Below are 115,343 nucleotides of genomic sequence, written 5' to 3'. Positions count from 1 at the left end.
AAAATAGATTTTAATACTTTCATTTGTGTAATTTTTTAATAAAAGTAATAACGTAAAAGATTATAATCGAAAGAAAATTAATAAAAATTCAAATCTGATATAAATTCACTTATACAGGATTTTTTTTGTTAAAAATATTTTGAGTTTTAGGCTGTTAGATTTAAAAACAAAACAAGAATTAGTGGAATTTTTTGACTATAAAGAGTTTTTTTGTGATTTTTACAGAGATAAATGATATAACTTCACGAAGAGGTATCTTTGAATACAAATAGTAAGAATAAAAAAAACCGGGAGTATTACTTCTTCCGGTTTTTTATCAATTAATAAGGCTGTTCTTCACAAATAGTAGGAGGAATACATCCGCCAGTGCCGCCGCCAGGATTTCCGCCACCGCCTACAGCGATGCACTGTCCCGGATTTCCGTCTTCATACATTTCACATGCGTATCCCCATGCACATTGGCAGTCGTTCTGACAATTATAAGAGTTGCCTCCCATATGACAGCTATCTCCTCCGCTGCCCAGAATAGCAGATAAATCTTTTCTCAAAAGTTTTTTCATTGTTTTCATGATAATTGGTATTAATGTTTTCGTTTAAAAATTGTACATTCCTGTAAATATAGTGAAATTGTCTTAATGTGTTGTAAATGAATTTCCTGTGGGGGTTTAATGAAGAAAAGCCACTGTGAAAGTGGCTTTTTATGATGAACAGGAATGATGTCTTAGAAACTGAATTCCTTCTGATACAGTGTACGCTCTTTTTTGAAAAGAGGAATGGTTCCTTCATATCGTAGAGGAGCAATTCCAAAACCATAGAACATATCAGCCTGAATTTTTCCTTTTACAGAAATCACACCTTTTCTTTGAGGAACAAGTGTTAATCCTAAAGAGGAAAGGGCAGAAGCTCTTCCTTTTACTCCTGAATTAGCAATAGGGATAGTAAGAAACATCAGTCCTACGGCTCCTTTTGCTTCTAAACCTCCTTCAGCAGATAAATTTCCCTCTGCAACAGTGATGGTTGGTTCTGATTTCTTTTGAAGATTAATGTTAATCTCCGGGTTTTTGCTTACTAAAAAGTTAGCATTTCCCTCAAGATCCAAAACCTGGGCCTGTACTTTTCCCGCAGCTTGTACTCCCAGAAAAGGTCCGGCAGAAAGGGTAGGGCTTAAGATAAGTCCTGTAGGCCCCAAAACGATAGGAACGATAGGAATATTCAGATAATCTGTAGTGCTTGCGGTATAGCCCAGGCTTCCTGCAATACTTACTGTACTCTTAAGTTTGATATCATCCATGATGAGGTTAACATAGAAGTTGGACAAATGTCCCCATGAGAATGTAATATTATAATCAATCTTTGGTGTAAATCCTCCTTGTAGATTTACACTGGATGTTCCAGCTGAAGTTAGAGGAAATGAATAAGTTTTATTAAAATTATAACGGTTGAAGGTAATTAATTTCTGATTCTGAAGGTTTTTAGCTTCGATGGAATGTATTCTTTGATTGATCTGTTCAGAAACCATCCCTTCTACAGGAATATAATTAACCATTCTTCCATCAATATTAACGGGAGCTTTCCCTGATGGATCATATACGCCACTTAATGTTCCGCTGTAGATAAACTCTTCAAGCTTTGCACTGGAAGTCTGTACTTTAAACTGGTTATTCAATTTTGAAACAGAACTTACTTTAGAAAGAATAGTGTTTACCTCATCTCCTTCTATTTTAGTTCCTACAATAACTGTTCCTACGGAAATGCTATCCGTTTGCGGTGTCATACGGCTAAATGTAATTTCTCCGTCATGATGAGCAGAAATGGCATTTACTGATTCATCATTCAGGATAATAACATTCTTCTGTAAAGTCAGATTGCCTAAAGTCTTCATTTGAGCAGACTCTACAGGTTTTTCAACAGGAGCATCCGCCGGATCATCCTGAGAACAAGACGTTAAAAGAAATAAACAGAAAAAAGAAAAAAGAAAAGAAAAGTAAAAATTTCTGTTGATTTTGAAATGGTTGGATTTCATTTTCATATAAAGTGATTTTAAGGTTTAATCAAAAATAAGTGAATTATTTAAAACTTACAAAAGAATTACGTTAAATTAATATCAACAACATAATGATCTTTGTTTATGTTTTCAGTATATGAAAAATAAAAACCCACTATTCTGATAGCGGGTTTTGTATATTATTTTTTAAAAGACATTACTAAAGGAACAGTAACATTGGAGGAGACGGATTTTCCTTTGTCCTCTGCCGGTTTCCACTTGCCTTTCTCTTTAATCCTGTAAAAAGCGGCTTCAATGAATGCGTTTACATCTTCATTGTTTCCTTTTACATTGGGATCAAGAGGATTCCCCTTAGAGTCGACAACAAAACTTATTGTTGCTTTGTAAGAATCTGAAGAAAAGTTGAGAAAGTCAAGATCTACAGCTTCATATAAAAGCTTTTGAAAAGCAGCTTTACCTTTATCGAATTCTGCTTCCTTACTCACTTTTGTCTTTACAGGAGGATCTGCGGAGATCATTTTCTGATCCTCCAGAGAAGCTTTATCTAGAGCGGTTTTGTAAGCCGTTATTTTATCCTCGGTTAAAAGCCATTCTTTCTTGGTTCGTAAATCATTAGGCTTAGGATATTTATTATACAGAGCCGTTTTCTTTCTTTCATAGCGTGAATCTGCTCTCTGAAATTCAGAAACCTGGGCACTGCTGAAAATAAAAGTGAAAATGAATGCTGATGCTAAGACCTTTTTCATGATTTATTAAGCTTTTACAATATTAATAATGACTTCAGTCGCTTTTTCCATGCTTTCCAAAGCAACATATTCGTACGGTCCGTGGAAGTTGATTCCTCCCGCAAAGATATTCGGGCAAGGAAGTCCCATATAAGAAAGCTGGGCGCCATCTGTACCTCCTCTGATCGCTTTGATCTTAGGTTCGATACCAGCTTCAGTCATTGCTTTAGCCGCAAGGTCTACAATATGCATTTTACCTTCAAATTGCTGCTTCATGTTTCTGTACTGCTCTTTAATCTCTACTTCAGCAGTTCCTTCCCCATGTTTTTGGTTGAACTCAGCTACTTTTTCCTCCATGAATTTCTTTCTGGCTTCAAATTTATCAGCATCATGATCACGGATGATATATTGAAGTTTAGCCTCTGAAATATCAGCAGTAATATCCATTAAGTGATAGAATCCGTCAAAACCTTTTGTTGTTGCGGGCGTTTCGTTAGCAGGAAGCATTTGAGCAAACTCAGCAGCTAAAAGAGCAGCATTGATCATTTTTCCGTAAGCATAACCAGGGTGAACACTTAATCCATGGATTTTTACCACAGCTCCGGCAGCGTTAAAGTTTTCATATTCCAATTCTCCAACTTCTCCGCCATCCATTGTGTAAGCCCATTCTGCGCCAAATTTAGCAACATCAAATTTATGAGCACCTCTTCCGATTTCTTCATCAGGAGTAAATCCTATGGCAATTCTTCCATGTTTGATCTCCGGATGAGCGATAAGATATTCAGCAGCTGTTACGATCTCTGCACAGCCTGCTTTATCATCAGCACCCAAAAGAGTAGTTCCGTCAGTAGTAATTAACGTCTGACCGATATATTTTTTTAAGCTTTCAAATCTTGAAGGAGATAAAGTGAATCCTGTTGCCTGGTTCAAAAGAAGATCATTTCCATCATAGTTCTCCCAAACCTGAGGTTTTACATTTTCTCCGCTGAAATCCGGTGAAGTATCATAATGCGAAATAAACCCAATCGTTGGTCTGTCATCGTTTTCAAGGTTAGAAGGAACATAGCCCATGATATAACCGTTGCTGTCTATAGAAACATCTTCCAGACCGATGGTCTTCAGTTCTTCAGTAATATAATTGGCAATATCCCACTGGCGAGGGGTAGAAGGTGTAGCTTCACTTTCTGCATCGCTGGTTGAATATATTTTTACATAGCTAAGAAAACGGTTCAGTAATTTTTCTTTCCACAAAGGGTTGAATTCGATTGTACTCATCAGATATCATAAATTTTAACAAAGTTAGCAATTTTGATGCTGAGAATACGTTATTTGCGATTTAATATCAGTTATTGAAATTATAAATCATATATAAATATTTGAAAATCAAAATAGTGTTAGCTTTGTGTATACAGTGTACCAAGTAGTTTAGTTTTATTATATTTGAGAAAATCAAAAAGTAAAAATGTTTCTTACCGAATGTCCTAGAGATGCAATGCAGGGATGGGGAGAATTTATCCCTACCGATAAAAAAATAGATTATATCAACTCCTTGATGGATGTTGGCTTTGATGTATTGGATTGTCTGAGTTTTGTTTCTCCGAAAGCGATTCCGCAGATGGCTGACTCTGATGAGGTGGCAAAAAATATCGACAAATCACGTTCCAGAACCAAAGTTTCTGCTATTATTGGTAATTACAGAGGTGCCGAAAAAGCATTGAAACACGAGTCAGTCGATATTCTGGGCTTTCCATTTTCTATTTCTGAAACGTTTCAGCACAGAAATACCAATAAAAGCCAGGAAGAAGCCTTTGATGAAATCATTAAAATGCTTGAACTGGTAAAAAGCGAAGGAAAACAACTTAATATCTATTTCTCTATGGCTTTTGGAAATCCATATGGTGAAATGTGGAAGTGGGAAGATGTTGACCAATGGGCACAAAAATTTTCGGACATCGGAGTGAAAGATATCTTATTATCAGATACTACCGGAGTGGCAACTCCTGAAACGATTGCTCTTTTGTTTGAAAAAATACCTTCAAAATATCCTGAAATCAATTTCGGTGGACATTTTCATAACCGTTATGAAGATTCCTATTCAAAATTAAAAGCGGCTTACGACCAAGGCTGCCGAAGATTTGACAGTGCTATCAAAGGAATCGGAGGATGTCCAATGGCTAAAGATGATCTTGTGGGAAATATGCCTACAGAACAGGTGATCAATTTTATGAGTGTTGAAAAAGCAGAACATAAGCTGAACCTTCTGAACTTTGAAAGTTCTTATAATAAGGCGAAGGATATTTTTCATTTTTAAGATGAATAAATCTCTCGCAGATTTTGCAGATCCCGCGGATAGAAAAGAAGATCTGCTTAATCAGCAGGATCTGCGAGAAAACTATCAATAGGAGCGGGCTTTAGCCCGCTTTACTATATTGAAATATACATGGCTTTAGCCAAAACATAATTAAATTAACTCCAAAATCAACAAAATGACTCCAATAATTTCATCATCTGAACTCAAAAAAATCTCTGCTGAAAATCTTATCCTTCTTGATGCAAGAACCGGAAAAGATATAAAACAGAATTATCTTGAAAAGCATATTCGCGGAGCAAGATTTATTGATCTGGATAAAGATCTGGCTGAAATAGGAGAGGATGCAGCTTTCGGGGGCAGACATCCGCTTCCTTCCGTAGAAAAGTTTGCTGAAACCCTTTCGGATCTTGGGATATCAGAAGAGGCTCATATTGTTGTCTATGACGATAAAAATGCTTCCAATGCAGCAGCAAGAGCATGGTGGATGCTGAGATCTTTCGGGTTGGAAAAAGTTCAGGTTCTTGATGGCGGAATGCAGGCAGCGGAAAAAGCAGGATTAGAATTTTCTTCCGGGGAAGAGAAATTTGATAAAGCAGCTTTAATTAAAAAAAATCACTGGAGTCTTCCGGTTTCGAGTCTGGAAGTGGTTGAAAATGAATTAACAAACGATTCTTCTACAGTTGTTGATGTAAGAGATGCTTATCGCTATAAAGGAGAATCTGAGCCTATTGATCTGATAGCAGGACATATTCCGGGAGCGATTAATATTCCTTTTTCTGAAAACCTCGATGAAAACGGAAACTTTCTGAGCCCGGAAATCTTAAAAGAAAAATACAGTAAGTTATTACAAAATAAGCCTGAACATCTGATCATTCATTGTGGTTCTGGAGTTACTGCCTGCCATACAATTTTAGCTCTGGACTATGCAGGATTTCCAATCCCAGCTCTGTATGTAGGTTCATGGAGTGAGTGGAGCAGAAGAGAAGGAAAAGAAATAGCAAAAGACATTTAAAAATAAAAACCCCGAAAATAATTTTTCGGGGTTTTATATTGTTAAAGGTAATTTTTAAAGCATTCCAAGCTCAAACTTCGCCTCTTCGCTCATCATATCCTTATTCCAGCTTGGTTCGAAAGTAAGCTCTAAATCTACACTTTTTACATTCTCTACTTCAGCCACTTTATCTTTTACTTCCTGAGGTAGGGTTTCTGCTACAGGACAGTTGGGAGTAGTAAGGGTCATTATAATTTTTACGTCAGCATCATCGGAGATCTGGACATCGTAAATCAGCCCTAATTCGTAGATATCTACCGGAATTTCAGGGTCATATACGGTTTTTAGTACACCAATGATTTCCTCACCAATGTCAGCAATTTGATCGTCTGTAAATTTCATTTTTTAATCTAGATTGATATTCCTTTTCAACAAATCTTCCTGACGCATGCGCCGGAAAATATTTGCCAAAGTTAAGACATCTTTTTCACAATAGTCAACAATTCTCTGCAAGTCTTTCTCTATGTAGTAAATTGATGAAACCATTGAGCCGTCAATATCATCCTTCGGAGTGGGAATACCAAAGACATGAGCCAGTAATTCCAGCGATACAAAACTCTTATAATCCCCAAATTTCCACAGTTCCATTGTATCTATATGGGGAACTTCCCAAGGTTTTTTTCCAAACATCTGAAACGGAGCTGGAGGCTGCATTCCATTGATAAGGTATCTTCTTGCAATCCACGGAAAATCAAATTCTTTTCCATTGTGCGCGCAGAGAATCACATTGTAAAGTCTTGGGCTGTTGAAGATTTCTCCAAATTCCTGAAGCATTTTCTTTTCATCATGTCCGGAAAAGCTTTTTATTTTTAAGGTTTCATTCTTTTCAACCATTCCGATGGTGATGCAGATAATTTTTCCAAATTCGGCCATAATACCGGCTCTGTCATAAAATTCTTCTGCCGTGACATCGTCTTTTCTCTGAAATTTTGTTTTTTTATCCCACAGATACTGATCGGTTTCGGACAAATCTTCCCATGATCCAGCTTGCGGAACGGTCTCAATATCAAGGAATAAAACTCTTTCTAAGGGGATGTTCTGTATCATATGTGTTTTTGTTGGGTGTTTATCCTACCTGCATTCCATTTTTTGTAGGCAATGAAGGCGCTAAAAGAGTAACATCTTTTTTGTCCTCACCATATAATCCTAACACAAGACATTCACTGAAGAAATTGGCAATCTGCTTTTTAGGGAAATTGACAACCGCTAAAATCTGTTTTCCTACAAGTTCTTCTTTTTCATAAAGAGAAGTAATTTGTGCGGATGATTTTCTGATTCCCAGGTCTCCGAAATCTATTTCCAGCTGGTAAGATGGATTTCTAGCTTTTTCAAAATCATTCACAGAGATGATGGTCCCGCATCTGATGTCTATTTTTTCAAAATCCGCCCAGGTGATATCTGGTTTTACTGTCATGGTATTTCGTTAATTAAATGTTCTACTTCTGTTTTCTGTTCTGCATATTTTTGTTGCAATACTGAGCCTTCTCCCATTCTTTTATAATATTCCAGGGCCTTTCCACCGAAGAATTTTTTATGAAAATCCGAAACCTCAGGAATCTGCGGAAAAACTTTGTGAAAAAGCATCTCATAATACGCCTGAAATTCTCTTTCATTTTTGTCTTCAATGACCTGTCCGGGAGCTTTCTGTCTCACATGAAGCATTTCGTGGGCTACCATATTCAGAACAAGGTTCAGATCAAAATCAAATAAATTTCTTGGGATCATTACAGTTTGAGGTCCTCCCAGCTCGCCTTCTGCCGTAAGAAGCATTGAAGTAGGAGAGAACTCTTCCCTGAATCCGAAACCTGCAAAGTTTTCATGCTCCAGCTCAAAAGAATGGATCAGATATTTTGCGGCGTCCAGAATCTGGTTGTGTTCTTTGTAAGCCTCAAGGTGTAAGTTGATCTGCTCGAAATTCATCTGAAATATGTTTTAAACAAATGTATTAAAATATTGAGAATACTAAGAAGTTTTGTCCCAAAGGTTTATGATAAAAGATGGAAAATCTTTTTTATACGACGAGTTCTGTCGCTACTGCCATATATATTTGTTTTTAGAAACGTTTCAGAAAAGCAAACAATTAAAACATGATTTATGGAAAATATTTTAGATGACATTAACGATTTTGACGAAGAAAGTAAACGAGTCCTTCAAGGAAGCCGTATCATAAAATTTGCAGAACTCGAAAAAGGAATTTATGGGAGTGGAAACGACCCTTTTGAGGGAATAAGAACCAACAAAACATTTGATGAAATTTCCAATGAACTTGCATTAAGCACACCTTTTGGTAAAAATAGTCTTTTTTATAAACCTACCTCTGAAGATTATGATGCTTTATCTGAAGACTTCTATACAGGAGGGATTAATTATGAGCTTCTTGCAAAAGATTTAAAAGAAAAGTTAGACCTGATAAAAAGCTTTTTATTTGAGCCGGAAAAATATTTACTAGAAGATAAAACAATTTACACAGGATCATCTTCATTTGGTACTCCTGTATTCAGTAGTATTAAAAATAACAAACCCTTTGTATATAAAAAGAATGACAAAGAAGTTCAGTCCATTTTTGATGTATCCAAATTGAATACAAGAAAGAATTTATTAAGTAATTCTTATAATTTTGGGATTTATTTTGACAATTATAAAGTAACCTGTAATCTCAATTTTATATATAAAGATGGAGAGAATAAGAAATTTTCTGATGCACAAACAGATGCAACAGAAAGTCCTTACGATTTCAAATTGAATGATGAATATATTGCAATAAAACTTTATACGGATAATGCAGAAACCCTCATTGAATTTTTGCGCATTATAAAAGGTAATTCACAAGCTGAGCAAATGAAAAATGATATAATAAAATATTATAAACATTTTTTTGCAACGGCTAAAAGCAACCCTGATATTATTGATGCCTTATATGAAAACATTCCTGATTTTGTTTTGGAAGCTCTTACCGATGAAATGCTTTGGAAGGATTTTGTTTCTCTTTCTGGAAAAGGTATTGATACAATTGGGACTAATGAAAATATTTCAATTATTAATCTGTTGAAAGGTGTAAAAAATGCAAATTGGTGGTATAATCAAATCAATAAAAATCCTGAACCTGTTCGCCAGGTATTTGAAAAATTCAGCAATAAGCATATTGAGGAATTAATTACAATTTTTTCAAGGATTGGTCTGAAAAACTGGACCAATAAAGAACTCGAACAGGCATGGAAATTTGATATTGATTATGAGGAATACAAACCTTCTAATGAAGTTAATGATCCATTTATAAGATACACAGGCTTTGCTTATTATTTAGAAAAAGAAAAAAAATATAGAGTAGGTACTGCGTTGTTTGCTCATGATAAGGATTCTTTTCCAATGTATTATGGTGAGAAGGAAATTGGAAATAAGATTGAAAGTCCTTTCAGTCCTATGAAAATTGTAGTTGAGGAGGGTAAAGAATTATATATTCCTTGTTTTGTTGCTGAATATTTTACTAATAAAAAAATAGACGAAGAATTTTGGATCATTCTGAATAATATTGCGACAGGGCTATTACCTGAATTTGGAGCGGGAATTGCAAGAGGAGTAGCCATTTTATCAAGAGTTTTAAGCGGCAGGAAAATAAAAACTGTAGAAGAGCTTATTGAGTTTTTAGGAAAAGTAGACCAAAATGTAATGGCAGAAGATTTAGAGAAAGTAGGAATACAAGCACTATTCAGAGGAACAACAAGAAGCATAAATGGAGAACTCTTTGCCGGGAATAGTAACTCAATAGAATATGGAGCTTCAACTTCAACAGACCCGATAAGAGCTGTCATCTTTGGTATAGAATCCTCATCTAAACCCGGAACAAAAGGTGTTTTGCAAATTTATGTTCCTAAAGATTTAAAAGGTTTGAATTTACAATCAGCGAATTATAGGTTTGAAAAAGAGCTTGAAATTATTATAAATACTTCTCCTGAAAATTTATCTAATTTTGCTACAAAGGAAATTGCCATTGAAGATGCAAGAAAATTAGTAGAAGAAGTTTATGGAATTAGTTTAGATACTAAAATGGATATAGATAATGCAAGATATTGGCTTGAGAATACGAGAAGATTAACACCAAAAGAAGCATCAGACTTTTCTAATAAGTTAATAAAACTACAACCAGCAAATAAGGTGTATAAGTTTGTAAAGTAACCTATTGCAAATGATAATAAATAAAAATACAAGATTATGAGTAATATAGATTTAAAAGAATTTTTTATGGATTTGAGTATAGAAGGATTTTTTAATGATAAACTAAATTTAGGAGCAGATGCAATGCTTTCCAATAAGGATATATCTGACTATCAATTACCCCCCATAGATAGGACTATACATATCTATATAAAAAATATTGGTAGAGATAATGATATAGTATTAGGGGAAAAATATAATGTTGTTTATTTAAGACAAGACCCCAAAAATTATAAAAAAACGGAGTGTGAAATAGATTTTGTTTCTTTAAAAAAGAATGATAATATTGGAGTTATCCCAAGAGGCTATGGGGGATGTGTTCGCTTAAAGTTTAAATATGGAATTCCAGATGTAATTAATCTTTTAATGCAAGATAACGATGAGAAATTTGATAAAGAAAAGCATCAATACATATATTTTACCACTCAAGAAGTAATGGATAAAATATTAGAAGAATTAGAAAAAGCAGAAAATGTTTAAAATTAAAAGCCGTTCAGTAATGAGCGGTTTTTTACTAAATAAATCACCTGAAATTTATCTAATTTTTCTACAAAGGAAATTGCCATTGAAGATGCAAGGAAATTAATAGAAGAAATGTATGGAGTAGCTTTAGATACAAAGATATCGAATACTCAGAGGGCAATTGAGTTATTAATGGAAACAACAAAATTGACCCAAAACAAGCAGTAGAATTTTATAAGAAAGCAATTAAATAAAAACTTAAATTAATATGGTAGCAATTACAAATAATTTATATGATAATATTCGTGAAGATTTTATTAATAAATATCCATTCCTTGCCTTTCATAGAATGTATTCCGACAATGATATTACCAAATATGAATTAAATCCAATAAATAGAGATCTTTCTATATATATAGAAAATTATAACAATGATAATGATATAATTTGGGGAACAAAATATAGTGTTATTTATAGCAGAAAAGAACCGGAAAATTATCAGAAAATAGATTGTGAAATAGATTTTGTATCATTAAAAAAGAATGATAATATTGGAACTATTCCAAGAGGTTATGGAGGGTGTGTTCGTTTAAAATTTAAGGATAAAGTTCCAGATATAACAAAATTATTAGTTCAAGATAATAATGAGAATTACAATGACATTTATAATGATATTTTATACCTAACTACTCAAGAAGTTATGAATAAAATCTTAGAAGAATTGGAAAAAGCATAGAATACTCAAAATATAGAAAAGGCTGTTTCAAAAGATAGTCTCTTTATTTCTTAAATCATATCTTCAACAAGATCATATATAGAACATACATTTTAAACCACCTATTTGGTGGTTTTTTTATTGTTGTGAAAATTTTTACCTAAATATTTTTATACGTCAAGTTCTGTCGCTTCTGGGGGTGATCTTTGCTTCAAGAAAAAAACACAAAATGAAACTAGACTTAAAAATTCCAGGTGGACATCTTTTGCCGGAAACCACCTAAAAAAATAAGGCTAAAACCTGAAGACATTCTACGAAAAAGAGCTTCAGATCTCAACCTATTTTTAACCTACACAAAATTACACAAAATGAACGATATGGAAAATAATACTACAGGCGCACCTGTAGAAAATACACCATCACAAACACTTTTCAGATTTGTAAGTCTTAGAAACCCGGAACTTTCAGATGATACCAAACAAGACAAGAGATTTATTGTTATTCCGCAGGATCTGAAAAATGATAATGCTTTCTATATTCCGGTTGTTAATGGAACTGGAGCTAAGCAAAATCTTCTGCAAACCTGCGCTGCCAATTATGTAAATAATCCAGAACGGATTTCAATAGAATCAAGCAGCCAGAATAGTTTAGAAGGATTTAAAAGGACCTATAAGGCTTATTATACATTCGGAACCTGGTTAGCTAAAAATAAAAATACATGTACCTATGAGGAGGTTATTGCTAAAAGAGCAGTATTAACAGATCCACAGGCAGCTTCAATAGCCCCGCCATTAATTGGTTTATGGAATAATTTAATTTATCAGGTAGTAACTCAGAAAGATTTTTATGTTAAGGAAGTTGTTATGCAGCAGCTATTGGCTCATCATATTCTTTCTGTATCCAATGAAGAAGAAATGAAAACAGCACTTGCTGCAAGAGTTATTTTACCCAAAGAACTGATGATGGAAGACGAGAGTATTTCTTCATTACAAACAGTTTCAAGAATGGTTTCTGAAGGACCTAAAGAGACTTTTCCAACAGAAGAAATGAAAAGCCAGCAGCTTATTTCTGCTGCAAAGACTAAGCTTGAAAGATATGAGGCTTTAAAGAAAAACCTTTCTACAATTGAAAGATTATATAAAGCAGAGTATCAAAAAGATTATACAGCAAAAGAAGAAATTCATCAAAGCGAAATTACTTCAATTCTTGAAGGATATAAAAGAGAACTGGCTGCCCACAAACAAAACTATTGTCAGGTAAGAAATCCTGAGGTAAAATATGATCCTTTAGATCCCTGCCAACAAATTCCGGGTATTCCTGAACCTGTATTACCAAAGTTCAATTTTCAGTTCAGAGCCGAAATAGAACCAGATTCTTTATTAAGAGCATTAAAACCTGAAAACTTAGATGCGTTGCTTGATATCTTAGGACATAATTTTCAGTCTGAACGAAATCAAGAGAAGTCTGCAGCACTTAGTTCCTCGGATCTTGCAATACTTTTGGAAGGAAGAAGTACTTTTTTGGAGATTGATTCTCTATTAAAACAAGCCGTTGAAAAAGCCGCCAGTACCATTGTTGAAAATACCAATGTAGATAATGAAGCCTATACCAGTATAGGAGGTGTTTTGATTCCAGTTGCAAGAACCATTGCTGTTCCTTTCAGTTATCAGATCTGTCCGAAGTATGTTTATACAGGATTTACATTTGATGCGGCACTTACAGTTCCGGATTCATCATGGGAGGTAAATGCACTCTCTTATACTTTAGCCCCTAATAATGGCTCTGCGGCTTTCAACAGTAATTATTTTGTGAAATCCAGATCAGGAAACATCATTTTTCTAAATGATCTTTGTATGCCGGGATTAGACTTTAATACAATTCAGGATGCCTCTTTAAGTGTAAAAATCATGTTTACTAATGGAAAAACAGCTAATATTTATGTCAGTAAACTACAAGCAAGAACTTGTTTATCAGATCGTTTTTTACTTGAAGTTGATGAAGAAGAACCTGTAGATACTGAAGATGAAAATAATTTTATTCCATCAGGATTCGGATTCAAACAAATCGGTATTGCAGATTATTTGAAAGTGGAGCAGACAACTCATGCCTATGTTGAAGGAGAAGTTGCCCATATTGAGAATATTATGGCTAGAGAATATCGTGAGAAATCTACCAGAAGGTTAAGAAGAAGTGAAAATACGACAACAACATCTTCTGATACTGAAAGAGAGCAGCTTACGGATACTACTACAGCTACCCGCTTTGAAATGCAGAATGAGATTGCAAAAATGATGCAGGAAGCATCAGACAGCAATACTCAGTTTGGGGTAAATGCTAACTATGACGGAGGGAATTATAATATCAATACAAGTATGGGACTGGGCAATGCTAGTCATAGTTCAAGAGATGAAAGTACCAGACAAGCAGTTACCCAGGCTCAGGATATTACATCAAGAGCTATGGACAGAATTGTTACAAAAGTTCACGAAGAAAGGATTGAGAAAATTATTGAAGAGTTTGAAGAAAACAATTCTCATGGCTTTGATAACAAAAAAGGAGATAAGCATGTAGTAGGTGTTTACAGATGGGTGGATAAGCTGATGAAAAACCAGATCTATGATTATGGAAAACGTATGATGTTTGAATTCATGATTCCAGAGCCTGCAAAATTACATTTGCTGGGAATGGCAAAAAGCAAGTTTGTAAAACCTGAGGATCCTAGGACTTCTGATACAATGCCAATGAAAGATTTTACTGCGTTGAGTAACGAAGCTACTTTAAAATACTGGATTAGCAGGTACAATGTAGAAATTGAAAGCTTTCTTCAAAATACAATTAAAGTAACCAAAGGGTTTGCCTACGGGAGAGATAAAACTCCTGATATGAGTGAGACAGCAGGAGCAACGAGTGCTATAGGAATACAGGATGTAGTGAAAATTCCGGAAGGATATATCAGTACAGAATATTCAATTAGTGGAGGTGGGAAAGAATATGTAAGCTCATTATTGAATATCAATATTGCCGATAAAAGGGTGGTTGATGGTATTGCAGCATCAGGTTTTAGTAAAACCGGAAGTTTTACCGGATATACTGGTGATGTGGCAGTCAGTATTTCTACAGACAGGTTTTATTCTTTTGAAACATCACTTTCTATCGTATGTGTCCTGACAGAAGATGCCAAGAAACAATGGCAGCTTAAAACGTTCAAGGCTATCATTGATGCTTACGAAGTCGCTTTGGTCGAATATAACAATGCCATTTCTGCGGAAGAAAACAAAGCTTCTGCAGTTAAAGATGCAAATCCAAACTTTTACAGACAGATTGAAAATACTGTTCTTAGAAAAAACTGTATTTCCTATATGGCAGACAGAACTTCAAATTCAATTCATGGCTATGGCTTATCAGGTTTGACACAAGGAAGTTCATTTACAGATTATGAAACGAAACTTTCTAAAAATCTTGACAAATACTCTGCTTTTGTAAAATTCATGGAACAGGCATTTGAATGGGAAAATCTATCCTACTACCTGTATCCATATTATTGGGGTAATAAAGAGAACTGGTCAGATATGTATAAAGCAGAGAATACAGATCCTGTTTTCAAAGCATTTTTACAAAGTGGTATGGCCAGAGTGGTAGTGACGGTGCGTCCGGGCTTTGAAGGTGCTGTACAATTTTATCTGGCAACAGGAAAAATCTGGAATGGAGGTGAAGTTCCTGTCATCGGTGATGATCTTTATCTATCAATTGTAGATGAATTGAAGCAGCCCAAAGGCAAAAAACATGGAAAAGCATGGATTACCAGACTTCCTACTATCTTAAATATTCTTCAGGCAGAAAGTATCGGACTGAAAGTCGCTCATGCTCTACCATTTACTACCGAGAATCCAGATGATTTTGAAGTGCCTTCCGAAGTAATTACTGAGGATAGATTCAATTTCGCCCCTAACAATAACCTTCTTGGAGTAGAATCGCTGGAAGGACAGAAAGTTATTTTGGGAGACTGGAAATAACATAATTATTAACCTTAAAAATTAAAAAAATGCCAATTATAGGAAAAATTATACGTGTCAATGAATTGCCTCCTATTGGGGAAAGGGAAGCGAATGCTATTTATCAGGTAGCGGCTCCAGGTTCTCCAAATTACACAGATTATGCTGTTGATGAAAACGGTGATTTAAAGACCCATGCAGTTGTTGATGGAACCATTCCTCTTGAATTAGCTGATAACCATGTTAGTATTTCAAATGCTGATCTTTTAGCTGAAGGAATTGCAAGCCAGGCTCAATACAATATCAAAACAAAGGAGAAATTAGCTGAGAAACTGGAAATTCCTCTGACAGATGGAAATGCGCAGGACTATCCTAAAATTATAGGACTGAATGATAATGGTAATGTTGCCAAACTTCCTGCAGGTGATTTGGGGAAAAATATGATGAATGCCAACCTATCGAACAGTTCAGCAAGAAGTCATACCCTTAATGCTTCATTTTCGATCAATACCTTAGGAAACCCTTATATAGTATCCGGATTGCCTAGTAAGAATTCTGATACAGCTAATTTTCAAAAAGTTGTAGTTCAGAATACCAGTGGCTTAAATGCTTTGGTAGATAGTAAAAATCTACTATTGGAAATGCCCAATCAAATGACAGAAGCAGAGAGAGCAGTATGGAAAACAAAAATGAATGGAGGGTGGAGTACAGGAACAATGAGTGTTGCAGTGATATCTCCTCCCATTGTAGACAAAACAGATAAGCCATTTTGGATTAATCTGAAGGGGGCTAACCTAAACCTTCCATCTACCAGTTTTAAAGTAGAACTATGTACTCAGGATAGTGTTTCCGCTGATACCGCTACGGTTGTTGTGGCAATACCAGGCTCACAGGTCCAGCTATATTCTAATGGAATAGATCTTACATTCTATTACAATTTTAAAAATATTCCGGTAGGAGAATATAAAATAAGATTGTGGAACGGTGTTTCATGGTACTTAACAAGTTTTACAATCCGTGTAGTCAGTCAAATACAGCGTATTCCTCTCAATAACATTGTTTGGGAACAAAAAATATACAATAATGCTGTTTCTCCGGCAATTACACAAGCGGGAGCTGCCGTAAGCTACAGTTCTGACAGTAATGTGAAAGCACTTGCTGATGACTCTTCTTTCGTCGCAGCCCGAAAAACAAACCAATTGATTGGGGCAGATGAAGATTTTTACATGAGTGTTGAAATTACAGGTAAAACAGCAACGATTAGCGGACCTAACGGATTTGGAACTATGACTCATTTTGTTGGATTAGTCAATGCTGCCAATGGAGTAGACCTGTTAAACCAAACCGTTGCCAATGTTAGGTTGGTTCAGTCTTATTGGTATCCTATGGGGAAAATATTCCCGGATAATTCAGCCGAAGCAGTAACTACCGCAGATCCAACGTATGCCCTTAGTGCAACCTTTATAAGACGTGGAGGAAGCTGGACGGTTATTGTCAATTTCAATAATAAAACGGTCACCTATACCAAAACCGGATATACAGGTCCGGTTGCCTTTGGAATGTACAATATGAATACAATGGGTAATACTGGTGTAAGTGCCAATATTGTTGAACTGTATAAACTATAGCCTTTATCAAGCTTTAACATAAATTCAATATAAAAAGGCAGAGCCTGAAAATTCTGCCTTTCACTAAAAGAGTATCTATAAACTGATTGATACTCCGATTTAACCAGTAAAATTTTAAAAACAATGAAAGAAAAATTATTAATACCAGAACAGGTACAGCAACTTTTGAACGAAATCAATACGACAGATCTCAACCTTGGAGAAATCCAGATTTCTGAACATCCTTTGCTTCCAGCCTTTAACCGATTTATTCGAATCAATAAAATGGTGGTAGATACAGAACTTCCAAGAACCTATCTTTTTTATCAGCAGGTTTTAAGGAACAAAGAAACCCATGAAATTGAACCTTCCAACCTTCCGACTCCTGAATGGCTTATTGGAGAAGAGGAATGGTCAAGTCTGAGAGACGAAAGCTTTAACAGAATACTTGTTTCTGTAGTAGATGAAGAAACGCAGAACCCTGTTCTGGATGAAGAAGGAAATCCTAAAACATCTATTGTTAAAGTGAATACTCACCATTACATGCTTTGGCTTGTTAAGAATAATAAAATCGGGTTTCTGGATCTTCTGAAAAGCTATTTACAGGAATTTGTTGAGTTGAAAAGCAATGAGCTGAACAGGCTTTCTTAATGCATTGATTATTTAAATAATCATTTCACTGGCAGGGTCTTAAAACCCTGCCTTTATTCACCTTAAAAAATCACAAAATGAGTTTAGAAATTTTAAATAATCCTCTATTGAGGAACATCACGGATTTCTCTCCCGGAAATGAGAATCCTGATTCTATTAAGACTTTTTTTCCGGTTCAGGAATCTCCTCCGGAATTAAAGCAAAAAACCTCACGGCAGATTGCAAATACTTACTATGGAGGAAAACCGGTTGTGGACGGTAATGGATTTCAGATCTATTCGGATGATCCTGTATTTGGCGGTAATATTGAAGAAGTAGTTGTCTATAAAAGCAGGTTCAGCAAGACCATAGCCGGAGTTGATGTTGTTCTTTTTGCCAGTAAAAACGGAGCATTTCTTTTGCAGCGTTATATGGAAGCTTTACCCAGTAGTAATGAGCTGATTCTCTTTTTAGAAATTGATGACCGTTACAATCATAATACGGTAATGCGTGCTGTAGCGGGCGCAGGGCTTACAAATAAAAAGGATATGCCTTTTGCAGACATTCTCAATTTTACAAGGAAACATGAGGTAACTGTTACCCCAAAATCACTCAAAAACCTTATTGAAAAAGGTATTTACAGAAATAAAGTAGATTTTATAAGCTGGTTTCTGGGTTTGAAAGACAAAAGCGTCGGAGAAATATTCAGTTTTTTTAAGCAGGAAGCTTTGGAAGCAGCTTCAACTTTTTTTACAAAAGGTATTGCCGAAAATATTGTCAAACTAAGAATTTCAGAAAACGGATGGAATCCCAATCCGAAAGAAGGAGAATATAATCCCACTTTTATTCCGGAAGTATTTTATAAAGAGATAAAAGATTTCTATGAACATAAAGCATCCCAGAATCCTTATGAAAATCTTGCAGGCCAGAAAAAAATCAATGCCAGAATTGTAAAATCATTTTTTGAAAGCATCAATGAAGCAAAAGAAGATTTTAATAGTCTGCTGAACAACGCTGAAACTTTCTTCCCTGCTTTTATCTATAAAAGAATCAATAAATCCCTGACTTTCTTTTTTAACCAGATCGACAAGCTGGAGAAGTTTATTGCAGACCCACTTACCGGAATGCAGCATATTGTCTATAAAAACTATCAGATTGCCAATGCCTTTCTGTGCGGTATTTATAACAGTCTGGTTGATATTATTGCCGGAATCTTTTCCATCATCGGCTTTATTTTCAAAGCAGTCGCTGCCATGGATAAAGTGAATGACAGAAAAGTAGAATATGGCGAGATGTTTCTGGAACTGATGGAAGACTTGCTGGAAGGCATTCTGACTTTTGATTATGTGGAATTCTTTAAGCAGTGCATTACCTTCCAGATAAAAACCATTGTCCGTCTGGTAAATTGGGTGGAAGAAATGATTCCTCAGATCACATTGGAAAAAGCGGCCTATTATTACGGGTATATTATTGGGATTATCATCGATATTATTGTGGAAACACTTCTTACTGGTGGAACGGCGGCCGTAGCCAAGCTGGCCAAATCCGTAGAAAGCTTTATCCTGAACCCGCTGGAAAAGATCACCAAGGCAATTACAACAGCAGAGAATGGACTGACCAAGATAATGGAATTTATTCGAATGATTCTCCGGGAATTTAAAAAGGGATCAAAAGAAATTTTTTCTAAATTAGAAAAGATTTTAAATGAGGTCTTTGGTTTTGGAGAAGAGGTTGCTGATCATGGTTTGTCTCCTGCTGAGAAAACAGTGAAGGATAAGAATAAGAGAATTCAGGAGAAGCTTGATAGCCAAAACAAAAGCTTAGATGAAAAATGGAATCAGCAAGTGCATAAACAAAATAAAAAGCGACTTAATGATTTTAAGGAAAAATGGGAAGGAACTTCAATTAAAAATATTCCAAAATCTGAAATAACAAATATTTTAAGAGGATATACGGAGCAGGCTAATAGAATTGCTAAAAGTATTGATGAAAATGAAATTTTGGTTATAGTATTAGATGATAATGAGTTTAATTTGATTTGTCAAATGGAATATGGGGATAGTTTAGAAAAGGCCAATAGGACGATTGCTTTTGCTGATGGGTTAGATATGTATTTTAGAGAATCTAGATCAATAGATGAATTTTTAGGAGATATAATTCATGAAGGAACACACGCAATTGAAAACTATGAAAAACGAAGGATGATTATACAAGGTTTGTCAAGAGAAGTAGCAGAAAAACGTTTTGGAGATGTGTGGTCAAAAGAAAAAAGAGCATATTTTCACGAGAGAGCTTTTCAAAAGGCACTTGGAATAAAGATAAACTTTATAAGAATAGACGATATGCTTAGACATATTTTTACACTTTATGAAAAATATTAATTATGAATATAAATATAGAAAAATTATTAAATGAGCTGACTGCTTATGGTGAGCAACCTCAAAAGATTATCATTTTAAAACAAGCGGAGAAAAGTCTAGGAATAAATAAAATGATTTCTCTTATAACAAAATTAATGCAATGGCATAAGAAAGTAATGCTATGGTCAAAAAAATCAATAGATAATCCAAATGAACAGGTCTACAATAAAGATTACTATCAACCAATCTCTGCAGTGATTGAAGATTATAAAGGCTTATTTGAAAATTGTCCTGAGCTTTCAGAACTTTATGAGCTTAAAAATGATAAAATATATCTCAATTCTTCTTTGACAGGTCAGGAAAAACAAGAGGTTTTAAATTATGTAGATGAAAACTATAAGATTGTCCGACATAGTTATGGTAGGAAATCATAATATTTACCGCTTCTTAGGAGGCGGTTTTTAGTTTGGAAAGATTAATTTTTTTAAACGATTTAAAATGAGCATGAAATATACAGAGAAACAAATTTTAGAAAAAACAAAAATCATTTTAAAAGATTTTAAAGGAAAATATTATACAGATTCATGCATAAATAAGATTTCTTTCCGTAAAGAAAAAGAAGTATCAAAATCTGAGAGAAAAGTAATAGGAGAATGGACAGTATCTGTAAAGACTATTTTTGATAATTTAGACTTTTTAACTGTTTCAGACGAAACAGGAGAACCACTATATTATTAAAATTTTACGACAAAAATATTAGAAATTGCAAAAGATGAAAATGGAAAATTTTACAAAGTAAAAAAAGGATAGAACTTTATTTGATGTATTAAAATAAGCTATGTACACAAAAGAGCAAGCAAGAGCAAAGATGCAAAGATTTGTAGATTATCAGAATAATTTAATAATCTGGAATGAAGAAGGAGATCCAGATATTGTCATATATGATCATCTTACAGAAGAACATCCTTTCGGGTGGGTGTTTTATTGGCAGGTAAAGAATATTAAAGAAGATTTTTCTAATTTTTTAGCAGGAAATGGTCCTATTATTATTGAGAAAGATACACTAAATGTGTATAAAATGATGACTGCTATTTCTGTGCAAGAAAATATTATGCTTTATAAAAAGGATAAAAATAAATTATTACAGTTGGAAGAAGATCAAGATGGGTTTTTCGATCCTATAAATCTGTAAAAGTAATAACCAAACTAAAAATGGAAATAAAATTCAAGATTTTTTTATTAGGAGAGTTTCAACTTTAAAATTTATTACATGCTAAAAACAAGTTTGATTTTCATTATTATGCTGTTTTTTTGTAAAGGTTATGCCCAAACTAACCTCTATGACTATAGAGATCGAGGATGGAGAGATAGTACAACAGATGCATTCGAACAAGATATTGTTTTAGATTATTACAATACGATTATTATTAAATAACAGATGTATTTAAATTTTACGCTTTTTAGATAATGGTTTTTGAGCGTTAAATAAAAAAATATAGAGAAAAGATTCTTAAAAATATCCCGCCTTGAAAGCGGGATATTAATTTAAACTAAAAAAATAAATTAAGGATGTTCATTTCTTGCTCTGATGACCAGATTGACTAAATCTGAGCCGCCACTTGCAAAATTATCGCTTGGATTATGCGCGCTTTGAGTAGCCACAGCATACGGAGAACCGTCCCAATATCCCCAAAAAGGACCTCCGCTTTGTCCAGGCCATATATCTGCTTTATGGCTCATGCTTTCGTTGTCATCAGCACTCCAGAAATCTCCATCCAATGCAATACCTGTTTGGTACGTAGGTCTTTGCGTTCCTGTAAGGTCTCCCGGATATCCTGCGTGAGTCCAGTAAGCTCCTCCATCCCATGAATCTGAGTAGGATTTTGAGCCTAGCCAACCTGTGCTGTTTCCGATAGGTCTGTCTAATACAATCACTACATAATCATATTGGATCTCTGTAGAATCAATCGTAGGACCAGCTACTTTATACTTGTAATAGGTTAATGTACCCCAGGCAGTTCCGTAAGGAGCGCTTCCGTTGTAATACATTGGGGTGAATTTCAGCCATCCTGTTGTATTATTAGGCTGCCAGTCTACAATATGGGAGCAGGTAAGAAGGTGTCTTGGCCCGATCATCACGCCGCTTCCTGAACCTAAAGAACTTTCCACTCTTCCTACACATCTCCATGGATAGGCTGTAGAATTGTATACTTTTCTCTGATCTGCTCCAAAAATAGTTCTTGCATTTTCAGGAGTCAGGAAAGAATCTCTTTCAATAAATTTAGGTTTGCGGTCTTTTTTAGGTTCCAGTTTTGGGTTGTATTCAAAATCAGCATGGGTAGGGTAGAAATGGCCGGTTTCCAGAGATCTGTTTTCTGCTGTTTTTTCATCCATGGGCATTCCTATAGTTTTCATCCCTTTAGGAAAAGTTCTTCCGTTAATGGTTTCCATAGCCGGAGCCTGGCTGAATAATTTTTCGATGGCTGACGGTTTTTCAGTTGATTTTGCTTTAACAGTTCTAAGTCTTAGAACTTCTTCAGCGGTCATTGGATTGTTGTTTTCGGTTTTTGACATGATTATTATTTTTAATCTGGTATATTCCTACTCTTTTGAGGGCTTTTCGGATTCCGCCGTAATGGTTGTATGATTAAGTGAATATTTTTTGTGAAAATTCTGCAGTGATGCTTTCTGTCTGGTTAATTTGGGCTGCTCCCATAGCGGCTAATGCGATAGCAACCTGTTTGTCAAGTGTTTTTCTGACGATATTCCCATTGGTTGCACGCAATATTTTACAGAAATGATAGGTGAAATACCCTCGAATTTGTCCGCTGATATTTCCTTCCATTGATACCTGATTATCTTTCGCCGCCGCCCACAACGTATGATTCATTCCGGCAACAGGGACTAATGCTTTAGTCAATACTGTTGATTTTTTTGAACTTTTAGAAGCTTCCATTTCACTGGCATATGTCAGATAAAATTCATCCTCAAGCATTGGAGGAATGTAACGTGCGGTTTCGTTGAGAAAATCTGCTTCCAGTCCCAGATCCATTTTTCGGGTTCCTGTTCCGGAGTAACAGCAGTCGAAAATAACTTCCATATTCACTCCGGCTTTCAGTTTGCTGAGAACGGTTTTAAAATCATCATCACGAATCACTCCGTTATTGGCGTAATCGTGTGGACAAATCGCTTCGTCAAGACCATCCAGTTCAAGATCCGATCCTATATTAGCCACTCTGGTTCCGTGTCCTGAATAATAAAAAACAAGAGAATCTCCTTTCACGCTTGTACTGATCATGGATTTCAGATAGTTCAATATATTCGCTCTTGTAGCATTCTGATTGGTCAGGATTTTAATCTTTGCGGGACTAAAACCACAGATCACCAATGTATTGGCCATGTCTCTGGCGTCATTTACACAGCCGTTAAGATCCGGACCTCCGTATCCGATGGGTGCATAATCATTAATACCTACGATAAGTGCTTTTTTCATTGTATTAGTTTTAAAAATATTCCCTACTCTGTTTCGGCTTTTCGGGGGCTGCCTTTCTGTGTTTTTTTCTATGACAAAATTCCATCATTCCGAAGGACAAAAACAGAGGAGAAAACCGTATTTTGAAAAAGGAAAAACACCTTTTTGTTTGTATATGAATGAGTTATGGAATGAAAAATCCGGCAGCTTGAAAAGCCGCCGGATACATAAAAAGAATGTAAAGATGTTTTTTTTTTCAGGTAATAATAAGGTTAAAAATTAAATTAGCACAGATCATGTTTCAAGGCAAAAAGCACCAGACCCGCTCTGTTTTTTATATCCAGTTTCACAAAAACCGAATCTCTGTAGCCGTCAATGGTTTTTGGACTCAGGCACATTTTATCCGCTATTTCTTTGTATGTGAGTTCGCTGCAGGCCCATTTGATAAACTCTTTCTCTCTTTCTTTCAGCTCTGAAAGCAAAGAAGCATTTTTGGCTTCTTCTGTTTTTACTTTTAATAGCTTTTGAGCCACAAAATCAGTATAAAAGCTGCCTTTCTCAAATACAGTTTCAATGGCCTGGAAAAGAATGGAAGGCTGCATGTCTTTCAGCAGATAGCCTTTTGCGCCCGCTTTTAACATTTTAATTAATATTCTTTCATCATCATCCATGGTAAGGGCAATGACTTTAATATCGGGATAATGCTCTGTAAGCCATTCTGTAGTTTCTATACCATTTTTATAAGGCATGTTAACATCCATCAGGACTACAGCGGGTAATTCTGAAGCTTTCTCCACTCCTGCAATAAATTCTTCTCCATTGGGATGATTCATAATGACCCGATATTGAGTGTTTTCTGTGATCATATTCTCCAGTGCTTTGGAGATTAAGGTATGATCATCTACGATCGCTATGGGAATAGTTTTCATAATAAATTTTTATGATAGGTTATCAATGTTTGTGTTCCTTTATTAAGTTCTGAATGTATAGACAGTTCAGCGTGAATCAGTTTGGCTCTCAGTTCCATATTTTTTAATCCTGAACCATTCTGAATAATGCTTGTATCAAAGCCTCTGCCGTTGTCGGAAATGCTGATGTGTAATCTTTCACAGTCATCCTCCATTTGTATGGAAACATTTTTGGCTTTGGAGTGTTTCAGAATATTATTGATACTTTCCTGAATAATCCTGAAGAGGATCAGGCCATGTTTGGGAGAAATATCAATATCCTGTTTTTGAGTGATGAATTCTATTTTCAATAATTTTAGTTTTTTAATCCTTTTCACTTCTCTTTCAATGGATTCTGCCAGTCCGAAATGAATGATCTGTTCCGTGATTAATGTTTTAGAAAGATTTCTGATATCCTGTATACACTCGCCCAATAATTCATTAAGCTCAATCAGGTCTTCTTTTTCTGTATTTTTGAGTTTGGTAATCAGTTGGTTTTGACGTAAGCGGACTACAGAGAGTTTTTGTCCCAGATCATCATGCAGTTCCTGCCCGATATAATTAAGGGTCTGTTCTTTCATTTCTACCTGAGAAGTCGCCAGTTCCTTTTCAAACCGGAGATCTTTTTCTTTTTGCTCGATCAACAGACTTGTTTTTTTCCTGATAAAGACCACATAAATAAAGATCATTGTCAAAACAACGATGAATAAAGTAATCGTAAAAATGATGACCAGATTATTCTCTTCCATATCTGAAAAGCATTTATCTTATTCTTTCCTGTTTGTTCCAGATTAAACCTAATATAAGTATCCCGTTACTGATCAGATTCAGCATAAATAAAATGAAGAAATAAATACTTTCTGAAACAGTAGTTCTGAAAAAAAGTATCGGAATGCTTCCGATAAAAAATATCATTAGAGATACTGATATCCAGAAGGGTAAATAGTTTTTAATTTCTAATATTTTGTCAGAATTAAAGGTTTGATACAGGAACAAAATAATTGAAAACAGCAACAGAAGAATATCTACATAGAGCATATTAAAAGAAAAATGATGAAGCAGATCATCTTCCGTATAAAACATCACAACAATATTGAGGACAAAAAGAACCAGGATGATGCTCTGTATCTTTTTGAGCAGCGGAACATACAATAATTGGTAATAATAGAATAAGTATAGAAAGAATACGATCATTAAAAAACCAATTACATAAAAAATGTCCGTAGGCAGATTGGTCAGCTTGAAATAGAAATAACAGGAAATATCAATCAGGGAAAACAACAGATATCCAATGATAAAAAATAAATTTTCCTTTCCGGTTTTTCTATATTTTATGATCATTAAAATCATCACTATAATGGATATGATCATCGATATCTGTTTCCCTGTTTCAATGTTCCAGTTCATATTTTTGTGTTTTTTAAGGCATTGTTTCAGATAACGTTTTTGGGGGTGGTGCCAGATTGGTCATATTCATAGATTCTATTGAAGTAACGTCTGTGTTTTCTTCGGTGGCGGCTGACCTGGCCATAGCCTTGTCCTTTTCTCTTTTTTGAGCGGTAGGAACGAGAAATATGGTTTGGTAACCTGCATATTCAGGTTTTGCCATTCTGTTTTTAGGATGATTCATTGGATATTTTCCCATGTAAATCCTGATTCCCGGATTTTTTAATTTTTGTTTTCTGGCATTTTCTTTTACATATTTAATATAGCCTTCCATATCTTCAAGCGAAAACCAGTACCATCGGGAATCGGGTTCACCGTTTCTGTACTTCATGAGAATTTCATGATTGGTTCTGGTGTATTCATCAAAAAGAACCCGGCCTTCACGATAACTGATCAGTTTCTTTTTATAACTGTTGCTAACGGGTTCTTTAGGAGGTTCGAAGCAGCTGATCAGACAAAAAGTCAAAATAAATGCTGCACAAAGCAGAGGTAAAATCTTAGTAAAAAAGGAAGTTTTCATTTTTATGGTTTTTAATTTTATGGAACAAAATTAGCGAACGGCACAACTATAAAAAAGAGGGAAAACACTGTTTTTATCCTTTACTAAATTTACGACTTTTTGATATTCAGATGAATAGAATATGATAGTTTGTTTTTGTTTTCAAAATAATATTCCAATTGTTTCCTTCAAAATAGAAAGATCTGTGTCTATGTTGATGGGCAGAATATTCCGAAATTGAATCAGAAATAAAACTCAAAACAGAAGTACGAAAATCATAATTTCAGGCTGTACTGGAAAACTATGATGAGGGATTAATAGCTTTGACAAAATAATCTGCAATGAACATTTTAAAAAGTAAAATAAAAAACAGGACCGGAAATCTATTCCCGGTCCTGTTAAACAAGATTAAGTGTAAAATTTAGCCTTTAAAGGCAAAAAGGATAATTCACATGTGAACAGATTTTTATTGATTCTTAATCTATGTTTAGGGGAATTGATAGTAATGGTAATTTATTCTTATACGCCATGATAGCCGTTTTGCTTCGATGAAACAGAGATTCCACAAGATTGTATTTATAGGGAACCATGGTTAAAAGGTCTGGCCCCGTCAGTTTTATTTCCTCTTCAATAGCTTTAATGACCTCAATGGATTGAATCATTTTAAAGCTATACTTAATGTCATCCAGATCATATCCGGAGTTCAGATCAATATCATGGATAACCTCAGCAAAATCTTCTAATCTTTCACTCACATTGAAGACCTCAATCTCTGCATTGAATTCATTAATAAAGTGGTAAATATCATTCATAGCAGACCAGGTCATGCTTTTGTGAGTATCATAAGCAAAAATAATCTTCCGGATTCCTGCATATTCTATGTGGGCAGGAACAATGAGTATAGGTTTTTTAATCCTGTGAATGGCCCTTGTTACCCTGTTTCCTAAAAGCTTCTGTTCCAGCGTTTTTTCCGCCATTCCCATCACCACAAAATCACATTCGTAAAGTTGCATGCAGTTTTCAAGTTCTTCAATAAAATTGCCTGAGGCCAGATGATGCCCTGTTTCTATTGCATATAAAGCAGTAAGCTCTGTTGCTTTATCCTCCAGTTTCTTCTGATTTTTAAGCGTTTGAGTGTAGAAAAAATCAGCTGAAGACTGTGCATTCAAAGCATGGATAGAAACAGTTTGCAGATTAAAAAGGATAATCCTGTATTTATTTTCTTTAGCCATAGAAGCTGCATAATGAGTGGCGTTTTCAGCTTCCTGCGAAAAATCTGTGCAGACAATTATTATTTTCATTGTACCGGATTTAATACCACAAAACTATGATAGACAGGTATTCCCTTACTGTAAAAATGATGTGATGTTGCATAAAATGATGATGAACTGTCTTTTTCAGGTGATGAACCGTCACCTCCATTTGAACACTGCTATTTTACGTTTCATGTCCTGTTTTGGCGGTCTCGTCTAAAATGGACGATACTCATATAAAATCTATGTCTATATTTACATTCATAAAATCCCGGATATGAATAGGATTTCTGCCATCAGGAAAAATATAGTACGGAATAAAAAGATTCTTTCCACCATGAAAAGAAGGCTCGTGATCTGGGCACTGGCCGTGGTTACGTTCTGTGTTTTTTCTTACCTTATTGATCCCTTTGATCCCGTTTGGAAAGGATATCTGGACGCTCCGCTGAAGATGATTCTGGAAGATGCCACATGGATTGTCTTTTTTTCCATCATCATTTCGGAGGTAAGTATATTTATTGACAGAACACTCAATAAGTGGCTTCCCTGGAGAAACAGAACCGTAAAGCGATTATTTATCCAGTGTCTGCTTCAGATCGTAGGAAGTGTTTTGATTGTGATTATTATTAATGCAATCGTAGATGGCACTTCGGTCACATTACCAGAAATGGATTCCCGCAAAGAATATACACTGCTGGGGCAATGGATTGCAACCAATATTGTAATATCATTGATTATCAGTGCATTTAATACCGTAGATTATTTATTGGAAAACTGGAAAAAAACAGCAGTAGAAGCGGCTCAGCATAAACTGAGGGCTTCCAAACATAAACAGGCTGCGATGGCAGCTGAACTTCAGGCACTTAAACTTCAGATAGACCCTCATTTTATTTTCAATAACTTAAGTGTATTGTCAGAACTCATTCTGGAAGATCAGCAGCTAGGCTATGATTATTCCGAGAAGTTTGCGAGAGTATACAGATATCTTTTAGTCAATTCCAAAAAAGACATCATTGCCGTAGAAGAGGAGCTCAAATTTTTAGAATCCTATATCTTTCTGATTGAAAAAAGAATTGGTGAAGGAGTGGTCTTCAAAATAGATATTGAAGAAGAATACAGATCCAGATTCACCCTACCATTATCTTTACAGCTATTGGTTGAAAATGCCATTAAACATAACCAGACTTCAAAGGTAAATCCTCTGGAGATTCACGTTTATACAGGTCCTGAAGGAGAATTGATAGTTTCCAATACATTTCTGCCTCTAATCAATAAGCCGGATTCCTCAGGGGTAGGACTTACCAATATTGTTGCACGGTACGAAATCTTAGGATATCCTAAACCTGTAATCGAAAAAACCGAAGATAAATTTATTGTAAAACTCCCATTGATATGAAGATTAATAAAGTTTTAATCGTTGAAGACGAAAGACCTAATGCCGACAGATTAAAAAGACTGTTGTTGAAGTTAAGACCGCATATCGAAATCCTTTCTGTGGAAGACTCGATTACCTCTACAGTCCATTGGCTGGAAAATAATGTGGTTCCCGATGTTATCATGATGGATGTAAGACTTGCAGATGGACTCAGCTTTGAAATATTTAACAAACATGAAGTTAAAAGTGCTGTCATATTTACTACAGCATACGATGAATATGCAGTACAGGCATTCAAATACAACAGTGTGGATTATCTTTTGAAACCTATTGAAGAAGAAGAACTGGATGCTGCATTAAAACGCTATGAAACCTTTATGGAATCTGTTCCGGTAGTAGGAACAGCCATTGAAGGACTGCTGAATTATATCCAGCCAAAAGACTACAGAAAACGTTTTCTGATCGCACACAGAGACGGATATAAAACCGTTCTGGCAGAAGATATCCTATACTTTTACACCGAATTGGGAATCAGCAAGGCCATGCTGAATACCGGAGTAGTAGAAAATGTTCCGCAAACTCTGGAAGAGCTTGAAAAACAGTTGGATCCCAAATTCTTTTTCCGCGCCAACAGACAATTCATCATCCATATCAATTCCGTAAAACAGATTTTTAATCATTTTAACGGAAAATTAAAGCTTGAATTGAGGAAACAGCCTGATATGGAAGTTATTGTAAGCCGGGAAAAAGCTTCCATTTTCAAATCCTGGATGGATTATTAATTCTTTAAAAATATAAACGAGGTTGCTTTTAGCCAAGGCAATCTTTTTTTTCGTTTTAATTGTAAAATACATTAGTTTATCCTTACTGATTTCACTCTTATTTCCACATGAAAATCTCTTTTTTACCATAATTACAAATGAAAACAACTGTCTTCCTTTCATTTTTCCGATCGTACGTTTCACCTGCGATTAACGACACTTCACCCAACTTCTGAATGAATATCACTATAAGATGAAGTTATTTTGCTCCTGTAAAATTTAAAAACCAATGTTATGAATTACAGAAAAGGATATCTGGTACTTTCACTTACAGCTGCAGCGATATTGTACTCGTGTGGTTCCGGGAACGGCCAGGAAAATGCTCAGCAGATGCAGCAGGCATTGCCTACAGATTTTATCCAGGTAAAGTCCGGAGATGCAGACATATCAACAGGATATCCGGGAAGCATAGAAGGACAGGATAATGTAGATATTAAAGCACAGGTAACAGGATATCTGGAAGCAGTATATATCAAAGAAGGACAGTATGTAAGCAAAGGACAGACCCTTTTCAGAATCAATCCATCCGTATACAACGAACAGGTAAATACCAATGAAGCCGCCTTGAAATCAGCGCTGGCAGCACAGGAAACCGCAAGACTTGAAGTAGAAAAGCTGAAACCCCTTGTGGAAGGAAAAGTAGTTTCCGATATGCAGCTGAAAACCGCTCAGGCAAGTTATAAAGCGGCATCAGCACAGGTAGCACAGGCTCAGTCATCATTAGGATCATCAAAGATTAATGCCAATTTTACCTACATCAAAGCTCCGGTGAGTGGATATATCGGACGAATTCCGAATAGAGTAGGAAACCTTATCAGTCCGTCAGATGCTTCTCCGTTGACAACACTTTCAAGTATCAACAGTGTGAATGTATACTTTTCAATGAACGAAGCTGATTTTATTGCGCACAGCAGAGCCTCGGCATCAGGAAATACAGCAGAAAACGTAGAGCTTATCCTGGCAGACGGTTCCACCTATTCTCTTAAAGGAAAACTGGAAAATGCCAGCGGAAACTTCGACAGAAATACCGGAAGTATTCAGATGAAAGCTGTTTTTCAGAATCCTGATAAATTATTAAGAGCCGGAGGAACAGCAAGAGTTATGATTCACAATGCTCTGAACGGAGTGATCAGACTTCCGAAAACATCAGTAAAAGATATTCAGGACAGATTCTTTGTTTATAAACTGAATGGCAAGGATAAAGTAAAAATGACTCAGATTACCGTTTCAGGAAGTACCTCTCAGGATTACTTTATCAAAGAAGGCGTGAATGCAGGAGATAAAATTGCTATCAACAGAATTGATGCCCTTACAGATGGAGCACAGGTGGTAGCGCACACCGTTCCTTTGAAATAGTTGTATAACCATTCTTAGAAAATTCAAAAATGTTAAAAAAGATAATAGACCGTCCGGTATTGGCGACGGTAATATCCCTTATCATCGTCATTTTAGGGATTATAGGATTAAACCAGCTGGCGGTGACCAGATTCCCGGACATTTCTCCGCCTACGATTACCGTTTCAGGATCGTATCCCGGAGGAAACAGTGAAACCGTGATCCGTTCCGTGGTAACGCCGCTGGAAGAACAGATCAACGGGGTGGAGGATATGGAATACATGAAATCCACCGCAAGTAATGATGGTACCTTTTCCATCTCCATTATATTCAAACAGGGGGTGAATGCCGATCAGGCTGCGGTAAACGTGCAAAACAGAGTGCAGCAGGCCACTCCGATCCTTCCACAGGAGGTTGTGAGAATGGGATTGACCACCTCCAAGCAGCAGAACAGTATGGTGTTGATTTTCAATATTTATACCGAAGATAATAAACAGTATGATGAAACTTTCCTTCAGAACTATGCGAATATCAACCTTATTCCACAGGTTAAAAGAGTAAAAGGGGTTGGGCAGGCCATGGTATTCGGATTGAAAGATTATTCCATGAGAATATGGCTGAACCCTCAGAAAATGTCATCTTACGGACTTGAGCCAGCAGATGTTTCCAGAGCCATTGCAGACCACAGTTTGGAGTCTGCTCCGGGTAAACTGGGAGAAGAATCGGATGCCGCTTTAGAATATGTAATCAGATACAAAGGAAAAAAGAACAAGCCTGAACAATATGAAAATATCATTGTTAAAAATACAGGAAGCCAGGTTATCAGGTTGAAAGATGTAGCCCGTGTGGAATTCGGAGCGATTTCCAATACCGGAGACAACCTTTCCAATGGGAAAAATGCGGTTACTGTGGCGATTATGCAGACTACAGGATCTAATGCGAATCAGATTGAAATAGGAGTGAATAAAGCTCTTGATCAATTATCAAAATCATTCCCTCCGGGTATCAAATATACGAAGGTAATGAGTACCAAAGAAAGATTGGATGAGGCTACAGGACAGGTGAAATCTACCCTGATAGAAGCATTTATTCTGGTATTTATCGTGGTATTTATCTTTTTACAGGATTTCAGATCTACGATTATTCCGGCAGTAGCCGTTCCGGTAGCCATTATCGGTACCTTCTTCTTCCTTCTGGTTTTAGGATTTACGATCAACGTACTGACCCTTTTTGCGCTTGTACTGGCCATCGGTATTGTAGTGGATGACGCCATTGTAGTGGTGGAAGCTGTTCACAGCAATATGGAAGGGACAGATCTTTCAGGAAGGGAAGCAACTCATAAGGCGATGAGTGAAATTACAGGAGCGGTTATTTCTATTACATTGGTGATGTCGGCAGTATTTATTCCTATCGGATTTATGTCCGGTTCTGCAGGATTATTTTATAAGCAGTTTGCCTATACATTGGCCATAGCGATCATTATTTCGGCGGTTAACGCATTGACTTTAACTCCGGCTTTGTGTGCCGTGTTTTTGAAAAACAATCACGCAGGAGAAGGTAAAAAACCAAAAGGATTCGGGCAAAGATTTGCGGTAGCATTCAATGTTGGATTCAATAATATGACCAACCGCTATGCAAAAGGAGTACGCTTTTTAATAGGAAGAAAATGGATTGCAGGAGGATTAATCGTAGCTGTTATCGGAGTTGCAGGCTGGCTGATGTCAAGCACGCCTAAGAGTTTTGTACCAATGGAAGATGACGGATTCTTCATGTACACGTTAAGCATGCCTCCCGGAACAGCATTGACCAAAACGACAGAAGTTTCCAACAAGATCAATGACATTTTAAAAGGAGTAGAAGCTGTGCAGGAAAATACTTCCATTACCGGATATAACCTTCTTAGTAACAGCGCAGGCCCTGCTTATGCAATGGGGTTTGTTAAACTGAAACCTAAGAAAGAAAGAGGTGAAGTTCAGGATATTCAGGAAGTGGTAGATATGGCGAATGCAAAACTGGGAGTGATCAAAGAAGGAAGTGTAATGACCTTCAGAATGCCTCCGGTAGAAGGTTACGGAATGACGAATGATGCGGAAATTGTCCTTCAGGACCGTATGGGAAGAGATCCTCAGGTTCTTAAAGCGAAAGCAGATGAGCTGATCGGTCAGTTGATGCAGGTTCCGGAAGTAGCATTTGCCTACACCATGTTCAGGGCAGACTATCCTCAGATGGAGCTTGAAGTGAATGAAGATAAAGCAAAACAACTGGGAGTAAGCATTTCTAATCTGTTGGGAACTGTTCAGACGTATTTCTCAGGAGACCAGTCTCAGAATTTCTCAAGATTCGGGAAGTTCTATAGAGTGAATATTAAAGCGGATGGAGTTTTCAGAATGGATGAGCAGGCGTTCAATGATATTTTTGTAAAGAATGAAAAAGGAGATATGGTTCCGGTAAATACATTGATCACTTTGAAAAAAGTCTACGGCCCGGAATCCGTTCAACGTTACAACCTTTACAACTCGTTAAATATCAACGTATCTCCAAAACCCGGAGTAAGTAACGGAGAGTTAATGGGCAAGCTGGAACAGACTTTAAGCAAATTACCTTCTGACTACAGCTACGAATGGACAGGATTGAGTTTGGAAGAGAAATCAGCTGGAAATCAGACGATTGCCATCTTTGGATTGTGTTTGCTTTTTGTATATCTGCTACTCGCAGCTCAATATGAAAGTTATATTCTTCCTCTGGCGGTAATGCTTTCCATTCCAACGGGAATTGTAGGAGCATTCTTAGGAATAAAAGCAATCGGACTGGATAATAACATCTACGTACAGGTAGGACTGATCATGCTTATCGGGCTTCTCGCCAAAAACGCGATCCTGATTGTAGAATTTGCCATACAAAGGCGAAAAGCAGGTCTTTCGATTCTGGACTCTGCACTGGAAGGAGCAAAGGCGAGATTACGTCCGATTATCATGACTTCATTAGCCTTTATTGTGGGAATGATTCCATTGATGATTTCTTCAGGAGGAATGGCTTCAGGAAACAAATCCATCAGTACAAGTGCTGCCATGGGAATGCTGAGCGGAGTGGTTTTAGGAGTTTTCGTAATTCCTGTACTCTATATGTTCTTTCAGTATCTGGATGAGAAGTTCTCTACCAAAAAGAAGTATACTACAACAGAAAATCAATTGAGCAATGAGCATATTTAATATAAAGAATTTCCTTATTTCAGGCGCAATGGCATCATTACTGATGTCTTGTGCCGTAGGAAAAAAATATACAAGAACAGATCTTCAGATTCCCGAAACCTATAAAGAATCTGTACAGGTAACAGGAGATACGGTAGTACTGCCATGGAAGACTTTCTTCAAAGATCCTAAATTGATAGGCTTAATAGATAAAGCCCTATTAAGAAATAATGAAGTGAATGTGGCTTTGAAAAATATAGAACAGCTGGATCTGATTTATAAACAAGCTAAGCTGGGGCTGATGCCAACATTAGATCTTACAGCAGGTGCCAACAGAAGCTGGGCTTCCACCAATACGCTTAACGGCTCTTTGAACGAGCAGTTTGTCGGAACAAAATATATGGATGATTTCAGTGCAGCCCTGAGACTTTCATGGGAAGTAGACATTTGGGGAAAGGCTAAAATGCAGAAAGAATCCGCGGCTGCAGAATATTTTGGACAAAAAGAAAACTTAAATGCCATCAAAAGCAGAATTGTTGTTCAGGTGGCTCAGGCTTATTATAATCTGATCAGTCTTGATGAACAGCTGAAAATAGCCGAACAGAATATTGAGTTGAGCGACAATACACTTAAAATGATGAATCTTCAGTTTACAGCAGGACAGATTAATTCATTGGCGGTTCAGCAATCGGAAGCACAGAAAAAAACAGCCGAGTTGCTGATTCCTTTAGCAAAACAGAATATTTCTATTCAGGAAAATGCTTTGAGTATTCTTTGTGGAGAATATCCGGCCAAAGTAGAAAGAGAAGGAAATCTGAAAGCAATGATTCCTGAAAATAAACTGTCAGAAGGATTGCCCGCACAACTGCTGAGCCGAAGACCGGATCTGAAGATGGCAGAGTTTAACGTTATCAGTCTAAATTCCAAAACCGGATTGGCAAAAGCTGCCATGTATCCAAGTATCAGTCTGAGTCCGCAGATAGGAGTAAATTCCAATAAATTCAGCTCATGGTTTGATATTCCGGGATCTATTACCAAAGCAATTGCGGCCAATCTTGCTGCCCCGATTTTTCAGAAAAAGCAGTTGAAAACAGCTTATGACACCGCTTTAATTGAGCAGGAAAAAGTGGCCATCAATTTTAAACAGTCGGTAATGACTGCGGTGGGAGAAGTTTCCGATGCTATGGCGAAATCCAAAGGTTCTTCAGAAAGATTACAGCTTCTAGAACAGAGAACAGCGATTCTGGACAAAGGAATCAATGATGCGTTGAAGCTGTATAAAAGTGGTATGGCAACCTATCTGGAAGTCATCACTGCTCAGAATAATAAACTCCAGAATGATCTGGAAACCATCAATGTTACCCTTGAAAAACTAAATGCTGAGGTAGATCTTTACAGAGCACTTGGAGGTGGAGTACAATAAAATACAACTGGTAAATAATGAAAAGGAAGCTATGTTATGTAGTTTCCTTTTTGCTGTTTATCTAAGATCAATAGAGCTTCATTTTGACAACAGGTACGGAATTTGCAATGAGATGATGAAAATTTTATGTACACAATATCAATTGGTTATAGTTTTTTTTGTTTTTTTTCAGAAAAACGATGCAAGATTTTCGGAAAACAGGATTTATATAGATGAGTACTCGAAAATAATTAATGTTTAACGAAAATGTAATGCAATGAAAAAATTGACAGTACCCCGATTTTTTATAACAGTTTTAATGGTTTTAGTAGGATTTACCCTATACTCATGTAATGATAATGAAGGACCAGATATTCCACCTGTAAAAATGGAAGACCTGGCAGGCAACTATAAAGGAAAACTGATTATTGTACAGGGAAACAGCAAAAGAGAAGGAATAAAAGAATTCAAAGTAAAGAAAGATACCATCTCATTTGATGAATTTCCAGTGGCTGAAATTGTAAAAGCAGTAGTGAAAGATCCTGCAAAAGCAGAAGCCGCTTTAAAGACAATGGGAAAAGTAAAGTATGACCTTAAATATGCAGCAGTGATCAACACAGCAAATAATGTGATAGAGCTTACTTTAACCCCAAAAACGATGGAACTTCAGATTCCTGTAGACGGAGTTAATAAAAAGACCGTTGTGGAATTTGTTTCTAAGCAAAAAGGATATTATGTAGGATTGGATCAGACGCTTAGATATGCTTTCACCGCAGAAAAAATTACAGTAGACGGGACATTGGTTACTCCTTATGAAGTGATTGATTATAATTTCCCATTCTGTATAAAAAATTAATGAATAGATAGTATCATCAATGGATTGCACTTTATTAAAAAGATGCAATCTATTTTTGCTTGACAGTTTAACATCCCAGTGGGTACGGAGGCAGCAGCATTATATGGAAGAAAGTAAAGAACAGATTTTGGTAAAGCACCTTCTGAAAAAGGAAGAGGCTGCCTGGAAAGAGCTTTTTGGAGCTTATTCCAGAAATCTGTCCTACGTATGCTCCCGTTATCTGGCAGAAAAAGAAGACGTGCATGATGTGCTCCAAAACAGTTTTATTAAAATGTTCCGTTCGATAGAATCTTTTGAGTACAGAGGAAATGGTTCTTTAAAAGCTTGGATGACCCGTATCGCAGTTAATGAATCTCTAAAGCATATCAAACAGAAAGGTGACTTTAAATCTGCTGTAGAGGTAGATGATCTTGCAGACATCCCTAATGAAGAAGAACCGGATTTTGAAGAAATCCCACGTGATGATATTATGATGATGATAAGAGCTCTTCCGGATGGCTACCGGACTGTTTTTAACCTGTTCGTATTTGAGAAAAAAAGCCATAAGGAGATTGCCGGGCTGCTGGGGATTGCCGAGAATTCTTCCGCATCACAGTTTCACAGGGCAAAAGGACTGCTGGCTCAGAAAATAAAAGAATTTAAAATGTCAATAAAAGCACAATATGAATAACGAATGGCTAAATAATCTGCGAAGCAGAATGGATGACCATGAAGAGGACGTTCCGGAAGGATTGTGGGATGACATTAAAGATGAATTATTTTCTGGTGAAGAAAATAAAAGCATTCCCGGATTTATTCCTGCCGTTCATGAAGGTGGAGAAAAGAAAGAAAAGGGAACAAATGCTGGAAACAGATCCATATTTTATCGCGTTGGAGGGATTGCAGCGGCCATTGCATTATTGTTTTTGCTGACCAAAATACTTCCCCGGAATGATGCCGGAAAAACTCTGTCTCATAAACCGGCAGATGTGAAAGGAGAGAAGGAAAAAAATTATGTAAAAACTACCGAAACTGAGGATGTTTCAGGCAGTGAATTAAAATCAAAGACAGATGATTTTTTAGCTGAAAATATATTGAACACCGGTGCTCCCGAGAGAACGATAATACAAAGACATGCAGATAATGGAGCAGAAAATCATGCCGGAAGTAATCAGAAGATCGAGGATGTTTTCAAGCTTCCGACAGCATTGGAGTCTTTTCAGCAGGAAAGTAAGATCGCCCAGAAAACATCAGTGATTGATGATACCGTGAAAGAAACGGTAAAAGAACAGGCTTCTGATGAGGTTTTTTTTAATCAGGAAAAACTAAAGGAGGTCTATGCTGAAAATACACAGCGTAAAGCCACCAAATCCAGAGATAAAAAGTCCTGGATGTTAGGCATGCTTACTGGTAATATGGGGTCCAATTCTGCAGAACAGCAGTTTCCGGGCTATGCTTCAATCACCGGAAAAGCGATGAATGTTGAGCAGGTATGGACTACTTCAGAATATCATGATGATCCTCTTACAGCCATATTGCTGGCCAATCAAAGTCAGCCGGTAGAAGCGAGGATAAGACATAAAGTACCGGTAACATTGGGGCTTTCTGTTTACTATAATTTGGGAAGGAGATGGGGAATAGGAACAGGGCTGAATTATACCAAGCTGTCTTCTGAGCTGCATTCCGGAAGTGAGAATAATTATATTAAAGGAGATCAGACGCTGCATTATATAGGAATTCCGGTACAGGTTAATTATAATGTCATTCAGAAAGGGAAATTTACAGGATACATTACAGGTGGGGCTTTGGTAGAAAAACCAGTGGCAGGAAATATTACAACAAGTTATGTTGTTGATGGTAAAATAAAGGAAAGCTCAAAAGAGCGTGTAGAGCCTAAACCTCTGCAGTTTTCTGTCAACACAGCTGTTGGCTTTCAGCTGAAACTTATTGATAAAATAGGAATTTATGCAGAACCGGGAATAGGATATCATTTTAAAGAAGAAACAGCACCCAATACCATTTATAAAGAAAAACCGCTTCATTTTAATATGAAATTCGGAATAAGAGTTCTGCTGGATTAATGCAGACCATTTTAAAACACCAAACTTAATAATTGATATATGAAAACAAAACTAATCTTTTTAGTGGTTTTATTATTCTCCATTCTGAATATAAAAGCACAGTGCACCCCTACAATTACCAGTGCAAGACTCGGGCAAAAATACCCGGGAACGATCTTATTCTGCGATACGGAAGATGAAATTCTTTCCACAACACAGACTTACGCAACGTATCAGTGGTATAAACAGGAATGGACATGGCAGACACCGAATAACAACCCATGGGTAGCTATTCCGGGAGCGACATCACAACAGCTGACCATTAGTGGTAATGACCAGCTGAATTATTTTAAGGTAGTGGTTTCCGAAGGAGACTGTACAGCAGAAAGTCCTACAGCATTTGCAGATGGTTTTGTATATGGACTGCCTGCAATGATGACTACTTATACTCCAGGTACATATGAAGAAAATATGGGAACAGTGAAGGTCTGCAATGGAGCGTCTGTACAGTTTGACAATATATTTCCTTTAGTGTATGGCAAACATACCTGGTTTAAATGTGTACCGGGAAGCAATCCGCCGGTAGCAGGAGATCCTTGTATTATTGCTGGTGTGGTAGGTGATACCTACGTTGCAACAAGCTCAGGGAAATACGGATTTTATGCCTGTACGGAATATTGTCCGGATCAGTGCCAGATGTTAGATCCGTTTGCATTTGTTGAGGTGACTTTCGGGGACTGGGAATTCTGCAGTAATTTGGGAACAGGAGAAACAAAAATTAAAGATAATAATCTGAAAATTTATCCTAACCCTACGGCACAGCACCTTTATATCGGAAAAGAATCTGATAAAATCTATAAAGAAATTATGATTATAGATATGTCCGGAAAACTTGTTCTGAAGAAAAATGATCACAGATATAATCAGCCGATTGATGTAAGCGGTCTGGTACCGGGAAATTATATCATTGTTTCTAAGAGCACAGACGGAACAGAATATAAAAACAGATTTATAAAAAAATAATAGGATTATAAAATCTGAAGATGCTAACATATTGATTGTGGGAAGGAAGTATGGATGTCTGAGGAGGGGTGTTCCTTGTATTGAAGAAGAACTAGAGTGATTTATTTTAATACTTTACGCTCATAGATACATTTCATCCTTGTTAATCTAATGACGGTCATAATTACCCCCAAAAAGGAATTTCCTCTTTCCGGCATCCGCTTCCTGACTTACAATTAATGTTCAGTAATTCAGATGGCATAATCTTTTTCGTTAGTTTTTAATAATGGTTGAGTCGGTACAAAGAAATTTGTACCGGTTTTTTTATTATCACCTCTGTCCCTTCAAAAGAAAAATCCGAATAGGTGTTTCGTTAAAAACTTTTTTTAAATATCTGCCTGGATAAAATGTTGTTAATGTAAAACCCAGATTTTCAGAATAGTATATTTATTACTTTTACTTCAAAAACACATCATGCTGATCAAAATTTATGGAAGTGCCATTCATGGAGTGGCTGCACAGACCATTACCATTGAAGTGAATGTAGATACCGGAGGAGTAGGATACCATCTCGTTGGGCTTCCTGATAATGCTATTAAAGAAAGCAGCTACAGAATTTCTGCAGCCCTGAAAAATGTAGGATTTAAAATTCCCGGTAAGAAAATTACGATTAATATGGCTCCCGCAGATCTCAGAAAAGAAGGCTCTGCTTACGATCTCAGTATTGCTATCGGTATCTTAACCGCCTCAGATCAGATACTGGCAGAGAACGTTAAAGACTATATTATTATGGGAGAACTTTCTCTGGATGGAAGTTTACAGCCGATCAAAGGTGTTTTGCCCATTGCAATCCAGGCCAGGGAAGAAGGGTTTAAAGGAATCATTCTTCCAAAACAAAATGCCAGAGAAGCAGCCATTGTGAATGACCTTGATGTCTACGGAGTAGAAAATATCAGAGAAGTTATCGATTTTTTCAACGTAGGAAAAGTGCTTGAAAAAATAACACTGGATACCCGGAAAGAATTTCATGAAAAGATCAATGATTTTCCTTTTGATTTCTCCGAAGTTAAAGGTCAGGAAACAGCCAAAAGAGCGATGGAAGTTGCCGCAGCAGGCGGACATAATATTATTCTGATCGGGCCGCCGGGAAGTGGGAAAACAATGCTGGCCAAAAGAGTTCCCAGTATTTTACCTCCTCTGACATTAAAAGAAGCACTGGAAACAACAAAAATTCACTCTGTTGCCGGAAAAATAGGAACAGAAACATCATTGATGACTGTTCGTCCCTTCAGATCTCCACATCATACCATATCTGATGTTGCCTTGGTAGGAGGGGGAAGTTACCCTCAGCCCGGAGAAATCTCCCTTGCTCATAACGGCGTTTTGTTTCTGGATGAAATGCCCGAATTTAAGAGAACAGTGCTGGAAGTTATGAGACAACCTTTGGAAGATCGTGAAGTAACGATATCAAGAGCCCGGTTTACGGTCAACTATCCGGCAAGTTTTATGCTGGTAGCTTCTATGAACCCCAGTCCAAGCGGTTTCTTTCCTGATGATCCCAATAATACCTCATCTGTTTACGAAATGCAGCGGTACATGAACAAACTCTCAGGTCCGCTCTTAGATAGGATAGACATCCATATCGAAGTTCAAAAGGTAGAGTTTGAACAGCTTTCTGAGAAAAGGAAAGGAGAAAAAAGTAAAGAGATCAGAGACCGTGTACTCAAAGCAAGGGATATTCAGAACAAAAGATATCAAAACCTCAATATCAGCAGTAATGCCCAGATAGGTCCAAAGGAAATTGAAGCCTATTGTGAACTGGATGAATCTTCTTTCAGTCTCATCAAATTAGCCATGGAGAAACTTAATCTTTCGGCAAGAGCTTATGACAGAATTCTTAAAGTCGCCAGAACAATAGCGGATCTTGAAGGATCTGAAAATATTGTATCTCATCATATTTCCGAAGCTATACAATACAGAAGTCTGGACAGGGAATTCTGGAATGCCTGAGAGTATTCTATTTCATTGATTTAAAACTAAATAATAAGTTTTGTTTTCATAAGTTTAATTCTCATCAGTGAGATTAACATAGGAATTATGTAACACTTACATTAAAATATTATGTTAAGTTTGATTACCAAATTATTTAAAATAACATATTATGGAAATCAAATTCATAAATACTGCGTAGGAAGTGTACCTCACTTATAAAGGATAGACGAAAGATGTCTTCCTTCATTTTTCGAATAAATTCATAACGTTTGAATGCAGAATACCGTCCCACAGATAGAAAGGTCGGTGCATACCCTGTATGCATTCAGTTTTGAGAAATTAATAAAGAAACACATTTAGTAATTAAACGGTGGTTATTCATCATGTCTTTACTTTTTAATTGTTTCTCCAGTTGAAATCCCACTTGCAAATTTTTAAACCAAACCAAATCAAATTATTATGCCAAACACCATTCCCTCATTAGAACCTTTGTCATTAGGTTCAGCTGTATTACTGTCATCCGAAGACAGAGAAAAACTTTTAAACCAATTCAATACAACCGGTTGGGACTATCATCATGAAGAAACCCTGGAATCTCTTTTCCGGAGGCAGGCAATCCTTCATCCTGATAAGACTGCTGCGGTTTATCAGGACCAGGAGATTACTTACGGAGAGCTGGACCAGAGAAGCAATCAGCTGGCCAACCTATTATTAAGCCGTGGTATCAAAGAAGGAAAATATGTTCCCATCTGGCTGGACCGTTCTTTGGAATGGATCATTGCAATACTCGGAGTTATCAAAACAGGTGCAGCCTATGTTCCGATAGATCCTGCTTATCCTGTAAAAAGAGTAGAATATATTCTTTCCGATACCTCTGCTGATCTTATGATTACCAATCAAATTCTTGAAGCACTTTTGTCAGAAACTGAAAAGAGAAAGGTATTTGATCTCAGCAATAAGGAAAATCTTGATTATTTATCATCAGAATATCCAGGGATTACTATCCATAAGAACGCTCTGGCATACACCATTTATACTTCCGGCTCCACGGGTAAACCCAAAGGGGTGATGGTGGACCATCAGGCTATACAACATCTGGTAACATGGCATAATCATCATTTTCATGTAGATCATAGCGCAAAACTGACTCTTGTGGCAGGGTTGGCATTTGATATCTCTGTATGGGAAATATGGTCTGCCCTCACTTCCGGAGCTACCATTTTTATTGCTGATAATGAAGACAGAACAGATGCACTTGCTTTGCTTGATTATTATAGAAGAAATCAGATTACACATGGTTTTGTGCCTACTGTATTAGCTCCGTCTGTAGTTAATGACTCCCGTAATTATCATGATCTGAAACTGAAATATCTCTTTACCGCAGGTGAAAAGTTGAAACCAGTGCTTACTTCAGAATTAAGCTACGAGCTGGTAGATTATTATGGCCCCACAGAATGTACAGTTTACGCTACCTATAAAAAAGTGAAAGATAGTAACGGGAAATATGTTTCATCTATTGGCAGACCCATTGCCAATGCGAAAGCCTATATTCTGGGAGAAAATAAGGAATTGCTGCCCGTAGGAGCTGTGGGAGAACTCTGTATTGGAGGAAATCTTTTAGCAAAAGGATATCTTAATAACAAAGAACTTACAGATGCTAAATTCATCACCAATCCATTTAACGAAGCAGAGAAAATCTACCGCACAGGAGACCTTGCCAAATGGAATCCGGATGGTGATATTGAATTCCTGGGAAGGATTGATAATCAGGTGAAAATTCGTGGCTTCAGAGTGGAATTGGGAGAGATAGAACGTTCATTGGTTCAGCAGAATGGTATTAAAGAAGCTCTCATTCTTGGGAAAGAAACGGAAGGAAGCACCAAATACCTGATTGCTTTTGTTGTATTAGATCCTGGAGCAGTGGCAGATATTTCATCAGTCCGAAATGCATTGAAAGAAGAACTTCCGGGCTATATGATTCCTGCACAAATTATTTTTATAGATAAAATTCCGTTAACAGCAAATGGAAAAACAGATACCCGGCTATTAAAGGAACTGGCTGATAAAGAAGCAAAAGAATTGATTTCATTTGAGCCACCCACCAACGAGACCGAAAGAATTATTGCAGATGTCTGGTCGTCTGCATTGGAACGCCCTGTCATCAATATCACGGATAATTTTTTTGATATTGGAGGAAACTCTCTGTTGGTTGCAACGGTGGCGGTTGCTTTGCAAAGAAAGCTGGATGTAAAAGTTTATCTGCGGGATATCTATCAGTATCCCACATTGCAGCAGCTTTCGGAAGTTCTTATAAACAGATCCAGAGAGGCAAGAGAAGCAATCCCTGCAGAAGATGTAGAACCATATGTAGAGCTTCAAAAAGATGTTTATCTTGCTCCGGGAACTGTTTTTGCAGGAGGTTTTGATCCTCAGCAGGTGGAAAATCCAGCTACTATATTTTTAACGGGAGCTACGGGGTTTGTAGGAATTCACCTGTTGCAGGAGCTTCTGGATACTACCAATGCTGATATTTACTGCCTTGTAAGAGCTCAGGATGAATTTTATGCAATGGAAAAAATTGACAGATGTTTTAAGCAATACCATATTCCTCGTCATGCAGAACAGAGATCAAGAATTATTCCTGTCATCGGAGACCTGGCTCTGCCGTCCTTAGGATTGTCAGAAGAAATATTTACAAAACTTGCAAAACAAACCGACTTGATTTATCACTCCGGAAGCTCAGTGAACTTTATTGAGCCCTATTCCTATATGAAAGCTCCCAATGTAGAAGGATTAAGGGAAGTCATAAAACTGGCAGGAGCTGAACGAACAAAATGCCTCGCCTTGCTGTCAACCATTTCCGTATACAGCTGGGGGCATCTGTTTACAGGAAAAACGGTAATGCTTGAATCTGATGATATTGAACAGAACCTGATGTCTGTAAGTAAAGATATTGGATATGTAAGAAGTAAATGGGTGATGGAAGCGGTTGCCGATTTAGCTGCAAAAGAAGGACTTCCACTGATTACTTACCGCCTTGGATATGCCATGTGCCACAGTGAAACAGGGGCAAGTGCTTCTTACCAGTGGTGGTCCGGATTGGTGAAAAATTGTATAGAATTTAAATCTTATCCTGCGCTTACCGAGCTTAGAGAAGGTCTTATCACTGTAGATTATATGACGAAAGCCATGGCTCATATCACGAAAAATAAAGAGGCAATAGGTAAAAAATTCAACCTGATTGCCCGTCCGGAAACCGATCTTACTTTAGAGGAATTCTTCGAACTTTTGAAAAAATATTATCCTTTCACACTCGAAAATCTTCCTTATATAGAATGGCGAAAGCAATGGGAAGATGACAGCAAAAACCGTTTGTATCCATTGACGAGTCTTTTCAGAGATAATATTCATGAAGGCTTATCTACCGTAGAGCTTTACCAGAATACTTATGTATGGGATTGTTCCAATGTTATTCAGTATCTGGAGGGTTCTGGCATTGAGGAACCGGTGTTTGATAAGAAAATGCTGGATTCCTATTTACAATATCTTGGAATTCAGGTTGAATAGTATTGAAGAATTGAAAAGGCCCAGACATATCATGTGTGGGCCTTTAATTTTTTGTTAAACAAATGCGTCAAGTTTTGTCGTGGCTGAGAAAGATATTTGTATCAGGGTAATGAGAAAGACTTATCCCATTTTTAATTAAATGAAACCAAAGAAAAATAAATGAATACCATTATTGTATTGTCTAAAGATTTTGCGGCTAATGAAAGTGCTGTGCTAGATCTTAAATCCAGTGAATTTGTAAACTCTTTGACGGCTTTTACGTTTCAAAATAAAACTGGACAGTCTGCAAAGTTTCTATGGCAGGGAGATACAATCTATAACAGAGAAAAGGCAGGATATTTTAAAGAAGTAAATAATGATCTGGGAGTAAAGGTAAACCATTATGAAGGCTTTATAACTGTTACCAATGGAGGAGGAGAACAGCATCTGGAAGGAGCACTACAACTCTGAAAGAAATATTGTATTACAAGTAAAAAAGGCTGTCTCAAAAGTCAAATAATTTGGTTTTTGTCATTGACTACGTCGAATCTTCGATTTCTGACGAAGGAAGAATCTCATTGATAATCGTGATAATGAGATTCTTCACTACATTGATGAACTACGTTCGCAGACTTTCAGTCTGTGTTCAGAATGACACTTTTGAGACAACCTCTTTTTTTATGTGAAGATTAATTAACGGTTACTTTAATCACATTCTGTACCGCAGGAACAGGATATTGGGTTCCTACTTTGGAAATAATCTTATTTTCACTTTGTGGAGTTCCGCCAAATAATGCCTGATGATTTCCCGCCCCCGGATATTGGTCAATACCCGTCCCGGAATCAAATAATGAGGTTTTTAAGCTGAGGTCTCCTTTAGTATTAGCATCAATGCTTTGTTCATTGGCATAGAACCAGTCATTGGAAAAACCAAACATGGTTGCATAGGCAATTTTATCACCTGGCTCAGCATTGAAGTTGGTAGTTACCTTACTTCCCGGAGCTACAGGAGCATTTCCTGCAACATATACTCCTTTTACATTAGGTAAAGATTTTAAACTGTTTTGAAGCCTGGCTGCATTTCCAAACTGTGCAATATCTTTCAGTCCCATTCCACTATCTAATTTGCCTAATTCATAAATTGGATTTTTATCACCACGGTAAACCACCACTAAAGTAGGAGAAAGCCCCGTCATAATTCCTGTATTGGCATTCAGTTTAGTCATCATTTTACTGATGTTTCCCATTTGAGCAATATCTGTGATCTCAGGATTGGATAAAGCATTAGGCGTAAAAAACGGCGCGCTGTTCAGCAGTTGAGAACCATTGTAGTTGGAAACCGCCCATACTCCGGGAGAAAAAGGAGTTTCGTTGGCCGTTCCGCCGGATGTATTGGTAATAGTAAGAGTGAACTCTGAAGTTACATCATTGTAAGCCAGATTAAGCTTCATAAGCTGTGATGCATTGACATTAGGAACCTGCATAATAGGCTTGCTTTCAGCTTGTCCTGTGATATCATCTTTGCTTCCGTTATCCCACAATCGGACACTTGAAGAAACATCTCCGGTAATAGCATTTCCATTGGAGTCAAACAGTTTGATACCTGGTTGTTGTGAAGCAAAAAACCAGTCTTTTGAAGCGCCGTACATGGTAGCAAACATTAAAGCCTGTGCTTTTCCTGCACTGAATGTAATAGAAACAGATTGACCGGGTAAAATAACGGGAGGCGTTCCCACCCCCTGAAAACTTCCGCTTTCTACAAAATCTTTAGGAGTCACCACATTTTCAAAAGTAATGGTTCTTTGAAAAGAGGAATTCATCATCATGTCGTCATTCGAATCACGGCATGAAGAAAGAGTAAATGCAGCTAGAGTAGCTGCTGCTAAAACTGATGTTCTGAAAATAAACTTGTTCATAAAAGTAAATTTTTTATAGTTATAAATTATATCTGTAACTATAGTCGGCTACTTTTTGAGATCCTGACAAAAAATATTTTCTTAATTCAGTTTTTTTTAAATGTATAGTTTCTGAGTGTAAAAAATTAATCCAATTATATCCCCTTTTTCCCATCCAGAATCATCTGAACCATTTTTATTTTTCTGTTTTCTCTTGTTTCCGGTTTCCTGGCTTCTTCAATCCAGCGGATGTATTCCTTCCTGTGGGTGTAGCTCATTGCATCAAATAAAGCTTTTGCTTCAGGATTTTCCTTAAAAACAAGGTCGATGTCATCTGCAATTTCAACCACTCTTTCCTCCTTATCTTCAATAAGAGATACGGAAACCTCATCTCCGAACGTTTTACCCAGTTTCTTTCTGATCTCCTGAGTTAGTCCTAAAATATGACAGTCGGATTTCATTTTGGCAAGACTTCCACGATATTCTATCTTATCATCAAACAGGGCTTTTATCTTTACCTGTCCTTTTTTATGAAACAGCTCCTCTGTAGAAAAAGGAAATTCTACAAACGCAGCATTCATTTCTCCGTTTTGCTGAATAATGGCTGTGAATTCAATAGGTTTAAGTTTCATGATGAAATGTTTTAATAATCAAAAATAAAAAAACCGTGAAAGTAAATTTCACGGTTTCAAAAATAGATCAAATGAGATACTTATTTTTTAACTTTCTTAGGCATTGTTGTAGTACCTGAGTTTTTAGTTTTTGTATCAGCAGGAGTGTTTGCGTCTCTTACAAGCTTCAATTCATCAACTATTCTTCTTGCCCCAGCAAACTTATCGATTGTCCAAAGAACGAAACGAACGTCTACATTGATGGTTTTCTGCCATTCAGGCTCGAATACGATATCTCCGCTTAATGCTTCACTGTTTCCATCGAAAGCAATACCAATAAGGTTACCATCTCCGTCAATTACCGGAGAACCAGAGTTACCACCAGTAATATCGTTGTTAGAAAGGAAGTTTACAGGCATATAACCTGCAGCATCAGCATACTGACCGAAATCCTTAAGATTGTAAAGATCAATCACTCTTTGAGGAAGATCAAATTCTTCATCACCTTTCTTGTATTTTCCAACAAGACCAGTCATATCTGTATAATAGTTATCCGTAATTCCGAAATAATTTCTGTCATTTCTGATAGGTAATTTATCTACAGTACCGTAAGTTAATCTCATTGTAGAGTTAGCATCCGGGTAGAATTTCTTCTCAGGCATAGCCTTCATCAAACCAGCCAGGAACAGACGGTTGTTTTTTGCAAAGTTGTCATCTATTTTTACAAATCTGTCTGTGCTTATCTTTTGATCAGCAACAATACCGTTAGCGGCTTTCCAAAGCGGATCAGCATCAAGTTTCAATGCATCCGGGTTCAATAAGAAGTTCGTTGCAGAAGTCTTATTAGCGAAGATTGAAGAATACGCTAAATTAGAAACCGTTTTAGCATCCAGCCCTAAAATAGTAGCAGAAGCAACTTCCGGGTTTTTAACTCTTGCCTGGTAAAGGCTGGTCATAGCAGCAAGCATTTCTCCTTCCAAAGCTGGATTGAAGTTTTCATAAGCAGCTTTGATAGCAGCTTCTGTTTTAGCTTTCATTGCTAATCTTCCCTGCATATCCTGAGCAGCATACGCTTTAAGAGCAGATCCTACCTGAGCAGCAAGGGTAATATATTTTGCATTTCTTGTAAACTGAGCAGCATAGTTTTTTTCAACATTTCTGTCAGAAACCTGCTTGTAGTATATACCGATATCTTCTAAAACACCATTGTATTGGTCGTTTCCAGGCATTGCAGCCCACTTATTATAAGTTTCCTCAATTTTTTGTTTGTCAGAAATAGTTCCGTTTTTCTCTACTGCATCGATAGTACCCTGTCTGTTTTTCCAGTAGTTGGCTACAGAAGCATATTGAGAAGCATAGTTAAGTTGAGTTGCTTTATCTTTGTCCATGTACTTTTTCATAACGTCCATAGCCATTTTAGAAGCTTCAACCCATGCCGGGTAATCTTTAGTTACCATCTGCTGAATTCCGTAAGAAGTCAGGTAACGATTTGTTCTTCCAGGGTATCCCAAGATCATTGAGAAATCACCAGGCTTAATTCCTTTTAGAGAAACCGGAAGGAAATGCTTAGGCTTCAAAGGAGTATTGCTTGGAGAATATTCAGCAGGATTTCCTGCAGCATCAGCGTACACTCTGAAAACAGTGAAGTCTGCAGTATGTCTTGGCCACTCCCAGTTATCTGTATCTCCTCCGAACTTTCCTAATGATGAAGGTGGAGCACCTACTAATCTGATATCTTTATAATCCTGGTAAACGAAATAGTAGAATTCATTTCCGTTGAAGAAATCTTTTACTACTACCGTATATTTTCCGTTTTCAGAGTTTTCAGTCTGGATTGCTTTAGTTTCAGCATCAATCACAGCTTTTCTTTCTGCTCCGGTCATATTATTGTTTAGCTTAGAATTGATTCTTTGCGTAGCATCATCCATTCTTACTAAAAATCTTACATAAAGATCCTTTGCATTGAACTCGTCTTTCTGCTTCATTGCCCAGAAACCGTTCTTCAAATAATCTTTTTCTGGTGTAGAAGCCGCAGCAACAGCACCGTAACCACAGTGGTGGTTGGTGAATATAAGTCCTTTATCCGAAACAATTTCCCCTGTACAGAAACCACCGAAACTTACGATAGCATCTTTTAAGCTTGAATTGTTCACAGAATAAATTTCTTCAGGCGTAAGATGCAGACCTTCTTTTTGCATATCAACACCGTTAAGTCTTTTGATGAGCATTAGCAGCCACATCCCCTCATCCGCCCTCATCTGGGCAAAGCCCAATAAGAAAGTGAATAGTAGAAATAGTCTTTTCATTTTATAAAATAATTTTTGTGTCGCTAATTTACTAATTTTTACGAGATTCTGTCCCGGAATGGTATGAAAATGGGATGATAATCCGCATGAAAAAGATACTATTACCACTTTTTACAGTTTTACTTTTAGGACTTGTTTTAAATTGTTCTTCAGTTCCGGCTAAAGATCCCTTTCTTCAAAGGCAATGGATGCTTGTTTCTTTTGATGGCTTTTCAAAAGATCAATTAATAGCCCATAAGGCGGAAATGAATCTGACAGCCCAAAAGGTAAAGGGCAAAATTCAGGCGAGCGTGTATATGGGATGTAACCGGATGTCTTTTGTTTCGGAATTTAAAAAAGGCGGAAAAGTAAGCATTTCTAAAGGAGCAAGTACCATGAAAGCCTGTCAGGATATGAATCTTGAAACCTCTTTTCAAAGAAAAATTGAGACCATGACTGCTTATTCTATTGAAGGACATTTTCTTACCTTATCCGATGAACATGGAAATTCAATGAAATTTGTAGCGGCTGATTGGGATTAATGATTTCCCTTACCATACAAAAGTCCGCCTTGCAGCGGACTTCTTTGTTTGAAAAATCTAGTTTGGTTATCAGCTTTTTGCGGTTACTAGTCTTTGAGAGTCATTAGTTTTTGGGAATTGTTTTTTTTATTTCTTCCAGAGTTGCTGTGTTAGGCAGCCCGGTAACTGTCATTTTTGTGTTCCTAGAATTTATAGTAGTATGATTTGCCTGTCTGTTGGGAATTGTTTTTTTTAGCTCTTCAAGACTAGCTGTATTAGGGAGAAGCTTGCCTGAATTGTCTGCTGCTTTAGACTTGGGTTCCTGTTTTTTAACGGCAAGACCATGATCAGAAGGTAGTCCGGTATTTACAGTGGCCTTTTCAGTACTTTCTTTAGCTTCCTGCATGAGTTTAGCCTGCTGTTCCTGTGCCTGTTTTACAACCAGTGTTTGATCTTCCTCTACTGGAGCTGCTTTTTTATTTTCCTGAGCATAGATCATAGTGCTTAAAAATAATAACGGGATAATGTATGCTATTTTCATGACGGTTTATTTTATATTGACTAATACTTGAATTTTTCCAATCTCTTTCTGGTCGTAATCCTGAAGCGCTTTTCCGATTACCTGTCCTATTTTCACTTTGTTGATATCTGCTTTCATGGCAACACCTGCTGTAGACGAAGTTACCAGAAGATCGCCTCTTTTTATTTTTCCGTTTTCAAGACATACCTTGGTTGGAATGACACCAATCACTCCCATTGGAGCCTTATCAGAAATATCAGTATCAATGTGTTCTTCCGTAAGCAGTACACCAGGTTTGGTAGCATAAACTCCTGCTACAAGACTGGAATAAGGGGTTGAAGACTTTTCAACGGTTCTGTCTGCACTGGTTGAGATGACAAGAATATCACCAGGTTCATACTGAGAAATACTTCCTTGTACATCAAACGCTTCTGCAACGTCAGCGCCACTGTTTTGAGTACCGCCGTTAAAAAATCCTTGTCCGGCAGAATTGATTCTGGCCACATTCACGGTACCCGGATTACCGGATTTAAACACCGCAATAGAACCATTGCTATGGGTTTCTACTGTAAGAGGCGGGTTGGTATTGGCCGTATTAAAATTGACAAATCTTGCTGCCCGGCCATTACCGAAATTAGGAACCCAGGCAAAAATGGCATTTCCTGTTCCGTCTGCAGTGGTTTCTACACCATCTCCTGTATTGGATGCATTAGCGGTAATACCATTACCGTTACCATCTGCGATGGCAATCAATGCAGGGCCATTTCCGGCAGGATTGCTTGCATGAAATAATCCGGCAAATCCTCCGGTTCCGGAAGATACTCCATAAATTCCTGCTGTGCCGAAGTTGGCAAACTGTGAATTGACTTCTCCTCTTACCGCAGCCGAAGTTCCGGTAACTTTATCTACCTTGAAATTCCCTGCAATACCGTTTCCAACAGTAGTTACAGTGATAACATCACTGGTATTGGCATCATTGAAAATATTAAATCGTCCGGCTCGCCCGGTAGCAAAAGAAGGAACCCACGCATAGAGAGCATTACCGGCACCATCAATATTGGTTTCAACTCCATTTCCATCTTTTCCTGCGTTGGCGGTAATTGCATTTCCGTTACCATCTGTCAGAGCGATCAATGATGCTCCGTTTCCGGCAGGATTGGAAGCGTAGAATAGCCCGGCTCGTCCTCCGGTTCCGGATGAAACACCAAAAATAGCGGCAGCACCAAAATTTCCAAAAATAGTATTGACTTCCCCTCTTACGGCAGCTCCTACACTATTGGTATTATTGAGTACAAAAGAAGCAGCATTGCCTTTGGTATTATCAGGAATGTTTCCGTTTCCGTTAGATGCCACTTCAAAAGTGTTAGCATCAGTATTTGTATTGTTGAAATTTTCAAATCTTCCTGCGCGTCCTGTACTGTTATTTAAACCTACCTGACCGTAAACACCTATACCAGTTCCCGATGTATTGGTAGCCACAAATCCTCTTACTCCATATCCGCCTCCATCATTACGGCCTACAACTGCCCCGGCAATATCACTGGTTGTTCTACCCACTATTGCTTCACCACCACCGTTGTTATCACCTACAACACCGGCGGAAGTTTGTGCAGAAGTTATCCCATGCAGCCCGAATCCGGCTCCTGTAGAACTTCTGACCCCGGCTCCGTTTCCCGAAGTGGTAACATTTACAACGGTACCATTTCCTACACTGGAAGCACTGAGAGCAACATTATTATTTGAATTATTAAAGATTGAAATACTGGCGGGAATTCCGTTATTACTGGTAGCGGTAAGACCTGTTCCTGTATTACTGTTGGCATAAACCCCGGTTCCGTTAGCACTGGCATTACCATATACTCCTAAACCATTTGGTGTTGTACCATATACTCCCCATCCACTACCAGCCTGGCTTCCATATACTCCAACACCTAATCCTCCGGTACCATTATTGATCCCGCGGACTGCTGAAGAAAATCCTCCTGGTGCTGTGTTGGTAACGACCCCTCTTACGGCTGCAATATTTGAAGTAGTACTGTTGTTATTACCTTCCAGAGAAGATCCGTCACCATCATTGGTTAACGAAAATAAAGTGGAAGCATTATTTACTGTATTGGTATAGGGAATCATAAAGCTTCCTCCACCGCCTCCGGCAGATTTAGCGTACAAAGCATAGGGTACACTTAGTAGCTGGCTTGTTCCTGCTATGGTATAGTTGGTTCCACCTGCCGGATCTGTTTCTGTTTTTAGATAATAGCTTGCGGAAGACCAGTCGATTGTGGCAAATGTGCCGGTAATGATTGTTCCGGTTCCTATTTCGAGACTAACAAGTCCGTTCGCATTGGTATTTCCGGTGAGTCTTTCAGAATAAACGGCAGCTCCGGCAGGGGATCCCTGTAATATGCTTACTTTCACGGCAACCCCCTGGTTGGCTAAGAGTTGCCCTGAACCGTTTCTCATGACAGCCTGGTAGCTCATTTTTTCCGGAGCCTGAGAAAGTCCCATAAAGAAACCTGTCAGAATCCAGAACAGTGATAATATTTTTTTCATGGCGTTTTATTTTTTTATGATTTTAAAGGTTTTGATATTTTCTCCATTTTGGGTAATCCTGATGATGTACATCGCAGAAGGAAGTGAGGAGAAATTGAGCTCAGATTTTGATTGTGAAATCTTATCTTTTTTAACCAGTTTGCCCTGGGCATCGAATAGCTGATATTCGGATCCTTTGAAATTATTTGATGTAAAATCCAAATACAAATAATCCCTGAAAGGATTAGGGTAGAGCAAAATACCGTTCTGTTCAGAGGAGGTTTCGAGTGTAGCAAGGGTGATGATTTCGTAGGGCTGCTGAAGGCCTTCCAGAACTTGTCCTGTTCCTTTTTCCAGATAGGTGGTCTGACCTACACTGTACGAAACAAAACCATTAACTGCTGATGCATCCGATCCCGCTGCTAAAACTGCAGATTGAGCGTGCAGTAGGGGGATGGCGAAGACAGACAGAATAATACAGTAGATAGATATTCTTTCCATGGATAACAGTTTTGGTGATTAATAGATGTGTTTTCTTGGGGAATTTGGGAAGACTAAATTACCACCTATCTCAATCCAATGACAGGAAAATAGACCAACGGCAGAAATAATCGACCAATGGCATTTTGCGAATGATTATGATTTGTTTTTAGGGATTACAAAAGAAAGATTATTCTTGTAGGTTCGGCCGATAGGGAGTTTGATCTGATGCGCAAGCTCTATTTCATGACAGCTTTTCCCCCGGATAAGATGTCGTGGGACGGCATAGCTTCTGTGTATTCTCACAAAAGACTCAAAAAAATTTTTTTGCAGAAGATTTCCCAGGGAATTTAAAATACAGTGTTTTTTTTCGAGAGTGATAATTCTGGTATAGTCTTTCAGGGCTTCCAGATAAAGAATATCTTTTATTTTAATCTGAAAAACATGTCCACCTTCTTTTATTTTGATACAGTTTTCTCCCACCATAGCATCATAGCATTCACATTTTTCCTTTACTTCCAAAAAATCAAAAAGTTTTTCCATAGAATAATGAAAACGCTCTGCGGTAAGTGGCTTGGTAATAAAATCCAGAGTATTAACCTCAAATGCTTCGGCAGCCAGCTCCGGATGTGAGCTTACGAAAATACACGCCGGTATCTTATGGGCTAGTTTGCGGAATTCATGACCACTCATGCCCTTTAAATTTGTTTCGGTAATCAGGAGATCAGCAGGAACGTCAAGATAGGGAACTGCCTTTTCAGCAGAGTCGAAGGTGGCAACAACTTCAATGTTTTGATATTGCCTGATATAATGCTGAAGAACCAGCCTGTCCAGTTCATCATCATCAATAATCATACATCTGATATGGGTAATCATGATAGTCCGGAGATTAGTTTTTTTGATTTAAATATTTAAAAATCAGAAATTTATTATATAAAGTTATTGATTTTTTGAATATAATTCACTGGTAAACTTAAATTTATATTAAAATATGTTATTAAATAAAAATTGATTTTGTTTTTTTTCCGAAAAATATTAACTTGTAAAAATCATAAACATAGACAGAACTTAATGTTAGAAAAGAAAGAACATAACTATGAGAAAGCTGTCCTGGTGGGTGTTATTACCCAAAATCAGGATGAAGAAAAACTGACGGAGTATTTGGATGAACTGGAGTTTTTAGCTTTCACAGCAGGAGCAACCGTTGAAAAACGTTTTACCCAAAAACTAACACAGCCTGATTCCAAAACCTTTATCGGAAGCGGAAAAGCTATTGAAATAAAAGAATATGTAAAAGAAAACGAGATCGGAACCGTAATTTTCGATGATGAACTCTCTCCTTCGCAGCTTAAAAATCTGGAAAGAGATATGGAAGTTAAGATCCTGGACCGTACCAATCTTATTCTCGATATTTTTGCCCAAAGAGCACAGACATCATATGCAAGAACTCAGGTGGAACTGGCACAATATCAATATCTTTTACCACGACTGACAAGAATGTGGACCCACCTTGAGCGTCAGAAGGGAGGTATTGGGATGAGAGGTCCCGGTGAAACGGAAATTGAAACTGACCGTCGTATTATCCGTGACAGAATTACCTTACTGAAAGAGAAACTGAAGACGATTGACAAACAGATGGCTACTCAGCGTAACAACCGTGGAAAAGTGGTTCGCGCCGCTTTGGTGGGATATACCAACGTAGGGAAATCTACTTTGATGAATTCTATTTCAAAATCTGAAGTTTTTGCTGAAAATAAACTATTTGCCACCCTTGATACCACTGTAAGAAAAGTGGTGATTGGAAATCTTCCGTTTTTGTTGACAGACACAGTAGGATTCATCAGAAAACTACCTACTCAGCTTGTAGAATCATTCAAATCTACTTTGGATGAGGTTCGCGAAGCTGATCTTTTGATTCATGTGGTGGATATTTCTCATGAAAGCTTTGAAGATCACATAGAATCTGTAAATCATATCCTGATGGAAATCAACGCGCATCAGAAACCAATGATTATGGTTTTCAACAAAATTGATGACTTCAGTTATGAGAAAAAAGATGAGGATGATCTTACCCCCTCTACCCGTAAAAATGTTTCTCTGGAAGAATGGAAAAAGACATGGATGGCAAAATCTAAGTATCCAACAGTTTTCATCTCTGCATTAACGAAAGAAAACTTCCCGGAAATGAAGAAAATGATCTATGATGAGGTGATGAAGATTCATATTTCGAGATTTCCATACAACGATTTCCTTTTCGAATATTTCGATAACGACGAAGAAGAAAGCAACAGTTAATGAAGTACCATTTTTTCCTTTTATTCATCCTGTTTTCGGTTTTTGGATTCAGCCAGAAATCAAAAATTGACTTAAAATCTATTGAGAAAAGTCTCAGAACTTCCGATTCTCCGTACAATTATGAGAAGCTTATTTTCAAATTTAAAGGATATCCCAAGTCTCTGGACAGTATAGAATCTCAATATCTTTACTATGGAAGAAATTTTCGGAATGATAAAATAAATACGTCCGATGAAAGCTTTAAAAGTCTCGTAGAAGCCTTTAAACAAAACAATTTTGCAGACTGTATCAAACAGGGAAAAGCTTTATATGCTAAAGATCCTACTAACCTGGATGTACTGCTGATTCTTCTCAGAGCTTATGATTCTGTAAAAGATGGTAATAATTTTATCCATCACCTTAACCAGTTCCGTACTCTTACTGATGGAATAAGAGATTCGGGAGACGGAAAATCCGAGAAAACAGCTTATATCGTCAATTCGGTAGGAGATGAGTATATTCTTCTCAATATTCTGAATATAGGGCAGGATTACACCAGAAGTTCAAAAGCTTCTAAAGATGCCATGTTTGACATCTGGGAAAAGGATGGGAAACAGATTTATATTAAAATACTCTATTTGGAACTCACCAATTAATCTTAAAATAAAAACACTTAGTGGAATTATATTATTCATTTTCAGCATTAATCGTATTAGCATCAATATTTGCCTATCTTAACTATAGGTTTTTAAAACTTCCAAGTACCATCGGAATTATGGTGATCGCCATTGTCGTATCAATTTTTCTGGTACTGTTTGGAGAGACGGTTCTTCCTAGAACTTTCGGACACCTTCACAATCTTATGAATGGTATCGACTTTACAGAAGTTTTGATGGGAGCCATGCTAAATTTTCTGCTCTTCGCAGGAGGAATTCATATTAATATTAATGACCTGAAAGAACAGTTCAGACCTGTAGTGATATTTTCCACAGTAGGTGTTGTGATTTCTACTTTTGTCGTAGGATTCGGAATGTTTTATCTGCTTCCGTATGTAGGGGTTAAACTTCCTTTTATCTATTGTCTTGTTTTTGGTGCCTTGATTTCTCCTACCGATCCGGTAGCGGTTCTGAGTGTACTGAAACAGGCCAATGTATCCAAATCACTGGAAACAAAAGTAGCTGGAGAGTCTCTTTTCAACGACGGTATGGCAGTTGTGGTCTTTACGGTGATTTTACAGCTGGCGATCGGAAAAGAAGTGGATCTGAGTGTCGAAACAATCGGATTGCTTTTGCTTAAAGAAGCCGGAGGAGGTCTTTTACTCGGAGTTCTGTTAGGATGGGTTACTTCAAGATTGATGCGTGAAGTGGATGATTATATTATTTCCGTATTAGTAACACTTTCTGTTGTCATGGGAGGGTATTTGATTGCCCGTCAAATGCATATCTCAGGACCATTGACGATGGTTGCAGCAGGATTGTTTATGGGAAATTTCAACAGAAGCTTCAAAATGAAATCAGTTACTCAGGACTATCTGATCAAATTCTGGGAATTGATTGATGAAATCCTGAACGCGGTACTATTCCTGTTCATCGGATTTGAACTTTTGATGATTAAAGATCTCAGACATTTCATGATTCCGGGCGTAGTTGCCATTGTGGTCGTTTTGTTTGCAAGATTTATTTCGATCTGGGGACCTACAAAATTTACTTCCCTGAGAAGAAGTTTCAGTCCGCAGACGGTAAAAGTTTTAGTTTGGGGAGGAATCCGAGGTGGAGTTTCCATTGCCCTGGCGATGTCTATTCCTAAAAGTGAATACAGTGAAATTATTTTAAGTATTACCTATTGCGTTGTCGTATTCTCCATCATTGTTCAGGGGCTTACCATTGCTAAGGTGGCGAATCCTAATAAGATTGCCAAAGAAGAAGAGGAGCAGGAAAATATTGCTGTAGAAGAAAACGCTTAAATTGTCATATGAGCATCGTTAAAGAAATACAGGAAGCACTCGCTGTTTTATCCATTCCTGAAAAGGCGGAATTTTTTCCAAGATTTTTCAAAACAGGAAAAGGAGAATATGGCGAAGGCGACTTATTTCTGGGAGTGAAAGTTCCGGATCAACGTTCTGTGGCCAAAGAATATTATTCAAAAGTAAGTTTAAAAGAACTCAGTACATTACTTTCTTCAAAGTATCATGAGCACAGACTGACAGCTCTTTTTATGCTGATTTCAAAGTTTGAGAAAACAAAAGATAAAGCAGTAAAAGAAGAAGTGGTAGCCTTTTACCTGAACCATCTTCCTTATGTTAATAACTGGGATCTGGTAGACTCTACCTGTTATAAAATTTTAGGCAGATATACTTTTGAAAATCAGAAAGAAAACCTTCTTGTAGAGCTTTCTAAATCTGAGGAAATGTGGCATAAAAGGATTGCTGTAGTGGGAACTATGCACTATATAAAAAAGGGTTCATTTGATCTGACTAAAGAATTTGTCACCAGAAATCTGAAACACCCTCATGATTTGATGCACAAAGCAAACGGATGGCTGCTAAGGGAAATGGGAAATAAAAATGAAGGTGAGCTGATCAGCTATCTGAATCAGTATTACAAAGAAATGCCCAGAACCTGCCTTCGGTATGCTATTGAAAAACTGGATGAAGATCTTCGCCAGGATTATCTTAAAGGACGAGTTTAAAAAATAATATACGGAAAGAGTACCGTATTTTCCCCTGAAAAAGTACCGGGAAACAGCTATTTATGCCCAAAAAATCAAAGATTATAAGGATGTAAGGCCAGAATTGAGTAATTTTGTGCTTTTAAACCTAATCATGAAAAATTTTCTCAGATTATTTCTTCTATGTATCCCTTTGCTGTTCCTGACAAGCTGTTTTGATATTCTTGATAAAGTGAATATAAAAGCTGACGGAACAGGAGAGTATACCATTATTCTTAACGCCAGCAAGAGCAAAACACGACTTGCTTCAATTTCTAAAATGGAAACCATTAACGGAAAGAAAGTTCCTAAAAAGGCGGAAATTGAAAATAAAATCAATGAGGCTGCCAGAATTTTTAAAGGAACTCCCGGAATCAGTAATGTGAAAACCTCTATGGATTTTGATAATTATATCATCAAGCTGAGCTGTAATTTCAAGAAGATTGAAAACATCAATGCTGGTCTGGAAAAACTGAAAGCTCAGAAAATACTGGGTAAAATGGTTCCAACCCAGGTTTACAGCCAAAATCTTGAAAAAAAGACATTGGCAAGAAATAAAGTCAATACTTTCAAGGCTGACTATGATAAGATGAGTAAGGCCGACAAAGAGATTTTTACTGATGCAAAATATACTTCCATCATGCAGTTTGAAAATCCGGTGAAATCACAAACTAATGCTACTTATGTGCTTTCTCCCAACAAAAAGGCTCTTAAACTGGAAGCAGATATCCTGGATGTAATCCTTCAGAAAAAACACATACAAAACACCATTCTTTTTCAATAAATTTCTAAACTATAGTCATGAAATCTATCTTTTTAAAAACGCAAACCATTATTTTCGTTCTCTTTGGCTTTACATTGATATTAGCCCAAAAAAGCATGAAAATTCCTTCCGATGCCGTATTTTATATGGAAGTCAACGGAAAGCAGCTTAATAATAAAATCAACTGGAATAAACTGAATCCTTTGCTGCATGAGCTCAGCAAAAAGAGCAAAGAAAATCTTTCATGGACAGATTACTCAAAAACGGGAATCAAATACGACGCTGTTCAATACCATTATGCCAGTTTTAATGACTCCATTAAAGCCTATAATACCCATTTTATCATTGACAATAAGGACAAGTTTCAGGAGTTCATTAACTCTGTAAAGAAGAAAGGACAGGAAGTTTCCAGCAGAAAGAACTATTCTTATGTAGATATCAATGATGATGTTTTTGTGGCGTGGAACGGGAGCCGTGCTGTTCTCAGTATGATCAGCTATACAAAACCTTATAAGGATCTTTGGGCAGAGGAAGCAGTTGCAGACAGTACTGCTGTTACAGTGGTTGACTCCGCTTACGCAGAGCCGGGAGATACAGTGTATACCGAAGAACCGGAAAAACCGTTTGATTATAAAGAAGAAATCAAAAGTCTGAAGGATGATATCAAATATCTGAAAGAAAGTATAAAAGATAACAACAACGAGATTGCAAGAATCCAGAAAGATATCAAATATCTGGAGAAACATCATAAATATCCTGCAGAAAAAGAAAGTGCTGAAAATTCTGAAAACGGAGAAGAAATGCCTGAAGATGCTTATGATGAGGAAGAAGAAAAGGCTTTCCAGAAAGAGCAGGATTCTATCCGCAGAGAAAACTTTATGGTTGTTAAAAAGAATGCAGAAGAACGTTTTGACCAATATTTCAGTTCAAATTTAGAAATTGAAGTCCCAAAAGAAATGCTGTTATTCAGAGATGCCAATTCTGATGTTTTTGTATACACAGACTATGGAAGAATCGTAAACGAAGGAATCTACGGAAAAATGACAAAGTATTACGGTTATGGACAGTTTTTCAAAAACATGTACAATTCCAACTATGCATACAATCTGTATTTTGATAAAGATAAAGTAAGACTGGTTAATAATTACCAGCACAGAAATGCTGACATTCAAAAGAATATTTCTGCCATTTATAAAGGGAAGAAAAACAAAAAACTGCTGGAACTTATCAATGAGAAAAGTGTCGGTTACTATGCCATGAATGTGAATGGAGCAAAATGCTTTGACATGATGTACAGCCTTCTTCAGAATTCCGGGGAAAATGAGTACAAAAAGGAAATGGAGCTGATTATGGAAACCATGAAAATTGTACTGGATGAAGAAGCGATTGCCAAAATTGCACCTGGAAACGGAATCTTTGTTTTGAATGAATTGAAGTCCAAAACCGTAGAATATACCGATTATGAATACGATGCTGATTTCAATGAAAAAGAAGTAAAGAAAACCAAAGAAATTGCTGTTCCTAACTTTACTTTTGCTTTTGCGACAGAGAATGAAGGCTATTGGAATCGTATTTTTGATATGCTGACCACCAATAAAAAGTTTTCTGAAAGATTCTCTAAAAAAGGAAATGTGTACACATTTAAGGAAGAGAAAAACGGAGGATATGTAGATCAGTTGTTTTTTACTGTGAAAGATGGAGTGGTGTACCTGATGAGTGCTGCAGATAATAATTTACCGGTAAACCAATCTGATATTTCCAGAAAATGGGCAAAAGACTCCGCTAAATATCCATTGTCCGGCAGATTGGATATCCAGAAGCTTTTAACAGGATTAGATAAAGAATTCAAAAGTCCGAAAGAGAGAAAAACATTAGAGGCCATCAAAAAAAATGTGGGTGAGCTGTATTATAAAACGGAAGTAAAAGGAGAAAGCATCCAGACTGAGATGAATTATAACATCAAAGATTCTTCGGAAAACAGCTTAATGTATTTCTTTGATATATTCGAGCAGGTTTTTAAAGCTAAGGAAACAGAAAAGAAGCCTCAAATTTTATAGATGAAGAAAAAGAAGATTATTGTCCCGTTATTTTTATTGCTTGCAGTTGCAGTATATTTTGTAGCTTTTCACAAAAATAAAAGCCTTCAGTATATTCCTGATAACGCAGATGCAGTCGTTTTAATCGATACGAAGAAATTAACGGGACAATACCTCTTCAGTTTAGTAACCCATCCTTCAAAATGGTCCGGAAGCAAAGCGAAGAGTAAAAGCTCCGGTTCACTGAAAGATGCAGGAATCAGAATTCCGGATTTTCTACAGATATTCCATATTAAAGACACTAGATTCTCAGAATGGTACAGTGTTTTAGAGCTTAAAGATTCTCAAAAATTCATTACCTATTTAAAGAAACAAAATTTTATCGCTAAAGGAAATAACCGTTTTCAGAAGGAACAGTTTTTCTTTATGATAGAGGGAAATCACTGCATTGCAGGAACTTCTGACCTTGCTTTTGAAACCCTTCAAAAAAAGCTTATTCAGAATTCTGTACGCCATGTTTGGGAGGCAGACCGTTTTATTCAAAATACATTGGGAAGTATTTCATTCATTTCGGGAGAGAAAATTCAGAACTTTTCTATCGACTTAAATGATGATGAAATTGAGATTAAAAATAACGCAGATCTTCAGGCTTTTACTGCAATTGCTTCAAAACTTAAGAAAGGAAATCAATTTCTGGAGCTGGAACTGGATAAGGAAAACATCAGAAACTTTACCCGTTTCCTTAATAAGAATATTGCAGATTCATCGCAGGCAACTTCTTTAAAAGCCACTGCAAATATCGAGCAGGTCAATGATACCATTATCAGTTATGAATATGATGATAACTTCAATGAAGTTGAAAAGAAGACCTTCCAAAAAATTACCCAACCGAATTATACCATTGATATTACAAGCAATGATCCCGAAAAGACTTGGGAATACTTTCAGTCTAAAAAGTGGATCAATAGCGAAAATCAATTCACAGCTATTCCTTTTCAACCCAATGAAATCAGCTGGAATCATAAAGGGATTATCATAAAATCAACCCGAAAACCAGTACCATTATCCCCTCAACTCAAAGAAAATTATATGCTGATCAGGAATAATGCTTTGCTGTATTCTTCGTTGAAAACATTGAATAATACTGAGAAAAATATTGTTTCTGACATCGATTACGTGTTGTATGGGAACAAGGGACAGAACTATTGGATAAAAATAAAAGCGAAGAAAGGAGAATTACCCTTAATTTTACGGTGGTAAGCATAGAACCCGAATAAATTTTCATTAATGGCTCCATCAGACATCGCATTGCTCAAAACCTTTACTCATTATTTTTTGCATTTCGTTTTTCCAATCTTTATTGCATTGGTTTTTTATCGTAAAAATTGGAAAAAAGCATACTTTATTCTTCTCGCTACCATGCTGGTAGAGCTGGACCATCTTTTTGCCAATCCTGTTTTTGATCCGTCAAGAGAAAGTATAGGTTTTCATTTTTTACATTCTTATTATGCCATTGCGGTGTATTTTTTGCTGTTGTTCTTTAAAGGAAATATCAGGATTATAGGAATCGGGCTGCTGTTTCATATGTTTACAGATTATCAGGACTTTAACTTCTGGCCTCATTAAAATATTATTAATATTTTCTTTTGATATTGAAATTATTATAGATTTTTTGTATTTTGTAGTCACGATATGAGACTAAAAGAACTTTTACATTATACCTATATTTTTCCTATTCTGGCGGTAGGATACTACTTTTCCGGATTGATGGGAAGTGGTGTTCTTTATGATATTCTTGCCGGTGTTTTATTAATCGGAAGTGTTTTATCAGCAGTACATCATGCTGAAGTAGTAGCTCATAAAGTAGGGGAGCCTTTCGGAACGATCATCCTGGCACTTTGTATCACCATTATTGAAGTGGCACTTATCATCTCGCTGATGGTTGCCGGCGGAGATCAGGCGATCACGCTGGCCAGAGATACGGTTTTTGCTGCTGTAATGCTTATTCTCAACGGAATTTTAGGAATATGTATTTTGGTAGGCGGCGTTAAATATCACGAACAGTTCTTTGCAAGAACCTCTGCAACTACTTATCTGGTAAGTATTGTTTCTATTTTGATTCTTACCCTTGTTCTTCCCAATTTTACTTCAAGCGTCAACGGACCTTTCTATAACGAAGCACAGCTTATTTTTATATCCATAGCCTGTCTTGCCATTTATGGAGTTTTCCTGATGGTGCAGACTGTGCGCCACAGAAGTTATTTTATTGTTCCTGATGAGCATCCTGAAGAACATTATATTCCTTCATTGCCAAAAACGCTTATCAGCTTTGTCTTTCTGGTGATTTGTCTTGTAATTGTTGTACTTATGGCCAAAGGATTATCTGATACAATAGAAGGAATGGTACAAAGCCTTGGAGCTCCGAAATCTCTGGTGGGAGTGATTATTGCTGCCGTGGTTCTTCTTCCTGAGGGTGTTGCAGCGATCCGTGCGGCAAGAGCCAATCAAATCCAGTCCAGCTTAAATCTGGCATTGGGTTCTGCACTGGCAAGTATCGGACTGACAATTCCTGCAGTTTCAGCGGTATGTATTATGTATGATATCCCACTTGTATTAGGACTGGATAAAAAAGACATTATTCTGCTTTCTTTATCTGTATTTATCGTAATGCTTTCATTAAGCAGGGGTAAGACAAACGTTCTTTACGGAACGGTTCTGCTGGTGAATCTGGCAGCCTATATCTTTACAGTAATTGTTCCTTAAAAAGAAAAAGTACAAAATTATAAATCTGTTTTATCTGTAAAATATATCCAGGAATTTAACCTCGATATCCTATATCCCGTACCCTGACTCCCGTATCTCTATAATCTTCTCGCCAGCTCCATTTTGAAAGCCATAAGTTTGGCTATATTCTCGGATTTATAGATCGCCATGTCGGCATTTTCTCCTACGAAGTTTTCTTCAATAGTAGTGCGCCAAAGCAACAGCCATCTGTCAAAGTGTTTCTGTTCCATAGCCTGTATCTCATTAATAGGAAAATGTGCACCCATTGGGTTTCCTTTATAGGTCATCTGCCCAAAAAGAATAGATTCCCAGAAAGAATACATGGTAGGAAGATGTTTATCCCAATCTACTTTTGCAACATCATTAAAAAAGAACCCAATGGTTTCATCTTTAACAACTTTGTTGTAAAATGAATTGACAAGGTGTTCAATATCTTCTCTTGATTCAAGCTTTTTCATAGTTCAAAGTTAGTACAATTCGTATTAAAAATTTCAGTCGGGAAATTGATAAATTTCATGTAAACAGTATTTTAGAGCACAACATAAAATAATACAATGAAAAATTATGAAAGATTAAAATTTGATTAATTCGCAAAAAAACGCCTTAAAAGAATTCATTTTTTGTAAATTTAATTATTAAACACTAAAAAATTATTAAAATGATCAAAAAAATCAATTCTATTTGTATTCTCTTACTGATGTTTTCGGTATCATGTTCAAGAGATGAAGTGAGTACTATGAATGATGATTCAGAAAAAGTAAATTATTCTGAAGTAAAGAAATCACAATTGACTGAGGCGGAGATGCTTCAACAAGGATGGAAAATTGTAGATGAGTTTAAATTGCCAGGTAATAATAGTTTGGGTGCGAACTCTACTTCGCCTGATGAAGAACGCGAAATCCCTTTCAAGGCAAATCACCTGAAAGATATGGGATATGATGTGAGCTATTCCGGAGAAAGAACAAGGTTAAAAAATGTTTTTGCGTATTCCGGCCAGGTTCCGGATGGAATTATATTTAATCCTGACCTTTCTGTAGATGGAGATACCCGTAATACAGCTCCAAATCCTAATGTTTCCATTGTTTTGGGAACTCCTGAGGTGACCATAAAAACTGACGGAATAGATTTACCGGATAATGCCTATACGACGGAGGCGATTAATAACGGAGACAGAGAAAGTGAAATTACGGTAACCTATTCTTATAAAAAAGGATATTCTACTTCTTGGAAGCGGACCGTTTCAGGGTCATTTGAGGTGGCAGCATCGGTCTCTGTTGATATTCCTTTAGTGGCAAAAGCTTCAGCAAGTACAAAAGTAGTTGTAGGAGGAGATACCACAGAAGGCACAGAAAATTCTGAAGAAATTACCGAAACCAGCAGCTACAAGACCATTGTTCCTGCCCATTCTAAAAAATCGATTTCTGTGCTTACAAAATTAAAAGGGTCATCTGTTGAATACTTTGTACCTATGAAATTAACCGGAAGATTGCAGGCTAATTTTCCTTCTCCGGTAGATGGACATTATTATTGGGCTTTTCCTATTGAAAGCTTTCCTGATTTTCTTACCAATATACATGGTGAGTCCGGGGTTGTAAAATCTGTCAGCAATGTAAGTGTTACGGTAATGGAATCACCGGCGCAAAGGATTTGCAACTACTTTAATGAAGATGGTATAAACAGCAGATATTTATAAATTCTGCTGTTTTTTGTGTTTTTAAGGTAAAAAATGTTCAATTAAAACCTGTGATGATCATCTGCAATTTTAATAATGAAGGATAAAAAAATGATTACTAAGAAGCATTGATATCTTAATGAATTCTATTCTTAACTTTGCTTTTTATATGTTGAAAGAATGAGCTGGTCATTAAAGGCTTACGGATAGAGGACAATCATAATATAATAAAATCAAAATGATTACAAAATGACAGGAGGATTCAGAAAAAAGATCCGTCAGAAAAATGCGGAGAACAGCGGTTTCGGAACCAATGCATCCGGAAGATTTATCAATAAGGACGGCCTTCCGAATGTTCAGAGAACGGGGGTGAATGTTTTTAACAGGTTAAGCTGGTATCACACCATGCTGAATTTATCCTCATTTCGTTTTATTTCTTATTTGGTTATCGCTTATATTCTCATTAATCTGCTGTTTGCCATGATCTATTATCTGATTGGGGTAGAGCATCTTACAGGCATAGACAAGAGTGATCCGATCAATGAATTTATTGATGTCTTTTTCTTCAGTTCCCAGACATTCACCACCGTTGGATATGGAAGAATAGCTCCGGTAGGATTTCTGGCCAGTCTTGTAGCGACTTTTGAAGCTTTTCTGGGATTGCTTACCTTTGCCATTGCAACGGGACTTTTTTACGGAAGATTTTCAAGACCTCGTGCCTATCTCAGATTTTCTGATATAGCAGTTATTGCTCCTTTTCAGGAATCTTCAGCATTAATGTTCAGGCTTGCTCCCTATAAGAATAATGCCTTGACGGATGCAGATGTAATTGTATCAGTAGCTATTGAAGTTGTGGAAAACGGGGTGGCCAAAAGTAATTTTTACAGGCTTACGACACAGATGAACAAGATCAATACGTTGGCTCTCAACTGGACAGTAGTGCATAAAATTGATGAAAACTCTCCGTTTTACGGTTTTTCTGAAGAAGATTTTAAAAATACGGATATTGAACTTATCGTACAGGTACGAGCATTTGACGAAGTGTTTTCAAATACGGTGGTTCAAAGATCTTCGTATACTACAGGAGAAATTGTTTATGGAGCTAAATTTGTTCCGATGTATTATCCAAACAAAGAAAATCTCTCAACGGTACTGGATCTGGATAAAATTAACGAGTATAAAAAAGAAGAACTTCCGGAGTCCGTGAGAAACAAAGAATAAATGGATTTAGATTTTTATAAAAAACAGGCGATACAAAAGCAGAAAGAACACAAGAAATTTCTGGACGGATTAAAGAAAAAACCGCCCAGAAATCTCGATTATATAGTGCAGGAAACCCATGAGGAAGTTTTTGAAGAAATAAACTGTCTGCAGTGCGCCAATTGCTGCAAAACAACGGGTCCTCTCTATACCGAAAAAGATATTGAGAGAATTTCCAAACACCTCCGAATGAAGTCCGCAGACTTTGAGGCAAAGTTTTTAAGAGTGGATGAAGATAATGACAAAGTGCTGCAAAATCTTCCCTGTTTTTTTCTGAACAGCGATAATACATGCTCTATCTACGACGTAAGGCCAAAAGCCTGCCGTGAATATCCTCATACAGACCGCAAAAAGATTTATCAGATCAATAATTTGATGCTGAAAAATACTGTTATCTGTCCTGCAGCATTTGAATTTGTAGAAAAAATGATGAAGAATATAGGGAAATAGCTTTGTAAGCAGGAAGAGGGGAGATGGGGGCTGGGAGCTCTCATCTTTGATCAGAAAAACTGCTAGTTCTAATCTAATAAACTTCCAGCTTCCCGCATCATTCTTCCAGCCAAACCATCCGAACCCATTTTTGCAAATTCCTCTTAAATAATTATAAAGTACGTTAAATAAGCTTTTTACACATAATTTTATAAATGATGCCTCGTTTAAGTTAAACAATCATTTAAATATTACATTATGAAAAAGTTATTTTTAACGGCAGCGTTTACATTAGTCGGAGTAATCGCAGTATCAGCACAATCAACACCACAAAAGCCGGCCGATACTTCTACTAATAACCCTGCGACCACTCAGACTCAACAACCGAATACGCAGACTACAAATCCATCGGATCCAAAGAATCAACAGGAAAAATCACCTGCCACAACAATGGAAACTGCACCTGCAACAGATCCATCAGTAAGTACAACGCCTACTGATGCTACTAAACCTGCAGATGCTCCTAAAGAAGAGAAGAAAGACAAAAAGAAGAAAAAGTAAAGCACTTTAGCAAACACTAGTCGGAATCCTGAAATCTTGTATTTCAGGATTTTTTTTGTTCAAATTCTTCCACTTTGAACAATAAAATCTTGGTAATCAGATCCAGCGGCAGATTTTCAGTGATGGGAAATTGAACAGCTCCTTTTGAAAATTTATATTTTCTTTCCTCAAAATCTTTTTCAAAATTATGGATGCCTTCAGCTCCGGGATAGAATCCGATATGCTTTTTATAGCCCGCAAAATAAATCAACGGTTTTCCTCTGTACCGGAAGGCTGGCATCTGATACCCGATATATTCTTCCAAATCCGGAACCTGTAAATGAATTACTTTTCTAAGTTCCAGTAATTTTTTCTGTACATCTATCGGAAACAGAAGAATATATTCATCAATATTTTTAAAGGTGTTTTGCATGATATAAAAATAAAAAAAGCACTGCATATAGCAGCGCTTTCTCCTTTCACTTTTTACTTTTTTCCCATTATCCCGGGAACAGGCTATATCAAAAAAGGTCGGGAGTTTTTCCCAACCTTTGTTTTTTTTGTTACACAACTCCTTGAGCCAACATTGCTTCTGCTACTTTTACGAAGCCGGCAATATTTGCACCTTTTACGTAGTTTACATAACCGTCTTCGTCTTTTCCGTAGTCTCTGCAAGCTTTGTGGATACCGATCATGATTTCCTTTAATCTTGCATCAACTTCTTCAGAAGTCCAGTTAAGACGGATTGAGTTTTGAGTCATTTCTAATCCTGAAGTCGCAACACCTCCGGCATTGGAAGCCTTACCAGGAGAGAATAATACTTTATTATCTAAGAAATAGTTGATCGCATCAAGTGTAGAAGGCATGTTAGCTGCTTCAGTTACACAGACACATCCGTTTTCAACTAATTTTCTTGCATCATCTAAATCTAATTCGTTTTGAGTTGCAGAAGGGAAGGCAACATCACACTTCACATCCCAAGGACGTTTTCCGGCGTGGAACTCAGCAGATGGATATTTTTTAGCATAGTCTTCAGCTCTGTTGTTTCCTGAAGATCTAAGTTCTAATAAATAATCGATCTTTTCTCCGCTGATACCATCTTTATCATAGATATATCCGTCTGGACCAGAGATTGTTACTACTTTAGCACCTAGTTCAGTTGCTTTTTTAATAACTCCCCAAGCTACGTTTCCGAAACCTGATACTGTAACGATTTTATCCTGGAAATTTTGTCCGATCGTTTTAAGCATCTGCTCTGCGAAGTATACTACACCGTATCCTGTAGCTTCAGGACGGATTAATGAACCTCCGTAAGCAAGACCTTTTCCTGTAAGAACTCCGGTAAATTCGTTTCTGATTTTCTTGTATTGTCCGAATAAATATCCGATCTCTCTTGCTCCAACACCGATATCTCCTGCAGGTACGTCTGTTTCAGGACCGATGTGCTTGCATAATTCTGTCATGAAAGCCTGGCAGAAACGCATTACTTCCATATCAGATTTTCCTTGTGGATCGAAATCTGAACCTCCTTTACCACCTCCCATTGGAAGAGTTGTTAAAGAGTTTTTGAATACCTGTTCGAACGCCAGGAATTTAAGAACTGATAAGTTGACAGTAGGGTGGAAACGGATTCCTCCTTTGTATGGTCCGATAGCAGAGTTCATTTGAATTCTGAAACCTCTGTTAACCTGAATTTCTCCTTTGTCATCAACCCATGGAACTCTGAAAATAATAATTCTTTCAGCTTCAGCCATTCTTTCAAGCAGCTTCATTCCGGTATATTCTTTTTTAGTAGCAATGAATGGAATTACAGTTACGGCAACTTCTTTTACAGCCTGTAAAAATTCCGGTTCGTTAGGATTTTTTGCTTCAATTTTTGCAATAAACTCTTGGATTTTCTGGTCAATATTATATTGTTCCATATATTAAGGTTGAATATTATTGTCAACAAATTTAATTTTTTTTTCAAGATTCACAACACTATATTTTAACATTGTTAAAAATTAAATAATAATGTTTCGTAATATTATTAAATTGATAATTTGTGTTTAAATTTTATTAAAAATGAAATGTTATGTGTGAAATAATGCAGTATTAAGAAATCGTTAAATCTTAAATTGCGATGAATTGCCTCCCGGAATATGATTTTACTTTCCCTAAAAGTTCCAATTCTAAAATTATTGGTAAGATTTTGTGAGTGGGAAGATCAATGCTCTGTGCCAGATCATCTAAAGAAATCTGAGGTTGGTCTTTCACAGATTGGTATATTAAGTTTTGATTGTCAGATAATTGTGTGATGGTCTCGCTATAAGGAAATAATTCTTCCATTTTTTCTTTGGGATCATTTAAGCCAAGGAGTCCGATAAGATCTTTCAGGGTAGAAATAGCGGTTGCTTTATGATGGAAAATCAGTTGATTGCATCCCTGGCTGCAGCTGTCCGTAATTTTTCCCGGCAGCGCAAAAACATCACGGTTATAATCATTAGCAAAAGCTGCGGTGCTTACAGAGCCTCCTCCGAAACCGGTTTCTACTACGATCGTTGCCGGAGATATTCCTGCCACAATTCTGTTTCTCTGAATGAAATTTTCCCGGTCTGGTTTTCTGGAAGAGCTGAACTCCGTTATTAATGCACCTCCTTCCTGTAAAATTTTCTCAGATAGTTTTCTGTTTTTTGCCGGATATAAATATTGAAAACCATGGGCAAGAACAGCTACAGTAGGTTTTTTTTGACGAATAGACTGTTCGTGGGCTTCTTTATCTACTCCTAAAGCGAGACCACTTACGGAGGTGTATTCTGAGGATTGTGTTGCTTCGAAAAAGTCTTCAATGAACTGCTTCCCATAAGCAGTCATATTACGGGTTCCTACAATACTTACCTTAGGCTGGGCATCCTCAATATTCCCTTTTTGATAAAGAATAGCGGGAGCATCATTGCATTCATTAAGTAGGGAAGGGATTTCTTTAAGGTGTTTCAGCCTGATCTGAATATTATTTTTTTCGCAAAAATTCAATTCTTCTTCTGCGAAATTCAAATGAGACTTATTTCCAATATCTGAAACTGTTCTTTGTCCTATTCCTTCCAGCTTTTTATATTCTTTTCTGGCTCTTTTCCAGGCTTCCTGAGCGCTTCCGAAAGTACGGATAAGTTTATGAAAATGAATGTCGCCAATCTGGCTGCATTCGCGGAGAGCGATGGCATATAAATATTCTTCGGAATTCATGTGTGTTTTTTTTCAAATGTAATGAAATAAGTTTTATCTTTTTCTCAATTCATCCAGATGATCCCAGATATCATCTTTTTTCTTGTAAGGAAGTTCCATAAAATCCTCAGGGTGATTTTCCTTGTATTCCTGCCACAATTTATCATCCTTTTCGCTGTAATAATTCGGAAACTCCCAGATGAATTTTTTCTTCTTTTCGCCGACATTTTTAAAGGCAAAGGCAATGATACTGCCTACTACAGCTCCTGAAAGATGGGCCTGCCAAGAAATTTTGCTCGGCTCCTGCATGTTGTAAAACAGTTCTTCGGGAAGCATTCCCCAAACCAAACTGCCATAATAAAGCACAACAAGCATTGAAATTGTGAGCAGCTTTGTGTTCCACTTGAATACCCCGCTGAAGAAAAGGAAAAAAGCGAGTACATAAACTACGCCACTGGCCCCGATGGTACAAGTGTACATATATTCACCAGTAAGGATATCAATAGGAGGAAGAAGCCATACCAAAAGTCCTGTTGCCAGCCAGCCGATGATAAAAACTTTATTGGCAACCAATGGATAAAACTGATACAGCAAAAACATAAGTGCTGCTATCGGAATAGAATTTCCTATAATATGATCAATATTTCCATGTAAAAGGGGAGAAGTAACTACCCCAAGCAATCCCTCGGGTAAGAGAGGAATAATGGCTCCAAAACAGCTTTGAAAAAAGCCCTGCATTTGTAAAAAATACCCGAACCACATCGCTGAAAGCATCAGCAATGGGTAAATAACCGCTCTTTTGGAAATTACATTTTTGAACATATGGATTTTACGTCAAATCAAAAGCCAATAATAAATTTCGGAAAATTTGTCGATGAATTCGTTTCTACCGACCTGATTTTAAGACAAAAGGTATTAAATTTAACTTTTAAACTTATTATTTTGGCATTGATTTTATAGAAATATCTTGTTATGAGGTGATTCAGCATATTGAAATTCGATTCTTTTTAAAGCTGAACTTACCTTTAAAAAAAATTATATTAATATTTTTGCATTGAAAATTATTTAGAGTAATGAAGAAGTTTTTATTGATTCTTTCCTGTTTTATAGGAATATATGCAAGTGCACAAGAAGAATTGAAAAAAGATTCGGTAGTAGTAGACACCGTAAAATACTGGTCGGTTTTAGGAAAAAATACATTAATGATCAACCAGGCGGCCTTTTCAAACTGGGTAGGAGGTGGAGCCAATAACGTAGGATGGCTAGCCGGGATCAATTATAATCTGACCTATGAAAAAGACAAAGACCTTTGGGAAAATATCATCATTCTAGGGTACGGGCAGAATGATACAAAAGGCCTTGGGATCAGAAAAACACAGGATGTTATCAATGTTTCTACCAATTATGGAAGAAAATTTTCAAAAAGCTGGTATTTCTCCTTAGGAGCTGGTTTGCAATCACAGTTTGCGGCAGGATATGAAGATGGGAATAATCCTGAAGCCAAAAAAATCTCTAATTTTATGGCACCGGGTTACCTGAACGTCGGGATGGGTATCACGTACAGACCCAATGATGATCTTACGGTAACTTTACGTCCTACCAACGCCAGGTGGACATTTGTATTGGATAAAGATCTTCAGACAGCAGGGAGCTATGGTTTAAAAAATGACGGAGATACTTCTTTATTGCAATTTGGTTTTCTGGGAACGGCAATGTATAAACTGAAAATAATGGAAGATATCTACTTAACGAATACTGCTTCTGTCTTTTCAAACTACCTCGATCATCCGGAAAGGCTGGTTCTTGCTTACGGAGCTCTATTGAATCTGAAGGTAAATAAATACATATCCTCCAATGTGACCGTAGACTTGCTCTACGATCATAATCAGATAGAAAAAACGCAGCTGAAGCAAACTCTCGGAATCGGATTTGCCTATACACTGGCAAATGGAGTGAAACGTTCTGATCGGAAAGACAGCCAGTGGTGGATCAAAAAATAGTTTAGAATTCGTTTATTATAAATACAAACACTTCATTTCTGAAGTGTTTTTTTCTTTACGAAATTCTGTATTTTTAAGTTGACTTAAGTTTGATGGGTAATCGTTTCGTTTTCAAGTGTTTTATTTTCAGTTTGTTACATGTCTGGTTTTAATTATGTTAAATTCATTTTAAAGTGAATTTTATGATGACGTAAATTATTATTTATACATTTGTAATAAATCAACATTATGAAAAAACTTTTATTGATCAGTTCTATCTCTTTTGGGGCTGTAGCATTCGCTCAGGAGGCTAAGACAGAAGCTCCGGCATCAGACACCATTAAAGCATGGTCTATTCAGGGACAAAATACATTAATGCTTAACCAGGCTGCGTTTTCAAACTGGGTAGGAGGTGGAGCCAACAACGTAGGGTGGCTTGCTGGTGTTAATTACAACCTTACTTATGAAAAAGGGAAAGATCTTTGGGAAAATATCATTATCCTGGGTTACGGGCAAAATAATACGCAGGGAACCGGAGTAAGAAAGACTCAGGATGTCATTAATCTTTCTACAAACTATGGTAGAGAATTTGCCAAACATTGGTATTTATCTGCAGGTGCAGGGCTTCAGACTCAGTTTGCTCCGGGTTATGAAGATGGAAATAATCCTGATGCCAAAAAGATTTCTAATTTCATGGCTCCCGGATATCTGAGTGTAGGAGCTGGGGTTACTTACCGCCCCAATGATAATCTTACCGTGACTTTACGTCCTGCGAATGCAAGATGGACTTTTGTATTAGACGATGATCTTCAGAAAGCGGGAACTTATGGTCTTAAAAATGATGGCGACTCTTCTCTTTTCCAATTCGGTTTCCTGGGAACAGCAATGTATAAGCTGAAAATTATGGAGAACATTACCTTGCTGAATACGGCTTCTGTATTCTCAAATTATCTCGACCATCCGGAAAGACTGGTTCTTGGATACAGCGGGGTTTTAAGCATGAAGATCAATAAATATATTTCTACCAACGTTACTCTGGACCTTTTGTATGATCATAATCAGATATGGAAGACCCAGTTGAAGCAGACTTTAGGCGTAGGATTGGCTTATAATTTTGATAACGGTAAGAAACGTTCAGAAAATAAAGATAACCAAAGCTGGTTGAAAAAATAAGACAGAAATACAATCTGTGATACAATAAAAAAGCACTTCAAATGAAGTGCTTTCTTTATCAATATATAAGTTTTAAAATTCTATATCAACTCCCAATTTCTCAGCTAATAGCTTGGAAATTTTCTCTTTTAGAGGTTCTATATCAATATTCTGCATAGCATCATTCGCGAAAGCATATAAAAGTAATGCCTGAGCTTCTTTTTTCGAAATTCCTCTGGCTCTCAGATAGAATAAAGCATCTTCATTCAATTGTCCTACTGTACATCCGTGAGAACATTTTACATCGTCTGCAAAAATTTCTAACTGAGGTTTTGTATCAATACTTGCCCCTTCGCTTAGCAATACATTGTTGTTTTGCTGATAAGCATTTGTCTTCTGAGCAATCTTGTCCACAAAAACTTTTCCATTGAAAACTCCGTGAGCATTCCCGTCAAAGATTCCTTTGTAGTTCTGGTAACTTTCACAGTTCGGGAAGTTATGGTGAACCGCTGTATGGTGATCTACCAACTGATCTTTCCCGATAATGGTGATTCCGTTCATGAATGAATTGATATTGGACCCATTATGAATAAAATCAAGGTTGTTTCTTACCAGTTTACCTCCGAAGGAGAACGTGTTTACCGTTGTTAAACTATCTTTTTCCTGTCTTGCGAAAGTATTGTCGATAAGATAGGTTGTGTTGTTATCGTTCTGAAGTTTGTGCCAGTCAGCCTTTGCATTAGGGTAGGTAAAGATCTCCGTTACAGAGTTTGTTAACACGTAAGTGCTGTCAAAATTGTGATGGCTTTCAATGACCTCTACTTTAGCTCCTTCTTCTACGATCAAAAGGTTTCTTGTATTGTAAAACGTGTTTTCCTCCTGATTCTGAGAAATGTAAAAAACATGGATTGGCTTTTCAATCACTACATTTTTAGGAACTTTAAGGAAGAATCCATATTTGCAGTAAGCAAGGTTCAGGTTCGTAAAAGCCTGTTCTTTGGAAGCAATCGTATTGAAATACTTTTCAAAAACTTCTTTATGCTTCTCATCATTCAATGCATAATTGAAAGAAAGGAATTCTACATTCTCAATAGAAACTTTAGATAACTCCTTGTGAAGCTTACCGTTTACAAAAACAATCCAATCAAAATTTTCTTCCCCAAGGTGCAGTTCATCAAACTGCTCTTTAGTGATATTGTGGCTCTCTTTCGGGAAGAAGTTGTAGCTTTTTTCCGTGATTTCCTTTAGATTGGTATATTTATATTCTTCGTCTTTTTTTGTCGGAAAACCAAAGTTGGCAAATCTTTGAAGAGCTGCTTGTCTGCTGTCATCAAGAAACCTGTGACGAAGACTCTCCAAAAATTCATTATGGTTCTCTATAATTTGTTCTTTTAATGCCATTACTGGTATATCTGTGGTTTGCACCATTTTTTCTTTTTTTTTGAACTAAAATATTGTTATTCCGAGGAATAGGAATCCAATTTTTACTTTAGAGATTCATATTTGCTGCACTTCATAAATGGTTGCCATAATTTCAAATCTCAAATAGTAAATTTCAAATTAATTTAAAAGCCAGTCGTAACCTTTTTCTTCAAGTTCTAATGCTAAAGACTTGTCACCTGTTTTGATGATTTTTCCATCTGCTAAAACGTGAACGAAATCAGGCTGAATATAGTTTAGCAATCTCTGATAGTGCGTAATCAAAAGAACTGCATTTCCTTCGTTTTTAAAGTGGTTTACACCATCTGCAACGATTCTTAATGCATCGATATCCAATCCTGAATCAGTTTCATCAAGAATAGCTAATTTAGGATTAAGCATCATCATCTGGAAAATTTCATTTCTTTTCTTTTCACCTCCGGAGAATCCCTCGTTCAATGATCTTGAAAGGAAATCTTTTTTAATTCCCAGCTTTTCAGACTTCTCACGGATTAATGCAAGCATTTCTTTTGCCGGCATTTCCTCCAGTCCGTTTGCTTTTCTCGTCTCGTTCAAAGCAGCTTTGATAAAGTTCGTTACAGAAACTCCCGGAATTTCCACTGGATACTGGAAAGAAAGGAAAATCCCTTTGTGAGCTCTATCTTCAGGAGCATCTTCGCTGATGTCTTCTCCCTGGAAAAGAATCTCTCCACCAGTTACCTCGTAATCTTCTTTTCCTGCGATTACAGAAGAAAGGGTAGATTTACCAGCTCCGTTGGGTCCCATGATCGCGTGAACTTCGCCCGGCTTTATTTCAAGATTAATACCTTTTAATATTTCTGCGCCATCTTCAATTTTGGCGTGAAGGTCTTTAATTTGTAACATTCTTGCTAACTTTTGCTTTTTATAATTGTATGAGCTTCTTTCCTTTATATACACATCGTCTTTATGTGGGATATTTCCTCAATAGACGGACAGAAGCTTTTTATATTTTATGTTTATAATAATCTTCAATGAAGACTATAACTTATATTTCCCTTTAATGGTTGATCATCGGATAAAAACTCTGAAAACCTTGCCTTTAAATCAGTTTGTTTTTATCTGAAGGGTTCTTTTTTGATGATATTATCCTACAGAACCTTCTAATGAAATCTCTAGTAATTTCTGAGCTTCAATAGCAAATTCCATTGGAAGCTTGTTCAAAACTTCTTTGCTGAAACCATTCACAATCAGAGCAATGGCTCTTTCAGTATCAATACCTCTCTGGTTACAGTAGAAAATCTGATCTTCTCCGATTTTTGAAGTCGTTGCCTCGTGCTCTAACTGTGCCGTAGGATCTTTGATTTCAATATAAGGGAAAGTATGAGCTCCACATTCATTACCCATCAATAAAGAGTCACACTGTGAGAAGTTTCTTGCTCCTTTTGCAGAAGGCATTACCTTCACCTGTCCTCTGTATGAGTTTTGTGATTTCCCTGCAGAAATACCTTTTGAAATAATCGTTGATTTGGTATTCTTTCCGATATGGATCATTTTTGTTCCTGTATCTGCATACTGGTGGTTGTTGGTAACTGCAATAGAGTAGAATTCTCCGATAGAATTGTCTCCTTTAAGGATACAAGACGGATATTTCCATGTTACTGCAGAACCTGTTTCTACCTGTGTCCATGAGATTTTTGCATTTCTTTCGCAAAGTCCTCTTTTCGTTACAAAGTTGAATACACCTCCTTTTCCTTCTTCATTACCCGGATACCAATTCTGTACCGTTGAATATTTGATCTCGGCATTGTCTAAAGCAATAAGCTCTACAACAGCTGCGTGAAGCTGGTTTTCATCTCTTGATGGTGCTGTACATCCTTCAAGATAAGAAACATAACTTCCTTCATCAGCTACAAGAAGCGTTCTTTCAAACTGTCCTGTTCCTGCCTGGTTGATACGGAAATATGTGGAAAGTTCCATAGGGCATTTTACCCCTTTAGGAATATAACAGAAACTTCCGTCAGAAAATACTGCGGAATTCAATGCTGCATAAAAGTTATCTCCTCTTGGAACTACTTTTCCAAGATATTTTCTTACTAAATCAGGGTGGTTTTTAATAGCCTCAGAGATGGAGCAGAAAATAATTCCTTTCTCTGCCAATGTATCCTGGAAAGTGGTTTTCACAGAAACTGAGTCCATTACGATATCTACGGCAACTCCGGAAAGTCTTTTTTGCTCTTCGATATTAATCCCTAGCTTTGCGAATGTCTTCAACAACTCAGGATCTACTTCGTCAAGACTTGCCAGTTCTGGCTTTACTTTAGGAGCAGCGTAGTAACGGATTGCCTGAAAATCTGGTTTTTCATATTTGATATTGGCCCATTCAGGCTCTACCATTTTCTGCCAGATTTTGAAAGATTCCAATCGCCATTCAGTCATCCATTCTGGTTCTTCTTTTTTAGCAGAGATCGCACGGATGATGTCCTCATTTAAACCAGTAGGGAAATCTTCATAATCAATCTTCGTTTCCCAACCGAATTCATATTTTTTATTTTCTAGATCGACTCTTAAATCGTCTTCTGTATATTTACTCATTACTTTTTTTTAGATTTCAGATTTTAGATTTCAGAATTCAGAATAGCTCTGAGGTCTGAAATCTAGGATCTAATGTCTTTTCTCTAAAGACTAAATGATTCCCCGCATCCGCATGTTCTGGATGCATTCGGGTTGTTAAAAACAAACCCTTTTCCGTTCAATCCTCCTGAATACTCAAGAGTTGTTCCTGCTAAATAAAGGATGGATTTTTTATCTATAATAATTTTAATGTTATTATCTTCAAAAATCTGATCTGTGTCTGTTTTTTGGTTATCAAACTTTAAAACATACTCTAAACCAGAGCATCCGCCGCTTTTCACCCCTACTCTTATATAATCTTCAGCAGGGTTAAAACCATCTTCCGTCATTAACTGGATGGCTTTCTCCTTTGCATAGTCTGATACTTTTATCATTGTATTTATTTAGAATGATTTAATGATGCAAAAATACAAACTAATTTCCGCAATCTCAAATCGAAGATATCTATTTTAATGATTCTGATATTAATAGCAATCTCTGATAAGATAAATTATGTTAAAAAATGATAATTTTAGCCCTTCAATGTGAAGATTTCATTAAGGATTTAACCTTGAATCTTATTTTCGATCTATAAAGAAAATTGGTAATGAAACAAAAAATAATAGTTTTTTTGTGTTGTTTTTCACCATTGTATCCTATGGACAAACTACCAGATTTGTTTATGAAACCTTGGTAAATCCGGATTCTATCAATCTGGTAAGTATGAAAAGCGAGAGAACTTTTCTGGATGTTAAAGGAGATCGTTCCTTATTCATCAGTGAAAATAAATTGAAAAGAGACTCTCTTTTTGCAGAATTAAGGTCAGAAATAAAAGAAAATAAAAAAGAGGAAAAAGATTTTTCAAAAATGGAAGGAAAAAAACATTTTGAACCTACATTTTTTGAATATTTCATTACCAAGACCATTCCGGATCAGAAAGTATATTATTATGAGAAGGCTTCCGGAAAACAGATTTATTACCAGGAAGACAGACCTGTAAAATGGGAGGTAACTAATGTTGTGGAGAAACAGAATGGATATTCCGCCCAAAAAGCAGTTGCCGGGTTTGGAGGAAGAGTCTGGACAGCCTGGTTTACCAAAGAAATTCCATTGTCTGACGGTCCTTACAAGTTTTCAGGATTGCCAGGACTAATTGTAAAACTGGAGGATGATAAAGGAGACTATAAATTTGATCTTGTGAAAAAGCTCACGATTAAAAATGCTTTTGAAGAACAGATACGTTCTGATGCCAAGCAAAGTACAAGAATTAATTTCCATAGTGATAAAGCTGCTCTTGAACTGGAATTCGGTAAAAACAAAAAAGCGATGGCCGGAAATATGAATTTCGGAGGCGGAAAACATGGCGGCGGAATGAATGGGGGAGGAATGAGAGGCGGCGGCCACGGAGGTGGTGGAATGCACAGAGGCGGAATGGGCGGAGACAATCAGGGAATGCCGATGTCACAAGGCCCCTCTGTAGAAACTCCTTCTTTTACCAATACAGTACAGAACCCAATTGAATTAAAATAAATAAAAATATAAATGAAAAAATTAGGTATTATCGCATTGGCACTCTTCATACAGAATGTTTCTGCACAGACTAACAGGTTTGTGTATCAGGTGACTATGAAGCCTGATGCTGAAAATAAAACAGATATCAAGACTGAAAATGCTTATCTGGATATTTCTCCGGAAAAGTCAGTGTTTTATTCTGAAAACAGAATCAAAAGAGACTCTATTATGCAAAAAGCATTTCAGGGTGGAGGAGGAAGAGGAAGTATCAACAGAGATCAGATGGAAGGATTGAGAACGAATATCAGCTATTCCATTGAAAAAGATAAAACAAATCAAAAGACCTATTTTAAAGACAGAATCGGACGAGATCTCTATTCTTATGAAGAAGACAGACCTCTGAACTGGAAAATTGAATCAGAAACGAGAAAAATTGGTGAATACAAAGTTCAGAAAGCTGAAACCGATTTTGGAGGAAGAAAATGGACCGCATGGTTTACCACAGATCTTCCTTATCAGGACGGACCTTATAAATTCGGAGGACTTCCGGGACTGATTGTAAAAGTGGAAGATGATAAAGGAGATTATTCTTTTGATCTCATGAAAAACTATAAAATTGCTGAGTTTCCGACGTTGAACCAGTTTGGAAATACTTTAAAAGTAAAAAGAACAGATTATTTAAAGCAGCAGCAAAAGTTCAAGACTGATCCAATGTCATTCATGAGTCAGAGCACAGGTGGTATAAGCGCTCCGATGAGAGTAGGTGGAGGAGGAAGAGGCCCTGGAGGCGGAGGGAATCAGAATCCTGCCGATATGAGAAAGAGAATGGAGGAAAGGGTAAAAGAAGAAGCCAAGAAAAATTCTAATCCAATCGAATTGCAATAAACAAAAAATGCGGTCTTAAGCTAAGACCGCATTTTATTTTATATCATTACAATAATTGTAGTAAAACTATTTTAATAATTGGTTGAAAGTATCACCTTGTCTGATATCTCCGGTGTTATAACCTTTCATAAACCATTCTTTACGTTGTGCAGAAGAGCCATGGGTAAAGCTTTCCTGGTTCACATATCCCTGTGCTCTTTTCTGAATATTATCATCTCCAACAGCTTCTGCAGCATCTATGGCAGATTCTATGTCTCCTGGTTCAAGAATATGTTTGCTGTCATTGGTTCTTTTTGCCCATACTCCGGCATAAAAATCGGCCTGTAATTCTGTAGCAACAGATACTCTGTTCATTTGTTCTTCGGAGTATCTTCCACTTCTTCTTAAAGCATCCACTTTTTGAGTAGTTCCCAAAAGAGTTTGTACATGATGTCCTACTTCATGCGCAAGAACATAAGCTACTGTAAATTCTGTTACTTTAGCTCCGAATTTTTGCTGAAGCTCACCAAAAAAGCTCATATCCATATAAACTTTCTGATCGGCAGGGCAGTAGAATGGTCCCATAGCAGACTGCGCTGTACCACATGCTGAAGAAGTTGTATTTTCAAAAAGAACAATACCTGGGTCAGTATATGTCATACCGTTTTCTTTAAATATTTGAGTCCAGGTCTGGCTATTCCATGCATCCATCATCTTTACCATTTCTCCAATCTGCTTTTCACCTGTAGTCAGTTCTCTTTGCTCTCCGGAATTTCCTGAAGGCTGCATGCCGCCAGAATTCAAAATTCCGGATGGGTCACCTCCCAAAAAGAACACGATGGCTGCTATAATTAATGTTCCGAGTCCGCCGCCTACAATCATGCCTCCGCTTCCGCCTCCTGAACCACGGCGGTCATCAACGTTTCCGCCTCTGTCGTCTGTCCATTTCATATCAATAAATTTATGGGTTAATTTAAATATTTTACACCAGATTATAAGCGAAAATATCTAGATATTTATCTGTTGAGTTGTTTTGTTTTGAGCCAGTAAGAAGTAGACTGATAGGCTGATACGGCATCATCTACCAGTTTCTGATCTGGATCTTTTAATAATTTTTCGTCGTAATACAGTTTAAATTCCGGTTTCAGATCACTTTTTTCCAGTTCCAAAGAATATTGTTTTACCTTTTTTACCGGCGAAATAATGGTCAAACGCTCACCTTTGATAAATCCAAGATCCTGATAGGTTGCCACATACGCTTTAGGCTGGAATTCCTGTCTGAAGACATCCTGACCTAGAAACTTAGATTGATAACTGAAATTTAATAAGCCCATAAGCGTAGGCATTACATCTATCTGAGACATCAGTGCATCAAATTTCTGAGGCTGAATAAATCCTTCAGAGAAGATCATAGCTGGAATTCTGTATTTATCCATCGGAAGTTCTGTTTTCCCGGCGCTGGATGCACAATGGTCTGCAATGATAACAAAAACTGTGTTTTTATACCAGTCCTGTTTCTTAGCCATATCGAAGAACAGCTTAAGAGAGTAGTCTGTATATTTTACACCACCTTCACGGGATTTTGCCGTTCCCGGAATATCAATTCTTCCGTCAGGATAAGTAAACGGTCTGTGGTTGGAAACCGTCATCCAGTGATTAAAAAATGGTTTTCCTGACTTGGCTTCAGCATTCATTACCTGAATTGCTTTTCTGGCCATATCTTCATCAGCAACACCCCAAACATTGGCAAAAGTGATTTCTTCAGGTTTAAAGTTGTTTCTATCTACGATACCATAGCCGTTTCCTCCGAAGAAGTCCTGCATGTTGTCGAAATAGCTGTATCCGCCATATAAAAATTTGACATCGTATCCTTTAGACTTGAAAACACTTCCGGTCGTGAATTTATTCTTATTGTCATCTCTTTTGATAACACTTTCTCCTGCAGTGGGAGGAATACACAATGTCAAGGCTTCCAATCCACGTACCGTTCTGTTTCCGGTTGCATACAGATTGGTAAACATCAGTGATTTGTCGGCAAGGCTATCCAGGAAAGGGGTAATTTTTTGGGTATTACCATAATGTTCCATGAAATCAGCAGAAAGACTCTCGATGGAGATCAATACTACGTTTTTCTTCACTTCCGGCTGTTCTGCAACAACAGCTCTTGATAAAGTGTGTTGTGGATATTGGCTTAAGAAGTTCTTTTCGGCCTGCTGTTGGTTAATCTGCGAGTAAAACTGGAAATAATCCAGCTCATTATGGGTAAATGCCCAGTAGAACTTAGGAAGTCCGTTAGCTTCAATTTCGTCTGCGAAAACATTGTCAGATTTAATCTGCATCAAAGACGGTATTGCCAGTGCACTCAACGCGCAAAGTACCATAAAACTACCCAGAAGAACCATTTTTTGTTTAAAGTCCGGAAGTTCCAGCAATTCATCTTTTGTTTTCTTATAAATGAACCACGTGATGGTAAGGGTAACAAGCATGATGGCAGAAAACAATGGAATTACAGGGTAACTTTCCATGATATTCCCAATCACTTCATTGGTATAAATAAGATAATCTACAGCAATAAAATTATAACGAACTCCAAATTCATTATAGAAGAAGTATTCACTTACTCCGTTGAAAATGATCAGAAGAACGTATAATAGTAATGTGATGAAATACAATGCATTACGGATCTTGATTCTTTGTGTAGGAAGAAACAGCATCAATCCGAAGAAAAGCGTTTTTATTCCTACGAAAACAAGGGCAATTTCCATGATAGAACCTCCATACTGCTTGAAAATATTGTTCGGAACAAGCCAGATATAAAGGAAGAATAGAACTAATGCTCCCAAAATAAGGTAACCGTAAGGTTTTTTATATTTTGAATTGGAAAGAAAGAGGAAGTACAGGGCAAGAATAGAGCTGGCCAATATGAAAACAAAAACGTCATTCACCAGGCCTATCAGCAAAACTTTTACAACTTCAAAAAATCCAAAGCTAGCGGTAGTAATAGGATGAAAAAAGAATACTGTTCTTATTATCAAGGAAATAATAAGATAGAAGATTCCTAAATAAAGGAAGGGTTTTATTTTTTTTAAAAACATGTATTGTCTGTCTTTATTAATTTTCACAAAGATAGTTTTTGTAGGGAACTTTTGACGGAAAAAAAGAAAAACATCCTTTTTATTAATAAGATTTAAGAATTATTTATATACTGATAAAAAAAGGACTATTAAAAAATAGTCCCATTATATTGTTGAAATAAATTATTGATTAAGAGTGTCCGAAACCGATATTTCCTTTTTTATCAGATAATTTCTTTTTGAAATCAATCATTCTAAGAGCTGTTACAGCTGCTTCTACCCCTTTATTTCCAAGATCTCCACCGCTTCTTGCAATAGATTGTTCTTTGTTATCATCCGTTAACACACAGAAAATTGTAGGAGTATCCGTCATGATGTTACAGTCTTTGATTCCCTGTGCTACTGCGGAACATACATAATCAAAATGCGGAGTTTCCCCCCGGATCACACATCCGATAGAGATTACTGCGTCATATTTTCTCTCTTTGCAAAGCTGCATGCTTGCATAGCTTAATTCGAATGCTCCCGGTACAGGGAAAAGTTTGATGTTTTCAGGCTTTACTCCTTCTTTTTCAAGGATTTCCAAAGCTGCATCACGAAGATTGTAAGTTACAAAATCATTCCACTCAGAAAAAACAATGCCGATAGAAAAATCTTCGGCATTCGTTATATGAAGTGGCTTGTAATCGGATAGATTAACTGTTGCCATTTTTTAATAATATTTAGTCATTTCAATATAAGAATCAGACATTCCGTTGTCGTAGTCCTGATATTTTTCATCAATTGCAGAGAAGTATTTTTTAGCTTCTGCATTTTTCTTTAATCCTAATGCAACAATACCTGCTTTTCTTGTGAAATAATATGTTGTATAAGGATCATCAGATGCTGATGCCGCCTGATCCAGTAAACCTAAAGCCTCATCGTTTTTGTTAAGACCTGATTTTGCATCTGCCATCGCACCATATTTCATTGCCATTAAAGTTTTGTTTTTGGAAGAGAATTTATCCAAAAGATCATATGCTTCCTGGAACTTTCCTTCTTTAAATTTTAATAGCCCGGCATTGTAAGAAGAAAGTTTACCGATTTCAGTAGAAGAATATTCATTAGCTGTCCCTATAAAACCAGGATTAGCAGCAGATTTTCCACCTAAAGCATCTTTATCTTTACCTTCAGCAAGGTTTTTCTGAGCAGCAAGGAAACTTTTTACAGCTTCAGTGTTCTTTGGAGCAACTACAAATTGCTTATAAGCAAAGAATCCTAAAACTCCCAAAATCAAAGCTCCAAATATAAAACCAAGCGGCTTTGAATATTTTTCAACAAATCTTTCAGTGTTTAAAGCCTCTCTGTCAAGGTCTTTAAAGAACTCAACTGTTTCTTTACCTTCTTGCTCGTTCTGAGCACTCTTTCCCAATTTTGCCATAAGTTTTTAAAAATTGAAATGCAAATTTAATTGTTTCTGAGAGATTTACAAAATACTTTGTGAGTATTATTGATGAAATCTTGTGAATTGTTAATCGTGGATGGTGAATTTATCAAAAAAAGATGCTTCGACAGGCTCAGCATGACACTTCTAATCTTACAGTAAATTATTAGCCATTGTCATGCTGAGCGGAGTCGAAGCATATATCTTTATTTTGTTAGATCAATCTTAATACCCTAAAATATGGTAGATCTCTGCACCGAATTTTTTCAGTTTTTCATCACCATTCAAGCCTTGTAAGCCGATAAGAAAACTAAACTGTGAAACAATTGCGCCTTGTTTTTCTACTAATTTGGCTGCGGCTTCTGTAGTTCCTCCTGTTGCTAAAAGGTCATCGTGGATTAAAACTCTTTGGCCAGGCTTTAACTGTCCTTCACGGGTTTCAATAATGGCACTTCCGTATTCCAGATCGTACTTTTCTGAAATGACTGGTGGTGGAAGTTTTCCCGCTTTTCTGATTAAGATGAAGGGTACTTCCAGTGCTACAGCGATAGCGATTCCAAAAAGGTATCCGCGGCTTTCAATTCCGCATACTGCATCAATTTTCCCTTTACTGAACGCTGCAAGATCTGCAATAACGTCTTCGTAAAGTTTTGGGTTTAAAAAGATGGGTGAAATATCCTTAAACTGTATTCCGGGAATCGGAAAATCCGGGATATTTTCAATTGTTTCTTCTAATCTTTTGATCAGTTCTGCTGAAGCCATTTATTAATTGATTTTATAGCTGGAAATTTTCCAGTCTCCATTTACATTTTTAAGCCCGAAAGTTACTTTTAAAGAAGTTGTCTTCCCGCTTTTATCCGTTACATCATAAGTAGCATTCACACTGGCACTGTTTGCGGTAGTACCATTTGTTGTAATGTTTTTTACGCTTACATTTTTCACAGATCCGAAACCTGAGGTCGGATTGGAGAAAGATTCATAGCTTCCCCAGCTTGGATTGCTGGCTGTTTCGTATGCTGCTTTTAAGTTTTGAGAACTTACACTGTTCAGGAACTTACTTACTGTATTTTTAGGATCTGCAGTCGGTTGCTTTGGAGCAGCCGGTGTTGCAGGAGTAGCTGTAGGATCAGTTGTTGCACCAGGCGTTGCTGTCGGATTGTTTGGATCCACCACTGCACTTGGTTGTTCCGGCACTGCGGTTGAATCAGTTTTTGGAATGGCAGGAACTTTTAAGGCTGCTGCATTGACATCAAGACCGATTTTAGACATTTTGAAAGTCTTGGCAGTTGTTTTTACAGAAACCGTGATATCGATTTTGTTATCCACTACTTTCGCAGCAGGAATAGATGAGAACTTTAAATTGAATCCTTTAAAGTTATTGTCCTGCATCAGGTTTTTAGCAGTAGCCAATCTTACCCCGTTACTGAAGACTTCAAGAGTTGCTTCAAGGCCTGCTCCTGTGAAAGATACAGGGTTTCCGGCTGCATCTACAAGTCTTGGAACAATCTGGATGGCTGTAGGCGCTCCGGTTCCGTCATCTCCCGTAGGTCTTGTCACAAGGCTTAGTGATCCTGCTTTCACATCATTAGGATCGCTTTCTTTAGCTTTATCATCCCCGAAGATATTCATTTCTCCAAGTGATGGCGGGGCAGTACTTGCCCATTCTATTCCGTTTTTTTGAGCCACTTCGTCAGCCAAAGACATGATTTCAGGAACTTTCTTCCCGTTAATCAGTTTTCCAAGGGCTTTTAGCTCATTGATATCACCGTCTGCCTCTACTCCAAATGTCTTAAGGATATAAAGAGCCTCATTAAACTTAATCTGCTTAATGGTAGGTAAACTGGAGGTCATATCATTGATACTTGACTGCAGTGTTTTAGTATTCGTAGCATCTACATGATCTTTCTTACATGCTGTAAAAAGCAACAGACTGAAAACAAGTAGAAAAGAAAACTTTTTCATTTTTATTTGGTTTGTTGCAAATTTAATAAAACCTTTATTAATACTGGATTTTATTTTCACTTTATGTTTTATGGCTTGTTTTATTTCTTTTTCACAGTAGCCATAATCCTATATTTTTAGTTTTTTTGAGGTTGTTCTTTTAAGTCTCCCTTGAAAAAATTACTGAAGATGGTCTGCATGTTGGGGAATGATGGATCCTGCCAGTAAGAAGTTTGGTAATTACTATTTTCTTTGTTAAATTTTACCTTTTCAATATCATTGTCGTCATTGAAACTAAGTTCCGTAGGATAGAAATTGGTGTAAACGGCAATCTGATTGTATTCGGGTTCACTTTTATGTTTAAGCTTAACAAAAACAAGTTCATTGTATTCCAGGAAATCTTTCAATGTCTTTTCTGATCCTTTCTCAAACGACATGTTCAAAATGGTTCTGATATCATAAAATCTATATCCGAAGAATGAAAATTCTTTTTCCTGAAGTGCTCCGCCTGTCACTTCAATCTGATCTTTACGATCACCTTTCAATTCTCTGATGATATTTCTTTTTGTTTTATATTCTTCCGGATTTCCTACATTTTTAAGTTTTGGAATCTGTAGAGAATTTCCATAATCCCATGATGAAGTTTCTTTCTTCTCATTTTTAGGATCTGTCAATCTGAAAACCCTGTATTGTTCAACATTGGTATTTTTTAGTTTTTTTGTTTTGTTGTCAAAAATATAGGTTACAATTCCGTCGGTATAACTATTCAGTTTATTATTTACGGTCACGTAAGCATTAAAATTTCCTTTGATAAAAATATACCTGGCAGGTTTATTATTTTTTATGACTACGGTTTCAATCTCTTTTACCTGATCATTAATTTTTATTACGGATTGATCAAAGTCTGCATATGATATAGTGGCCACCGGAAAATTATTATAGACAATCTGAAACTTTTCCTGGGAGGGAGACAATGATTGTTTGTCAATCTTACCTTCAATATCTGAGTATGCCAGAATAGTTCCATCTTTCCCAAATACCGAAACTCTGGGAAGGGGAGTATTGCTTTTTTCAGAAACAAAGGTGATGGTCTGTGCCTGACTAAAACTAAAGAGAAAGATGAAAAGCGTGTAAAGGAAAAGTTTTGTTTTCATAATAAGATTTTGTTTTAGTTGTTGATCTCATGATAGAGATGCATAGCGATCAGTTGTTTCATATGCCTAAAAAAAGACTGATCGTTTTAACAATCAGTCTTTTATCATTTTATTTTGTTACAAGTCCTTAGAAAGGATACTCATAAATTTCAGATTCGTGTAAGAATGGGTTTCCTGTAGGAATCAACTTCAGTTTAGATAAAGCTGAAAGTACAGTAAACATAAATAATCCAGCTACGAATAGGATTGCTCCAAGGATTAATAGGAATACTTCAGGAGTGTTCCAGTATGGTCCTACTGTTCCTGGCATTACCATGTTGAAGTAATCTAAGATGTGTCCTAAGATTACTACTACTGCCATTGTAGTAACTACTTTATAGTTTCTCTTGATGCTGCTGCTTACTAATACCAATAGTGGTAATAAGAAGTTGATGATCAACATCGGTAAGAAAGTAGGAGAGTAGTGTTGGAATCTACCGAAGAAGTAGTTAACCTCTTCCGGAACGTTGGCATACCAGTACAACATGAACTGAGCGAACCATGTATATGTCCAAAGCATACTTGTAGCGAAAAGGAAAACTCCTAAATCGTGTAAGTGGTTATCATTGAACTGTGGTAAGAAACCATTTTTCTTAAGGTAAACACTTAATAGAATGATTACAGCAATACCACTTGAAAGGCAGCTAACCATTGAATACCAGATATACATTGTAGAATACCAGTGAGGGTCAATAGACATCAACCAGTCCCAAGCCCAAGCTGCAGAAGCAAATCCGAAGAATGCGATATATCCTACTGCCCATCTGTAAAGCATTTGGTACTCTACTTTAGACTTCGTTTCATCTACTTTCTTAGACTGAGCTTTTAATTTCCAAGCGAAGAAAGAAGCACCAATCACATAGATTAAAGTTCTTACTGCGTAGAAAGGAATATTTAAGAATTTTTTCTTTTCGAATAAGATCACATCAAAATGCGGAGAATCCGGGTTTGTCAATTCAGGGTCCATCCAGTGGAATAAGTGACCATTATGAGTGATGTTTAAGATCATCAGGATTACTAAGATTGCACCACCGTAAGGGATATAAGAAGCAATAGCTTCCATTACTCTTGTAATGATGATTGGCCATCCTGCGTGGGCAGCGTGCTGAATAGAATAGAAGAATAATACGCAGCAGCTTACTCCAAAGAAAAATACAGCTACAAAATGTATTGCTGCTAAAGGCTGGTTGTGTACCTGCATTGTAGCGTGCTCTAGGTGAGCCGCGTGATCCTGAGGTCCAACCATTTCACTTGAGTGTGTAGGAGCAGTATGACCTGAAGCATGAACAGCTTCCATCATTTGTTCTATTTTCTCAGTAGAAATTCCTTTGTTCAAAAAGAAACCAATACCGAAAAGAACTAAACCTACAACAAGAAGTATTATAGAAGTTGATTTTAATTTTGGTGAAAAACTATACATTTCTTTTCTTATTTTTTAGTTTCGGTAGTCGTTTCAGTTGTTGCTGGTGCCGCCGCTGTAGCTGCTGCCGGTGCTGCTGCTCCTTTTTTGAAAGCACTCATCACATACATTGCTACTCTCCATCTGTCTCCTGCGTTCAATTGTCCCGCATAAGATCCCATGGCATTTCTACCGTTTGTTAATACATAATGAACAGATCCTACAGTAATTTCTCTGTCAGCATAGTTTGGTACTCCAGAGAATGCTCCACTTTGAACGATAGGTCCTTGTCCATCACCTCCTGTACCATGACATGCAGCACAAGTATGATCAAACAATATTTTACCTCTTTCAAGATCCTTAGCTGCATTAGCTGGGTTCAAAGGAGATGCTGTAAGTTTTTTAGATGCTTCATACCCTGCGTTGTACTCGTCAACATTCTTAGGTAATAAGCTTTCTTCAAAAACTCCGTCTTTATTCTGAGGAACTGATCCTTCTACAGGAGAAAGACCTGTTGCACCATTATTTTTAACAAAAGCAGGAATTTCATTTTCATGATCTGAATAAGCGTCCTGAGCTTTCATCAATGGATCATAAGCTACCGGAAAATACATGTCCGGGAAATATACCAATGGAGTGTTCTCCTTTGGTCCGCAAGAGTTAAGTAAAACTGTTGTTAAACCTAAAACCGCTGTAATTTTTAATACATTCTTTTTCATTTTAAGCGTCTTTAACAGTTATTTCTTCAACTCCAGTTTCAATAAGCAACTGTTTTACAGATTCTACATCTTCAGTTACAAATTCCATCATGAATTTATCGTCGGTAGTTCTTGGATCCGGGTTCTGAGCTGGAGCTCCTGGATACATTTTGTTTCTAACTAGGAAAGTTAAAGACATCATGTGAGCAGCACAGAATACCATTAATTCGAACATTGGAACTACGAATGCCGGCATGTTGTGCCCCCAGTCAAAAGCTGGTTTACCACCGATATTCTGAGGCCAGTCGTGATTCATCACGTACCAGGTAAGAGTAGCACCGATAGTTACACCATAACAAGCATAGATGAAAGCAGCATCAGAAATTCTGGTTTTCTTTAAACCTAAAGCTTTGTCTAGTCCGTGAACCGGAAACGGAGTATAAACTTCGTTGATTGCGATTCCTTTATCGTTGAATGCTTTAACGCCGTTCATTAAATCGTCGTCGTCAGCATAAAGTCCGTATACAATTTTAGTGGTGCTCATCTCCTTCTTTTGCTTTATAAGTTTCACCTGAGATTTTCAAAATCGATTTTAATTCAGCCTGTGCAATTACAGGGAATGTTCTTGCATATAATAAGAATAATACAGAGAAGAATCCGATTGTTCCTAAGTATACACCCACATCAATGATCGTTGGCTTAAACATTGTCCATGATCCTGGTAAGTAGTCTCTTGAAAGGTTGATAACGATGATATCAAAACGCTCGAACCACATACCGATGTTGATGATTAATGCAACGATGAATGTCCAGATAATGTTCGTTCTTAGTCTCTTGAACCAGAAAGAAGCAGGAATAACAAGGTTACAGATGATCAATGACCAGAATGCCCACCAGTAAGGTCCTACAGCAGCACCAGGAGAAAGATATGTGAAATCTTCGAATCTAGATCCTGAGTACCATCCGATGAAATATTCAGTTGCATAAGCTACAGTTACCATACCACCGGTTAAGATGATTACGATGTTCATAATTTCGATATGATACATTGTAATATACTCTTCTAAGTGACACACTTTTCTTGCAACCAACAATAGGGTCTGTACCATTGCAAATCCTGAGAAGATTGCACCGGCAACGAAGTAAGGAGGATAGATTGTTGAGTGCCATCCTTTAATTACTGAAGTTGCGAAGTCAAATGATACGGTTGTGTGTACTGAGAATACAAGTGGAGTTGCCAAACCTGCAAGAACCAAAGAAAGTTCTTCGAATCTTTGCCAGTGTTTTGCTTTACCACCCCAACCGAATGCAAGGAATGTATAAATTTTCTTAGTCCAAGGAGTTTTAGCTCTATCTCTGATCATTGCAAAGTCAGGGATTAGTCCCATGAACCAGAATACAGTTGATACTGAGAAATACGTAGAGATCGCAAATACGTCCCAAAGTAGAGGAGAGTTAAAGTTCCCCCAAAGAGAACCGAATTGGTTTGGTAAAGGGAATACCCAGTATCCAACCCAAACTCTACCCATGTGGATTACAGGGAAGATTGCTGCCTGTACAACCGCAAAGATCGTCATCGCCTCTGCAGATCTGTTTACAGACATTCTCCATCTCTGTCTAAATAATAATAATACTGCGGAGATTAGGGTCCCGGCGTGACCGATACCTACCCACCATACGAAGTTGGTAATATCCCAACCCCAGTTAATAGTTCTGTTAAGCCCCCATGCTCCAATACCTGTCCCGATAGTGTAAGCGATACAGCCGAATCCATAGAGGAATAGAACTAGTGCAGCATATAATGAGATCCACCATAATTTACCTGCTCTTTCTTCGATAGGTCGTGCGATATCTTCTGTAATATCGTGATAAGTTTTGTGACCAATAATTAGAGGTTCCCTTATCGGAGCTTCGTAATGTCCTGACATTTTTTACCTATTTATTATTTAAACTTTATTTTTCTACTCTGTTTCTTACTTTAGTGTGATAGAACACGTTTGGTTTTGTTCCGATCTCCTCTAGTAAATAATATCTTCTGTTAGATGCATATTGCTCTCTAATTGAAGAATCTTTATCATTCATGTCTCCAAATGTCATTGCTCCGGTAGAACAAGCTTTAGAACAAGCAGTCTGGAATTCTCCATCCTTCACTCTTCTTCCTTCTTTCTTAGCCTCAAGAATAGTATTCTGAGTCATTTGGATACACATTGAACATTTCTCCATTACCCCTCTAGTTCTTACAACTACATCCGGGTTAAGTACCATTCTTCCTAAATCGTTGTTCATGTTGAAATCGAACTTGTCATTTAGGTTATACGTAAACCAGTTGAAACGTCTTACTTTGTACGGACAGTTGTTTGCACAATATCTGGTACCGATACATCTGTTGTAAGCCATATGGTTCTGACCTTGCTTACCGTGTGAAGTAGCCGCTACCGGACATACAGTTTCACATGGAGCGTGGTTACAGTGCTGACACATTACTGGTTGGAAGATTACATCCGGGTTGTCTGCAGGGTGGTTTAATGCACCTCCGTCTCCGAAAGCAGTACCGTACAATTCTGGTACAGCCATTCCTTCTTTCAATCCTTCGTAAACTTCTACTTTCTGTCTTGAAGAGTAGTAACGGTCAATTCTTAACCAGTACATATCTCTGGACATTCTTACTTCTTCTTTACCTACTACAGGAACGTTGTTTTCTGCCTGACAAGCAATAATACATGCTCCACAACCCGTACAAGAGTTCAAGTCGATAGATAAGTTAAAGTGAGGACCATCTGTATCATCAAAAGCATCCCAAAGGTCGATTTTTCTCGCTGGAAGTGCTCCGCTGATTGTGTGGTATTCCAAAGGCTTGTTCCATCCTTTGTGCTCATCATCAAAAGCAACGTTAATGAATTCAGCTAAAGGAACTTCCTTCGCGATTTCATAACGACCCATTAATGTATTTTGAAGCTGGATACCTGCGAACTCGTGATCTTCTCCTGTTTTTTCAATTTTAACACCTGAAAGAACAAGGTTAGAACCGTCAAATAAAGGATAAGCATTTACACCAGTATCAGCAGTTGCTCCTGAGTTTTTCTTACCATAACCAAGTGCAAGACCTACAGATCCCTCAGCTTGTCCTGGTTGTACGAATACAGGAACGTTTTCTATTTTAACTCCGTTTACAGTAAGGTTTACAATAGAACCATCTAGCTGCATTCTCGCGTTAAGATCGTTGTCAATTGCAAATTTCTCTGCATCTTTAGGAGAAATTGTAAGGTAGTTATCCCAAGACATTCTTGTGATTGGGTCAGGTAACTCTTGTAACCAAGGGTTGTTTGCCTGAGTACCGTCTCCCATTGAAGTCTTAGTGTATAATACTAATTCTAATTCAGAAGCTTTAAAGTTTCCTAGTTCAGCAACAGCCTGAGCAGCGTTTCCACCTGCATAAGCTAAAGTAGTTGCATTTGTAGAAGCGTTGATACCATTATACAATGCTTTGTTGAAAGAAGTACCACCTAAAAGAGAAGCAGAGCTTGCTTTTAAATAATCGTAGTAGTTGTTTGCTGCATTGTTTTTACCATTCTTCCAAACCAATAGAGATTCTTCAATCTGTCTTGATTTGTAGATTTTCTGAATTGTAGGCTGCATTAATGAATATACACCAGTCTGTGGTTCGATATCTCCCCAAGACTCTAACCAGTTCGCTACCGGAATTACAGCTTTCGCTGCCTTGTACATTTCATTTTTCTTATCTGCTACAGCTACTACGTAAGGAACTTTTGATAAAGATTTTTTGAAATCTTCTCCTTTTGGATGAGAGTAGATAGGGTCTACGTTGTTTGTAATCAATACACCAACTTGTCCACCGTTTACCCATCCTAAGAATTCCTGGTATTTAGCACCGTCGAATTCTTTAAGGAAGTTGGCCTTACCTGTGAAAGCTACTGAACCTAATTTCTGGTTGATTAAGTGTGCTAAAACCTGTGCTCCTTTAGAACCGTCAGCGAAAACAACAGCTTTGCTTCCTTTTGCTTTCAATTCGTTAGCAATTTCAGTAGCTGTCTTATCAGTAGTACCGCCACCTACGATTGCATTGTAAAGTTCCACTAAAGTTTTGTTTACAGCACTTGGTTTTAATCTGTATCTTGAGTCAGCGTTAGCACCAGTTAATGACATGTTAGACTCCACCTGAATGTGTCTCAACATGTTTGCTCCTGGTTTTCTAGCTGCTGCATAAGAAGTCTCTAAGCTTGAAGCGTTATAATCTCCTAAGAAATCAGCCTGGAAAGAAACTACCAATTCAGAACCGTTAAGGTCATAAACAGGTAAGGCTCTTTGTCCGAATACTTCCTGTGCTGCATCTAATCCTGCAGAGTAAGGGAAAGCATCATAAGTTACTAATTCAGCTGTAGGATATTTAGCTTTGAATTCAGCGAATAACTTTTTGAAAGTTGGTGAAGCAAAAGAGTGTGATAAAACCACAATCTTTTTGCCTGACGCTTTAGCTTCTTCCAACCCTTTGATAACGAAACTGTCTACTTTATCGAAAGTTTCATCTTTACCGTCTAGTTTAGGCTGCTTTACTTTATCGTTATCATAAAGAGAAAGTACACTTGCCTGAGCTCTTGCGTTAGTTTTACCTAAATCGCCACCAGCCGGGTTTGGTTCAATTTTGATAGGTCTACCTTCACGGGTTTTTACTAAAACACTAGCAAAGTCGAAACCGTCAAAATAGGTTGAAGCGTAATAATTAGGGATTCCCGGAATAATGTCATGCGGTTTTACCACATAAGGAATCGTTTTGATTACCGGAGCTTCGCAGGCAGCTAATGTAACTGCTGCTGTAGAGAACCCTAGTAATTTAAGGAAATCTCTTCTTGAAGTACTAGATCCGTTTTTCTCAGCATCTCCAAGGAAATCTTCTACCGGAATTTCTTCCTGAAACTCTTTCTGAGCCAGCTTATTATTCAAAGCCGGATCTTTAAGTTCATGAATACTTCTGAATTGTATTTTGTTTGAAGCCATTTATACTTCTAATTTTTTAGTTATTAATAATGACATTTACCACACTCAAGACCTCCAATTGCATCTACAGTGATCTTACCTCCATCTTGTGGATATTGTTTTTTCAACTTGTCATGTAGATTTTTGAAGTACTCTTTATTATAACCGTTGTTCATATCAACTTCAGTCGTTCTGTGGCACTCGATACACCATCCCATAGTAAAGTCGTTTGCCATTTGAACAACATTCATTGTATCAATTTTACCGTGACAAGCTTTACATACAACATCAATTTTGTTATTAGGATTCTTTTTGTTGAAAGAATTGATGATCGCCTGTTCTCCAGCAATTACGTGCTGAGAGTGGTTGAAGTAAACGAAGTCTGGCATGTTGTGGATTCTTGTCCATTCAACCGGCTGTGTTTTTCCTGTGTACTGTTGTTTTGCAGGATCCCAACCTGTTGCTGCATAGATCTTCTGGATTTCTCCGTCATAGAATGCCTTGTCTTTTCCTGGCTCCATGTAGTGATCTGCGTTGTATTCAGAAATTGTTCTGTGACAGTTCATACAAACGTTCATAGAAGGAATCTCAGATACTTTTCCGTATTTAGCACTAGAGTGACATAACTGACAGTCAATTTTCTGTTCTCCAGCGTGAATTTTGTGAGAGAAGTAGATAGGCTGTTCAGGTTTGTACCCTTTGTAAACCCCGATCCACATTAGCCAGTTCCATACTCCGTAAGCAGCCAAAATAGCAAGGATTGCCAATAGACCTTTACCAATGAAGTGGAACTTCTCGTACATTTCACTGAAAGAACGAACTCGTGTTTCATTAAGTCCGGCTAAATCTTCAGACTGACCCAGTTTTACCAATTGTCTTAGTTTAACCAAGATCCAAACCAGTAAACCTGCGATCGCTAAAAGTGAAATGATGACAACGTTTGTTGTAGTTTTGTCTGCAGGAGCTGCCGCAGTAGCGTCAGTTGCAGGAGTTGCTTCCGGTTTTTTCTCCTCCGGAGCAGGAGGGTTAGTTGTGAAAGCTAAAATGTCGTCAATATCCTTATCTGTAAGATTTGGAAAGACCTGCATTTCAGTCTTGTTAAACTTTTCAAAAATCTCATTGGCGTATTTATCCCCAGAAGCTCTTAGAGCTTTGTTGTCTTTGATCCACTTGTGAAGCCAATCTTTGTCTACACCACCTTCTGTCTTTACACGTTCTACAACCCCTTTTAATGGTGGTCCTACAACTTGTTTGTCCAGCGCGTGACATGCAGTACAATTCGCTTTGAAAAGTTTCTCTCCGTTTTTAGGATCGCCGTCTTGCCCGTAAAATGAAGCACTGGTTGATAGCAATAAGCCTATTGCGATCAACGTTTTTTTATAATGCTTTCTCCAACTAATCATTTAAATTATCTTATGTTAGTAAATTATTGAACATTCAATCAATTCCGCAAAAATAATATTTTTAACAGGAATTTAACGGTATATCGAAAAGGGAAAATATCATTTACGTTTAATTTGTATTGATTCTAAATAACCAGTTTGGTATAGTTTTTTAATTTGTATAAATTTGCGGAAACAAGTTTAAATGAGAAATCTAATCAAAATATTTTCGATATTATCATTATTTGGATTTTATAATATTGAAGCACAACAAGTTGTTAAAAAGGATACCCTGTCAGGAACAGAGCTTGTTATGACAATGGATTCCAAAATAAATGCTGCTTTGGAAGGAATTGAAGGGAAGTGTGCGAAAGTTGCCCCAACAAATTCTTCTAAAGATTTTAGTAATAATGACAGTGGAATTTCTACAGGAATAACAACAAAACCACCCAAGATCTTTGTGCCGAGCAGAGAACTTACCAATGCAGAAATCTGTAAGAAAAATCCTAGAATTTTAGGGTTCAAAATTCAGATTACAACGGTGAAAAGTAATGAGGAGGCTAATGAGGTGAAATCTTATTTCAGAAAGAGATTTCCAAATCTGAAAGTGGAGACGGATGCTTCTTTAAGACCTAATTATAAAATTTTAGCCGGAAGTTACTTTACAAAACAAAGTGCTGCCAGTGATCTTTCCAGAATCAGAGAATATTTTAAATCTGCAGTAGCAGTACAGTATAGAATTTTCTGTGCTGAAGCAAAATAAGAAGAATTTATTTCGACATAAAAAACAAAAAGCTGAGAAATCTCTCAGCTTTTTTTATTGATAATATTTTTCCATAAACCAAAAGAATTCTGTCATTCTAAAGATATTATTGATCAGCAGATAAGTAAATAATATGGCCACAATGAATGTTAAAAATGACATCATTTTCGGTGATGATCTGTACGCAAAAAAGAGCCATCCTACAAGCAAAGGGTAGGCAAAAACAAAATGTCCTCCATAGATGTAGGAAGTATGAAGACCAAACCTCATCACGCAATGGATCATGACGTCAACTATAAAAGAAATTACGATTACCTGAACCCATTTATTTTTAAAGTTTTTTAAATAACTCCAACTTATCAGGATTAATAATATTGCTACGAAAAAGTAAGGAATGGCAGAGGAATAAAGGTCCATATAAAGTCCTTTGAAATTGAACCCTTTCATATTATGCTTGTCTGACATGATGAATCCGGGAAAAAGAATATTGCCTCCAAAGAAAAATGAAAGAATCATATCCCATGTCGGCATCGATTCTACATTGGAAAACTTTTCATATTGCTGGTTGGTTTTTGAAAAGATATTCTGATATTTAAAATCAATTCTGTTCAGATAAAGAAGTACAAAACAGATAACAGCTATTGCTACTCTTAGAACTGCATTTCCGAATTTCTTCCAGTTGGTAAAAATGCCTTTTTCAAAAATAAGAGGAATGAAAACTTTTACAAAGTTGGTAATAGTAAGCCCTCCGATAGTAATCCCTGCCAATGATAAGGCGGTTGCTGGTATTTTCTCTTCTTTCCTCAGTTTGATTGCCGCATAGTAGTTGTATAGCGATAGTAATAATAAGGTATAGGTAAAGTTCTCCGGCGTAAAAGACAAGATGATATTAGTGGAAAAAGCCCCAAAGAATAGGATGATTAAAAGGCTTAACCATACAGGTAGCTGAATGATATTCTTTACATATTTAAATACCTGAATAATGTTTAATGTAATGATAATATTACTGAGCCATGCCAGGGTAAGCCTGAAATTGGCGTCCATTTTTCCTCCTGAAATAAATAATGAAAATTCTCTTACCCAGTTAAAAAAATAGTAGGATAGAGGGTGTCTTTCAAAGCTGCCTCCGGTCATAAGGATTGATTTGTTATCGAAACTGAAGTAAGCATCCCATGGAATCCTGCTGTCAAAAATAATCCTGTAATGAAGGGCAATATAAGATCCCAGAATTCCATAGCAGGCAATGAAAAACAGGAATACTGCCAGCTCAGTATATGTAGATGGGAAAACCAGTTTAAGAAAATTGATAAATTTTGTTTTGATAAAAGACACGGGTCAAATTTTTTGCAAAAGTAAAATAAAAAAACCACCAAAATTGGTGGTTGTACAAGTTTGTATAAACGTTGTTATTGTTTGATGACTTTTTCTGTTTTGGAAGTTCCGTCTGAAAAGTCTACTTTTAATAAATAGGTTCCTTTTGGAAGGGAAGAGATATCTGTAGTTTCAGAATTGTTTGTACTTATAGTTTTACCTGAGATATCAATTACAGATGTTGTTTTGATTTTTTTATCTGTTTTAATGCTGACTGTGCCTTTTGTAGGATTCGGATAAACTGAAAGGTTATCCGCTTTTGTTTTTGAAATTTCAGCTGTACCAAGAGTTCCGTTAGCGATAACCTGTACATCATCAATAGAAACAGCATCTGCATCATTGGCAACATACTGGAACCGTATTTTTACGTTAGCCTGCCCTACATATGCAGCAAGACTTTTCTGTACAGTAACCGTATTATAAAAATCCGTATCAATATTACCATCACCGTCATCGGTAAAACCAGGTTCGCTGTCTTCATTCCAGAGAGTGGTCCAGCTGGTTCCTCCATCTGTGGAAATTTGTGCCAGCAGGTTTCCCTGATTAAGACTTATCATATATCCCCAGCCAACTTTTACTTTGAAGCTAAAGGTAGGGCTTGTAGCTCCAACCAGAGTGAAGGTTGGGCTTACAAGATTTGCGGTATTGGCTCCGGATATCCAGTCAATCGTAGCTGAATTGTTTCCGGCGATAGTAAATCTTGTTTTTAATTCAATTGAAGAAGCGGAACTGCCGGAAAAAACATTGCCTGTTAAGTCCCATGCTCTGGATACATTGGTGTTTGATTTTGTCCATCCTGCAGGAGGAAATGTTGCTCCTTCAAAATTTTCCGAAAGTAAAGTCTGCGCATTCCCCAATATAGAAGAGGCTAAGAACATGAATAGTAATTTTGTTTTCATTTGATTTACGTTTAAAGTTGTAAGTAAATGTAATGAAAAAATGAAAATAATTACTTGTTTTTTAATTATTTATAAATATTTGTTAATTATGAGCTGCATGAAAGTGTGGAGCATCCGGCTGTATCATCGTATCCGGCCGGTCTTTTTACACAGAACTCAGGATATATTTCCTGATATGGATTTTCTAGAGCTTTAGTGAGTTTTTCCAGCATCTCTTTTTTGCCATTGCTGATCTCTTCAATACATTCATAGAGAAGATAATTTCGGAGGATAAATGCTGGATTTGTTTTTTCCATCATGGCGAAAGAGTCTTCTCCCGAAATAGAGTTTAAAGCTTTTCTCGCTTCGTAACTTTTGATGAAACTATTTAGCTTTTCCAGCTTTTCTTCATTCAGAATAATATAAGAGACATCTTTAAAATGTTCTGATATATTTGTGCTTTGGGTTATTTTTTTCAGTTGATTGAAAAACAAGGTGTAATCCAGCTGAAGTTCCTGCATAAGACCCTGCCAGTTGGTGAAAAACTCTTCATCTTCTTTTCTCAGCTGATCAAAACCGAACTTTTTACAGAGCATCTGGTCGTGAGCTTCCCAAAAATAAGTTCCGAAATTATTTAAAGTATCTTCTAAAAATTTTTCATCTTTGATTAATGGATGAAGAGCATTGGCCAGCTGCCAAAGATTCCATTGAGCGATCTGTCCCTGTTTCCCGAAAGCATATCTTCTTCCCGGAAGGTCTGTTGTGTTGGGTGTAAAATTCAAATCATATTCGTCCATCATGGAATAGGGGCCGTAATCAATCGTTAATCCGAGAACAGACATGTTGTCTGTATTCATTACTCCGTGTACAAAGCCTACTCTGAACCATTCAACCATCAAGTCGGCAGTCCGGGTACAGATCCTTTCAAAGAAGTCTCTGTATTTTTTGTCGTCAGTTGATGTAATTTCCGGATAATAGTTTTCAATGGTAAAGTCGGCAAGATCCTGAAGATTGTCATATTCTCTTTGAGCAGACATGAGTTCAAAATGTCCGAAACGCAGAAAACTTTCAGCAGTTCTGATGACCACTGCGCCTTTTTCAAGTTGTGGATTCCCGTTGTACATGATGTCTCGCATTACGTCTTCACCTGTCAAGGCCAGGCTAAGCGCTCTAGTCGTGGGGATCCCTAAATGATACATGGCTTCACTCATAAGATATTCGCGTACAGAAGACCTTAATACGGCTCTTCCATCAGCATGTCTGGAGTAGGGAGTTGCTCCGGCTCCTTTCCATTGAATCTCGGTCTTTTTTCCTGCCTCATTGGTAATTTCACCGGCAAGGATGGCTCTTCCGTCTCCAAGTTGTCCTGCCCAGTTCCCGAACTGATGTCCTGCATAAGCCGTGGCATAGGTTCGAACGTTTTCCGGAAGTTTATTTCCCACCAGAAAGTCCAGGTCTTTATCTTCATATTTTCCCAAGCCTGTTTCTTCTGATAATGCTTCGTTAAAAGCTATCAGTTCAGGTTTATCAAAGCCTGCAGGTTTAATGGTGGCAAATAAAACCTTTGGAGTGTTTCTCTGCATAGGGTTTTTTGAAAAATCACCGGGAAAATTTTCAATAAATGGCTGTCTGATGCGTTCGATATTCATCCTTCAAAGGTATTAATTATAAAAGAAAAGACCTTCCAAATTATTGAAAGGTCTTGTGTATTTCTAAAAGAGAATTTATTTATTGAAATCTACTTCATCATTAGAATGAAGATTTTCATTGATGTTGTCCTCTTTCTTTTCTGTTGGTTTTTTTGGAGTAGGATCTACAGGTCTTGGATTTTTGATTTCGTCAATGGTCTGAAGGCTTCCGTCATCTCCATATCCGCCGCTTAATCCTTTAAGGTTTGAACATCCGTCTTTCCAGTCTGAAGGTTTTACAAACTTGTCATCAGGAGTTACTCCCAAACTCTTGTCTGCCCATACTTTCTTCATGAAAATTGCCCAGATCGGTAGTGCCATTCTCGCACCCTGACCTTCACCTGTTCCAAAGAAGTGGGTGGCTCTGTCTTCCCATCCAACCCAGGCTCCGGTTGCCAGTTTTGGTGTAATTCCCATAAACCATCCATCAGAGTTGTTCTGAGTTGTTCCTGTTTTAGCAGCAATCTCTACAGCTTTTGAGATTCCTCTTCTTCCCAACTCTCCTGAAGCAGTTCCGTATTGTGCAACACCTTTCATCAATTCAATCATGGTGTAAGCATACATTGGGTTCATGACTTCTTTTGGCTCTACGTTTACTTCCTTGATGACTCTACCATTGGCATCTTCAATTCTCCAGATCATCTCTGGTTTGTTGTAGTTTCCATAGTTGGCAAAAGTACTGTATGCACCTAACATTTCGTAAATCGTAATGTCTGATGAACCTAATGCGATGGTATTGTTTCTAGGAATATCTTCTGTTACCCCCAGATCTCTTGCTGTCTGGATTACAGCGTCTACTCCTGTCATTTCGATAAGTCTTGCAGCAACAGGGTTTTGAGAGTGTGCCAATGCATCTTTTAAAGTAAGCATTCCACCTCTTCCCGGTACATGCCATCCGTTATGATCATAAGTTCCGTTAGAAACGGCGGAACAAGGTGTCATTCCCAGTTTCATAATAGCAGTAGCATATACGAATGGTTTGAATGTAGATCCTACCTGTCTCTTACCTTGCTTGATGTGGTCATATTGGAAATGCTGCCAGTCGATACCACCTACCCAGGCTTTGATTTCTCCGGTTCCCGGAACCATAGACATCAAACCTGCCTGTGCAATTTGTTTGTGGTATCTGATAGAATCCCATGGAGACATTTCCACCTCTTCTTCTCCGGCCCATGTGAATCGTGAAGTTTTGATAGGTTTTTTGAACTCCATCATAATAGAATCCTCAGGCATTCCGTCAGCTTTCAGCAATTTGTAACGGCCGGTTCTTTTCATCGCCTGAACCATTACATCCTTGATTTGTTTATCATTAAGATAGTAGAAAGGTCTGTTCTTTCTTCCTCTCTGTTCAGCATCAAATCTCTTCTGAAGATCTGTTAAGTGTTCTTTGATTGACTCTTCAGCATATTTCTGCATTTTAGAATCAAGAGTAACATATATTTTTAAACCGTCCTTGTATAGGTTTAGTTTTTTACCGGTTTCTTTTTCATGAGCTTCAAGATATTTATCAATCTCTTTTCTCAGATAAAACTTGTAATAAGCAGAATATCCATCCGTGATGCTTTTGATGGGGTGGAAGTCTACTTCAATCGGAGTACTGGCTGCTTTCTCATAGGTAGCAGCATCAATATATCCGGTTTTCTGCATTTGATCCAATACGACATTCCTTCTTTCTTTAGCCTTTTCAGGGTATCTGTAAGGATTGTTTTTTCTTGGATTTTCAAGCATTGCTACAAAGGTTGCAGCTTCTGGTAATGTAAGTTCAGACGTTTTTTTGTTAAAGTAAACTCTGGAAGCCATTTCAATACCATTAGCGTTGAAAAGGAAGTCGAACTTGTTGAAATAAAGAGTGATAATTTCTTCTTTGGTGTATCTTTTCTCAAGACTTACTGCCACTACCCATTCTTTCAGTTTCTGGAATGCTCTCTGAACTTTATTCTGAGAAGCATTTCCTGTGAAAAGAAGCTTGGCCAGCTGCTGGGTAATGGTAGAACCTCCACCACGTCCACCACCATAGGCTACGGCTCTGGCAACGGAATATAAATCGATTCCTGAGTGTTCTTTGAAACGCTCATCTTCTTTAGCCTGTAGAGCATAAATAAGATAAGGAGGAAGGTCTTTATAAACAATTGGCTGAGTCTTTTCTTTTTCGAATTTACCCAAAGTTACTCCGTCTGAAGATATGATCTCAGAAGCAACAAAGATATCCGGGTTTTCAAGTTCTTTTACATCAGGCATTTCCCCAAGGAATCCTTGAGAAACCGAAAAGAAAAGTCCTGAAATTCCCAGAACTACCGCAATGAGTCCGATCCAAATAAACGAAACCCATTTTCTCCAGGAGGTATCTTTCTTTTTCTTGGGAGGCAGAGGAAATGTTTTCCCCTTATTTCCTGCATTTTTTTTGTTTTCTTCCATTTATGGTTACGGTTTAGCCGTTTCTATTTTTACCCCAATATCCTCAATTCCCGGAAGGTTGTCATTTCTCATCGCCTGGATGAGACCGATTTCATATTTTCCTTTTCCCGGAAACTGGTAATTTACTTTATACTGAAACAAAGTTTCCTTCGTGTCACCAAACCCTGTACCAAGCCACTCTCCGTTGGGTTTTGCCAGTACATAATTCAAGGTGTCTGTTTCCTTTTTTTTGTTCTGGAGATTGGTGAAATTCACTATAAACCTTATATTGCTGTAAGGATAATTGTTGTTATTTCTTACAACAAATATAATATTTTTAGGATTCTGCGGATCTGAAACTTCAAGATTAAATTTTTGTTCACTTTTCTTATTCCATTTGTTATCAACGGAATTCATGAAGACATCTCCTCCTGAGGAAGAGTTGCAGCTAAAGAAAAGGATAAGTGAAAGTAATCCTAAAATTTTATGCATTGTTATCTTTTTTTGGAGGATATTTCTTTTTGAATTTCTTCTTGTTTGGATTGCTCTGTGGTTTTTTATCAGTCTCAGAATTATTCACTGCTTTTTCCACAGGCGCTTTTTGCTGTGGGTGCTGCTTTTGAGGTCTTGGCTGATTGGCGGATTGAGCATTTGGGTTTTCGTTTTTTTCAGATCTTTCCGGTTTATCTTGTCTTTCCGGTCTGTTTCTTTTTTGTCCCTGCCCGTGCCCTTGTCCTTGTTGTTGGTTGTTCTGCTTGTTTTGGTTATTTCTGTTTCTGTTTCCTCTGTTTTTCTTCTCAAAACGATCCACATTGTTTTCCTGGATCAGGTCTATTGTGTGAGAAGAAGTTTCCGGCTGTTTCAAATCTTCAAGAGGAAGTGTTTTTTCTCCTCTTTTGTTTTTTGAAATCAACTTTTTAACAAGGTCAATATCGAAATCATACCATGCAATTGAACTGTCTACATAAGCAAACCACATTTTCTTTTTGAAAACGTCAATTTTTATGCAGAATGCTTTTCCTTTTTCTGTTTCCAAAGTGGTTGAAGAAGAAGGGAAGTTGCTTAATGCATCCAGGTAACTGTCAAGCTCATAGTTAAGGCAGCATTTAAGCTTACCGCATTGCCCTGCCAGTTTCTGAGGATTGATACTCAGCTGTTGATATCTTGCAACATTGGTGTTGACAGATCTGAAATCTGTAAGCCATGTAGAACAGCAAAGTTCACGTCCGCAAGACCCGATTCCTCCTACTTTGGCTGCTTCCTGTCTGAAACCGATTTGTTTCATGTCGATTTTAGTACGGAATGCTCCGGCATAATCTTTAATCAACTGTCTGAAATCTACTCTGTTATCAGCCGTGTAATAAAAGGTTATTTTTGAAGAATCACCCTGGTATTCCACATCGGTAACTTTCATCTCAAGGCCTAATCTTTGTGCAATTTTTCTTGCTTCAAGCTTTACGCCGTCTTCTTTTTTTCTTGCTTCCTGCCATACCTCAAGATCTTTTTGGTTGGCCTGTCTGTATATTTTGAGTGCCGATTCTTCAGAAAACTTTTTCTTTTTCATCTGAATCTTTACTAATTCTCCCGTAAGGCTTACTACGCCTACATCGTGTCCCGGACTTGATTCTACTGTAATTACGCTACCTATATGTAAAGGAATATTATTTACATTCTTATAAAACGATTTTCTGTCATTTTTAAATCTAACTTCGACAAAATCACACCTGTTTGGTGCCGGATTGTTGATGTTAGAAAGCCAGTCAAAAACACTTAATTTATAACTATTCCCGCAGGTATTTACATTTTCACAGCCATTTGCGGTTTTTTTAGGGCCGCAAGAATGTGCAGAATCGCCGGATGTTTTACATCCACAACTCATATTTTCTATTATTTATAATCTGCAAATTTATGTATTTTTATCTTTATGCAATTCTAAAATACTCAAATAACCTGAATTCGGGATAAAACATTTTCAGGTTTTGAGTAAGAATGAACCTTAAAAACTGGATAAGACCTGTTGTAATGCCATAAAAGACGGTATTTTTTTAAATGGAGTGTTTGTATTCCATCCTGTTTACTTTAACATTTATTATTATTTTACTCTCCAGAGACTGCTTTTTAATGGCTTATTGTTTGGTGTTAAACATTTGTTTAAAATTAAACATGGTTTAATATCCTTTCTGATTATGTTTTTAAATCATTAATAATGATTGTTTTGTATTTTATTTACCTTCAGGTATTATTTTAAACATAGTTTTCTTTTGGTATATTGTTTAAAATATTGGGAAATATTAACAGACGTATTCAAAATAATTTTATATTTGGCTTATATAATAATAGTCTATGAAAAAAATATTAGTATCAACTGCTTTATTGGCGGGAGTTCTATCTTACGCAGGAGGCTTCAGAGTTTCCCTGCAGGGGGTAAAACAATTGGCAATGGCGCATACTAGTGCTCATGCCGAAGACGCGAGTGTGACATTTTTTAACCCGGCGGGTATGTCATTTATCCCTTCCAAACTGAGTGTAGTGGCAGGAGGATTTGCAGCAAGTAACAAGGTTACTTTTCAAAACTTCAATACTTTACAAAGTACAGAGACAGATAACCCTGTAGGAACTCCTTTCTATGCCGCGATTACTTATAGACCGATAGAAAAGCTTACCGTGGGTCTAAGTGTAACAACGCCTTTTGGAAGTACAATTAAGTGGCCGAATGACTGGGAAGGTAAAGAAATGGTTCAGAAATTAGAACTGAAAAGTTTCTATTTCCAGCCAATGGTTTCTGTAAAACTAGCTCCATGGGTATCTTTTGGTGCCAGCTATATCTATGCAAAAGGTGTGGTAGACTGGGATAAAGCAGTAACACAATTTGGAGGGCAGGTAAATATCAATGATAAAAAAGCTAGCGGACACGGATATGGTTTCGGTTTTTACTTCAGACCTGATCCGAAATTAGATGTAAGTATTGCTTACCGTTCAGCAATAGATATGAAAGCTAAAAATGGTACTGCTACTTTCCAATTCCCTTCTCAATCTATCTATAATCAGTTGAAACTAAATGCTGCCGGACAGGATGGGTTCTCTGCAACACTTCCGTTGGTGGAAGAATACACCATTGGTTTAACTTATAAAGTGACACCGAAATGGCAGGTTTCTGCAGACTTTAACTATCATGGATGGGAAAGATACAGCAAACTTACTTTAGATTTCGAGAATGCTCCTATTGGAAACAACCCATCGGATCCAACTGTTCTTACAAGTCCTAAAAACTTTAAGAATTCTAAAACCTTCAGATTGGGAACTCAATATGCATTTACCAATATGATCTATGGCCGTTTGGGAGCTTATTATGACGAAGCGCCATATACTACAAATAACTTTATTCCGGAAACACCTTCATATGACACTTATGTGGTAACAGGAGGGATAGGTATCAAGCTGAAACAATTCGGAGTGGATATTGCCGGAGGATATGCAATGCCTCAATACAGAAATGTAGATAATGTTAACTTAGGTTTCTACGGACAGTCGAAAGCAACAGCATTCTACTTAGGTCTAGGTTTATCTTATAATCCATTTTAATTTTAGAAGACTATGAAAAAAATTATAATATCGACAATTGCAGTTTCTGCACTTCTTTTTACAGTAAGCTGTAATACGGATTTCGATACGGATGTGAAAGATATCCAGGTAACAAAAGGTGACGCAGATTTTACGAAATATATTTCACTGGGAAATTCACTTACTTCGGGATATCGTGACGGAGCTTTGTACAGCAGCGGTCAAAATGAATCTTACCCCAATATGATTGCAGGACAAATGAAACTTGCAGGTGGAGGAGATTTTAAACTGCCATTGATGCCTAATGATGTAGGTGGATTTAACAATCTTCCGGGATTTCCTGGGAAATTGAACCTTCAGGTAGTTAACGGATCTCTGTCTCCGGTGCCGAGTGCTCCGGCAGCGGCACTGGATGTTCTGTCTGGTGGAGGTACTTATAATAATATGGGTGTGCCTGGTGCAAAATCATTCCATCTGGTAGCTCCAGGATATGGTAGTCAGGCAGGTCTTCTAACCGGTACTGCTAATCCTTATTTTGTAAGATTTGCTTCTTCTGCTACGACAAGTGTATTGGCTGATGCTATGGCTCAGAAAGCTACATTTTTCTCTCTTTGGATAGGGAATAATGATGTACTGTCTTATGCTACCAACGGAGGAACAAACTCTCAGACTGTAGGAGGTGTTACAACTTATACAGCAGCTACAGTTCAGACAGGAAATACAAATCCTACAACGTATAAATCAAATGATATCTCCGATCCTGCACTTGTTGCCGGGTCTATCAAGGCAGTTTTAGATGGTCTTAAAAGTGTAGGAACAGCAAAAGGAGTTATTGCTAATATTCCTTCTGTTACTTCAGTTCCTTTCTTTACGACGGTGCCTTATAACCCTTTGACACCTGCTCTTTTAGGTTCAAATCTGACAACTCTTAATACAAGTTTATACGGTCCTTTAAAGCAGGCACTTACTGCTTTTGGAGCTGGGGATAGAATTAATTTACTTTCTGCAACAGGTCCAAACCCTGTTTTAATTAAGGATGTTGCTTTGACAGATTTATCTGCACAGCTTACAGTTGCTTTAACTCCGGCTTTAGGAGCGCCAACAGCTGCTGCTTTTGGACAAATCTTTGGCCAGGCAAGACAGGCTACGGCAGATGATTATATTTTGCTTACGACGAGTTCTGTAATTGGAAGTACTGCAGCAGGTGTTCCTGCTCCGGTAAATATTTACGGAATTTCTTATCCATTACAAAACCAGCATGTATTAACAAAAACAGAAGCTGGCTATGTGAAAACAGCAACAACTGCCTATAATGCTTCTATCAAATCACTTGCTGATTCCTATGGATTGGCTTTTGTAGACGCAGCTGCTAAAATGTTGGAACTGAACGGACAATCCGGTATTTCATTTGACGGAGTAAAATATACTGCGAAATTTGTAACAGGTGGAGCTTTCTCTTTAGATGGAGTTCACCTTACAGGACGTGGATATGGTATCGTTGCTAATGAATTTATCAAGTCTATCAATGCTAAATATAGATCTACACTTCCACAAGTAGATCCGAACAAATATTCAGGAGTTAAATTCCCTTAATAATTGATAAAATAAAAACTTAGAAACCACAAGAGTAAATCTTGTGGTTTTTTTTTAAATTTGCAAAATCTTTTAAAAAGTAAAAATGGCCGATCAGTTAAGTTATCTATTTTGTACAAGAACCAGCAGGGACTTGGCAGAGAAAATTGCCCAGAATTATGGGAAAGAATTAGGAAAAATCAACTTTCAGGAGTTCAGCGACGGGGAATTTGAACCTGTTTTGGACGAATCTGTAAGAGGAGGAAGAGTTTTCCTGATTGGATCTACATTCCCTCCTGCAGACAATCTTTTGGAGCTTCTTCTAATGATTGATGCAGCAAAAAGAGCTTCTGCAAAGAGCATCACCGTAGTAATTCCTTACTTCGGACTTGCCAGACAGGACAGAAAAGACAAACCAAGAGCACCGATCGGTGCTAAACTCGTTGCGAACCTTCTTACAGCAGCAGGAGCAACAAGAGTGATGACGATGGACCTTCACGCGGATCAGATCCAGGGATTCTTCGAAATTCCGGTAGATCATCTGTATGCTTCCAGTATTTTTGTAGATTATATCAGATCTTTAGATCTTGATAATCTTACCATTGCTTCACCAGATATGGGAGGGGCAAAAAGAGCGAAAAACTATGCCGGTCACTTAGGCGCTGAAGTAGTAATTGCTTACAAGGAAAGAAAAAAAGCAAACGTTGTAGAAGAAATGTTCCTTATCGGGGATGTAACAGGTAAGAATGTGATCCTTATTGATGATATGATTGATACTGCAGGTACACTTTGTAAAGCTGCAGATATCTTAATTGAAAAAGGAGCAAAAACAGTAAGAGCTATGGCTACTCACGGAGTGCTTTCTGGAAAGGCTTACGAGAATATTGAGAACTCAAAACTCCTGGAAGTTATTGTAACTGACTCAATTCCTGTTAAAAATAATTTGTCATCTAAAATAAAAGTGCTATCTTGCGCCCCGTTATTTGCGGACGTTATGACCATGGTACATGAGCATAAATCAATTAGCAGCAAGTTTGTTATTTAATTGATTTTAAGCAAATTGCAAATTAAAATTAGAACAATTTTTTAAATTTTTTATAAATGAAATCTATTACAATTCAAGGTACAAAAAGAGAAAGCGTGGGCAAAAAGTCTACAAAAGCTTTACGTGATGCTGAATTAGTTCCTTGTGTTGTTTATGGAGGTGAAGCACCTTTGAACTTCTCTGCTGAAGAGAGAGCTTTCAAAGGATTAGTATACACTCCTGAAGCACACACGGTATCTATTGAAGTTGACGGAAAAACAATTCCAGCTGTTCTTCAGGATATTCAGTTTCACCCGATTACTGACAAAATTCTTCACATCGACTTCTATCAGTTATCTGACGATAAGCCAGTGATCATGGAGGTTCCTGTAAGAATTACCGGACGTTCTAAAGGTGTTGTAGCTGGTGGTGTTTTACGTCAGTCTTTCAGAAAGCTAAAAGTAAAAGCTATTCCTGCTAACCTACCTGACGAAATCGTTGTAGATGTTACTCCATTAAGAATTGGTAACAAACTTTACATCGGTGGTATCAAAACAGAAGGATATTCTTTCATGCACCCGGACAACGCAGTAGTAGTTGCTGTTAAGATGTCTAGAAATGCAATGAAAGGTGGTGCAGCTGCAATGGATGATGATGATGAGGAAGAAGTTGCAACTGAAGAAGGTGCAGCTCCTGAAGCAGCAGCTGAAACTGCAGCAGAATAAGAATTGCTTATTTAAACAATATAAGAACCCGTCAGTTTTGGCGGGTTTTTTATTTGATAACGGTTCTCAGTAAAATAGACTTAACAGCTTAAGGCATTACTTTTAATTTTGTCTTTCCGCTTTATTGCCTTTCTCCACCTTACACTATCGAATATTTCTATCAACTGACAATGATCAGTACCCAACCTCATGCTTCCTTTCGGAAAAAAAGCCGTAAATTTGAAGAGTTCTAAATAAGACCGTTTTAATTTAAAAAATAAATAAATGTTTGACATTCAGGAAATAAGAAGCCAGTTTTCTATATTGGACAGAGAAGTGAACGGTAAGCCCTTGGTTTATCTGGATAATGCAGCTACATCCCAAAAGCCAAATTCAGTTTTGGAAGTCTGTCACGCATATTATACAGAACTTAACGCGAATGTTCACAGAGGAATTCACACCCTGAGCCAGCTGGCTACAGAAGAGATGGAGCTTTCAAGAAGAAAGATTCAGAAATTCATCAATGCTGAACATGACTTTGAAGTAATTTTTACAAAGGGAACAACAGAAGGATTGAACCTCATCGCTTATATTTTAACACAGAAATTGCAGAAGGATGATGAAATCATTATTTCATATCTGGAGCACCATTCCAATATTGTTCCATGGCAGATGCTTTGTGAAAGAACCGGAGCAAAACTTCGAGTGATTCCGATTGATGAGAACGGAATCCTTCAGATGGATCAGTTTGATCAGTTTTTAAGCGAAAAAACGAAAGTTGTCTCTGTAAATCAGGTTTCCAATGCATTAGGTATTGTAAATCCAATTGAAGAGATTATTGCCAAAACAAGAAAGAATACCGACGCTTATATTATAATAGACGGTGCTCAGTCTGCACCGCATTTCAATATTGATGTTCAGAAAATGGATTGTGATTTCTTTGTATTCTCAGGTCATAAAATGTATGCTCCGATGGGAACAGGTATTTTATATGGGAAACGCGAAATATTAGAAGCTTTACCACCTTTTCATGGAGGAGGAGAGATGATTGCAACCTGTTCCTTCGATGGTACCACTTATGCTGGTCTTCCATTCAAATATGAGGCGGGAACACCTAATGTAGGTGGAAATATTGCTTTAGGAGCTGCTGTTGATTTCATGAATAAAATAGGTCATACCCACATTCAGAATCATGAAAATGCTTTATTGGAATATGCACAAAGACAGCTTTTGGAAATAGATGGTATTAAGATCTATGGTGAAAAAGCAAAGAGAACAGGTGTTGTTTCCTTTAATTTAGAAGGAGTGGGAATTGCCTCCGATGTAGGAATGATTCTTGATAAATTAGGAATTGCTGTAAGAACGGGCCACCACTGTACACAGCCTATTATGAACTTCTTTAATATTGCCGGAACGGTGAGAGCAAGTTTTGCTGTTTATAATACGTTCGAAGAAATTGATGCCTTGGTGGAAGGTGTTAAAAAAGCACAGAGAATGTTGAGCTAATCAATATTACATGTCAATTATATAAAATTAAAAGCAGCTGTTGAGCTGCTTTTTTTATTAGTCTGTTGGAACACAATAGCATCTGCCATCAATAATAACCTGGTAATAACCGATTGCGCACTCAAGGCAGATTTCTCCTCCTGCCATAATGCTTTTCATCTTTTCTTTGTTTAGTTTTTTCATATGATGTGATTTAAAGGTTAAACATAAAATTCTGATCTTTTTTAATAATTTCATGTAATGTATTGATTTTATATATAATTATTGATGTTTTGTGGAAAATATTTCGCTAATTTTATATAAACATCAAATACTTTATTATGAAAAAATTCTTTATTCTATTATTAGCCATTTGTGGTCTATGTGATGCACAGGTTTTTTCTGAAAACTTCAATGGTAATGCTTTACCCGCCGGGTGGACGGTAGAGAATCCGGATAACTCTTTTAACTGGAATGTGGGTGCACAGAATGGTTTCGCAGGCTTTCCCGATGGGGCGGCTTTTTTTGATGATGATGATGCAGGACCAGCCGGAGTGAATGCAAATGCAAGATTGATTTCTCCTGTAATTAACCTGACGGGAGTAGTAAACCCAAAGCTCTCGTTTAATTATGCCAATATGATTGATAATCTGGATTCTACTTTAAAAGTTGAAGTTTTCAATGGAACTTCCTGGATTCAGGTTTTTACTTTTTCGGGTGACGCGGGAGTATGGGATCTTGATTTTAATACCTTTACATTTGTAGTAACGAGTTATGATACTGCGGCCAATATAGATCTGACACCCTATGCTAACGCGGCTTTTAAACTAAGATTTGTTTACGACGACGCCGGAGACTATTCTTACGGTGTTGTAGTAGATAATGTGGTGATTACAAGTGGTGTTTTGGCAACCTCAGAGGTTTCGTATACTGATCATATTGATGTATATCCGAATCCGGTTAGGGGAAATCTTTATATTAAGCAGGATTCTCAAAATAAGATAGAAAAGGTATCTGTAGCTGATATGTCAGGGAAGCTTGTGAAAACATTTGACAAAGCATCTGATTCCTATGACCTATCAGGTCTGCCAAAAGGAGTCTATATTATAATGATCAGTAATCATGATGGGAAAGTTGTTAAGAAGAAAGTGATGAAGGAATAATCATTGAAAAACAAAAACCCTTATAGCATGCCTATAAGGGTTTTGTATATTTTCAAAGAAATAATCTTATACATTCGGTTTCCAGTCAACCACTGCTCTGATGAATGCTTCAGCATTTTCAACAGGAACATTCGGTAGAATTCCGTGACCTAAATTAGCAATGTATCGGTCTTTTCCGAAACGGTTGATCATCTCATTCACCATTTTCTTGATGGTTTCAGGGGTTGAATGAAGTCTTGCAGGATCAAAATTCCCCTGTAGCGTCATCGTATGGTTTGTCAAAGTTCTTGCGAATTCCGGCTTAATAGTCCAGTCAACTCCAAGAGCAGAAGCCTTAGACATTGTCATATCTTCCAGGGCAAACCAGCATCCTTTTCCAAATACCACAACATGAGTAAGCGGGCTTAATGCTTCAACAATCTGATTGATATACTGCCATGAGAATTCCTGATAATCCGTAGGAGAAAGCATTCCTCCCCATGAATCAAAAACCTGTACAGCAGAAACTCCTTTTTCTACTTTTCTCTTTAAATAAGCGATTGTAGTATCTGTAATCTTTTGTAATAATAAATGAGCAGCTTCAGGCTGTTGGAAGCAGAAGGATTTTGCAATATCAAAAGCTTTACTTCCTTTTCCTTCTACACAGTAACAAAGAATAGTCCATGGAGAACCGGCAAAACCGATCAACGGAATATCATTGTCCAGCTTCTGAAGTGTAAGTTCAATAGCATCAAAAACGTAACCTAAAGTGTCGTTCACATCCGGAGTTTCAATATTCTGAACCTGCTCCATCGTTCTGATAGGAGTATCCAGCCATGGGCCAACAGATTCTTTCATTTTGAAATCAATTCCCATTGCCTGTGGAACTACCAGGATATCAGAAAACAGAATCGCGGCATCCAAAGGAAATCTGCGGATAGGCTGCAGAGTGATCTCAGCGGCAAGCTCCGGGGTCTGGCATCTTGTAAAGAAATCATACTGATCTCTTAAGGCAATGAATTCCGGCAGATATCTTCCAGCCTGCCTCATCATCCAGACAGGAGGTCTTTCAACGGTTTCTCCGCGAAGTGCTTTTAAATATAGGTCGTTTTTTATCATAATCTATTGTAACTAATATTACCGGCAATGTTTCGGTAACAGATATTCTAAATTCTACTTCCGATTTCTTTTCTGATCAATGCAAAGATGGATGTCAGTGTATTTTCTTCAGAAGTAAAAATTTCTTCCTGCGTATAATTTCTCAGCTCACCTGAAGTGGTTTCGCCAATTGAAAAAAGCTTCATGCCTTCCAGAGAATTTCGCCTTGCAAAACTACGAACTCCGCTCGGACTAAAAAATACTGCAGCATGATATTTTTCAGTTATTACAGGA

General features: G+C 37.2%; 103 protein-coding genes (2 of these 103 cut by a window edge). 49 read left to right on the top strand and 54 right to left on the bottom strand.

The genetic code is table 11. The features are described from left to right. The 5 genes from RAH34_RS09230 to pepT form a co-directional block, all read right to left on the bottom strand. Positions 1-23, bottom strand: the beginning of a protein-coding gene (locus tag RAH34_RS09230) for a DUF3472 domain-containing protein (RefSeq protein ID WP_306595930.1). 1,567 nt of this gene lie to the left of the window's left edge; the window shows 23 of its 1,590 coding nt (coding positions 1-23); its start codon is at positions 21-23; its stop codon lies beyond the left edge, outside the window. A 297-nt stretch (positions 24-320) separates the two neighbouring features. Next, a complete protein-coding gene (locus RAH34_RS09225; RefSeq protein ID WP_114819688.1) occupies positions 321-569 on the bottom strand; it encodes a hypothetical protein in 249 nt (82 codons plus the stop codon). Between the two features lie 152 nt (positions 570-721). Continuing rightward, on the bottom strand, positions 722-2,029 hold the full coding sequence (locus RAH34_RS09220) for a hypothetical protein (protein WP_114819689.1): 1,308 nt from the start codon (positions 2,027-2,029) through the stop codon (positions 722-724). Positions 2,030-2,184: 155 nt separating this feature from the next. Then, the gene (locus RAH34_RS09215; RefSeq protein ID WP_306595929.1) at positions 2,185-2,751 is read right to left on the bottom strand and encodes a hypothetical protein; all 567 of its coding nucleotides are present in this window, start codon (positions 2,749-2,751) and stop codon (positions 2,185-2,187) included. Between the two features lie 6 nt (positions 2,752-2,757). Further along, positions 2,758-4,005: a peptidase T gene (gene pepT, locus RAH34_RS09210; protein ID WP_306595928.1), complete on the bottom strand. Its 1,248-nt coding sequence runs from the start codon at positions 4,003-4,005 to the stop codon at positions 2,758-2,760. 187 nt (positions 4,006-4,192) lie between these two features. On the opposite strand from pepT, the gene RAH34_RS09205 reads away from it, so the two are divergent. After that, positions 4,193-5,041 carry a hydroxymethylglutaryl-CoA lyase gene (locus RAH34_RS09205; protein WP_114819692.1) on the top strand — a complete coding sequence of 283 codons (849 nt, stop codon included), beginning with the start codon at positions 4,193-4,195 and terminating at the stop codon, positions 5,039-5,041. Between the two features lie 175 nt (positions 5,042-5,216). Continuing rightward, the gene (locus RAH34_RS09200) at positions 5,217-6,053 is read left to right on the top strand and encodes a sulfurtransferase (RefSeq protein ID WP_306595927.1); all 837 of its coding nucleotides are present in this window, start codon (positions 5,217-5,219) and stop codon (positions 6,051-6,053) included. Positions 6,054-6,107: 54 nt separating this feature from the next. Here the strand turns inward: RAH34_RS09200 and RAH34_RS09195 are convergent, their stop codons facing one another. The 4 genes from RAH34_RS09195 to RAH34_RS09180 are packed head-to-tail and all read right to left on the bottom strand — an operon-like array spanning position 6,108 to position 8,012. Further along, positions 6,108-6,434, bottom strand: a complete 327-nt coding sequence (locus tag RAH34_RS09195; RefSeq protein ID WP_034691980.1) for an SUF system Fe-S cluster assembly protein — start codon at positions 6,432-6,434, stop codon at positions 6,108-6,110. A gap of 3 nt (positions 6,435-6,437) precedes the next feature. Further along, positions 6,438-7,139, bottom strand: coding sequence for a 3'-5' exonuclease (locus RAH34_RS09190; RefSeq protein ID WP_114819694.1), 702 nt, complete (start codon positions 7,137-7,139; stop codon positions 6,438-6,440). 19 nt (positions 7,140-7,158) lie between these two features. Further along, positions 7,159-7,506 (bottom strand): tRNA-binding protein, encoded by a 348-nt coding sequence (locus RAH34_RS09185; RefSeq protein WP_034691975.1) that lies wholly within the window; start codon positions 7,504-7,506, stop codon positions 7,159-7,161. Continuing rightward, positions 7,503-8,012, bottom strand: coding sequence for a hypothetical protein (locus tag RAH34_RS09180; RefSeq protein ID WP_306595926.1), 510 nt, complete (start codon positions 8,010-8,012; stop codon positions 7,503-7,505). Before RAH34_RS09180 ends, RAH34_RS09185 begins: the two co-directional genes overlap by 4 nt. 174 nt (positions 8,013-8,186) lie before the next feature. On the opposite strand from RAH34_RS09180, the gene RAH34_RS09175 reads away from it, so the two are divergent. The 10 genes from RAH34_RS09175 (at position 8,187) to RAH34_RS09130 (ending at position 21,262) form a co-directional block, all read left to right on the top strand. Further along, positions 8,187-10,265, top strand: a complete 2,079-nt coding sequence (locus RAH34_RS09175; protein WP_306595925.1) for a hypothetical protein — start codon at positions 8,187-8,189, stop codon at positions 10,263-10,265. A 36-nt stretch (positions 10,266-10,301) separates the two neighbouring features. After that, positions 10,302-10,784, top strand: a complete 483-nt coding sequence (locus RAH34_RS09170; RefSeq protein ID WP_306595924.1) for a hypothetical protein — start codon at positions 10,302-10,304, stop codon at positions 10,782-10,784. A 250-nt stretch (positions 10,785-11,034) separates the two neighbouring features. Continuing rightward, the gene (locus RAH34_RS09165) at positions 11,035-11,502 is read left to right on the top strand and encodes a hypothetical protein (protein ID WP_306595923.1); all 468 of its coding nucleotides are present in this window, start codon (positions 11,035-11,037) and stop codon (positions 11,500-11,502) included. A gap of 347 nt (positions 11,503-11,849) precedes the next feature. Further along, positions 11,850-15,494, top strand: a complete 3,645-nt coding sequence (locus RAH34_RS09160; RefSeq protein WP_306595922.1) for a hypothetical protein — start codon at positions 11,850-11,852, stop codon at positions 15,492-15,494. 29 nt (positions 15,495-15,523) lie between these two features. Then, complete coding sequence (locus tag RAH34_RS09155) at positions 15,524-17,101, top strand: hypothetical protein (RefSeq protein ID WP_306595921.1); 1,578 nt, start codon at positions 15,524-15,526, stop codon at positions 17,099-17,101. 123 nt (positions 17,102-17,224) lie between these two features. Next, on the top strand, positions 17,225-17,731 hold the full coding sequence (locus RAH34_RS09150; RefSeq protein ID WP_306595920.1) for a hypothetical protein: 507 nt from the start codon (positions 17,225-17,227) through the stop codon (positions 17,729-17,731). 77 nt (positions 17,732-17,808) lie between these two features. Further along, complete coding sequence (locus RAH34_RS09145; protein ID WP_306595919.1) at positions 17,809-20,091, top strand: hypothetical protein; 2,283 nt, start codon at positions 17,809-17,811, stop codon at positions 20,089-20,091. Positions 20,092-20,093: 2 nt separating this feature from the next. Continuing rightward, positions 20,094-20,504: a hypothetical protein gene (locus RAH34_RS09140; protein WP_306595918.1), complete on the top strand. Its 411-nt coding sequence runs from the start codon at positions 20,094-20,096 to the stop codon at positions 20,502-20,504. Between the two features lie 70 nt (positions 20,505-20,574). Continuing rightward, on the top strand, positions 20,575-20,808 hold the full coding sequence (locus RAH34_RS09135) for a hypothetical protein (RefSeq protein WP_306595917.1): 234 nt from the start codon (positions 20,575-20,577) through the stop codon (positions 20,806-20,808). 100 nt (positions 20,809-20,908) lie between these two features. Next, entirely contained in the window at positions 20,909-21,262 is a 354-nt protein-coding gene (locus tag RAH34_RS09130; protein ID WP_306595916.1) for a hypothetical protein, read from the top strand. 371 nt (positions 21,263-21,633) lie between these two features. Here the strand turns inward: RAH34_RS09130 and RAH34_RS09125 are convergent, their stop codons facing one another. From RAH34_RS09125 to RAH34_RS09095, 7 genes are all read right to left on the bottom strand, one after another. Next, positions 21,634-22,644 (bottom strand): serine protease, encoded by a 1,011-nt coding sequence (locus tag RAH34_RS09125; RefSeq protein WP_306595915.1) that lies wholly within the window; start codon positions 22,642-22,644, stop codon positions 21,634-21,636. A 73-nt stretch (positions 22,645-22,717) separates the two neighbouring features. Beyond that, positions 22,718-23,563 carry a caspase family protein gene (locus tag RAH34_RS09120; protein WP_306595914.1) on the bottom strand — a complete coding sequence of 282 codons (846 nt, stop codon included), beginning with the start codon at positions 23,561-23,563 and terminating at the stop codon, positions 22,718-22,720. 263 nt (positions 23,564-23,826) lie between these two features. After that, entirely contained in the window at positions 23,827-24,471 is a 645-nt protein-coding gene (locus RAH34_RS09115) for a response regulator transcription factor (protein WP_114819698.1), read from the bottom strand. Further along, the gene (locus RAH34_RS09110; protein ID WP_114819699.1) at positions 24,468-25,238 is read right to left on the bottom strand and encodes a sensor histidine kinase; all 771 of its coding nucleotides are present in this window, start codon (positions 25,236-25,238) and stop codon (positions 24,468-24,470) included. The genes RAH34_RS09115 and RAH34_RS09110 overlap by 4 nt, the downstream gene beginning before the upstream one ends. 13 nt (positions 25,239-25,251) lie before the next feature. Further along, positions 25,252-25,896 (bottom strand): hypothetical protein, encoded by a 645-nt coding sequence (locus tag RAH34_RS09105; RefSeq protein WP_306595913.1) that lies wholly within the window; start codon positions 25,894-25,896, stop codon positions 25,252-25,254. Positions 25,897-25,909: 13 nt separating this feature from the next. Beyond that, positions 25,910-26,455 (bottom strand): hypothetical protein, encoded by a 546-nt coding sequence (locus RAH34_RS09100; protein ID WP_114819701.1) that lies wholly within the window; start codon positions 26,453-26,455, stop codon positions 25,910-25,912. Between the two features lie 455 nt (positions 26,456-26,910). Then, on the bottom strand, positions 26,911-27,735 hold the full coding sequence (locus RAH34_RS09095; RefSeq protein ID WP_306595912.1) for a universal stress protein: 825 nt from the start codon (positions 27,733-27,735) through the stop codon (positions 26,911-26,913). 229 nt (positions 27,736-27,964) lie between these two features. Between RAH34_RS09095 and RAH34_RS09090 the strand changes: the two genes are divergently transcribed. The 12 genes from RAH34_RS09090 (at position 27,965) to RAH34_RS09035 (ending at position 45,714) form a co-directional block, all read left to right on the top strand. Next, on the top strand, positions 27,965-29,083 hold the full coding sequence (locus RAH34_RS09090; RefSeq protein ID WP_306595911.1) for a sensor histidine kinase: 1,119 nt from the start codon (positions 27,965-27,967) through the stop codon (positions 29,081-29,083). Further along, positions 29,080-29,844, top strand: a complete 765-nt coding sequence (locus RAH34_RS09085) for a LytTR family DNA-binding domain-containing protein (protein ID WP_114819704.1) — start codon at positions 29,080-29,082, stop codon at positions 29,842-29,844. Before RAH34_RS09090 ends, RAH34_RS09085 begins: the two co-directional genes overlap by 4 nt. Positions 29,845-30,117: 273 nt before the next feature. Continuing rightward, positions 30,118-31,239, top strand: a complete 1,122-nt coding sequence (locus tag RAH34_RS09080) for an efflux RND transporter periplasmic adaptor subunit (RefSeq protein ID WP_306595910.1) — start codon at positions 30,118-30,120, stop codon at positions 31,237-31,239. Positions 31,240-31,268: 29 nt separating this feature from the next. Then, on the top strand, positions 31,269-34,427 hold the full coding sequence (locus RAH34_RS09075) for an efflux RND transporter permease subunit (protein ID WP_306595909.1): 3,159 nt from the start codon (positions 31,269-31,271) through the stop codon (positions 34,425-34,427). Continuing rightward, positions 34,414-35,829: an efflux transporter outer membrane subunit gene (locus tag RAH34_RS09070; protein ID WP_306595908.1), complete on the top strand. Its 1,416-nt coding sequence runs from the start codon at positions 34,414-34,416 to the stop codon at positions 35,827-35,829. The genes RAH34_RS09075 and RAH34_RS09070 overlap by 14 nt, the downstream gene beginning before the upstream one ends. A gap of 256 nt (positions 35,830-36,085) precedes the next feature. Continuing rightward, positions 36,086-36,664, top strand: a complete 579-nt coding sequence (locus RAH34_RS09065) for a DUF4840 domain-containing protein (protein WP_114819708.1) — start codon at positions 36,086-36,088, stop codon at positions 36,662-36,664. 55 nt (positions 36,665-36,719) lie between these two features. Further along, positions 36,720-37,334, top strand: a complete 615-nt coding sequence (locus tag RAH34_RS09060; RefSeq protein ID WP_306595907.1) for an RNA polymerase sigma factor — start codon at positions 36,720-36,722, stop codon at positions 37,332-37,334. Continuing rightward, complete coding sequence (locus RAH34_RS09055) at positions 37,327-38,724, top strand: outer membrane beta-barrel protein (protein ID WP_306595906.1); 1,398 nt, start codon at positions 37,327-37,329, stop codon at positions 38,722-38,724. The genes RAH34_RS09060 and RAH34_RS09055 overlap by 8 nt, the downstream gene beginning before the upstream one ends. 39 nt (positions 38,725-38,763) lie before the next feature. Beyond that, on the top strand, positions 38,764-39,726 hold the full coding sequence (locus RAH34_RS09050) for a T9SS type A sorting domain-containing protein (RefSeq protein ID WP_114819711.1): 963 nt from the start codon (positions 38,764-38,766) through the stop codon (positions 39,724-39,726). A 453-nt stretch (positions 39,727-40,179) separates the two neighbouring features. After that, on the top strand, positions 40,180-41,715 hold the full coding sequence (locus RAH34_RS09045) for a YifB family Mg chelatase-like AAA ATPase (RefSeq protein WP_306595905.1): 1,536 nt from the start codon (positions 40,180-40,182) through the stop codon (positions 41,713-41,715). Positions 41,716-42,156: 441 nt separating this feature from the next. After that, positions 42,157-45,264, top strand: coding sequence for a non-ribosomal peptide synthetase (locus RAH34_RS09040; RefSeq protein WP_306595904.1), 3,108 nt, complete (start codon positions 42,157-42,159; stop codon positions 45,262-45,264). A gap of 159 nt (positions 45,265-45,423) precedes the next feature. Beyond that, positions 45,424-45,714 (top strand): hypothetical protein, encoded by a 291-nt coding sequence (locus RAH34_RS09035; RefSeq protein WP_114819714.1) that lies wholly within the window; start codon positions 45,424-45,426, stop codon positions 45,712-45,714. Positions 45,715-45,932: 218 nt separating this feature from the next. On the opposite strand, the gene RAH34_RS09030 is transcribed toward RAH34_RS09035, so the two are convergent. The 3 genes from RAH34_RS09030 to RAH34_RS09020 form a co-directional block, all read right to left on the bottom strand. After that, positions 45,933-47,159 carry a spondin domain-containing protein gene (locus RAH34_RS09030; protein ID WP_306595903.1) on the bottom strand — a complete coding sequence of 409 codons (1,227 nt, stop codon included), beginning with the start codon at positions 47,157-47,159 and terminating at the stop codon, positions 45,933-45,935. 134 nt (positions 47,160-47,293) lie between these two features. Next, a complete protein-coding gene (locus tag RAH34_RS09025; RefSeq protein ID WP_306595902.1) occupies positions 47,294-47,770 on the bottom strand; it encodes a YdeI/OmpD-associated family protein in 477 nt (158 codons plus the stop codon). An 80-nt stretch (positions 47,771-47,850) separates the two neighbouring features. After that, the gene (locus RAH34_RS09020) at positions 47,851-50,055 is read right to left on the bottom strand and encodes a S46 family peptidase (RefSeq protein WP_306595901.1); all 2,205 of its coding nucleotides are present in this window, start codon (positions 50,053-50,055) and stop codon (positions 47,851-47,853) included. 86 nt (positions 50,056-50,141) lie between these two features. On the opposite strand from RAH34_RS09020, the gene RAH34_RS09015 reads away from it, so the two are divergent. Further along, positions 50,142-50,576, top strand: coding sequence for an META domain-containing protein (locus RAH34_RS09015; protein ID WP_114819790.1), 435 nt, complete (start codon positions 50,142-50,144; stop codon positions 50,574-50,576). Between the two features lie 103 nt (positions 50,577-50,679). Here RAH34_RS09015 and RAH34_RS09010 read toward each other — a convergent pair whose 3' ends face one another. The 4 genes from RAH34_RS09010 to RAH34_RS08995 all read right to left on the bottom strand — a co-directional run bounded on the left by RAH34_RS09010 (position 50,680) and on the right by RAH34_RS08995 (position 54,960). Continuing rightward, positions 50,680-51,096, bottom strand: coding sequence for a hypothetical protein (locus tag RAH34_RS09010; RefSeq protein ID WP_306595900.1), 417 nt, complete (start codon positions 51,094-51,096; stop codon positions 50,680-50,682). A gap of 6 nt (positions 51,097-51,102) precedes the next feature. After that, positions 51,103-53,625 carry a collagen-like protein gene (locus tag RAH34_RS09005; protein ID WP_306595899.1) on the bottom strand — a complete coding sequence of 841 codons (2,523 nt, stop codon included), beginning with the start codon at positions 53,623-53,625 and terminating at the stop codon, positions 51,103-51,105. A gap of 6 nt (positions 53,626-53,631) precedes the next feature. Next, positions 53,632-54,105: a T9SS type A sorting domain-containing protein gene (locus RAH34_RS09000; protein WP_306595898.1), complete on the bottom strand. Its 474-nt coding sequence runs from the start codon at positions 54,103-54,105 to the stop codon at positions 53,632-53,634. Between the two features lie 135 nt (positions 54,106-54,240). Continuing rightward, a complete protein-coding gene (locus RAH34_RS08995) occupies positions 54,241-54,960 on the bottom strand; it encodes a LytTR family DNA-binding domain-containing protein (RefSeq protein ID WP_306595897.1) in 720 nt (239 codons plus the stop codon). A 195-nt stretch (positions 54,961-55,155) separates the two neighbouring features. Here RAH34_RS08995 and hflX point away from each other — a divergent pair, with 195 nt between their 5' ends. From hflX to RAH34_RS08950, 9 genes are all read left to right on the top strand, one after another. Further along, entirely contained in the window at positions 55,156-56,379 is a 1,224-nt protein-coding gene (gene hflX, locus RAH34_RS08990) for a GTPase HflX (RefSeq protein WP_114819721.1), read from the top strand. Further along, complete coding sequence (locus RAH34_RS08985) at positions 56,379-57,014, top strand: DUF4919 domain-containing protein (RefSeq protein ID WP_306595896.1); 636 nt, start codon at positions 56,379-56,381, stop codon at positions 57,012-57,014. Before hflX ends, RAH34_RS08985 begins: the two co-directional genes overlap by 1 nt. A gap of 20 nt (positions 57,015-57,034) precedes the next feature. Beyond that, a complete protein-coding gene (locus RAH34_RS08980) occupies positions 57,035-58,321 on the top strand; it encodes a sodium:proton antiporter (protein ID WP_306595895.1) in 1,287 nt (428 codons plus the stop codon). An 8-nt stretch (positions 58,322-58,329) separates the two neighbouring features. After that, positions 58,330-59,046 carry a DNA alkylation repair protein gene (locus RAH34_RS08975; RefSeq protein ID WP_306595894.1) on the top strand — a complete coding sequence of 239 codons (717 nt, stop codon included), beginning with the start codon at positions 58,330-58,332 and terminating at the stop codon, positions 59,044-59,046. A 133-nt stretch (positions 59,047-59,179) separates the two neighbouring features. Continuing rightward, positions 59,180-59,848, top strand: coding sequence for a hypothetical protein (locus RAH34_RS08970; protein WP_306595893.1), 669 nt, complete (start codon positions 59,180-59,182; stop codon positions 59,846-59,848). A gap of 17 nt (positions 59,849-59,865) precedes the next feature. After that, positions 59,866-61,884 carry a hypothetical protein gene (locus RAH34_RS08965; RefSeq protein WP_306595892.1) on the top strand — a complete coding sequence of 673 codons (2,019 nt, stop codon included), beginning with the start codon at positions 59,866-59,868 and terminating at the stop codon, positions 61,882-61,884. Continuing rightward, complete coding sequence (locus RAH34_RS08960; RefSeq protein WP_306595891.1) at positions 61,885-63,123, top strand: hypothetical protein; 1,239 nt, start codon at positions 61,885-61,887, stop codon at positions 63,121-63,123. 27 nt (positions 63,124-63,150) lie between these two features. Further along, complete coding sequence (locus RAH34_RS08955) at positions 63,151-63,489, top strand: DUF6122 family protein (RefSeq protein WP_306595890.1); 339 nt, start codon at positions 63,151-63,153, stop codon at positions 63,487-63,489. A 66-nt stretch (positions 63,490-63,555) separates the two neighbouring features. Then, positions 63,556-64,626, top strand: a complete 1,071-nt coding sequence (locus tag RAH34_RS08950) for a calcium:proton antiporter (protein ID WP_114819729.1) — start codon at positions 63,556-63,558, stop codon at positions 64,624-64,626. A gap of 98 nt (positions 64,627-64,724) precedes the next feature. Here RAH34_RS08950 and RAH34_RS08945 read toward each other — a convergent pair whose 3' ends face one another. Beyond that, on the bottom strand, positions 64,725-65,105 hold the full coding sequence (locus RAH34_RS08945) for a group III truncated hemoglobin (protein WP_114819730.1): 381 nt from the start codon (positions 65,103-65,105) through the stop codon (positions 64,725-64,727). Between the two features lie 200 nt (positions 65,106-65,305). On the opposite strand from RAH34_RS08945, the gene RAH34_RS08940 reads away from it, so the two are divergent. The 4 genes from RAH34_RS08940 to RAH34_RS08925 all read left to right on the top strand — a co-directional run bounded on the left by RAH34_RS08940 (position 65,306) and on the right by RAH34_RS08925 (position 68,569). Beyond that, positions 65,306-66,340 (top strand): hypothetical protein, encoded by a 1,035-nt coding sequence (locus RAH34_RS08940; protein ID WP_306595889.1) that lies wholly within the window; start codon positions 65,306-65,308, stop codon positions 66,338-66,340. Between the two features lie 228 nt (positions 66,341-66,568). After that, positions 66,569-67,540, top strand: a complete 972-nt coding sequence (locus tag RAH34_RS08935) for an ion channel (protein WP_306595888.1) — start codon at positions 66,569-66,571, stop codon at positions 67,538-67,540. Further along, positions 67,541-68,029, top strand: a complete 489-nt coding sequence (locus tag RAH34_RS08930) for a YkgJ family cysteine cluster protein (RefSeq protein WP_306595887.1) — start codon at positions 67,541-67,543, stop codon at positions 68,027-68,029. Positions 68,030-68,266: 237 nt separating this feature from the next. Continuing rightward, positions 68,267-68,569, top strand: coding sequence for a hypothetical protein (locus RAH34_RS08925; protein ID WP_114819734.1), 303 nt, complete (start codon positions 68,267-68,269; stop codon positions 68,567-68,569). 43 nt (positions 68,570-68,612) lie between these two features. Here RAH34_RS08925 and RAH34_RS08920 read toward each other — a convergent pair whose 3' ends face one another. From RAH34_RS08920 to RAH34_RS08905, 4 genes are all read right to left on the bottom strand, one after another. Beyond that, the gene (locus RAH34_RS08920; RefSeq protein ID WP_306595886.1) at positions 68,613-68,981 is read right to left on the bottom strand and encodes an iron chaperone; all 369 of its coding nucleotides are present in this window, start codon (positions 68,979-68,981) and stop codon (positions 68,613-68,615) included. Positions 68,982-69,111: 130 nt separating this feature from the next. Then, positions 69,112-70,470, bottom strand: a complete 1,359-nt coding sequence (gene gdhA / locus RAH34_RS08915) for an NADP-specific glutamate dehydrogenase (protein WP_079243812.1) — start codon at positions 70,468-70,470, stop codon at positions 69,112-69,114. 190 nt (positions 70,471-70,660) lie between these two features. Beyond that, the gene (dprA, locus tag RAH34_RS08910; protein WP_306595885.1) at positions 70,661-71,770 is read right to left on the bottom strand and encodes a DNA-processing protein DprA; all 1,110 of its coding nucleotides are present in this window, start codon (positions 71,768-71,770) and stop codon (positions 70,661-70,663) included. 33 nt (positions 71,771-71,803) lie between these two features. After that, complete coding sequence (locus tag RAH34_RS08905) at positions 71,804-72,571, bottom strand: rhomboid family intramembrane serine protease (RefSeq protein ID WP_306595884.1); 768 nt, start codon at positions 72,569-72,571, stop codon at positions 71,804-71,806. Positions 72,572-72,822: 251 nt separating this feature from the next. Here RAH34_RS08905 and RAH34_RS08900 point away from each other — a divergent pair, with 251 nt between their 5' ends. Next, positions 72,823-73,749, top strand: coding sequence for a DUF3078 domain-containing protein (locus RAH34_RS08900; RefSeq protein ID WP_306595883.1), 927 nt, complete (start codon positions 72,823-72,825; stop codon positions 73,747-73,749). A gap of 228 nt (positions 73,750-73,977) precedes the next feature. Then, on the top strand, positions 73,978-74,901 hold the full coding sequence (locus RAH34_RS08895; protein ID WP_306595882.1) for a DUF3078 domain-containing protein: 924 nt from the start codon (positions 73,978-73,980) through the stop codon (positions 74,899-74,901). A 72-nt stretch (positions 74,902-74,973) separates the two neighbouring features. Here the strand turns inward: RAH34_RS08895 and sufD are convergent, their stop codons facing one another. The 4 genes from sufD to RAH34_RS08875 all read right to left on the bottom strand — a co-directional run bounded on the left by sufD (position 74,974) and on the right by RAH34_RS08875 (position 79,286). Beyond that, positions 74,974-76,281, bottom strand: coding sequence for a Fe-S cluster assembly protein SufD (gene sufD / locus RAH34_RS08890; protein ID WP_306596063.1), 1,308 nt, complete (start codon positions 76,279-76,281; stop codon positions 74,974-74,976). A gap of 159 nt (positions 76,282-76,440) precedes the next feature. Beyond that, positions 76,441-77,184 (bottom strand): Fe-S cluster assembly ATPase SufC, encoded by a 744-nt coding sequence (gene sufC / locus RAH34_RS08885; protein WP_105683083.1) that lies wholly within the window; start codon positions 77,182-77,184, stop codon positions 76,441-76,443. Positions 77,185-77,424: 240 nt separating this feature from the next. Continuing rightward, complete coding sequence (sufB, locus tag RAH34_RS08880) at positions 77,425-78,873, bottom strand: Fe-S cluster assembly protein SufB (RefSeq protein WP_114819741.1); 1,449 nt, start codon at positions 78,871-78,873, stop codon at positions 77,425-77,427. 83 nt (positions 78,874-78,956) lie between these two features. Beyond that, positions 78,957-79,286 carry an iron-sulfur cluster assembly accessory protein gene (locus tag RAH34_RS08875; RefSeq protein WP_027372006.1) on the bottom strand — a complete coding sequence of 110 codons (330 nt, stop codon included), beginning with the start codon at positions 79,284-79,286 and terminating at the stop codon, positions 78,957-78,959. A 238-nt stretch (positions 79,287-79,524) separates the two neighbouring features. Between RAH34_RS08875 and RAH34_RS08870 the strand changes: the two genes are divergently transcribed. Together RAH34_RS08870 and RAH34_RS08865 are read left to right on the top strand one after the other, a co-directional pair. Beyond that, a complete protein-coding gene (locus RAH34_RS08870; RefSeq protein ID WP_306595881.1) occupies positions 79,525-80,421 on the top strand; it encodes a GLPGLI family protein in 897 nt (298 codons plus the stop codon). A 12-nt stretch (positions 80,422-80,433) separates the two neighbouring features. Then, a complete protein-coding gene (locus tag RAH34_RS08865) occupies positions 80,434-81,288 on the top strand; it encodes a GLPGLI family protein (protein WP_306595880.1) in 855 nt (284 codons plus the stop codon). 66 nt (positions 81,289-81,354) lie between these two features. Here RAH34_RS08865 and RAH34_RS08860 read toward each other — a convergent pair whose 3' ends face one another. From RAH34_RS08860 to RAH34_RS08800, 13 genes are all read right to left on the bottom strand, one after another. After that, positions 81,355-82,218, bottom strand: a complete 864-nt coding sequence (locus RAH34_RS08860; protein ID WP_114819744.1) for a neutral zinc metallopeptidase — start codon at positions 82,216-82,218, stop codon at positions 81,355-81,357. A gap of 65 nt (positions 82,219-82,283) precedes the next feature. Beyond that, complete coding sequence (locus tag RAH34_RS08855; protein ID WP_306596062.1) at positions 82,284-84,362, bottom strand: LTA synthase family protein; 2,079 nt, start codon at positions 84,360-84,362, stop codon at positions 82,284-82,286. Positions 84,363-84,531: 169 nt separating this feature from the next. After that, a complete protein-coding gene (gene ribH, locus RAH34_RS08850) occupies positions 84,532-85,050 on the bottom strand; it encodes a 6,7-dimethyl-8-ribityllumazine synthase (RefSeq protein ID WP_034691815.1) in 519 nt (172 codons plus the stop codon). 3 nt (positions 85,051-85,053) lie between these two features. Next, positions 85,054-85,761, bottom strand: coding sequence for a tetratricopeptide repeat protein (locus tag RAH34_RS08845; RefSeq protein WP_306595879.1), 708 nt, complete (start codon positions 85,759-85,761; stop codon positions 85,054-85,056). 228 nt (positions 85,762-85,989) lie between these two features. Beyond that, complete coding sequence (locus RAH34_RS08840) at positions 85,990-86,526, bottom strand: adenine phosphoribosyltransferase (RefSeq protein ID WP_306595878.1); 537 nt, start codon at positions 86,524-86,526, stop codon at positions 85,990-85,992. 3 nt (positions 86,527-86,529) lie between these two features. Then, on the bottom strand, positions 86,530-87,726 hold the full coding sequence (locus RAH34_RS08835; RefSeq protein ID WP_114819749.1) for a hypothetical protein: 1,197 nt from the start codon (positions 87,724-87,726) through the stop codon (positions 86,530-86,532). 116 nt (positions 87,727-87,842) lie between these two features. Next, on the bottom strand, positions 87,843-88,859 hold the full coding sequence (locus RAH34_RS08830; protein ID WP_306595877.1) for a hypothetical protein: 1,017 nt from the start codon (positions 88,857-88,859) through the stop codon (positions 87,843-87,845). Positions 88,860-88,986: 127 nt separating this feature from the next. Continuing rightward, on the bottom strand, positions 88,987-90,318 hold the full coding sequence (locus RAH34_RS08825) for a quinol:cytochrome C oxidoreductase (RefSeq protein ID WP_306595876.1): 1,332 nt from the start codon (positions 90,316-90,318) through the stop codon (positions 88,987-88,989). Between the two features lie 8 nt (positions 90,319-90,326). After that, positions 90,327-91,016, bottom strand: coding sequence for a cytochrome c (locus RAH34_RS08820; RefSeq protein ID WP_034691797.1), 690 nt, complete (start codon positions 91,014-91,016; stop codon positions 90,327-90,329). A 1-nt stretch (position 91,017) separates the two neighbouring features. Beyond that, positions 91,018-91,539 (bottom strand): DUF3341 domain-containing protein, encoded by a 522-nt coding sequence (locus RAH34_RS08815; protein WP_027371993.1) that lies wholly within the window; start codon positions 91,537-91,539, stop codon positions 91,018-91,020. Further along, positions 91,526-92,923 carry an NrfD/PsrC family molybdoenzyme membrane anchor subunit gene (gene nrfD / locus RAH34_RS08810; RefSeq protein WP_034691792.1) on the bottom strand — a complete coding sequence of 466 codons (1,398 nt, stop codon included), beginning with the start codon at positions 92,921-92,923 and terminating at the stop codon, positions 91,526-91,528. Before nrfD ends, RAH34_RS08815 begins: the two co-directional genes overlap by 14 nt. A 25-nt stretch (positions 92,924-92,948) precedes the next feature. Then, entirely contained in the window at positions 92,949-96,008 is a 3,060-nt protein-coding gene (locus RAH34_RS08805; protein ID WP_306595875.1) for a TAT-variant-translocated molybdopterin oxidoreductase, read from the bottom strand. 23 nt (positions 96,009-96,031) lie between these two features. After that, positions 96,032-97,390: a c-type cytochrome gene (locus RAH34_RS08800; protein ID WP_047426932.1), complete on the bottom strand. Its 1,359-nt coding sequence runs from the start codon at positions 97,388-97,390 to the stop codon at positions 96,032-96,034. Positions 97,391-97,574: 184 nt separating this feature from the next. On the opposite strand from RAH34_RS08800, the gene RAH34_RS08795 reads away from it, so the two are divergent. After that, positions 97,575-98,132 carry an SPOR domain-containing protein gene (locus RAH34_RS08795; RefSeq protein WP_114819752.1) on the top strand — a complete coding sequence of 186 codons (558 nt, stop codon included), beginning with the start codon at positions 97,575-97,577 and terminating at the stop codon, positions 98,130-98,132. Positions 98,133-98,186: 54 nt separating this feature from the next. Here the strand turns inward: RAH34_RS08795 and RAH34_RS08790 are convergent, their stop codons facing one another. From RAH34_RS08790 to RAH34_RS08765, 6 genes are all read right to left on the bottom strand, one after another. Continuing rightward, complete coding sequence (locus RAH34_RS08790; protein ID WP_306595874.1) at positions 98,187-99,464, bottom strand: DUF6080 domain-containing protein; 1,278 nt, start codon at positions 99,462-99,464, stop codon at positions 98,187-98,189. 74 nt (positions 99,465-99,538) lie between these two features. Then, positions 99,539-100,402, bottom strand: a complete 864-nt coding sequence (locus RAH34_RS08785; protein ID WP_306595873.1) for a T9SS type A sorting domain-containing protein — start codon at positions 100,400-100,402, stop codon at positions 99,539-99,541. An 86-nt stretch (positions 100,403-100,488) separates the two neighbouring features. Continuing rightward, positions 100,489-102,030, bottom strand: a complete 1,542-nt coding sequence (locus RAH34_RS08780) for a YdiU family protein (protein ID WP_306595872.1) — start codon at positions 102,028-102,030, stop codon at positions 100,489-100,491. Positions 102,031-102,105: 75 nt separating this feature from the next. Beyond that, a complete protein-coding gene (locus RAH34_RS08775; protein ID WP_114819755.1) occupies positions 102,106-104,484 on the bottom strand; it encodes a transglycosylase domain-containing protein in 2,379 nt (792 codons plus the stop codon). Positions 104,485-104,490: 6 nt separating this feature from the next. Next, on the bottom strand, positions 104,491-104,955 hold the full coding sequence (locus RAH34_RS08770) for a gliding motility lipoprotein GldH (RefSeq protein WP_306595871.1): 465 nt from the start codon (positions 104,953-104,955) through the stop codon (positions 104,491-104,493). Continuing rightward, positions 104,948-106,342 carry a regulatory iron-sulfur-containing complex subunit RicT gene (locus RAH34_RS08765; RefSeq protein WP_306595870.1) on the bottom strand — a complete coding sequence of 465 codons (1,395 nt, stop codon included), beginning with the start codon at positions 106,340-106,342 and terminating at the stop codon, positions 104,948-104,950. Before RAH34_RS08765 ends, RAH34_RS08770 begins: the two co-directional genes overlap by 8 nt. A 464-nt stretch (positions 106,343-106,806) precedes the next feature. Between RAH34_RS08765 and RAH34_RS08760 the strand changes: the two genes are divergently transcribed. The 5 genes from RAH34_RS08760 (at position 106,807) to RAH34_RS08740 (ending at position 112,830) form a co-directional block, all read left to right on the top strand. After that, complete coding sequence (locus RAH34_RS08760; protein ID WP_306595869.1) at positions 106,807-108,045, top strand: OmpP1/FadL family transporter; 1,239 nt, start codon at positions 106,807-106,809, stop codon at positions 108,043-108,045. Positions 108,046-108,057: 12 nt separating this feature from the next. Next, on the top strand, positions 108,058-109,617 hold the full coding sequence (locus RAH34_RS08755; RefSeq protein ID WP_306595868.1) for a G-D-S-L family lipolytic protein: 1,560 nt from the start codon (positions 108,058-108,060) through the stop codon (positions 109,615-109,617). An 85-nt stretch (positions 109,618-109,702) separates the two neighbouring features. Then, positions 109,703-110,641, top strand: a complete 939-nt coding sequence (locus tag RAH34_RS08750) for a ribose-phosphate pyrophosphokinase (RefSeq protein ID WP_114819760.1) — start codon at positions 109,703-109,705, stop codon at positions 110,639-110,641. A gap of 56 nt (positions 110,642-110,697) precedes the next feature. Beyond that, complete coding sequence (locus RAH34_RS08745; RefSeq protein WP_114819761.1) at positions 110,698-111,345, top strand: 50S ribosomal protein L25/general stress protein Ctc; 648 nt, start codon at positions 110,698-110,700, stop codon at positions 111,343-111,345. A gap of 264 nt (positions 111,346-111,609) precedes the next feature. Further along, positions 111,610-112,830 (top strand): aminotransferase class V-fold PLP-dependent enzyme, encoded by a 1,221-nt coding sequence (locus RAH34_RS08740; protein WP_306595867.1) that lies wholly within the window; start codon positions 111,610-111,612, stop codon positions 112,828-112,830. Between the two features lie 57 nt (positions 112,831-112,887). Here the strand turns inward: RAH34_RS08740 and RAH34_RS08735 are convergent, their stop codons facing one another. Next, positions 112,888-113,013 carry a GNAT family acetyltransferase gene (locus RAH34_RS08735; RefSeq protein ID WP_114819794.1) on the bottom strand — a complete coding sequence of 42 codons (126 nt, stop codon included), beginning with the start codon at positions 113,011-113,013 and terminating at the stop codon, positions 112,888-112,890. Positions 113,014-113,150: 137 nt separating this feature from the next. On the opposite strand from RAH34_RS08735, the gene RAH34_RS08730 reads away from it, so the two are divergent. Beyond that, positions 113,151-113,972, top strand: a complete 822-nt coding sequence (locus RAH34_RS08730; protein WP_306595866.1) for a T9SS-dependent choice-of-anchor J family protein — start codon at positions 113,151-113,153, stop codon at positions 113,970-113,972. A 66-nt stretch (positions 113,973-114,038) separates the two neighbouring features. Here the strand turns inward: RAH34_RS08730 and hemE are convergent, their stop codons facing one another. Both hemE and RAH34_RS08720 read right to left on the bottom strand, forming a co-directional pair. Beyond that, on the bottom strand, positions 114,039-115,070 hold the full coding sequence (gene hemE / locus RAH34_RS08725; RefSeq protein WP_034691752.1) for a uroporphyrinogen decarboxylase: 1,032 nt from the start codon (positions 115,068-115,070) through the stop codon (positions 114,039-114,041). 47 nt (positions 115,071-115,117) lie between these two features. Continuing rightward, positions 115,118-115,343, bottom strand: the 3' end of a protein-coding gene (locus RAH34_RS08720; protein ID WP_306595865.1) for a uroporphyrinogen-III synthase. It continues 458 nt past the right edge of the window; 226 of the gene's 684 nt are visible here — the last part of the coding sequence; its start codon lies off the right edge, out of view; the stop codon is at positions 115,118-115,120.

The organism is Chryseobacterium sp. WLY505 (genome assembly GCF_030846215.1).
Lineage (GTDB): Bacteria > Bacteroidota > Bacteroidia > Flavobacteriales > Weeksellaceae > Chryseobacterium.
The sequence above is the reverse complement of the archived record's forward strand: the minus strand, read 5'-3'. Positions and strand labels throughout refer to the sequence as shown.

Coding starts and splice junctions, on each gene's coding strand:
- RAH34_RS09185 (WP_034691975.1), bottom strand. CDS start 7,506: ATGACAGTAAAACCAGATATCACCTGGGCGGATTTTGAAAAAATAGAC.
- RAH34_RS08905 (WP_306595884.1), bottom strand. CDS start 72,571: ATGTTCAAAAATGTAATTTCCAAAAGAGCGGTTATTTACCCATTGCTG.
- RAH34_RS08775 (WP_114819755.1), bottom strand. CDS start 104,484: ATGGAAGAAAACAAAAAAAATGCAGGAAATAAGGGGAAAACATTTCCT.
- RAH34_RS08995 (WP_306595897.1), bottom strand. CDS start 54,960: ATGATTACCCATATCAGATGTATGATTATTGATGATGATGAACTGGAC.
- RAH34_RS08920 (WP_306595886.1), bottom strand. CDS start 68,981: ATGCAAAACACCTTTAAAAATATTGATGAATATATTCTTCTGTTTCCG.
- RAH34_RS09160 (WP_306595922.1), top strand. CDS start 11,850: ATGAACGATATGGAAAATAATACTACAGGCGCACCTGTAGAAAATACA.
- RAH34_RS09050 (WP_114819711.1), top strand. CDS start 38,764: ATGAAAACAAAACTAATCTTTTTAGTGGTTTTATTATTCTCCATTCTG.
- RAH34_RS09125 (WP_306595915.1), bottom strand. CDS start 22,644: ATGTCAAAAACCGAAAACAACAATCCAATGACCGCTGAAGAAGTTCTA.
- RAH34_RS08930 (WP_306595887.1), top strand. CDS start 67,541: ATGGATTTAGATTTTTATAAAAAACAGGCGATACAAAAGCAGAAAGAA.
- RAH34_RS08855 (WP_306596062.1), bottom strand. CDS start 84,362: ATGTTTTTAAAAAAAATAAAACCCTTCCTTTATTTAGGAATCTTCTAT.
- RAH34_RS09180 (WP_306595926.1), bottom strand. CDS start 8,012: ATGAATTTCGAGCAGATCAACTTACACCTTGAGGCTTACAAAGAACAC.
- RAH34_RS08815 (WP_027371993.1), bottom strand. CDS start 91,539: ATGAGCACCACTAAAATTGTATACGGACTTTATGCTGACGACGACGAT.
- RAH34_RS09095 (WP_306595912.1), bottom strand. CDS start 27,735: ATGAAAATAATAATTGTCTGCACAGATTTTTCGCAGGAAGCTGAAAAC.
- RAH34_RS08970 (WP_306595893.1), top strand. CDS start 59,180: ATGAAAAATTTTCTCAGATTATTTCTTCTATGTATCCCTTTGCTGTTC.
- RAH34_RS08945 (WP_114819730.1), bottom strand. CDS start 65,105: ATGAAAAAGCTTGAATCAAGAGAAGATATTGAACACCTTGTCAATTCA.
- RAH34_RS09045 (WP_306595905.1), top strand. CDS start 40,180: ATGCTGATCAAAATTTATGGAAGTGCCATTCATGGAGTGGCTGCACAG.
- RAH34_RS08735 (WP_114819794.1), bottom strand. CDS start 113,013: ATGAAAAAACTAAACAAAGAAAAGATGAAAAGCATTATGGCAGGAGGA.
- RAH34_RS09035 (WP_114819714.1), top strand. CDS start 45,424: ATGAATACCATTATTGTATTGTCTAAAGATTTTGCGGCTAATGAAAGT.
- RAH34_RS08965 (WP_306595892.1), top strand. CDS start 59,866: ATGAAATCTATCTTTTTAAAAACGCAAACCATTATTTTCGTTCTCTTT.
- RAH34_RS08950 (WP_114819729.1), top strand. CDS start 63,556: ATGAGACTAAAAGAACTTTTACATTATACCTATATTTTTCCTATTCTG.
- RAH34_RS08820 (WP_034691797.1), bottom strand. CDS start 91,016: ATGAAAAAGAATGTATTAAAAATTACAGCGGTTTTAGGTTTAACAACA.
- RAH34_RS08825 (WP_306595876.1), bottom strand. CDS start 90,318: ATGTATAGTTTTTCACCAAAATTAAAATCAACTTCTATAATACTTCTT.
- RAH34_RS09090 (WP_306595911.1), top strand. CDS start 27,965: ATGAATAGGATTTCTGCCATCAGGAAAAATATAGTACGGAATAAAAAG.
- RAH34_RS08940 (WP_306595889.1), top strand. CDS start 65,306: ATGATCAAAAAAATCAATTCTATTTGTATTCTCTTACTGATGTTTTCG.
- RAH34_RS09080 (WP_306595910.1), top strand. CDS start 30,118: ATGAATTACAGAAAAGGATATCTGGTACTTTCACTTACAGCTGCAGCG.
- RAH34_RS09130 (WP_306595916.1), top strand. CDS start 20,909: ATGTACACAAAAGAGCAAGCAAGAGCAAAGATGCAAAGATTTGTAGAT.
- RAH34_RS08960 (WP_306595891.1), top strand. CDS start 61,885: ATGAAGAAAAAGAAGATTATTGTCCCGTTATTTTTATTGCTTGCAGTT.
- RAH34_RS09105 (WP_306595913.1), bottom strand. CDS start 25,896: ATGAACTGGAACATTGAAACAGGGAAACAGATATCGATGATCATATCC.
- RAH34_RS08875 (WP_027372006.1), bottom strand. CDS start 79,286: ATGATAAAAGTATCAGACTATGCAAAGGAGAAAGCCATCCAGTTAATG.
- RAH34_RS09140 (WP_306595918.1), top strand. CDS start 20,094: ATGAATATAAATATAGAAAAATTATTAAATGAGCTGACTGCTTATGGT.
- dprA (WP_306595885.1), bottom strand. CDS start 71,770: ATGAATTCCGAAGAATATTTATATGCCATCGCTCTCCGCGAATGCAGC.
- RAH34_RS08840 (WP_306595878.1), bottom strand. CDS start 86,526: ATGGCTTCAGCAGAACTGATCAAAAGATTAGAAGAAACAATTGAAAAT.
- RAH34_RS09025 (WP_306595902.1), bottom strand. CDS start 47,770: ATGAAACTTAAACCTATTGAATTCACAGCCATTATTCAGCAAAACGGA.
- RAH34_RS08805 (WP_306595875.1), bottom strand. CDS start 96,008: ATGGCTTCAAACAAAATACAATTCAGAAGTATTCATGAACTTAAAGAT.
- RAH34_RS08760 (WP_306595869.1), top strand. CDS start 106,807: ATGAAAAAAATATTAGTATCAACTGCTTTATTGGCGGGAGTTCTATCT.
- RAH34_RS09110 (WP_114819699.1), bottom strand. CDS start 25,238: ATGGAAGAGAATAATCTGGTCATCATTTTTACGATTACTTTATTCATC.
- RAH34_RS09220 (WP_114819689.1), bottom strand. CDS start 2,029: ATGAAAATGAAATCCAACCATTTCAAAATCAACAGAAATTTTTACTTT.
- RAH34_RS09100 (WP_114819701.1), bottom strand. CDS start 26,455: ATGAAAACTTCCTTTTTTACTAAGATTTTACCTCTGCTTTGTGCAGCA.
- RAH34_RS09120 (WP_306595914.1), bottom strand. CDS start 23,563: ATGAAAAAAGCACTTATCGTAGGTATTAATGATTATGCACCCATCGGA.
- RAH34_RS09040 (WP_306595904.1), top strand. CDS start 42,157: ATGCCAAACACCATTCCCTCATTAGAACCTTTGTCATTAGGTTCAGCT.
- RAH34_RS09020 (WP_306595901.1), bottom strand. CDS start 50,055: ATGAAAAGACTATTTCTACTATTCACTTTCTTATTGGGCTTTGCCCAG.
- RAH34_RS09115 (WP_114819698.1), bottom strand. CDS start 24,471: ATGAAAACTATTCCCATAGCGATCGTAGATGATCATACCTTAATCTCC.
- RAH34_RS08835 (WP_114819749.1), bottom strand. CDS start 87,726: ATGAAAAAGTTTTCTTTTCTACTTGTTTTCAGTCTGTTGCTTTTTACA.
- RAH34_RS08765 (WP_306595870.1), bottom strand. CDS start 106,342: ATGAGTTGTGGATGTAAAACATCCGGCGATTCTGCACATTCTTGCGGC.
- RAH34_RS09075 (WP_306595909.1), top strand. CDS start 31,269: ATGTTAAAAAAGATAATAGACCGTCCGGTATTGGCGACGGTAATATCC.
- RAH34_RS09000 (WP_306595898.1), bottom strand. CDS start 54,105: ATGGAAAGAATATCTATCTACTGTATTATTCTGTCTGTCTTCGCCATC.
- RAH34_RS08780 (WP_306595872.1), bottom strand. CDS start 102,030: ATGAATATCGAACGCATCAGACAGCCATTTATTGAAAATTTTCCCGGT.
- RAH34_RS08795 (WP_114819752.1), top strand. CDS start 97,575: ATGAGAAATCTAATCAAAATATTTTCGATATTATCATTATTTGGATTT.
- nrfD (WP_034691792.1), bottom strand. CDS start 92,923: ATGTCAGGACATTACGAAGCTCCGATAAGGGAACCTCTAATTATTGGT.
- RAH34_RS09015 (WP_114819790.1), top strand. CDS start 50,142: ATGAAAAAGATACTATTACCACTTTTTACAGTTTTACTTTTAGGACTT.
- RAH34_RS08865 (WP_306595880.1), top strand. CDS start 80,434: ATGAAAAAATTAGGTATTATCGCATTGGCACTCTTCATACAGAATGTT.
- RAH34_RS09190 (WP_114819694.1), bottom strand. CDS start 7,139: ATGATACAGAACATCCCCTTAGAAAGAGTTTTATTCCTTGATATTGAG.
- RAH34_RS08785 (WP_306595873.1), bottom strand. CDS start 100,402: ATGAAAACAAAATTACTATTCATGTTCTTAGCCTCTTCTATATTGGGG.
- RAH34_RS09225 (WP_114819688.1), bottom strand. CDS start 569: ATGAAAACAATGAAAAAACTTTTGAGAAAAGATTTATCTGCTATTCTG.
- RAH34_RS09070 (WP_306595908.1), top strand. CDS start 34,414: ATGAGCATATTTAATATAAAGAATTTCCTTATTTCAGGCGCAATGGCA.
- RAH34_RS09205 (WP_114819692.1), top strand. CDS start 4,193: ATGTTTCTTACCGAATGTCCTAGAGATGCAATGCAGGGATGGGGAGAA.
- RAH34_RS09005 (WP_306595899.1), bottom strand. CDS start 53,625: ATGAAAAAAATATTATCACTGTTCTGGATTCTGACAGGTTTCTTTATG.
- RAH34_RS08925 (WP_114819734.1), top strand. CDS start 68,267: ATGAAAAAGTTATTTTTAACGGCAGCGTTTACATTAGTCGGAGTAATC.
- RAH34_RS08895 (WP_306595882.1), top strand. CDS start 73,978: ATGAAAAAACTTTTATTGATCAGTTCTATCTCTTTTGGGGCTGTAGCA.
- RAH34_RS08935 (WP_306595888.1), top strand. CDS start 66,569: ATGACAGGAGGATTCAGAAAAAAGATCCGTCAGAAAAATGCGGAGAAC.
- RAH34_RS08955 (WP_306595890.1), top strand. CDS start 63,151: ATGGCTCCATCAGACATCGCATTGCTCAAAACCTTTACTCATTATTTT.
- RAH34_RS08900 (WP_306595883.1), top strand. CDS start 72,823: ATGAAGAAGTTTTTATTGATTCTTTCCTGTTTTATAGGAATATATGCA.
- RAH34_RS08830 (WP_306595877.1), bottom strand. CDS start 88,859: ATGAAAACAAAACTTTTCCTTTACACGCTTTTCATCTTTCTCTTTAGT.
- RAH34_RS09145 (WP_306595919.1), top strand. CDS start 17,809: ATGAGTTTAGAAATTTTAAATAATCCTCTATTGAGGAACATCACGGAT.
- hflX (WP_114819721.1), top strand. CDS start 55,156: ATGTTAGAAAAGAAAGAACATAACTATGAGAAAGCTGTCCTGGTGGGT.
- RAH34_RS09030 (WP_306595903.1), bottom strand. CDS start 47,159: ATGAACAAGTTTATTTTCAGAACATCAGTTTTAGCAGCAGCTACTCTA.
- RAH34_RS08730 (WP_306595866.1), top strand. CDS start 113,151: ATGAAAAAATTCTTTATTCTATTATTAGCCATTTGTGGTCTATGTGAT.
- RAH34_RS08770 (WP_306595871.1), bottom strand. CDS start 104,955: ATGCATAAAATTTTAGGATTACTTTCACTTATCCTTTTCTTTAGCTGC.
- RAH34_RS09150 (WP_306595920.1), top strand. CDS start 17,225: ATGAAAGAAAAATTATTAATACCAGAACAGGTACAGCAACTTTTGAAC.
- ribH (WP_034691815.1), bottom strand. CDS start 85,050: ATGGCAACAGTTAATCTATCCGATTACAAGCCACTTCATATAACGAAT.
- RAH34_RS09200 (WP_306595927.1), top strand. CDS start 5,217: ATGACTCCAATAATTTCATCATCTGAACTCAAAAAAATCTCTGCTGAA.
- hemE (WP_034691752.1), bottom strand. CDS start 115,070: ATGATAAAAAACGACCTATATTTAAAAGCACTTCGCGGAGAAACCGTT.
- sufC (WP_105683083.1), bottom strand. CDS start 77,184: ATGTTACAAATTAAAGACCTTCACGCCAAAATTGAAGATGGCGCAGAA.
- RAH34_RS08745 (WP_114819761.1), top strand. CDS start 110,698: ATGAAATCTATTACAATTCAAGGTACAAAAAGAGAAAGCGTGGGCAAA.
- RAH34_RS08985 (WP_306595896.1), top strand. CDS start 56,379: ATGAAGTACCATTTTTTCCTTTTATTCATCCTGTTTTCGGTTTTTGGA.
- RAH34_RS08740 (WP_306595867.1), top strand. CDS start 111,610: ATGTTTGACATTCAGGAAATAAGAAGCCAGTTTTCTATATTGGACAGA.
- RAH34_RS09215 (WP_306595929.1), bottom strand. CDS start 2,751: ATGAAAAAGGTCTTAGCATCAGCATTCATTTTCACTTTTATTTTCAGC.
- RAH34_RS09170 (WP_306595924.1), top strand. CDS start 10,302: ATGAGTAATATAGATTTAAAAGAATTTTTTATGGATTTGAGTATAGAA.
- RAH34_RS09195 (WP_034691980.1), bottom strand. CDS start 6,434: ATGAAATTTACAGACGATCAAATTGCTGACATTGGTGAGGAAATCATT.
- RAH34_RS09155 (WP_306595921.1), top strand. CDS start 15,524: ATGCCAATTATAGGAAAAATTATACGTGTCAATGAATTGCCTCCTATT.
- RAH34_RS09010 (WP_306595900.1), bottom strand. CDS start 51,096: ATGAAAATAGCATACATTATCCCGTTATTATTTTTAAGCACTATGATC.
- pepT (WP_306595928.1), bottom strand. CDS start 4,005: ATGAGTACAATCGAATTCAACCCTTTGTGGAAAGAAAAATTACTGAAC.
- RAH34_RS08975 (WP_306595894.1), top strand. CDS start 58,330: ATGAGCATCGTTAAAGAAATACAGGAAGCACTCGCTGTTTTATCCATT.
- gdhA (WP_079243812.1), bottom strand. CDS start 70,470: ATGGAACAATATAATATTGACCAGAAAATCCAAGAGTTTATTGCAAAA.
- sufD (WP_306596063.1), bottom strand. CDS start 76,281: ATGGCATTAAAAGAACAAATTATAGAGAACCATAATGAATTTTTGGAG.
- RAH34_RS08755 (WP_306595868.1), top strand. CDS start 108,058: ATGAAAAAAATTATAATATCGACAATTGCAGTTTCTGCACTTCTTTTT.
- RAH34_RS09065 (WP_114819708.1), top strand. CDS start 36,086: ATGAAAAAATTGACAGTACCCCGATTTTTTATAACAGTTTTAATGGTT.
- RAH34_RS08845 (WP_306595879.1), bottom strand. CDS start 85,761: ATGGCAAAATTGGGAAAGAGTGCTCAGAACGAGCAAGAAGGTAAAGAA.
- RAH34_RS09055 (WP_306595906.1), top strand. CDS start 37,327: ATGAATAACGAATGGCTAAATAATCTGCGAAGCAGAATGGATGACCAT.
- RAH34_RS09085 (WP_114819704.1), top strand. CDS start 29,080: ATGAAGATTAATAAAGTTTTAATCGTTGAAGACGAAAGACCTAATGCC.
- RAH34_RS08800 (WP_047426932.1), bottom strand. CDS start 97,390: ATGATTAGTTGGAGAAAGCATTATAAAAAAACGTTGATCGCAATAGGC.
- RAH34_RS09175 (WP_306595925.1), top strand. CDS start 8,187: ATGGAAAATATTTTAGATGACATTAACGATTTTGACGAAGAAAGTAAA.
- RAH34_RS09135 (WP_306595917.1), top strand. CDS start 20,575: ATGAAATATACAGAGAAACAAATTTTAGAAAAAACAAAAATCATTTTA.
- RAH34_RS09165 (WP_306595923.1), top strand. CDS start 11,035: ATGGTAGCAATTACAAATAATTTATATGATAATATTCGTGAAGATTTT.
- RAH34_RS08860 (WP_114819744.1), bottom strand. CDS start 82,218: ATGAAATGGACAGACGACAGAGGCGGAAACGTTGATGACCGCCGTGGT.
- sufB (WP_114819741.1), bottom strand. CDS start 78,873: ATGAGTAAATATACAGAAGACGATTTAAGAGTCGATCTAGAAAATAAA.
- RAH34_RS08750 (WP_114819760.1), top strand. CDS start 109,703: ATGGCCGATCAGTTAAGTTATCTATTTTGTACAAGAACCAGCAGGGAC.